Genomic DNA, 109,111 nt, shown 5'->3' on the forward strand with positions numbered 1-109,111 from the left:
ACGGGGGGGGCGTGGGGGGGGGGGGACGGGGGGGGGGGGGGGGGGGGGGGGGGGGGGGGGGGGGGGGGGTGGGGGGGGGGGGGGGGGGGGCCTCGGCCCCCCCCCCCCCCCGGGCCGGTCAGCCGAGCGCCTTGTCAAGCGTCTCGGTCGCGGCCTTCCAGGCGTCGTCGGGGTCGGTGCCCCGCTGCTCCATGTTGTTGATCTGGGTGGAGATCGTGTCCTTGATCACGCCGTCCTTCGGGCCGAGCACCGCCTCGGGGATGGTCTTGGCCTCTCCGGCGTAGATCTGGCCGATGGGGGCGTCACTGAAGTACGGGAGCTTGGCGTTCTTCACGTCGGGCAGGTCGTACGCCTTCTGGTTGGACGGGAAGATACCGGCGGCCTTGAACACCGCGGCCTGCTGCTCGGGGGCGGTCAGCCACTTGACCAGCTCGGTGGCCTCCTTGACGTGCTTGCCGCTCTTGGGAACGGTCAGGAAGGAACCGCCCCAGTTGGCCGCCGTGGAGCCGGGCGCGCGGGAGATGTCCCACTTGCCCTTGTAGGCATCACCCGAGTAGGTGACGATCTGGGTGGACATCCAGGCGGGGCAGGCCACGGTGGCCACGCTGCCCTTGCGCAGCGCCGCGAACCAGGCGTCGGTGAACTGCGGCAGGCCCTGGGACAGCTTCTTGTCGGCGGCCTCCGCGGCCAGGTTCCAGCCCTGCTGGACGGACGGGCTCTCCTTGTAGACGGCCTTGCCGTCGGCGTCGTAGTACTGCTGGTTGGAGGAGGAGACGACCGCGTTGTACATCGCGGAGGCGGAGTCCATGAAGTACGTGCCGGACGGCGCCTTCTTCTTGTACTGCTCGCCGAGCTTGAGGTAGTCCTCCCAACCGCCGGCCACGGCCTTGGCGACGGCCTCGCGGTCGGTGGGCAGGCCCGCCTTCTCGAAGAGGTCCTTGCGGTAGCACAGGGACATCGGGCCGATGTCGGTGCCGGCGCCGATCACCGTGCCGTCCTCGGCGGTGGCCTGCTTCGCCTTCCAGGACACCCAGTCGGCGACGTTGATCGCCTTGCTGAGGTCGGTGAACTTGGCGGCCTGGGTGTCCACGACCTCCTTGATGCGCCCGACCTCGATGCCGGTGACGTCCGCCAGGCCGCTGCCCGTGTTCAGCTGCTGAAGGAGCTTCGGGTAGTAGTCCTGCTCGCTGGCGGTGGTCTCTTCCTTGACCGTGATGTTCGGGTGCAGCTCGTGGTACTTCTCGAACAGCTTGGCTTCCTTGTAGCCGAACTGCCCGTAGTCGGCCAGCGTGAGGGTGATGTTGCCGTTGGCGTCCGTGCCCCCCGACTCGCCGTCGTCGCTGCTGCAACCGGTCAGCAGCAGGGCGGAGGCGGTCAGGGCCGTCGTGGCCACGACCGCTGCTCTGCGGCCGTGACCACCGCCGGTACGGGTGATGCGCATTCCACTACTCCTTGTTCCAGTGGGGAACGGGACCTCAGGATTCGGACCGCCGGGCCGGGCGGTCCGGACCTGCCCTCTCGGTGTGAGCAGCGGCTAGCCAACAGCACACGGTGTGCGGTGGAAAGGTGCTGGTCAACGGTGTGCCATGCAGGTTAGAGGGGAAGGCCATGGGTGGTTTCGTCCGAACGGAAGAGAGCCCCGGTCACCCCGTGGGACCGCTCCCACGCGGCATGCCGGAAGACTCGTTGGTGCCGGGCCGGGTGTCAAGACTTGAAGACGGCGTTGTTGCGCAAGCGTGTTCAGCACGTCACGGGAACGTGTCGCCCCGGCTGGCGCGACCGGGCCGCCGTCCGGCTGTCCGGTCCAGCGTCGATCCAGGTCACCGGCGGGTCAATCCCCCCTTCCGGACATCCGCCCGCCGGTGTGGGGCGGTCGCCGGAATTCCTGGGCCAGAATGAAGCGCCCCTCACCCGGACCGCCGGAAGGTGAACGATGAGTTCTGCCGAACAGCCGCAGCCGTACCGGACGGCGGACGTCCGGCGACCGACCCTGAACGCCGTGGCCGCCCGGGCCGGCGTCGGGCGCGGCACGGTCTCCCGGGTCATCAACGGCTCCCCCAAGGTCAGCGACCACTCCCGGGCGGCCGTCGAGCGGGCGATCGCGGAACTCGGCTACGTCCCCAACCGCGCCGCCCGTTCCCTGGCCACCCGCCGCACGGACTCGGTCGCGCTGGTCGTGCCCGACGCCGAGAGCCGGCTCTTCGCCGAGCCGTACTTCTCCGAGATCATCCTCGGCGTGTCCGCGGGACTCTCCAGCGCGGGCATGCAGTTGCTGCTGGTCCTCACGAGCGACGAGACCGAGTACGGCCGGCTGGCCGGCTATCTGGCCGCGCAACGGGTGGACGGGGTGCTGCTGATGGCGGTGCACGCCGAGGACACCCTGCCCGACCGGCTCGCGGAACTGGCCGTGCCGACCGTGCTGGCCGGGCGCCGGGGCGAGACGGAGCGGCTCGGCCATGTCCGCGCGGACAACCGGGGCGGCGCCCGGCTCGCCGTGCGGCACCTGCTCGAGGGCGGCCGTCGGACCGTCGCCACCATCACCGGCCCGCTGGACATGGACGCGGCGCGGGCCCGGCTCGACGGCTACCGGGACGCGCTGCGGGACGCCGGGGTCGCCGTCACACCGGAGCTGGTCGCGGCCGGCGACTTCACCGAGCAGGGCGGACGCGCGGCCATGCGGGAACTGCTGCGCCGGCGCCCGGATCTCGACGCCGTGTTCGCCGCCTCGGACGTGATGGCCTCGGGCGCGGTGCAGGAACTGCGCGCGGCGGGCCGCCGGATCCCCGGGGACGTGGCACTGGTCGGCTTCGACGACTCCATCGTGGCCCGGCACATCGATCCGCCGCTGACCAGCGTCCGCCAGCCGCTGGCGGAGATGGGCCGCACGATGGCGGCCCTCCTGCTGGAGGAGATCGCCCAGCAGGGCATGTGCCGGCGCGGGGTGGTGCTCCCCACCGAGCTGGTGGTGCGGGAGTCGGCCTGACGGAGGTGTTCACTCCGCACGCCCCGGCACGCCACCGCACGCCCCCTGTCCCGACACCCCGTCGCCCGCTTTCCCCTTCCCTGGTGGGAGCGCTCCCATGCATAATGCAAGCACTCGACCCCTGGGAGAGCCCCCATGCCCGAACCGATGACAGAGACCTTTCCGCCCGCCTTCCTCTGGGGCGCCGCGACCTCGGCGTACCAGATCGAGGGGGCGGTGGGGGAGGACGGCCGCACCCCGTCGATCTGGGACACCTTCAGCCATACGCCGGGCCGCACGGCCGGCGGCGAGACCGGGGACATCGCGGTCGACCACTATCACCGCTACCGCGACGACGTGGCGATGATGGCGGAGCTGGGCCTGACCGCGTACCGCTTCTCCGTGTCCTGGCCCCGGGTGCAGCCGACGGGCCGGGGCCCGGCGGTCCAGCGCGGTCTGGACTTCTACCGCCGGCTGGTGGACGAGCTGCTGGAGCACGGCATCAAGCCGGCGCTCACGCTCTACCACTGGGATCTCCCGCAGGAGCTGGAGGACGCGGGCGGCTGGCCGGAGCGGGACACCGCGTTCCGCTTCGCCGAGTACGCGCGGCTGGTCGGTGAGGCGCTGGGCGACCGGGTGGAGCAGTGGATCACCCTCAACGAGCCCTGGTGCAGCGCCTTCCTGGGCTACGGCTCCGGGGTGCACGCGCCCGGCCGTACCGACCCGGCGGCCTCCCTGCGCGCCGCCCACCACCTGAACCTGGGGCACGGGCTGGCCGTGTCGGCGCTGCGGGCGGCGATGCCGGCCGGCAACCGGATCGCGATCAGCCTCAACTCCTCGGTGGTGCGGCCGCTCAGCCAGGACCCGGCCGACCTGGCCGCCGCCCGCCGCATCGACGACCTGGCCAACGGGGTCTTCCACGGTCCGATGCTGCACGGGGCGTACCCGCAGTCGCTGCTGGAGGCCACGCGCTCGGTGACGGACTGGAGTCACGTCCTGGACACCGACCTGCGCACGATCAACGCCCCGCTGGACGCGCTGGGCCTGAACTACTACACGCCGGCGCTGGTCTCGGCCGCGTCCGGCGCGATCAAGGGCCCCCGTCCGGACGGCCACGGCTCCAGCGAGCACTCCCCCTGGCCGTGCGCCGACGACATCCTGTTCCACCAGACGCCGGGCGAGCGCACGGAGATGGGCTGGACCATCGACCCGACGGGCCTGTACGACCTGATCATGCGCTACACGCGCGAGGCGCCGGGCCTGCCGCTGTACATCACCGAGAACGGCGCGGCCTACGACGACAAGCCCGACCCCGACGGCCGGGTGCACGATCCCGAGCGCATCGCCTATCTGCACGGCCATCTGTCGGAGGTGCGCCGCGCCCTGGCCGACGGCGCCGATGTGCGCGGCTACTACCTGTGGTCCCTGATGGACAACTTCGAGTGGGCGTACGGCTACGACAAGCGGTTCGGCGCGGTCTACGTCGACTACTCGACGCTGGAGCGGACGCCGAAGTCCAGCGCCCACTGGTACGGCGAGGCGGCCCGCACGGGAGCGCTGCCGCCGGTGCCGTCCGTCTAGCCCGGAGGGCGCGGCCTGTCGTGGGGGGTGGGCCGCGCCCTTCGTCATCCCCGGCGGGGGCACCGGGTGTCCGGGCCGGGGACCCGGGATCCGCGTGGGAGGCGGGTCACTTGTAGGCACCGAACGCCTTCGAGAAGCGTAGGGGTCCTGGGCGAGGGAGCCGCACACGGCGTCGGCGGAGGGCTTGGGGCGCCCGCGCAGCTCTTGTCCCGGGTCGCGGACCACATGGACAGCCGGCCGAGGCCCCTGGACCGGGCGAAGTTCACCAGCTGGGTGGCGTCCTCGACCGTGGACACCTCGCAGGAGACGTCGTTGACGCCGATCACCGGGTGACGGCGACGGCCTTCCAGGCGGCGGTGCCGGACAGCCCCGGCACGCTCTTGACCTGGGCCTGGGTGGCGGTCGCGGCCTGCTCGGCGTAGCCGCCCACGTCGCCGCTGCACGAGGCGCCGTAGTCCATCGCCATGATGTTGACGGTGCGGTCCGGCCCAATGGAACGGCCGAAGGCGGCGGGGCCGGGCCGGCCGAGCGGAACACCGACGACAGGCCCGTCCGGTCTGGCCAAGCCCGACGGCGGCAGAGGCGGGGGAGGTCCGGCCCAGCGGACCGGCCGAAAGCGGCGGGGGCGGTCCGGCCTGCGGAAAACCGACGACGGAGGGGCCGGGCCGCCCGAGCGGAACACCGACGACGAGGCGGTCCGGCCGAGCGGAACACCGACGACAGGCCCGTCCGGTCTAGTGGAACACCGACGGCGGCGGGGCGGGGGACGCCACCGCGGCCGCGTCCGTCACGGGCGCCGCGCCGCCGGTGAAGTCGGTGAGCGCCCGGCCGTGTTCGACCCGGGCGGGCTGCGGGTCGGAGGCGGCGCGGCGGGTCAGTTCGGCGAGCGGCAGCGGGATGTCGGCGGCGACCAGGACGGCGTTGCCGAAGCGCCTGCCGCGCAGTACGGCCGCGTCGGCGATCAGCGCGAGTTCGCCGAAGCGGGCGGCGGCGGTGGCGATCTGGCCGCGCAGATGGGCGAGCGGCGGGCCGTCGGCGAGGTTGGCCGTGTAGACGCCGGTGGGCTTCAGGGCGCGGCGGACCTCGTCGAGGAACTCGGTGGAGGTGAGGTGGGCGGGGGTGCGGGCGCCGCTGAACACGTCGGCGACGATCAGGTCGGCCCAGCCGTCCGGCACCTTGGCCAGGCCCTCGCGGGCGTCCACTGCGCGCACCCGGACGCGCGCGTTCGCGTCCAGCGGCAGTTCACGGCGGACCAGCCGGACCAGGCTCGCGTCGCGCTCCACGACCTGCTGGGTGGAGCGGGGCCGGGTCGCGGCGACATACCTAGCGAGGGTGAACGCGCCGCCGCCGAGGTGCACGGCGTGCACGGGCCTGCCGGGCGGGGCGGCCAGGTCGATGACATGGCCGAGGCGGCGCTGGTACTCGAAGGAGAGGTACGCCGGGTCGTCCAGGTCGACGTGCGACTGGGGCGCCCCGTCGATCAGCAGCGTCCAGGCCCGCGCGCGATCGGGGTCGGGGACGAGCCGCGCGAGCCCGCCGTCGACCGGTTCCTCGACGGCGGCGGCCGGCCTGCGCCGGGTGTTCCTGGTCCTGCCCATTCCCCCATTTTCGCAGGTGTCACGGGGGAGCACGGCAGCGGTGGCCGGGGCCGGCCGGCCCGCCTCCTCAGCAGCTCCTGTCCGCCGCCTCGATCACCCGTGCCGCCTCCCCCAGGGCCCGGCGCAGGACCGCCGGGTCCGTGGCGAGGTCGGCGTCGCCGGGGGGCAGCAGCCAGTCCGAGCCCGCCACCGGCGGCCCGGGGTCCAGCCGCAGTCCGCGCCCGTCCGTCCCGGTGCAGGTGCTGCCCGGCACGTCCCAGCCGGCCGCCGTACCGGCCGGCACCAGGAAGCCGAGGGTGCCGCAGTCGTCGTCGTGCAGGACGGGTCCCACGGCGTCCGCGGCGCCGCGCCGCAGGATGTCGACCGCCTCCAGCCCCTGCCGGGCCGGTACCGTCACGAGGTCGCACGCCGGGTCGTCCGCGGCGGGCGCGGACGACGACGGCGACGTACAAGGTTCATTGCTCTGGCTGGTCTCCATGCCGGCCTCCACACAGCCCTGTTGCGGTCCACGGGGTTCAACGCGCGAACGCGTCAACGGCTACGGCCCAAGTGCGCCGCAAAGGATGGCACTTCTTGGCAGATCGCGCATGAGATACCCGATTTGTGGCCAAACACCGCGTGGCGAACCCCGTACAGCAGGTACGTTCATGCCCGCCGGAACCAGAGCGTCACTCGGGCGATCCGTCCCGGAACCGCCCCGAACCGCCCCGGTCCCGGCATGGTTCGACGGTTCGCACGAGAGGACCCGGCCATGGCGTCGTCAACGGTGACTTCGTCGCAGCCCGACCGGCCGCCCCGGCCGAACCTCGCCTTCCGGCGGCTGCGGGGCGTGCGCTCCCCGGCCGAGTTCGCGGCGCTGGTACGACGGGCCGCGCGCGAGATCGGCGAGCGGGTGAGCTGTGACGCGCGCTACATCGGCCGGGTCGAGGCGGGCGAGATCCGCTGCCCCAACTACGCCTACGAACGGGTGTTCCTGCACATGTTCCCCGGCCGGACGCTCACCGACCTGGGCTTCGTGCCCCGTTCGTCCGTCCGCGGCCGGGCGGCACGGACGGCCTCGGCGGCGCCGCGCGGGCCCGCCACCGGGGAGGCACCCGGTGAGTCGCCGGGGGCCGTCGAGCCGTACGACACGCAGGACCCCCCGCAGAACGACCCCCCGAACCACGAGGAGAGCGACGTGCTGCGTCGCGCATTCATGACCGGCTCAGGCGCCACGGTGGCCGCCGCCACCCTGGCCCCGCTGGGACTCACCACCACCGCCGCCGCGGCGGACGGCACGGCGCGGCGCGCCGGAACCCCCGAGGCGATGGCCCTGGAGGAGGCCGTCCGCCGCATCCGGCTGCTCGACGACCGGCACGGCGCGGACGGCCTGTACCGGCGTGCGGCGGCCCCGCTGCGCGCCGCCTACGCGCTGCTCGACGCCGGGGCCACCCGGCAGACCACCGCCGACCGGCTGCACGCGGGCGCCGGGGAACTCGCCCTCTCCGTCGGCTGGCTGGCGCATGACTCCGGCCGCTTCGACGACGCGCGCTCGCACTACGCCGAGGCGCTGGCCACCGCCCGGATGACCGGCGACCCGGGGCTGGAGGCGCACGCCTTCTGCAACACCGCGTTCCTCGCCCGGGACGCGGGCCGCCCCCGGGAGGCGGTCCGGGCCGCGCAGGCCGCGCAGCGCGCCGCGCGGCCGCTCGGGTCGGCCCGGCTGTCGTCCCTGCTGGTGCTGCGCGAGGCGGGCGGCTGGGCGGGGCTCGCCGACCGCATCGGCTGCGAGCGGGCGCTGGCGCGTGCGCAGGCCCTGTTCGAGCGGGGCCGCTCGGACGCCGACCCGGAGTGGATGAGCTTCTACGGCGAGGCAGAGCTGGCGGGGCTGGAGGCGCAGTGCTGGTCCACGCTGGGCGACTGGCGGCGGGCGGCCCGGCAGGCGCGGCGCGCCACGCGGTTGCAGGACCCGCACTTCACCCGCAACATCGCGCTGTACACCGCCGAGCTGGCCGACGACCTCGCCCGCGAGGGCCGTCCCGACGAGGCGGCGGAGGCGGGGCTGCGGGTGCTCGCGCTGCTCGACCAGGTCCAGTCCTCGCGCGTCCAGGCGATGCTGGCCGGGACGGCCCGGGTGCTGCTGCCGCACCGGCGGGCGTCGGGGGTCTCGGAGTTCCTGGACCGCCACGCGTCCTCCAAGGGCCCGAAGCAGGGACGGAACGGGACGCCGGTGTAGGCACCGGCCCACGGACGGGAGAGTACGACGCGCCGCGCCCGCGCGGGGCGGCCGTGCGTCCGGCCCGGCAGGGGTGGGCGGCACGGCCCCGGCGCGGATCACCCGGCCACCCGCCGTCCGCTCACCCGGCCAGGTGCCCCACGTCGTTCCAGTTCTCGATGGCCGGCTCGCCGTACGCCCAGCCCAGGACGGACAGCGACGTGGGGTTCAGGCGGATGCGTGCCGCGAAGTCCAGCGGCAGCCCGAGCCACCGCGCGCCGATCGACCGCAGGATGTGCCCGTGGGCGAAGACCAGCACGTCGCGGTCGGCGGAGCGCGCCCAGGCGACCACCTCGTCCGCGCGCGCGGTGACGTCGGCGCCGGACTCGCCCTCCGGGACCCCGTCCCGCCAGATCAGCCAGCCCGGCCGGACCGCATGGATCTCGGCCGGGGTCATCCCCTCGTACGCGCCGTAGTCCCACTCCATGAGCGTGTCCCAGCGCTCGGCCCGCTCGCCGAACCCGGCGAGTTCGCACGTCTCGCGTGCGCGGGAGAGCGGGCTGGTGCGTATCTCCGCGTCCGCCAGCCCGTCCAGCGGAGCGCGGTGCAGCCGCTCGCCGAGCAGCTTGGCCCCGTGCCGGCCCTCCTCCAGCAGCGGCACATCGGTCCTGCCGGTGTGCTTGCCGGACAGCGACCAGGCCGTCTGTCCGTGCCGGGCCAGCAGGATGCGCGGTGCCATGGGAGACCTCTCCGGACGGGTGACGCCCCCCGGACGCCACGGAATGTACGAGTGTTCTCGGTCCCTCCATCATCGCTCACCCCACCGGCAGGCAACCCCGCGGGCGGTCCCGGCGTCTTCCAGTGCCGGACGCCTGCCAGGCGTGGCCGACGGGCCCCTCATGGGCGCGGTGGCAACACCGTAAAGTGGCACGGTCGCCCGCCGGGGCGCAGCGCACACAGCAGAAGGGGGAGGGCGATCGGATTGCCGCAGACCGAGACACCGGGCACCGAGGTGGCCCTCCGTCCCCGGCCGCGCTGGTGGACCGAGCTGCCGCTGATCCTGCTGGTCTACGGCTGCTACTCGGCCGGCCGGCTCCTCGCGCGCGGCGACGTCGCCGGCGCGGTCGACCACGGCCTGGCGATCCTGCGCATCGAGAAGGCCCTGCACCTCAACGCCGAGCACCCGCTGAACCGGCTGTTCACCCAGGAGGCCTGGCTGGGGGTGCCGGCCGACTTCTGGTACGCCTCGCTGCACTACCTGGTCACGCCCGCGGTCCTGGTGTGGCTCTTCCGCGCGCGTGCCCCGCACTACCGGGCCGCGCGCACCTGGCTGCTCGCGTCCACCTTCATCGGCCTGATCGGCTTCACCCTGCTGCCGACCTGCCCGCCCCGGCTGCTCGACGCCGGCTACGGCTTCGTGGACACGATGGCGCAGTACAGCTCGTACGGCTGGTGGGGCGGCGAGGCCAGCGCCCCGCGCGGCATGGGCGGCATGACCAACCAGTACGCGGCGATGCCGAGCCTGCACGTGGGCTGGGCGCTGTGGTGCGGGGTGATGCTGTGGCGCCACGGCGGCACGCGCCTGACGAAGGTCCTCGGGGTCGCCTACCCGCTGCTGACCGCCATCGTGGTCATGGGCACCGCCAACCACTACTTCCTGGACGCGGTCGCGGGCGTCGCCGTGATGGGCGCCGGGCTCCTGCTGGCACCGGCCCTCATGCGGGCCGTGGACCGGGTCCGCACCAGGCTGTCGCGCCCCGTCGCACCGGCCGCGGCCGGTGCGGGTTCCCCGATTGTCGGTGCCGGGTGCCAGACTTCGGCGGGTGAGCGAATTCCACGGCAGCGCGAGTCGCGGCTCGACCCCGCGGCCGGACCGGACGCCTCCGCCACCGACGCGGGCGAGGGGACTCCGGCACCGGCTCGCTGAGCTGCGCGGTCCCGGCACACCGGCCAAGGCCCTGGACGCCCGCGCCCTCGCGGCGCTCGCCGCGAACCCGGGGTGCGCCCGGCGGGCGGTCCTGGACGGCGCCGGGGTGGACAAGGCCCGGCTGGCGACCGCGCTGGGCGCGCCGTCCGGTTTCGGGCAGTCGCAGTTCGCGCTGACCCGGGGCAACGCGTTCGAGGCGCGGGTGAAGGCGGACGGCGGCGCGGAGCTGCTGCGGCTGGTGCACGCCCGGCTCGACCCGGGTGCCGAGGCGCCCGCCGGCGCGGCCGTGCCCGACCTGACCGCGCACGGCCCCGAAGGGCGCACGGCCCGTACGGCGCTGGCGCTGCGCGAGGCCACGCGCGCGGGCGGCTGGACGCTGCTGGACCATCCGATGCTCGCCCTGGACGTGGCGGGTTCGCCGGCCTTCCTGGAGCCGGACGCGGTGGTGGTGCACCCGGACGGCAGCTGGTCGGTGGTGGAGATCAAGTCCTTCCCGGCGGTGGACGGAGCCGCGGACCCGGCCAAGGTGGGCGCGGCGGCCCGGCAGGCGGCGGTGTACGTGCTGGCGCTGGAGGAGGTCGCCGCCCGCCTCGACCCCGTGCCCGAGGTGCGCCACCGGGTGCTGCTGGTGTGCCCGAGGGACTTCTCCAACCTGCCCGAGGGCTCCGCCGTGGACGTCCGCAGGCAGCGTGCGGTCACCGCGCGCCAGCTCGCCCGGCTCACCCGGATCGAGGAGATCACCGAGACGCTGCCCGAGGGCACCTGCTTCGCGCCCGACCGGCCCGCCGAGGAGCTGACGGCGGCCGTGGAGGCGGTGCCGGCGGCCTACGCCCCGGAGTGCCTGTCCGCCTGCGAACTGGCCTTCCACTGCCGGGACCGGGCCCGGGAGGCCGGCGAGGTCACCCGCCTCGGCCGGCCCCTGCGGGCCGAACTGGGCGGCCTGGCCACCGTGGCGGAGGTGCTGTCCGCCGCCCGCGGCGCGAGCGGCGAGGCGGCCGACCCGGCGGTGGCGGCCCTGCGCCGCGCGGCGGCCCTGCGCGCGGAGGCCCTCCGGACGGCGGCCGAGACCGCTGCCGGGCGCGCGGCGGCGCTCCGGGCGGCCCGCGAGGCACCGGCGAACGCGGCCGGCGAGTCACCGCGGCGTACCGGGGAGGTGACCGGGTGTCCCTGATCACCGCCCTCGCCCGGCTGGAAGCCGTCGACAGCGGCCGGGCCCGGCCGGCGGCGACGGTCCGGCACCGGCACCTGTCCGACCGTCCGCTGGTGTTCGTGCCGCTGACCACCGCCGGCGAGACCGGTGCCCCGCTCGGCGCGCTGGTCGGCACCGACCGGGACGCGCCCCGGCTGCTGGTCGTACCGCAGCCCCGCGACCGCGATCAGCGCTTCGCGTTCCTCGCCGACCTGGCCGACATCGTGCTGCCGCACCTCGAGTCGTACGCGGACGCCGTGGAGGCGGCCGAGCGCACCGAGACCGACCCGGAGACCGGCAAGCGGGTCAAGGTGGCGGCCGAACTGTGCGCGGACGCCCCCCAGCTGATCGTGCCGAGCCGCACCGGCCTGGACTTCGTGCGGCTGCTGGGCCGCTCGATGCGGTTCCGGCGCACCGCCGAGCAGGACCCGGACGCGCCCTATCCGGCGCCGCCCCGGGTGCCGCTGCTCGGCCGCTGGCTGACCCACTACGGCGAGCGGTCCCGGGTCCCCGGCTCCTCGCTGCTGCTGGCCCTGACGGAGGTGCTGTCCCGGCACTGGGCGACCGGCCAGTCCGGGCTGGAGGACGAGCACCTGGGCGCGCTGCTCGCCTGGATCGACCCTCCCGCGGAGACGTCCGGCGCCGAGGCCGCCCGCCGGGCCGAACTCGCCCGGGACGCCGACGGCCAGCTGCTGTGCCCGCCGGCCGGTCCCGCCACCGACCCGGCGTTCGACAACCGGCTGCTGGCCCCGGCGATCGAGCGTTACGACCGGGCGCGCACCGCCCTGGCCGCCGCCGAGGACCCGCTGGAGGCCGACGTCCGGCTGGCCGCGCTCACCCGGGCCGAGCGGGAGATCCGCGACCTGGTGGAGAGCCGCACGCGGCCCACCTGGGACGCGGTGTGGCGGGGCCTGGACCTGCTGCGGGCGCTGCCGGCGGGCGCGCACGTGGAGGGGCGCTGGCTGCGCGACCGCTGGTCCTTCACCGCGCACCGGGACCGGGTGCGGGCCGGCGAGCCGCCGCAGCCGCGCCGGGACGACGCGGTGACGGCGGCGAACAAGCTGGCCACGCGCGAGCGGGAGCAGGCCCGGCTGGAGGCGCAGGAGGCGCTGGACGATCCGCTGGTGATGGCCGGTCGTCGGCTGGCCGGGGAGGCGTTCGCGGGCGAGGTGACCGATGTGGTGATGGCGTACAGCGAGGGCAGGCGGCCGAGCCCGCGCCCGCTGGTGACGGTCCGCACGGACGACCGGCCGCACCTCGCCGGGCGGGCGCGGGTGTACCGCTCGCTGGACGGCAGGCCGCAGTCGGCCGAGTTCGTCGGGTACGAGGCCGACGGGGTGCTGACCCTGCGCGTCCTGGACCGGATGGGCCGGGGCAGGGAGCCCGAGCCCGGTTCGGTGCCGGAGAAGGGCGACCGGGTGTGCTTCACGCTGTTCGAGCACGAGCAGCGCGGCGGCGCGAAGCTGCCCGACCCCGAGGAGACCCCGTGGACGCACGGCGGCCCGCCGGGCGAGGCGGCGCCGGAAGCCCCCGACCCCGTCACCGAGGAGGACGTGTTGTGACGACCGTCGACGTCGATCCCGGCACCGCGGCCGGCCCCGCCACCGAGGCGATCCTCCGCGACACGCTGCACGGCACCGCGCGGGGTGTGGTGGTGGACTCCCCGCCGGGCGCGGGCAAGTCGACGCTGGTGGTCCGCGCGGCCCTGGAGCTGGCCGCGGCGGGCCGCCCGCTGATGGTGGTGGCGCAGACGAACGCCCAGGTCGACGACCTGGTGCTGCGTCTGGCCGAGAAGAACCCGGAGCTGCCCGTCGGCCGGCTGCACAGCAGCGACACCGACGCGTACGACAAGGCGCTGGACGAGCTGCCGCAGGTGCGTACGTCGGCGAAGGCGGCCGACCTGACCGGCCTGCCGGTGGTGCTGTCCACCGCCGCGAAGTGGGCGCACGTGAAGGTGGACGAGCCGTGGCGGCACGCGATCGTGGACGAGGCGTACCAGATGCGCTCGGACTCCCTGCTCGCCGTGGCCGGCCTGTTCGAGCGGGCGCTGTTCGTCGGTGACCCGGGCCAGCTGGACCCCTTCTCCATCGTGGGCGGCGAGCAGTGGGCGGGCCTGTCGTACGATCCGTCGGCCTCGGCGGTCAGCACGCTGCTGGCGCACAACCCGGGCCTGCCCCAGCACCGGCTGCCGGTCTCCTGGCGGCTGCCGGCGTCGGCGGCGCCGCTGGTCTCGGACGCGTTCTACCCGTACACGCCGTTCCGCAGCGGCACGGCCCACGGCGACCGCCGGCTGGCCTTCGCCGTGCCCTCGGACGGCTCCGGGCCGGACCGGGTGATCGACGAGGCCGCGGAGACCGGCTGGGGCCTGCTGGAGCTGCCCGCCCGGCACACTCCGCGCACGGACCCGGAGGCGGTGCGGGCGGTGGCGGCGGTGGTCCGCCGCCTCCTGGACCGGGGCGGCGCGGCGACCTCGGAACGCTCCGCGGACCCCACCCCGCTGACCGCCGGCCGCGTCGCCGTGGGCACGGCCCACCGCGACCAGGCGGCGGCGGTCCGGGCGGCCCTGGCCGAGCTGGGCGTCCGGGACGTCACGGTCGACACCGCGAACCGGCTCCAGGGCCGGGAGTACGACGTGACGGTCGTCCTGCACCCGCTCTCCGGCCGCCCCGACGCCACGGCGTTCCACCTGGAGACGGGCCGCCTGTGCGTCCTGGCCTCCCGGCACCGCCACGCCTGCATCATGGTCTGCCGGGCCGGCGTCCCCGCCCTCCTGGACGACTACCCCGCCACGGAACCGGTCCAGCTGGGCACGCTGGTGAAGTTCCCGGACGGCTGGGAGGCGAACCACGCGGTCCTGTCCCACCTGTCGGAACACCGGGTGGTCTGGCGCCCGTGACCGGCCCACCAGACGCACGGCCGGCAAGCCCGGGACGCAACGGGCGCCCACGCGGCCCCGAGGGAGTCCCCGCGCGGACGGAATAAGCGGGGACCTTCTCCTGTTAGGGCACCGAGGACAGCGCAGTGCTCGGAACAGGAGGCCATACCGTGGCGGCAGACGACGTGGACGAGATCAGGGGTGTCAGGCGCGGGGACGCCCCCGTGCCCCTCTCCGTGCTGGACCTGGCGACGGTGGGCGCGGGCAGTACCGCCACCGACGCCCTGCGCACCAGCGTCGCGCTCGCCCGGCTCACGGAGTCCCGCGGCTTCCACCGCTACTGGGTCGCCGAGCACCACTCCATGCCCGGCGTGGCCTCCTCCTCCCCCGCCGTGATCCTCGCCCACCTCGCCGCCCACACCGACCGCATCCGGCTCGGCTCGGGCGGCGTCATGCTGCCCAACCACGCCCCGCTGGTGATCGCGGAGCAGTTCGGCACGCTGGAGGCGCTCGCCCCGGGCCGGATCGACCTGGGACTCGGCCGGGCGCCGGGCACGGACGGGGCCACCGCCGCGGCCCTGCGCCGCAGCGAGACCCTGAACGAGGGCGCCGACGACTTCCCGCAGCAGCTCGCCGAGCTGACCCGCTTCCTGGACGACGACTTCCCGGACGGGCACCCCTACCGGCGCATCCACGCGATCCCGGGGCCCGTGCAGGGCACCTCGCCCGGCGGGGTGCAGTCCCCGCACCGCCCGCCCGTCTGGCTGCTCGGTTCCTCCGGGTTCAGCGCCCGGCTGGCCGGTCTGCTCGGTCTGCCGTTCGCGTTCGCGCACCACTTCTCCGCGCAGAACACCATCCCGGCCCTGGACCTGTACCGGCAGACCTTCCGGCCCTCCGCCGTCCTGGCCGAGCCGTACGCCCTCATCGGCGTCTCCGCGCTCGCCACGGACGACGAGCGCGAGGCCCGCCGGCAGACCCGGGCGATGGCGCTGAACATGCTCCGGCTGCGCACCGGCCGGCCGGGCCTGTTCCCGGACCCGGCGGAGGCCGAGGGGTACGAGCTCGGCCCGATGGAGGAGGAGTTCGTCACCTCCTGGTCGGCGAACGTCGTGCACGGCACGGCCGACCAGGTCCGCGTCGGCCTGGACGACCTGCGCAAGCGCACCGGGGCCGACGAGCTGATGCTCACCTCGCACGCGCACCGCGGCGAGGTCCGGCTGCGCTCCTACGAACTGATCGCGGACGCCTACGGGTTGCCGACCGCGTAGGTCCGCGCCCCGAGCAGCTCGGAGATACGATCCGGCGGCACCGGGCGGGAGTACAGCCACCCCTGCCCGGTGTCGCAGCCGATCCGGCGCAGCCGGCTGGCCTGGGCCGAGGTCTCCACGCACTCCGCGGTGACCGTCAGGCCGAGCCGGTGGGCGAGCTGGATCATCGCCTCCACGACGACCTCGTCGGCCGGGTTCGGCATGGCGTCCCTGGCGGCCTCCTCGTACTGGAAGCCCCGGACGAAGGAGCCGTCCAGCTTCAGCGCGGAGACCGGCAGACGGCTCAGGTAGGCGAGGTTGGAGTAACCGGTGCCGAAGTCGTCGATGGCGATGCGCACGCCCATGTCGCTGAGCGCCTGCAGGGCCTGGAGCGGGCGCCCCGCCGAGCCCATCACCGCGGACTCGGTCAGTTCCAGCTGGAGCAGGTGCGGGGCGAGCCCGGTCTCCGCGAGGGTCTCGGCGACGTCGGCCACCAGGTCGGAGTCCCACACCTGCCGCACGGCCACGTTGACGCTGACGAAGATGGGCGGGTCGCCGGGGCGGTCGAGCTGCCAGCGGCGGGCCTGCCGGCAGGCGGTGGCCAGCGCCCAGCGGCCGAGCTGCACGATCGAGCCGTCCTCCTCGGCCAGTCCGATGAACCGATTCGGCGTGAGCGTGCCGAACTGCGGGTGGTGCCAGCGGATCAGCGCCTCGACACCGTTGAGCCGGCCGTCCTCCATGGCCACCAGCGGCTGGTACTCGAGGGCGAACTCCCCCCGTTCGATGGCGGGACGGAGGGTGGAGGACAGGGCCTGACGGGTCATGCGGTGGGCGTTGCGCTCGGGGTCGAACAGGGTCCAGCGGCCCTTGCCGTCGGCCTTCGCCCAGTACAGCGTCGTATCGGCGGCCTGCATCAGTCCCGTGGCCGTGGTGCCCGCGCTGTGCCGCTCGACGACGCCGATGGACGCGGTCAGCGACAGCCGCTGTCCGGCCAGGTCGAAGGGTTCCTCCAGGGCCCTCAGCGCGGACTCGGCGAGGTCGGCGAGCTGTTCGGTGCCGGTGGAGTCCTCCACGAGCAGGGCGAACTCGTCGCCGCCGAGCCGGGCCACCAGGGGGGTGGCGGCGCGGGCGTAGCCGGCCTCGTCGGCGATCCGGGTCAGGCGTTTGGCCACGGCCGAAAGGAGCCGGTCGCCGACGCGGTGGCCGAGGGTGTCGTTGACCGCCTTGAAGCCGTCGAGGTCCAGATAACACAGGCCGATCCGGCCGGTGCCGCCCTGCTCGTACGGCTCGGTCTCCAGCGCGGCCGTCAGCCGCTCGAAGAACAGCGTGCGGTTGGGCAGCCGGGTCACCGGGTCGTGCATCTGCAAGTGCCGCAACTGGGCCTGGAGTTCGCGGCGGGCGCTGATGTCGGTGACCGACAGCAGGGCGCCGGGCTCGCCGTCGCTCAGCGGGGCGACGGTGATCTGCGCCCACACCGAGTTCCCGCCGGGCTGCTTGAGCCGGCGGGTGCAGCGCAGCCGGGCCTGCCCGCCGCTCAGCACCTCCAGGTAGGCGTGCCGGGCGCGGGGGTCCGCGGCCAGGTCGACGAGGTCGGCGGCGGACCGCCCGACGATCGTGTCCGCGTCGACGCCGAGCAGTTCGCCGAGGGCGGCGTTGGCGGTGACGACGCGTCCCTCGGGGGCCACGACCGCCATGGCGAGCGGGGCGGTCGCGAAGACACGGTGGTAGGTGGTGTGGTGACTGTCTGTGACGGCTGACCGGTCGAGGTCTGCCGCGGGCGTCGGCCCTTCGGACGTTCCGCTCACCGCTCGCTCCCGCAGTGCACTCGATCTCTGTCCGTGCCGGAAAGTGTGCCGATCATAGAGGCTGGCCCCGGGCCCTTCCAGCCGATGTCCAGTGTCCCGGACGGAGCACAGGTTCTGACAGATCGTTTCTGCCCGCACCTGGGCAGCTTCTTCAGCCCTCCGACAAGTTGTGACGTTCCGTGAATGTTTCCGGATATCGAGCGCCGGTGCGCGCCGGCGCCCGATGGGGGCGCCCTCACCCTTCTGGTGCAGACAAACAGGACATAAACCAATGAATACCAGCAATCTGGGTGCGGGTCCCGCGAACCACACCCGGAGGTCATGTCCGTGCCCAAGCTGCGCAGCACCGCGGCCGTGTTCACCACGATGTCGGCGCTCGCCGCGACCTCGATCCTCTCCGGCCCCTCGGCGGCCGAGCCCTTCTCCACGGCCCCCTGCGCGCTGCACCGCACCGAGGCCCATCACTCGGAGGGCGTGGACAGCTGGAACACCGGCTATCCCCGCCCGGCCGGCACCCTCGACGCGGTGCTGGTCTTCCTGTCCTTCCCCGACGCGGCCCCGCGCACCACCCCGGCCGAGCTGACGGCCGACCACTTCCCGGCGACCAGCGGCTTCTACGCGCAGTCCTCCTACGGCAGGCTCACCCTGCGGGCGCACCCGCTGAAGCGCTGGCTGCGCATGCCGCGCCCGTCGACGTCGTACGCGATGCGGCGGGACTGGGACGCCGAGGACCGGGCCGCCTATCTGCGCGACGCGTTCGCCGTGGCCGACCGGGAGGTCGACTTCTCGCGCTACCAGGTCGTCTATCTGGTCGCGGACCCGGACGCGCCCGGTGTCGACTCGGACGCCACGAAGGTGGTGAACCTCGATACACCGCTCCGGGCGGACGGCACCGACGTCCGCCGGGTCGTGACCGTCTTCGAGCACCACCCCCCGGACCGGCTGGTCCTCGCCCACGAGACGGGCCACGTCTTCGACCTGCCCGACCTCTACCACCGCCCGTCCGACGGCAAGGGCGACTGGGACACCCATGTCGGCGACTGGGACCTGATGGGCAGCCAGTTCGGGCTCGCGCCGGACCTGCTCGGCTGGCACAAGTGGCGGCTCGGCTGGCTGGACCCGCGCCAGGTGGTGTGCGTGCGCGGCGCCGCGCCGACCCGGCTCACCCTGGAGCCGCTGGCCGCCGGGCCGGGGGCCGGGGCGCCGGGTCCCGGCGGGGCCGCCTTCGGCCTGGGGCACGGCGTCAAGCTGGCCGTGGTGCGCACGGGCCCGGACAGCGCGCTCGCCTTCGAGGCGCGCGGCCCGGCCGGCGCCGACCGCGCGGCCTGCCGGCAGGGGATCCTGGTCTACCGGGTGCGCGGCGGCGCCGCGTCCGGCGACGGCCCGGTACGGGTGGTGGACGCCCACCCGGGCACCGAGGCCTGCTGGGAGGACTCGGTCTACCCGCCCCTCGCCGACGCGCCGGTCTCCCTCGGCGAGAGCTTCACCGTGCCCGGGGAGGGCGTCCGGGTGGAGGCGGAGGGCAGGACGGCGTCGGGGGCGTGGACGGTGGCGATCACGCCGGGCGTGCGCGGCTGAGGGGCGCTCGGCACGGTTCGTATACGAAAGCAGCGGGCCGAATCCTTTCGAATTCGGCCCGCTGCCATTTCGCGTGCGCCGCCAGGGACTCGAACCCCGGACCCGCTGATTAAGAGTCAGCTGCTCTAACCAACTGAGCTAGCGGCGCCTGCTGACGTCGTAGACATTAGCACCCTGGTCGCGATGAGGAGAAATCGACGGCCGCCCGGCGGACCGGGCGGCGCCCACGGCCGCCCAGAGCAGCACCTCCGGGCCCGGCAGCCAGGGGTGCCGGCCGTCCGGGGCGACCAGCCAGCGGGCGGCGCCGGGGGTGTCGTCGCAGGTCGGCGGGGCCAGGGGCGGCACGGTCACGGCGTCGCCGGGGCCGTGGCACAGCAGCGGCGGCACCGCCCGCGCCCGCCCGGAGCCCCACTCCTCCCAGGCCAGCAGGGAGGGCAGCCGCTGGGCGGTGCCGGGGGCGGCGAAGAGCAGCGTCCGGCCCCGGAACACGGCGACCGGCCCCGGCCGCGATCCCGCGCCCCACAGCCGGTCCAGCATGCGGCGCCCGAACACCACCGGGGCGCTGACCACGTCGAAGACGGTGCCGCAGGGCAGCACCACCGGGGCGTCCGGGCGCTCCCGCCACAGCCCGAGGGTGCTGCGCGGATGGGCTCCCGCCGAGGCGAGCCAGTCGACGGCGCCGGGGCCGACACAGGTGACGTTCGGGGCACTGGTCGTCATGACACACAGATGTACAGCCTGTCAGCGAGCGGTTCCGCTGAGTTGCGGAAAATCGGGACAGGACCACCGGGAAGGAGTATCTTGCCCGCCCGGCATATGCCCCCGGCCGCCGCGAGAGAAGGCCGGCCGGGTCCCGGGGTGCCCCGGGGGCCGGCCGGCGTCCGCCCGTACGGGGCCTACAGGGAGTCGGCGGACGCCCGCCCCTCGCCCTCCCCGCGCATCAGGTCCCGCCCGAACTCGACCATCTTCCTGGCGTAGTCCTCGGTCCACTCCGCCCGCTCGGCGATGTCCGCCGGGGTCAGCCGGTCGAACCGGCGCGGGTCGGCGAGCTGCGCCGCGGCGACGGCCTGGAACTCCAGGGCCCGGTCGGCCGCCGCGCGGAACGCCTGGGTCAGCTCCGTGGCCCGGGACAGCAGCTCCCGCGGGTCCTCGATCGACTCCAGATCGAAGAAGTGCTCGGGGTCACCGGCCGCCTCCGCGGGCTCGAAGAGCAGGGGCGCGGGGCGTAGCCGCGGTTCGTTGCGACGCGGCGTGGGCTCCGCCATGTCTTGTCTCCTCCTCGTACGGGTCGACGGCACCGCCTTCGGGTGGGCCACCGTCCATTGTCCCGCGCCCGCGCAAGGGGCCGTATGCCGTACGGCGGGGAGAGCGGGGCGCTACGCCTGCACCAGCGGCTCCCGGGTGAACAGGCTGCCCAGGGTCGGCGCGTTCACCCGGCGGTCCGCCAGCCGCAGGCCCTCCCAGACCGTGACCTGGCTGGCGGTGAGGACCGGCTTGGACAGGGCCTTCTCCAGCAGGCCCAGGTGGGCGGCGGTGTGCAGGGCGGTGTCGGGCAGCAGGACGGCCTGGGCGTCCGGGGTGTCGGCCGCGTGCGCCAGGGTGAGCACGTCCTCCTCCCCCCAGGTGGCGACCTCGGCCGGGGAGGCGGTCCCCGAGGAGCGCACGCCGGTCACCTCCAGGCCGCCGGCCCGCAGGAAGTCCGCGAACGGCCCGGCGGCGTCCTCGGGGCGGGTCGTGCCGACGGCGACCCGGCGTACGCCCAGTTCGCGGGCGGCGTGGACGAAGGCGAAGGAGGTGGCGGAGGCCGGCATCCCGGCCAGCCGGGCGAGGGTCCGCACCTGTTCCTGGGCGCCGTCCCAGCCGCGCGTGAAGCCGCCGGTGCCCGCCCACACCACCGTCTCGACCCCGGCCAGCCGCAGCGCCTCCACGCCCTCGGCGAGCCGCTCGGCGGAGTCCTGCCCGGCGAGCGCGGCCACCCGGTGCGCGTCCTCGGCGGGGTCGGTGTGGATGAGGTCCACCCGGATGTCGCTGCCCAGGAGCTGCTCGATGCGCGGGTAGTCGTCCTCGGCGGAGTGGCCCGGGTAGAGGAGTCCGAGTGCGGTCATGTCCAGCCTTCCTGACGATGGTCGGGCGGTACGGCCCGTCCCCGGGCGGCCGTGCCCGGCGGGGGCCCATGGTTGCGGGTACCCCGTCGGCGCGGTGCCGCCCCTCCCTGTGCGCGGCCGTGTTGACGGCGCCGGGTTCCGGTGCGAGCGTGGTCGGTCCGTGCCCGGTCCGCGCAGGTCAGCCTTCGGGAGCCGCCCCGCATGACGCCGTCGCCCCCCACCGTGCTGGTGCTCGACGCCGATCCGCCGCCCCGGCTCGGCCGGCTCACCGGCCGTGCCCGGATCGTGCGCACGGACGCGGCGCGTCTGGCGGAACTGCTGCCGGCCGCGGACGTGCTGCTGGTGTGGGACTTCGCCTCGCACGCGGTGCGCGAGGCCTGGCCGGGGGACGGTCCCCGGCCGCGCTGGGTGCACACGGCGAGCGCGGGCGTGGACCATCTGATGTGCCCGGAGCTGGCCGCGTCCCAGACGGTGGTGACCAACGCGCGCGGCATCTTCGAGCAGCCGGTGGCCGAGTACGTGGCGGCCCTGGTGCTGGCGGTCGCCAAGGATCTGCCGCGCACCCTGGCCCAGCAGCGGGAGCGGACCTGGCGGCACCGGGAGACCCGGCGGGTGGCGGGCACGCACGCGTGCGTGGTCGGCTCGGGCCCGGTCGGGCGGGCCATAGTGCGCGCGCTGAAGGCCCTCGGGGTGACGACGGCGCTGGTCGGGCGCAGGCCCCGGACCGGGATACACGGCCCGGACGACCTGGACCGGCTGATCTCCCGCGCGGACTGGGTGATAGCGGCGGCTCCGCTGACCGGGCGGACGTACCGCATGTTCGACACGCACCGGTTCGGGGTGATGCAGCCCTCGGCGTTCTTCGTGAACGTCGGCCGGGGCGGTCTGGTGGACGAGGAGGCGCTCGCCGAGGCGCTTCGAAGGCGCTGGATCGCGGGCGCGGCGCTGGACGTGTTCGCCGCCGAACCGCTGCCCGGGGACAGCCCGCTGTGGGAGCTGCCGGGGCTGATCGTGTCGCCGCACATGAGCGGGGACACCTTCGGGTGGCGCGATGAACTCGGCGCGCAGTTCGTGGAGTTGTACGAGCGGTGGGCGGCGGGCAGGTCCCTGCCGAACGTGGTCGACAAGACGCGTGGTTACGTGCCCGGCCACTGACCGTTCGCCGCCGTGGCCCGGCGCCCGCGCGGGGCGCGGCGGGGGGCCGGCGGGCGTGGGCCGGGACGCGTGTCACCCGGTCCGGGCGGGGCGGTGACGCATCGCCCGGCCGGGAAAAGCGGGGCGCATAGCCCGATCGCGTCTGGGTAGCCGCGCCGCCATGGCTGCACCACGTGGGATCGACACACACACCAGACGGCCGGCACGCGGACACACCCGGCGCTCCGTGCTCGCGGGCCTCGCGGCGTTCGGCGCGCTGGGCGCGGCGGGCTGCACGCGGGTGGCGTCGGCGTCCGGCGAGGACGGCGGCGACCTGCTGGAGCGGCTGCGCGCCCAGGGTGTCGTCCGGCTCGGGATCGCCGGCGAGATCCCCTTCGGGTACATCGACCGGGACGGCAGGCTCACCGGGGAGGCGCCCGAGCTGGCCAGGGCGATCTTCAAGCGGCTCGGGGTGGACCGGGTGCAACCGGTGCCGACCGAGTTCGGCTCGCTGATCCCGGGACTGAACGCCCAGCAGTTCGACGTGGTGGCCGCCGGGATGTACGTCACCCCGGACCGCTGCGAGCAGGTGATCTTCGCGGATCCCGACTATCAGATGCCGGACGCGTTCATCGTCCGCAAGGGCAATCCGCTCGGGCTGCGCACCTACGCGGACGCGCTGCGCCGGCACGCCAAGATCGCCACCGGGACCGGGTACGCGCAGATCCAGCACGCCGTGGAGGCGGGCTTCGAGGAGGGCGACCTGGTCATCGTCCCGGACCAGGTGGCGGGGCTGAACGCGGTGGAGTCCGGGCGGGTGGACCTGTTCGCGGCCACGGCCGTCACCGCGCGGATGGTCGCGCGGGGCTCCGCCAAGGCCGAGTCGACCAAGCCGTTCGTCGCGCTCGTGGACGGCAGGCCCAAGGCCGACGGCGGCGCGTTCGCGTTCCGGCCGACCGAGACCCGGCTGCGGGACGCCTTCAACGCCGAGCTGCACAAGCTGCGCGAGAGCGGGGAGCTGTACCGGATCATGCGGCCCTTCGGCTTCACCAAGGCGGAGATGACGACCCTGACCGCGAAGGAGCTGTGCCGCCGATGACCGCGGGGCTGTGGAAAATCGTCCTCCAGGGAGTGGGCGTCACCCTTCAACTGCTGGTGTACAGCGCGCTGCTGGCCGCCGTGGTGTCCTTCGTCGCCGGGGCCGCGCGCACCCACCGGTCGCGGCTGGTCCGCTTCGTCGCGGGCCTGTACACCGAGGTGTTCCGGGGCATCTCGGCGCTGGTGATGATCTTCTGGGTGTTCTTCGTGCTGCCGGTCGCCTTCGGCTGGCAGCTGGTGCCGATGTGGGCGGGCACGCTCGCGCTGGGCCTGACCTACGGCGCGTACGGCGCGGAGATCGTGCGCGGCGCGCTGGCGGCGGTGGACCCGGCGCAGCGCGAGGGCGGGATCGCGCTCGGCTTCTCGCCCTGGCAGCGGCTGCGGCTGGTCCTGCTGCCGCAGGCGGTGCCGGAGATGATCCCGTCCTTCTCCAACCTGCTGGTCGAGCTGCTCAAGGGCACCGCGCTGGTGTCCATCACGGGCATGGGCGACCTGGCGTTCAGCGGCAACCTGGTCCGGCTCGCCCTCCAGCAGAGCGCCCGGATCTACGCGTACCTGCTGCTGATCTATTTCGTGATCGCCTTCCTGCTGACCCGCGGGATGCGCGGCCTGGAGCGCCGGCTGAAGGCGGGGGTGGCCCGATGACCTGGGACTGGGGAGCCGTCGCCGACTTCCTGCCGTACTTCGGCAAGGGGCTTGTCGTCACCCTGGAGGCGCTGGCCCTGGGGTCGCTGATCTCGTTCGGGCTGGGCCTGGTGTGGGCCCTGCTGACGCGGGCACCGACCCGGTGGGTGCGCTGGCCGGTGGGGGTCTTCACGGAGTTCGTGCGGGACACCCCGCTGCTGGTGCAGCTGTTCTTCCTGTTCTACGTGCTGCCCGAGGCGGGGGTGACCCTGTCCCCGCTGACCACCGGGGTCCTCGGGCTCGGGCTGCACTACTCGACGTACACGATGCAGGTCTACCGGGCCGGCATCGAGGCGGTGCCGGCGGGCCAGTGGGAGGCCGCGACGGCGCTGAGCCTGCCGGTGCGGCGGACCTGGACGGCGGTGGTGCTGCCGCAGGCGGTGCGCCGGGTGGTGCCGCCGCTCGGCAACTACGTCATCGCGATGCTGAAGGACACGCCGATGCTGATGACGATCGGCGTGCTGGAGATGCTGGGCCGGGCGCGGCTCGTCTCCCAACAGCACTTCCAGTTCACCGAGCCGCTGACGGTGATCGGCGTCGCCTTCGTCGTCGTGTCGTATCTGGCCTCCCTTCTTCTGCGCACCCTGGAGCGACGCCTTGTCCGTTGAGACCCGCAAGCAGCCGGCCCCGGCCGGCACCGCCCCGACCGAGCTGATCCGCCTGGAAGGCGTGACGAAACGATTCGGCGACCACACCGTCCTGGACGGGCTGGACCTGACCGTGGACACGGGCCGGCACGTCACCCTGATCGGGCCCTCCGGGTCCGGCAAGACCACGATCCTCAGACTGCTGATGACCCTCGCCAAGCCGGACGAGGGCACCATCACCGTGGCCGGGCAGCGGCTGTTCCCGGCGCCGGAGAAGCAGGTCCGGGAGGTCCGCAAGAAGATCGGGATGGTGTTCCAGCAGTTCAACCTGTTCCCGAACATGTCGGTGCTGCGCAACATCACCGAGGCGCCGGTCCGGGTGCTCGGCCTGTCGAAGGACGAGGCCGAGGCGCGGGCGCGGGAGCTGCTGGACCTGGTGGGCCTGGCCGACAAGTGCGACATGAAGCCGACCCGGCTGTCCGGCGGGCAGCAGCAGCGGGTGGCGATCGCCCGGGCGCTGGCGATGCGGCCCCAGGTGCTGCTGCTGGACGAGGTGACCTCCGCGCTCGACCCGGAGCTGGTCGCGGGCGTGCTGGACCTGCTGCGGGACATCGCGCGCAGCACCGACATCACGATGCTGTGCGTGACGCACGAGATGGGCTTCGCCCGGGACATCTCCGACCAGGTGCTGATGTTCGACGGCGGCCGGGTCATCGAGGCCGGCCCGCCGGAGCAGATCTTCGGCGACCCGGAGCGGGAACGGACCCGGGAGTTCGTCAGCGCGGTCCGGTGAACGGAGCGAGCCCCTGGCGGGAACCGGCGAGGTCCCGGCGTCGGAACATGCCGTTGGCATATGCCAGTGGATCTTCCGGCCGGTGGGAGCGCGCACACGGAGGGCGTAATCTCGCCAGCTCCCTCTTCCCCGGGGTCCGTCCGCGGCTATCGTGGACACGATCCGACCCGGATCGCGGCCGAGGGGGACCCATGAGTTTCAAGCCGACCGCCCCGTACCACTGCGCCCAGGAAGCCCTGCGCGTGCTGGAGACCGTCTCCCGGCACCCCGCCGGCATCACCGGCACCGAGCTGGCCCGTCGCACCGGACTGCTCCCCGGGCGGCTCACCGGCCTGCTGCGGATGCTGCGCCGCGAGGGCTACGTCCGGGAGATCACCGACGGCGCGTACGTCACCGGGGAGACCCTGCGCCGGCTCGGCTCGGCGCACGACCGGGAGCGGGCCCTGCGCGACACCCTCCAGCACAACCTGGAGCGGCTGCGCGACGCGGTCGGCGCGGCGGTCTATCTCAGCCGGTACGTGGACGGCGAGGTCCGGGTCACCCAGTACGCGGCCGGCCCGGCCACCCCGGCGGTCAACGAGTGGGTGGACTTCCGCTGCTCCGCCCACGCCACGGCCGCCGGCAAGAGCCTGCTGACCCAGCTCGACCCCGGCGCCCGCCGCGAGCACCTCTCCCGGCACAAGATGGCCCGGCTCACCTCGCGCACGATCACCAGCGACAAGCTGCTGCTGTCCCGGCTGGAGTCGCAGCCGCCGTCGGCGCCGGTGCTCGACCTCCAGGAGTACGCGGTCGGCACGGTCTGCGCCGCCGTACCGGTCACCGCCGGCTCCACGGTCGGCTGCCTGGCCCTGTCGCTGCCGGTGCGGGACGCGCACCGGCTGAAGCGGGCCGCGGACGCCCTGAACCGCAACGCGGCGCCGGTGCTGCTCTCGCTGGCGATCTAGGCGCCGCCCGGTCACGAGCACCCCTCGGGACCGGGTAGTATTCTCTTCGTCGCCGGCCGCGGGAAGCACAGACCCGAGGCAGGCGGGAGTCACGCGCCGCTAGCTCAGTTGGTTAGAGCAGCTGACTCTTAATCAGCGGGTCCGGGGTTCGAGTCCCTGGCGGCGCACCTGGGAAGGGCCCCTCGCCTCGGCGGGGGGCCCTTCGGCGTGCGCTCAGAAGGTGACGTCCGAGCAGGCGTAGAACGCGTTGCCCGTGTCGGCGATCGTCCACACCGAGACGATGACGTGGTGCCCGCTCAGGCCGGACGGCAGGGTGCCGCTGTGGCTGAGCGTGGACGGCGGCTGCTGGCCGCCGTAGGGCACCGTCAGGAACGGCGTGAGGTTGAGGTCCGAGCGGGCGAGGTTGTGGTCCTGGTTCCAGCCCGGCTTGGTGATGTAGTACTTGAAGTCCGTCGTGGCGTGCCTGGCGGTGAACTGCCAGCGGAAGGCGTACGACTGGCCGCCCGTCACCTTCGTGGTGGGCCAGGCCGCGCCGGACGGCGTCTTCGGCGCGCTGAGCTGGGAGAACTGGCCCAGCCCGGCGTTGCAGATCTGGCCGTCGGCGGGTCCGCCGGCCGGGAAGCCCTTGCGGCCCTCGACGCTCTGCGGCTCCCACTGGATCTGGCCGCAGTTGGTCACGGTGCCGTTCTGGCAGAGCTTCTGCCTGCTGATGGGGAGATCGGTGTAACCGTGGCCGCTGGCACCGCCGGTGGAGAGCGCGAACGCTCCGGCGGTCACCGCGCCCAGTACGACCGCGGACAACTTGGTCTTGGTGCGCATGCTGCCGCTCCTGGGGAACGTGGGGAGTTCGGTGAGCCGTGCAGGTAGGTCTAGACCAAGACTCAGATTATGGCCGTTAGTTGAACATGTCCATACCAAACGCGAGAGCGTCGGCCGCCGCCGCTACACCGGTTCCCCGCGCCCCGAGCAGAACGCCACGGTCAGGTCCCGGACCAGCACCTTGCGGTCGTAGTCGTCCAGTTCGACCAGACCCCGCGTGGTCAGCCGGGTCACCGTGTCCTCCACCGAGTCCACCACCGAACTGAGCAGGCCGGCCCGCTGCCGGGCGTCCAGCGCGGCGATCCGGCGCCGGTGCACCGCGGCGGCCACCTCGGGTGCGTACTCCACCCGGACCGGCTGCACCGAGAACACCTCCACCCCCACCGGCGCGGTCTCCTCGGCCACCAGCCGGGTCAGCGCGTCCCCCGCCGCCGTCGTCCCGCCGCGCACCCCGCCCGCCGGCTCCACCGGCACCCGGGCCAGCGCCGCCTCCACGCACTCGCGCAGGTACGTCTCGTGGTCGTCGATGCCGAGCAGGGCCCGCGCGGTGTCCCGCACCCGCCACACCACCAGCACCACCACCCGCAGCGCCATCCCGTCCGGGTCCACCGCCGGCATCGCCTCGCTGCGCCAGTGCCGCAGCCGCACGTCCACCCGGCGGCGCGGCAGCAGCGGATTCACCCACAGCAGCCCGGTGCGCCGGACCGTCCCCCGGTACCGCCCGAACAGGCCCAGCACCCAGGCCCGCCCGGCCCGGCCCCGGGCCAGCCCGCCGAACCCGGCCGCGCCCAGCAGCCCGGCCCCGGCGTACGCCGCCCAGTGGGCCGGGCCGGGACCGGAGCCCGCGGGCGCCGGCAGCCCGAGCGCCTGGGCCGCCGGCAGCAGCCCCGCCCACCAGGTGGTGGCCAGCGCGCCGGTGAGCCCGCAGGCGCCGGCGAGCAGCCCGGCCGCCCCGGGCAGCACCCGCGCCGGGCGCTCCGCCAGTCCGGCGTCCACCTCCGGCAGCGGCCGCCTGCGCACCGGCACCGGGCGGCCCGGCCGGGGCTGCTCGCCGGTGACCCGCCGGCGGGTCACCACCGCCGGTCCGAGCGGTACCCGCACCGGGTCGGGACCGTCCCGGAAGAGCAGGTGGACGGGGATCTCGGTGGTCGCCTCGTTCTGGATCAGCCGGGCCGGCCGGACGCCGGTACCGTCCGACTGCCCCTCCGACTCGGGCGGGGTGTGGGATGTGGTCGTACTCATGCGTGCTCCAGCCTCCGCGCCAGACGCGTCATGAACAGGGGGTGGACGAGAACGTGCCCGGGCCGGCCGGCGGTCCGGAGGAACAGGGGGTCGGGCGCCCAGGGGGTTCAGGCGAACAGACGGCGCCAGGTCTCCGGGCCCGGGAAGCCGTCGGCCGCGCCGCCCCGCCAGCCCTGGGCGCGCTGGAACGCCTCCACGGCACGCCGGTCCGCCTCGCCCCAGCGCGGGCCCGGGCCGTGGGCGTAGAACCTGCCGTACCCCCGCCGCACCAGCCGGGCGCCGAGCCGGGTGACGTGGTCGTTGACCGCGCCCGGCCGGAAGAAGGCCCGGCCGGGGTAGCCGGGCACCCCGTGCGAGGCCGGGCCGATGTCCTTGCCCCGCCCGGTGGTCAGCGGCTCCCGGGTACGCCGGCCGGGCAGCCCGTCGGCCTCGGTACCGCCGGCCGCCCGGGCGCCGGCGGCGCCCTGGGGCAGGCCCTTGTAGCGGTAGGGGACGTACTTGTCGGCGTTGCTCCGGTAGGGATAGGGAGTGGCCTGGCTGCGGGCGTGCGGGGGTGTCTGCTCGTAGGCCGTGTAGGAGGTGTGCGTGTGGTCCGTCCAGCCGCCGAAGATCACGACGTGCGAGCCCTTCTCCGGGTTGTCGGGGTTGTGGAACAGCAGGATGTCCCCCGGTTGCAGCTCCGCCTTGGTGATCTTCGTGCCGAACTGGCCGAGGCTGCCCGTCCACTCGTTGCCCGGCAGTCCCCAGGCCATCGACACATAGCCCGAGCAGTCCTGCCGGTAGCCGTCGGACCAGTAGGCGGTCATGCTGTACGGCACCTTGGCCGCCACCCAGGTCTTGGCCCGTTTGATGATGTCGGTCCGGGTGGTGGCCGGGACCGGCTCGGCGGGGGTCTTCTCGGGGCCGTCCGGCCTGCCGTACAGCGGGCCCCTGGGGCCCTGCGGGGTGACGGGCTCGCCGTCGCCCGGCAGCGCCTCGCGGTGCGGGGCCCGGCCGGGGGCGGCGACGGCGACGGCCGGGGGGACCGCGCCGAGGGCGGCCGCGGCGGCGGCCACCACGACGACACCGCGGGCCGCGGGGCGGGCGCGGCCGGGGCGGGGGGTGGGCCGCCGGGCGAAACGGCAGCCGGGGCAGGGGCAGTCGCTCGCGGGGCCGACTTCCTCGAACATCGGAGCGGTCATGCGATCTGCCTCACATTCGGGGTGATGTGTCCGCGCGTGCACACGTTGATCAGTTTCCCAACCCCCCTGGAATCGCGCATTCTGACGGTCCGAATGATGTACGCGGGCCCTCCGGACGACGTATGGGACACCCGGGCGTGGTCCGGAGCACCCCGGCAGGTCGGGTAGAGTTTTCCTCGTCAGCAGGCGCCGCTAGCTCAGTTGGTTAGAGCAGCTGACTCTTAATCAGCGGGTCCGGGGTTCGAGTCCCTGGCGGCGCACCGACCGGAAAGCCCCTCGCGCGAGCGGGGGGCTTTTCGTCTGCCCTGGCACCCGATTGGCCGGATACGCTCTGGCCATGGCAGCCCGGGACCTTCAGGAGCGGATCAAGAAGCTGATCGTGGACCGGCGGCTGCCCTCGGGCGCCCCGCTGCCCACCGAGCCGGAGCTGATGCGGCTGCTGGGGGCGAGCCGGAACTCGGTGCGGGAGGCCCTGAAGGCGCTCCAGGCGATGGGCATCGTGGAGATCCGGCACGGTTTCGGGACGTACGTCGGCTCGATGTCGTTCGCGCCGATGATCGAGGGGCTGGCCTTCCGGACCGTGGCCGGCCACTACCGGGGCGAGGACTCGCTGCTCCAGCTGCTGGAGCTGCGCGAGGCCGTGGAGACGGGGCTGGTGTCACGGCTGGCCGGGCGGCTGCCCGAGGCGGACCTGGCGGAGCTGGACGCGCTCGTGGACCGGATGGAGCGGGAGGCCGCCGAGGGCACCGGGCTCGCCGAGACCGACCGCGCCTTTCACGCCACGCTGTACCGGGGGCTGGACAACGTGCTGCTCGGCGAGGTGCTGGAGGCGTTCTGGGACGCCTTCCACCGGGTGCAGCGGGACCTGGCGGCGACCCCCCGGGACCCCCGGCTCACCTGCCGGCAGCACCGGGAGATCCTGGACGCGGTGCGGTCCGGGGACTCCCTGCGGGCGGAACGCGCCATAAGGGACCACTTCGGCAACCTCCGTGCCCGCCTGTCCCGGACGCCCGAGGCCACTCCCTGACCGCTCACCCGGACACGCCGGTCAGGTACGAGGAGACGACCACGTTCGCCGTGTAGCTGCCGGTGGCGCGGTCGAAGGACCCCCCGCAGGTGATCAGGCGCAGTTCGGCGCGGCCCGGCCGGCGGGGCCCGTAGGCCGCGTGGGCGTCGAAGCCGGCGCGGGGCAGGACGCGGATGTCCTCGACGGTGAACTCGGCGACCTTGCCGTCCGCGCGGACCACCCGGACCGTGTGGCCCGGCTTGAGGGTGCTGAGCCGGTAGAAGACGGCGGGCCGGGTCGTGGTGTCGACGTGGCCCACCAGCAGGGCCGCCCCGGCGGCGCCGGGCCCGGGACCGGCGCGGTACCAGCCGACCACGCCCGGCTGGTCGTAGGGCGGCGGGTCGATCGCGCCCCGGGCGTCCAGGCCGCGGGCCACCACCGGGGCCTGCACGCCCAGGGCGGGGATGTCGACGCGCTGGGGCACCGCGCCGGCCAGGGGCCGGGCCGCGCCGGGCAGCCGGGCGGGGTCGGCGGCCGGGTCCGCGGCGAGGACGCCGCCCGTGGCGGGGCCGTCGGCGCCGTGCGACCCGTCGCTCACCTCGCGCCCCCACAGCCACAGCCCGCACAGCAGCAGCGCCCAGGTCAGGGCGGTGACCAGCCGCCCGGTGCCGTCGCGCCCCCGCTCGCCGGACACGGGCGGTCAGCGGGTGCCGCGCGTGCGGCGGGCGCGCAGCCCGACGGCCAGCGCGGCGAGACCGGCCAGCGCCAGGCCGGTCACCGCCTGTCCGGTGTCGGGGCCGGAGCCGCTGGTGGCGACCGTGGCGAAGTGCGCGGTGCCGCCGCCGCCCGCGGGGACCGGGGCGACGGGCGAGGCGTCGGTGGAGACCGGGGCGACGGGCGCGGCGGTCCGGGCGCCGTCCGGGCCGCCGACCGTGAGACTGCCGGTGATCACCCGCTCGCCGCAGCCGACCTTCACGGTGTAGGCGCCCGGTTCGAGGCCGGAACGGACCCGGGTCTCGCCGGTCAGGGCGCCCCGGGCCCCGGTCAGCCGGGCGTCGGAGACGAAGGCGGCCGAGGCGGCGGTGCCCTGCTCGCCCGTGCAGCCCTCCGTGCGCACGGTGAGGCCGGCGCCGGGCGCCGGGGAGGCGGGGATCACGGCGACCGAGCCGCCGCCGTCCGCCGTGTCCGCCGCGTGGGCCGCGGGAGCGGCCGCGGTGACCGCGGCGGCGAGGATTGCGGTACAGACAGTGAGGCGTAGTGAGCCCATCGTGAACCTCCAGTTATTCAGGAGGCTCCCCCGCGCCGGGCGCCTCCGCATCCCCGGGAGGCGCCGGGCTGCTCCGAACGGGTGATACGGGGTTTCGCCGGGCGGACTCGCGCCCGGAGCCGGCCGGATCCCCCCTGCTCAGACCAGGTCGACGAGGTCCGCGATGGAGTCGACGATCTGCGACGGGCGGAACGGGTAGCGGTCGACGTCGGCGGGCCGGGTGACGCCCGTCATCACCAGGAAGGTGCGCATCCCGGCCTCCAGGCCCGCGAGGACGTCGGTGTCCATCCGGTCGCCGATCATCGCCGAGTTCTCGGAGTGCGCGCCGAGCGCGTTCAGTCCGGCCCGCATCATCAGCGGGTTGGGTTTGCCGACGAAGTACGGCTTCTTGCCGGTGGCGGCGGTGATCAGCGCGGCGACCGAGCCGGTGGCGGGCAGGTCGCCCTCGGTGGAGGGGCCGACGTTGTCGGGGTTGGTGGCGATGAACCGGGCACCGCCGTTGATCAGCCGGACGGCCTTGGTCAGCGCCTCGAAGGAGTAGGTGCGGGTCTCGCCGAGGATCACGAAGTCGGGCTCGTGGTCGGTGAGGATGTAGCCGATGTCGTGCAGGGCGGTGGTCAGGCCCGCCTCGCCGATGACGTAGGCACTGCCGCCGGGCCGCTGGTCGTTCAGGAACTGGGCGGTGGCCAGCGCCGACGTCCAGATGTTCTCCACCGGCACGTCCAGGCCCATCCGGCGCAGCCGGGCGTGCAGGTCGCGGGCGGTGTAGATGGAGTTGTTGGTGAGCACCAGGAAGGGCCGCCCGGACTCGCGCAGCTTCTTCAGGAAGGCGTCGGCGCCGGGGATGGGCACGCCCTCGTGGATCAGGACGCCGTCCATGTCGGTGAGCCACGACTCGATGGGCTTGCGGTCTGCCATGTGCTGCGTCTCCTGGCGTACGTGCGAACGGAAAACGGGGGCGCCGGAACCACGGCGTACCGACGCCCCAAGCCTAGGTCCTGTCGTCGAACTCCCGCCGTCCGCCCGAAGGGCGGGCCTGGCGGCGTCAGGTGCGTGCTCTGGGGGTGCCCCCGGCCGAAGGCTGGGGGAGTGCCGGGCCCTGACCCTCGTACTGGACGTACTTGGGTCTGGGCCCGGTGCGGCGAGAGTGCGTGCATGGCGTCGCGAGGCAGGCGGGAGTTTGACGACAGGGCCTGTGTCAGGACCGGTCGATCCGGACCCCGTCGATCACCCAGTACCAGTTGTTGCCGCCGGTGTAACGGAAGCGGACCCGGGCGGTGGTGGCGCCCGCCGGGACCTGGAGGGTGACCGTCTCGGTGCGCGAGGGGACGTCGGCGGTGTACGTCCGCACGCTCACCGGGGTGCCGCCGCCGTAGGAGACGAGGACCTCGCCCTTCTGCGGGGACTCGTGCCGGTAGTAGGTGGTGTACGTCAGCACGGCCGTGCCGCCGCCGGTGACCGGGTAGGCGGGGCTGACCAGGGTGGAGTCGAAGGTGCCGGTGAAAGCCTTGTCGGTCCACTCGTCGCCGTCGGCCACCGCGAAGACGTTCCGGGCGCGGAGGTTGCCCTCGCGGCTCTGGTCGCGCTGGGCCTGGGTCCAGAACTCGTCGGTCGTGAAGGACCAGCCGCGCCACTCGGTGACCCCGCCGCCGCCCATCGCGGAGTTGTCGACGGACCAGCCGGGCGGCGGGGTGTGGGTGAAGCCCACGGTGGCCGCCGGGACGCCGGTCTCGTCCACGCGGGTCGCCAGCGAGCCGCGCAGGGCGTCGAAGTCGTCCGGGACGGGCTGCTGGACGGGGCGGCCGTCCAGTTGCCAGGCGGGGTCGAGGGGGATGCCGAGGTGGGCGAGGGCGGAGGCGGCGACGTCCGGCATCTTCACGTCGTGGCGCACCGATCCGGGCGCGAGCGCCGGCCCGGTGGCGATGAGGAACGTCTGCCGCTCCTGGAGGGAGGAGCCGCCGTGGCCGCCGGCATCGGTGTGGCCGTGGTCGGCGGTGACCATGATCAGCCAGTCCTCGGCGGCGTACGACGGCCGGGCCTCGACCGCGGCCACGATCTGACCGACCTGCGCGTCGGCGCCCTTGACGGCGTCCAGGTACTGCTGGGAGGCGGCGCCGTAGGTGTGGCCGGCGTGGTCGATGTTGTCGAGGTGGACGAAGACCGCGTCCGGGTTTCCGTCCCGGAGCCGGGCGGCCGCGCGGGAGGTGGTGCCGGTGTCGTACTCGGCGCTCGGGGTGGAGACGCGGGTGTCGACCTTCGCCGAGAACACCGTGTCGGTGAGCGGCGTCCAAGAGGCGACGGCGTATGTGGACAGGGCGGGCCGCGCGGTCTCGACGCGGGTGAGGAAGTCCGGGTACTGGGTGAACCGGGCGCCGGTGAAGGCGTTGTCCTTGACGTTGTGCTTGTCGGGCCAGACCCCGGTGATGATCGTGGACCAGCCGGGGCCGGAGAGCGTCGGGGCGAGCGGGTTGGCGTAGATGCTGCTGGGCGCGGTCAGCCCGGCTGCCATCAGAGCCTTCAGGTTCGGCGCGGCGGCGTCCTTGATCCGGCTGAGCAGCGCGCCGTCCAGGCCGATGACCAGCACCTTCGGGGTGCGGGTCGCGGCCCGGGCGACGGTCGCGAGCGGCCCGGCGGACGCGGCCACGGCGGCGGAGACGAGGAAGGAGCGGCGGGAGAGACGGGGCACGGAGGACCTCCGGAGGAGAGGGGGGACGTGCGGGGCGGGAAGGGAGCGGTCGTGCCACCGCCCCCGGTGGTGCCAGGGGCGGTGCGGTTCTCGCGGTGCGGGGCCGTCCACGGCCGCGCGCCGGAGGGATCAGCTGCCGGTCGCGGACTTCCAGTCCTCGACGTAGGCGCTGAGGTTCTTGTCGATGTCGTCCCAGTCGGGTTCGAAGACCTCGACGCCGTCCATCAGCCGGGCCAGTTCGACGGCGTTGGCGTCGGTGGCCTCGACGTCGCCGCGGGCGGCGAAGCCGCCGCCGACCGAGCTGACCTCCTGCTGCTGCTTCCGGGCGAGCATGAAGTCCAGCAGCTTCTTGCCGTTGGCGCCGTGCGGGGCCTTGGTGACCAGGCCGGCCGCGTAGGGCAGGGCGAAGGTGGTGGGCTTGCCGTCGGTGCCGGCCGGGAACCAGATGCCGAGGTTCGGCATGGTCTTGGCCTGGGCGTGGTTCATCTGCACATCGCCGTTGGCGACGAGGAGTTCGCCCTTGTCCACCTTGGGGGCGAGCTTGCCGGTGGAGGCGGACGGGCCGACGTTGTTGGCCTGGAGCCTCTTCAGGTAGGCGAGGGCCCGCTCCTTGCCGCCGAAGTCGTGCATCGCCTTGATCAGTACGGCCGTTCCGTCGCCGGCGACGCCGGGGGTGGAGTACTGGAGCTTGTTCTTGTAGCGGGAGCCGAGCAGTTCCTCCCAGGTCTTCGGGGGCCGCTTCAGCTCCTTCTTGTTGTAGACGAACCCGAAGTAGTTGTCGACGACCGAGGTCCAGGTACCGTCGGCGGCCTTGCCGGCGCCGCCGACCTGGTCGGAGCCGGCCGGCTCGTACTTCTGCAGCAGGCCCTTGCCGGCGGCCTGCTGGATGAACGGCGGGAGGGTGACCAGCACGTCGGCCTGCGGGTTGCGCCGCTCGCGGACGGCGCGCTGCACCATCTCGCCGGAGCCGCCCTCGACGTACTTCACCTTGATGCCGGTCTGCTTCTCGAAGTCCTCGAAGACCCGGTCGTACCAGCCGTCGCCGTTCTCCCCCTTGAGGCCGTCGGCGCTGTAGACGGTGACGACCCCGGCGTCGGAGGCGGCGGAGGTGCCGCAGGCGGACAGCGCGGGCGCGGCGAGGAGGGCGAGGGCTACGGCGAGCGGGAGGCGGTATCCGGGCATGGCGAGGCGGACTCCTGGCGTGAGGTGCGGGGACGGTTCGGGGGGTTCAGCGGTACGACGCCCGGGTGCGGACCCGGGAGACGGCGAACAGGACGAGCAGGGTCGCGGCCATCAGGACCACGGCGACGGCGGACCCGGTGAACAGGGCGCCCCGGTCGGTGGCCGCGTAGACCAGCACGGGCAGCGGGGTCCAGTCCGGCGGGTAGAGCATCATCGTGGCGCTCAGCTCGCCCATGGACAGCGCGAAGCACAGTCCGGCGGCGGCGGTCAGCGAGGGCAGCAGCAGCGGCAGCCGCACCCGGAACAGGATGGAGGCGGGCCGGGCGCCGAGGGAGGCGGCGGCCTGTTCGTAGGCCGGGTCCAGGCGGGTGAGGGCGGCCGACACCGACTGGTGGGCGAAGGCGGTGACCAGCACGGTGTGGGCGGTGATCACGATCCACCGGGTGCCGTTGAACAGCAGCGGCGGCTGGGAGAACGCCACCAGCACCGCGAGGCCCACCACCACCGACGGCACGGCGACCGGCAGCACGAACAGGGCGTCCAGCACCCGGCGGTGGCGCTTCTTCAGGGCGGCCCCGGCCAGCGCGGCCCAGGTGCCGGCGGTCAGCGCGAGCAGGCTGGCGGCGACGGCCGTGACCAGGCTGGTGGTGAGCGCCTGGAGGGCCTCGCCGCGGGTGGCGGAGCGGTAGTGGTCCAGGGTGGGGCCGGAGGGCAGGGCGCCGGACCAGTGGGTGGCGAAGGAGGCGCCCAGGATGACGAGCAGGGGCAGCGCGAACAGCGGCAGGAACAGCACCAGGAACACCGCCCACACGGCCCACCTGGCCTTGCGGCTATGCACCAGCACGACGGCTCACCACCCGGTACAGGCCGTACAGGCCCACGGAGACCAGGACGTTGACGACGGCGACCGCGCAGGCGCCCGGGTAGTCGGACTCCAGGATCGCCTTGCCGTAGACGAGCATCGGCAGGGTGGTGACCCCCTTCGCGCCGGTGAACAGCACGATCCCGAACTCGTTGAGGCACAGCACCAGGACGAGGCTGCCGCCGGCGGCGAGCGCGGGCAGCGCCTCGGGCAGGATCACCTGCCGGACGATGCGGGGCGTCCGCGCGCCCAGCGAACCGGCCGCCTCCAGCTGGGCGGTGTCGAGCTGCGCGAACGCGGCGAGCAGCGGGCGCATCACGAACGGCGTGAAGTAGGTGACCTCCGCCAGCAGCACGCCCCAGGGCGTGGTGAGGAACTGAAAGGAGCCGACGACGCCCGTGCTGCCGTAGAGGAACAGCAGCGCGAGTGTGATGAGGAAGGACGGGAAGGACAGGTACACGTCGATGAACCGGGCCACCGCCTTCGCCCCGGGGAACGGCACGAACGCGATGACCAGCGCCAGCAGGAACCCGAGGACCAGACAGCCGGCGGTGGAGGCCAGCGCCAGCCACACGGTGGTCCACAGCGCGTGCCGGAACGCCTCGGAGGCGAAGACGTCGGCGTACGGCTGAAGGGAGGTGCCACCGGTGTCGGGACGCAGCGACTGGCGGACGACGAGGGCGAGGGGGTAGAGGAAGAAGAGGGCGAGCAGGGCGACCGGGGGGAGCGCCCACAGGTGGGGTGCCCACCGCCGCCGGCCCTCGCCGCGCCGGGCGGAGGGGGCGGGCAGGGCCCGCGGCGCGCGGTCAGTGGTCATCGCCGGCCACCCCCGCGGGCAGCAGCACGCCGTCGTCGGGTGCGAAGTGCAGGGCCACCGGGTCGCCGAGGGCGGGCGGCTCCTTCAGCTCGCGCACGTCGGCCATCATGGTGTGCCCGTCGACCTCGACGTACAGCCGGTGCGTGGCGCCGCGCCACTGGATCTCCCGTACGGTGCCCGGGAGCCGGTTGGGTCCCTCGCCCAGCCCGACCAGGTGCGGCCGTACACACAGGGTGGCGCGGGCGCCCGCGGCGGCCCCCGCCGTGTCGAGCCTCAGCTCCGTGCCCGCGAAGGACACGCCCCGGTCGGTCACGGTCACCGGGACCAGGTTCGCGCCGCCCACGAAGGAGGCCGTGAACGCGTCCGCGGGCGCCCGGTACAGCTCCCTCGGCGTGCCGCACGCCCGCAGCCGGGCCGAGTCCATCACCGCGATCCGGTCGGCGAGGGTCAGCGCCTCGACCTGGTCGTGGGTGACGTACAGCATCGACACGTCGGGCAGTTCGCGGTGCAGCCGGGCGAGTTCGGCGAGCATGCCGGAGCGCAGCCGGGCGTCCAGCGCGGACAGCGGCTCGTCCAGGAGCAGCACGCGCGGCCGGATGGCGAGCGCGCGGGCGATCGCGACGCGCTGCTGCTGCCCGCCGGACAGCTCGCGCGGGTGGCGGCGGGCGTAGCCGGCCATGCCGGTCAGTTCCAGCGCCTCGGCGACCCGCTGCCGGATCTCGTCCCTGGGGGTTCTGCGGGCCTTGAGTCCGAAGGCCACGTTCTCGTCGACGCGCAGGTGCGGGAAGAGGGCGTAGCTCTGGACGACCATGCCGATGCCGCGCCGGTACGGCGGGAGGTCCGTCACGTCCTCGCCGCCGAGGTACACCCGCCCGGACACGGGCCGCACGAACCCGGCGACCGCCCGCAGCGCGGTGGTCTTGCCGGATCCGGACGGCCCGAGGAGCGCCATGACCTCTCCCGGCTCGACGGTCAGGTCGAGGGAGTCGAGGACGACGTTGCCGTCGTAGGCGACCGTGACGGAGTCGAAGCGGATGCCCATGTCAGCGGTCTCCGGCGAGCAGGCCGGGCAGGCCGGCGACGGAGTCGAGGACATGGGTGGCGCCGGCGGCGGTGAACTCGGCGTCGCCGTGGGCGCCGGTGCGCACGCCGGCGACCAGCCCGGCCCCGGCGCGTACGCCGCTGAGCACGTCGTACGACGTGTCGCCGGCCACCGCGACCTGCCGGACGTCCTCGGCCGCCTTGGTGCGGACGAACGCCTCCAGCACCATGTCCGGGTACGGCCGCCCGCGCCCGCCGGCGTCGGCCGGGCACAGGGTGAGCGGCACCAGGCCGCGCCAGCCGAGGGCGTCCAGGACGGCGTCCTGGGTGACCCGGGCGAAGCCGGTGGTGAGGACGACGGTACGGCCGCTCTCGGCCAGTTCCCCGATGGCCTCGCGGGCTCCGGGGACGGGGGCGATCAGGCCCTGGTCGACCAGGCCGCCGTACGCCTTCTCGAAGGCGGTGTTGGCGCGCCGGGCGCGGTCCTCGTCGCCGAAGAGGTGACGGAAGACGGAGATCTTGGACTCGCCCATGGTGGCGCGGACGTAGGCCAGGTGCTCGGCGTGCTCGGCGGAGCCGGGTTCGACGCCCAGTTCGGCGGCGGCGGCGGCGAAGGCGCGCTCCACCAGGCCGCCGTCGGCGACGGTGGTGCCGGCCATGTCGAGGACGACGAGTCGGATGTCGGGGATGCCCGGGGTGTCCGGGGTGACGGGGGTCATGGGGGTGCTCACCAGCCCAGTTCGTTCGCGGTGGTCTCGGCTATCGCGGGGGCGCAGGTCATGCCGCGCCCGCCGGGCCCGGTGACCAGCCACACGCCCTCGTGCACCTGCTGGCGGTGGACGACCCTGCCGGGGTCGGTGCACTGCGCGTACACGCCCGCCCAGCGGTGCCGCACGCGCGGCAGCGGCCGGCCGAGGAGGGATTCCACGACGCCGGTGAGGTGCTCGTAGGGCTCCTCTACGGTGTCGAAGGCGAAGGGGTGCTCGTACTCGTGGGTGTCGCCGATGGTCAGGCCGCCGTCGGCGCGCTGCACCATCAGCAGCTGCATCTTGTGCGCGGCGGCGGTCCGCGGCTGCGGCTGGCGGGCGTTCAGCTCGTCCAGCGCCCCGGAGGCGTAGGCCGGGTAGTAGCGGAAGCTGTCGGCGTCGGCGACGGAGGTGGTCAGCGGCTCGCCGAGCGGGTCGGTCTGCATCATCTGGAGGCGGACGCGGCGCACGGGGAGGTCCGGGCCGGCCAGTTCGCGGACGAGTCCGCCGAGCCAGGCGCCGGTGCACAGCACGACGGCGTCCGCGTGGTGGGTGTCCCCGTGGTCGTCGCGGACGGTGCCGGCGCCGGTCACCTCGCGCACCTCCCGGCCGGGCAGGAAGGTGTAGCGGGGCGACCTCAGCAGCTCCGCGCGCAGGGCGAGCTGGGCGGTGCGCGGCTCCACGGCCGCGTCCCGCTCGCAGTACAGGGCGGCGGTGAAGTCGCCGCGCAGGGCGGGGTTCAGGGCGCGGGCCTCGCCCGGGGTGAGCAGCTTGTAGCCGCGGGCGGCGGCGTCGGCGCGGGCCGCGGCGGCCTCGGCGACGGCCAGTTCGAGCGGGCCCCGGACCGGGGTGAGGGAGCCGTTGGGGCGGAAGCCCAGCGCCGGCACCCGGCCGCCGATCCCCTCCCACAGCTCCCGCGCCCGCAGGGCGGTTTCCAGCTCTTCTCCCCCGGCGCGCCCGCTGACCCAGATCTGCCCGAAGTTGCGCAGCGAGGCGCCGCGCGCCTCGGCCTCGCGCTCGATCTGGACGACCTGGTGGCCGCGCCGCACTGCGTGCCAGGCGTGCATGGTGCCCACCACGCCGGCTCCTACGACTGTGACTCTCACGGCGGTAACGCTCCTCGGGACGCGGGAACCGGAGACATCCGGCTGACAACGAGAGCGTGAACGAGCCATCACGTTTGGGCTAGACCTGTTATCTTTTCGTGATGTGCGGGGGGTGTGCGGCGACCGGTGTCCCTCAGCCCCGCAGGCGGGTGGTGAAGGAGAAGCGGTCGCCCCGGTACAGCGACCGCACCCGCTCCAGCGGGCGGCCCCCGGTGTCCCGCGAGATCCGGTGGATCAGCAGCATGGGCAGGGCGGGCGGGGTGCCGATGAGCAGGGCCTCGCGGGGGGTGGCGAGGACGGTCTCGATCCGCTCGTCCGCGTCGCCGAAGCAGATGCCCTGGGCGGCGAGATAGCCGTAGAAGGAGGAGTCCGGATCGAAGTCGGCGTCCAGCCGGGGCACCCGGGCGACGGCGACGTACGTGCTCTCCAGGCCGACCCGCTCGTCGTCGGCGAGCAGCACGCGCTCCAGGTGCCAGACGGGTTCGCCGCGGGTGAGCCCGGTCTCGGCGGCGAGCGGGTCCGGGCACGGGAACCGGTCGAGGGTGACGAGGGCACGGCCGGGCGTGCGCCCCTGCCGGCGTACGCCCTCGGTGTAGCTGGCGAGGGACAGCGGCTGGGCCAGCTTGGGTCCGGCGACCACCGTGCCCCGGCCCCGGCGCCGCAGCCGCCCCTCCAGCACCAGGTCCCGCACGGCCTGCCGCACGGTCTCGCGGGCCACGTCGTACCGCTCGGCGAGATCCCGCTCGGTGGGGATGACGCCGCCCTCCCCCAGCTCCTCCAGCAGCGCGGCGATCCGCGCCTTCACCGCGTAGTACTTGGGGATGCGCCCGTGCTCGGGGATGCCGGAGCGGACGGGGGCGCCGGGGGCCTGGTCGTTGGGGTAGTCCACGGAGGGATCGTCGCAGACGGGGACCGGCGGCCGCGGAGGGGGCGGCGGCCGGGTCAGCGGCGGTCGCGGAACAGGAGGAGGGCGCCGGTGAGGGCGGCCAGCAGGATGAACAGGGGGACGAGGGCCGGGAGCGGGAGATGGGTGAGTTCGGCCGCGACACGGGTCAACCGTCCGGGCGCGGGCCGGTCTTGGGGGTGGGGGGTGCCGGTGGCGGTGGGAACGGCCACGGGGTGGACGGTGTCGTGGGTGTGGTGCGGGGTCCCGGTCGGGGGCGAGGCATGGGCCTCCCGGACCTCCTCCCGCCCCTCCTCCGGGTGTTCCGTGTCCTCGGCGTCCCCGGCGTCCCCGGCGTCCCCGGCGACGTCAAAGCGGTAGGCGCCGGACTCCCCGACCCAGTCACCGTCCTCGCCCCGCCGCTGCACGACGGCGGCGTTGGCGGTGACCTCGTCGGCCACGGCGTCGGCGGCCAGCGAGAACCGGATCCGCACGCTCACGGTCCGGCCGGGCGGCACGGTGAACCCGGCGAAGCCGGGGCCGTCCAGCACGCCGACCAGTTCCTGGGCGTCGGTGGCCTCGAAGGTGACCGGGCGGGCGCGGGGGCCGTCGTAGAAGTCCAGGCGGGGCTGGTCCGGGCGCAGCGCACGCTTCGCGTCCACGAGGACCACGACCGGGTGGACGCCGGTGCAGGTCCGGTCGGTGGTGTTGGTGAGGTCGAGGTACCAGGTGCCGGGTTCGCCGCCGGCCTCGTACGACGCCGGGCCGCCCCGGATCCGGGCGGCCAGCGGGAAGGCCCCCGGGTCGGTGCCGGCGCAGGAGGGGGCGGCGGGGGCGTGGGCCCGGGCATGGGCTTGGGCTTGGGCGGCGAGCGCCGGCAGGGGGACGGCGGCGGGGGTGACGGCGGTGGCGGCTGCTGCTGCTGCTGCGGTGAGGGCGAGGGACAGGGGCGTGCACAGTCGCATGAACACATGACCCTGCCGGGCGGGGCGGGGCGGACGGCACCGCCATGCCGGGGCGCGGCGCAAGTCCCCTCTACCAGCGGACAGGGGGCCGCCGGCCGTGGACACCCGCGGCCCCGCCGTGGCCGGTCGCGCGGTTCCCCGCGCCCTTGGAAAGTCACCGTGCCGTCGACGAGAACAGCCACCCCGCCCGGCCCGCCCGCGGCCCCGCCGTGGCCGGTCCAGCGGCTTCCCGCGCCTCTTCCGGACGCTCCGCGCACCGCCGCCTCAGGCGTCCCCGCGCCCGAACAGCGGCGCCAGGAGCAGTTGGGCCGCCCCCTCGGCCACCAGGCGCTCGCCCCTCGGGGCGAGCGCCACCGGTGTGGTGCCGGCCGCTCCCTGGCGCCGGGCGCGGGCCGTCAGCACCTCGGTGACGCCCCGTACGTAGACCTCCGGCGACCCGGCGACCGTACGCCCCCCGAGCAGGACGCCGTCGATGTCCAGCAGGCCGACCAGGTTTCCGGCCGCCACACCGAGGATGCGGGCCGCCTCCGCGATCTCCCCGCGCGCCGCCGCGCCGAGGCACAGCGCCTCCACGCAGCCGCGGTTCCCGCACTCGCACCGCGGCCCGTCCAGCCGGATCACCTGGTGGCCGAACTCCCCCGCCCCGGTCCGCGCCCCGCGGTGCACGCTGCCGTCGATCACCAGCCCGGCCCCGAGCCCCGTACCGAGGTGCAGGTACGCGAACGAGCGGCCCACCACCTCCTGCGCGCCCCCGACCGCCAGTCCGAGCGCCGCCGCGTTGGTGTCCTTGTCCACCGCCACCGGCATCCGCAGCCGCTCCGCGAGCGCGTCCCGCAGCGGGAAGCCGTCCCACCCGGGGAACCCGGTGACCCGGTGCAGCACCCCGCGCGCATGGTCCAGCGGACCGGGCAGCGCCACCCCCACCCCGACCGGCGATCCGGCCCCGCCGGCGCCGGGGTCCTCGCCGAGCCGTTCCCCGGCCACCGCGCGGACCGCCGCGCACACCGCGCCGAGCACCGCCCCGGCCCCCGCCCCGAGGTCCAGTTCCCCGCGCCGCTCCGCCACCACGGCCCCGTCCAGGTCGACGAGCACCGCGCGCAGCTCGTCGCGGTCCAGGTGCACCCCGACGGCGTGCCCCGCCTCCGGCACCAGCCGCAGTACCGTGCGCGGCTTGCCCCCGGTCGACACCCGCCGCCCGGCCTCCGCCGCGAACCCCTCCGCCCGCAGCCGCGCGGTGATCTTGCTGACGGCCTGCGGGGTCAGCCCGGTGCGCTCGGCCAGCTCCAGCCGGCTGACGCCCTCGGCCCCGGCGTCCCGCAGCAGCCCCAGCACCAGCGCCGTGTTGTGGCTGCGCACCACGCCCAGATTGGCCCCCACCGGCCCACCACTGCTCTTCACGTCCCCCATTCTCCTCACCGCTTGCACTTTCGCAACAGCGTTGCCAAAGTGGGAGGCATGACTGCTACCCCCCTCCGCGTCGGCCTGATCGGCTACGGCCTCGCCGGCTCGGTCTTCCACGCCCCGCTGATCGCCGCGACCGAGGGCCTCGCCCTGGACACCGTGGTCACCTCCCACCCGGAGCGGCAGCAGCAGGCCCGCGCCGAGTTCCCGGACGTCACGCTCGCCGCCACCGCCGACGAGCTGTTCGCACGGGCGGACGAGCTGGACCTCGTGGTGATCGCCTCCCCGAACAAGACGCACGTGCCGCTGGCCACCGCCGCCCTCGACGCCGGTCTGCCGGTGGTCGTGGACAAGCCGGTCGCCGGCACCGCGGCCGAGGCCCGCGCGCTGGCCGCCCGCGCCGACGAGCGCGGTCTGCTGCTGTCGGTCTTCCAGAACCGCCGCTGGGACAACGACTTCCTGACCCTGCGCGGGCTGCTGGCGGACGGCGCGCTCGGCGACGCCTGGCGCTTCGAGTCCCGCTTCGAGCGCTGGCGTCCGCGGCCCAAGGGCGGCTGGCGCGAGTCCGGCGACCCGGCAGAGATCGGAGGTCTGCTCTACGACCTCGGCAGCCACGTCGTCGACCAGGCCCTGGTCCTCTTCGGCCCGGCCACCGAGGTCTACGCCGAGACGGACATCCGCCGCCCCGGCGCCGAGACCGACGACGACACGTTCATCGCGCTCACCCACGCGAGCGGCGTCCGCTCCCACCTCCACGTCTCCGCGACGACCGCCCAGCTCGGCCCCCGCTTCCGGGTGCTGGGCTCGCGCGCGGGCTACGTGAAGTACGGCCTGGACCCGCAGGAGGCGGCGCTGCGCGAGGGCGGCCGGCCCGGCACCACCGACGGCTGGGGCGCCGAGGACGAGTCGCTGTGGGGCCGGATCGGCTCCGGGGAGTCCCCGCTGACCGGCGGCGGCACCCCCGTACCGACCCTGCCGGGCGACTACCCGGCCTACTACGCGGCCGTCGCCGCCGCCCTGCGCGGCGCCGGCCCCAACCCGGTGACCGCCCTGGAGGCGGCCGCCGCGCTCGACGTGCTGGAGGCGGCCCGCCGGTCCGCCCGCGAGAAGGTGACGGTGACCCTCTGATGCCCGAGAACCCGCCGACCGTCGAGGAGCTGGAGGCGCAGCAGCGGCGCCTGGTCCTGAAGCGGTTCACCCACGAGGACGCCTGGGCCCTCGGCTGCCTCCTGGTCGACATGGCCCGCGAGCGCCGGGCGCCGGTCGCCGTCGACATCCACCGCGCCGGCCAGCAGCTCTTCCACGCCGCCCTGCCGGGCTCCGCCCCGGACAACGACGCCTGGATCGCCCGCAAGCGCCGGGTGGTGGAGCGCTACGGCGCCCCGTCCTACCTGGTCGGCGCCCGCTTCCGCGCCAAGGGCACGACCTTCGAGGAGTCCTCCCGCCTCGACCCGGACGCCTACGCGGCGCACGGCGGCTCCTTCCCGCTGACGGTGGAGGGCGCCGGCGTGATCGGCGCGGTGACCGTCTCCGGTCTGCCCCAGCTGGAGGACCACCGGCTGGTGGTGGAGGCGCTGGAGCGGTTCCTCGGCCGTTCGGCCGCCTGAGGGAACGGCGGGAATCAACCCGGGGCGCCCTCCGGTTGGCACGGACGAAGGCCCCACGATCATGGCCACAGTCCACCACCGGAGGGATCGCATCCGATGACCACCGCACTGAAGGAGAGCGTCGGCCGGTACGGCGTCTGGAGCGTCGAGTTGCGCGCCGAGGACCCGGCCCGGCGCGGCGAGCTGGACGAGGCCGCGGCCGAGCTGGAGGAACTCGGGTACGGCGCGGTCTGGCTGGGCGGCAACAGCTCCGAGGACCAAGTGGCCCCGCTCGTCGGCGCCACCCGGGGCATCGTCGTGGGCACCAGCATCCTGAACATCTGGCAGCGGGACGCCGCCACCACCGCGGCCGGCTTCGCCGAGCTGGAGGCGGCCCACCCCGGCCGGTTCGCGCTGGGCCTCGGGGTGAGCCACGGCCCGCTGGTGAAGGACTACCGCCGCCCGTACGGGGCGATGGTCGAGTACCTGGACGAGCTGGACCGGGCGGGCGTGCCCGCGGGACGCCGGGTGCTGGCCGCGCTGGGCCCCCGGATGCTGGAGCTGTCCCGCGACCGCGCGGCCGGCGCGATCCCGTACCTGACCACGCCCGAACACACCGCGCGGGCCCGGGAGATCCTGGGCGCGCGGCCGCTGCTGGCCCCGGAGCTGAAGGTGGTCCTGGAGTCCGACCCGGCCCGTGCCCGCGAGACGGCCCGCGCCTACCTCGCCAACTACCTGCGCCTGCCCAACTACACGAACAACTTCCTGCGGCTGGGCTTCACGGAGGCGGACGTCGCCGAGGGCGGCAGCGACCGGCTCGTCGACGCGGTCTTCGCCTGGGGCGAGGAGGACCGGATCCGCGAGCGCGTGACCGCCTTCCACAAGGCGGGCGCCGACCACGTGGCCCTCCAGGTGGTGACGGCGGACACCGGCGACGTCCTCCCGAGGGAGGAGTGGCGCCGGCTGGCCTCGCTGCTGGGGTAGCCGGCCCGGCCCGCGGGCGCGGGGAACCGCGCGACCGGCCCGGACCCCGCGCGGGGGACGGACGCCGTCGTGGTTCCCGGCGCTCCCGGCGGAGCGGCTACGCGTCCTTCAGCTCCTGCCGCTGCCGGCCGAGCCCGGCGATCTCCAGCTCCACCACGTCCCCGGCGCGCAGGTACGGCTTCGGCTCGGGCGCTCCCATCGCCACCCCGGCCGGCGTGCCGGTGTTGACGACGTCGCCGGGGTACAGGGTCATGAACCGGCTGAGGTAGCGCACGACCTCGCCCACGGGGAAGATCTGCTCGGCCGTCGTGCCGTCCTGCTTCAGCTCGCCGTTCACCCACAGCCGCAGCGACAGGTCCTGCGGGTCGGCGATCTCGTCGGCCGTCACCAGCCACGGGCCCAGCGGGTTGAACGTCTCGCAGTTCTTGCCCTTGTCCCAGGTCCCGCCCCGCTCGATCTGGAACTCCCGCTCGGAGACGTCGTGCGCCACCGCGTACCCGGCGACGTGTGCGAGCCCCTCCTCGGCCGAGTCCAGGTAGCGGGCCGTACGGCCGATGACGACCGCGAGTTCGACCTCCCAGTCGGTCTTCACCGAGCCGCGCGGCACCAGCACCGTGTCGTCCGGCCCGATCACCGTGTCCGGCGCCTTGAGGAAGACGACCGGCTCGGAGGGCGGCGCGGCACCCGTCTCGCGGGCGTGGTCGTGGTAGTTGAGGCCGATGCACACGACCTTCCCGATCCGGCCGAGCGGGGGACCGATCCGCAGCCCGGCGGGATCCAGCGCGGGCAGCCCGCCGGACTCGGCCGCCGCCCGGATCCGGCCGAGCGCGTCCTCGTCGGCGAGGAGCGCGCCGTCGATGTCGTCCACGAGGCCCGACAGGTCCCGGAGGGTCCCCTCGGCGTCGAGCAGTGCGGGGCGCTCGGCCCCGGCCGTACCGACTCGCAGCAGCTTCACGGTCACCATCTCCCTCGATAGCGGGCGCCCGCCGACGGGTGCAGCCATCGGAGGACTGGCCGATCCTCCAATTCCCCCGTCCACTCCGCAAGACCCTGTTCAGGTACTGGACCGTAACCGGGACGCCCGGTACCGCTCAGCGGTACAGCAGGGACTGCTCCGCCGCGCTCCACGCCGTGCTGGTGACGACGTACAGCGCGGCGGCCAGCGGGACGACCGCCACCGTGACGAGGGTGAAGAAGGACAGGAACGGGGTCACCCGGGTGACCGCGGCGAGTCCGGGCACCTGCTCGCCGCCGGCCGCGGGGGCCGGCTGTCCGGCCGTCATGCGGCGGGCGCGCCGGTAGTTGACGGTGGCGACGGCCGCGACGAGGGCGAACAGGCCGAGGTAGACGCCTCCGGCCGGGCCGAACACCCCGCCGTCGGCGAGCGCGTCGGCCCAGCGGCCGCCGAGCGGTGCCGCGAACAGCCGATGGCCGAGCAGGGAGTTGGCCTCGCCGCCGATCGTGCCGCTGGAGAAGAGGTGGAAGAGGAGGAAGAAGGCGGGCAGCTGGAGCAGTCCGGGCAGGCAGCCGGAGAGCGGGGAGACCTTCTCCCGCGCGTGCAGTTCCCGCACCGCCCGCTGGAGCCGCTCGGGGTCGCGGGCGTGCCGGGCGCGCAGCGCGTCGATCCTCGGCTGGAGCGCGGCACGGGCGCGCCGGCCGCGGGCGGCGGCCCGGGACAGCGGGTGGACGAGGAGTCGTACCAGCGCGGTGAACAGGACGATCGCGGCGGCTGTCGCGGAGGCGTGGAAGAGCGGGGTCAGCAGGTCGGCGAGGTGCTCGACCAGACGGGCGAAGACGGACATGGATGAGCCCTCCGGGGGTCTCGTCGTGCCGGAAACGGCCGGGAATCGGGGTGATTCGGCGGGAATCGGCGAAACGAGCCGCGCGGGGGCACGCGTCGGCGGACGCGCGGGCCTACGGGCATGCGGACGTCGGGGCATGCGGACGTACGGGCATGCGGACGTGCGGATCTCGCGTGTGCGGATGCGCGGAGGTGCCCTACGCGGCGGTCGTCGCCGGGCCGGCGTGTCCGGGGGCCCTGGGCCGCCGCCTGCCGGGTGCGTCGGGGTCGCGCTGGGGCAGGAAGGCCGTACGGCGGGCCCGGTCGCGGATCGCCGTGCGCACCCGGGTCGGGGGCACGGCGGGCACGCGCCGCGCGGCCGGCAGGGCGTGGACGGCGAGTGCCGCGGCGGCGGTGGCGGTCGCGGCGAGGGCGACGGCGGTGGTGAGGGCGCCGCTGCCGGGGAGGGCGGTCTGGAGCAGCAGCAGCTGCGCCACGAACAGCAGGAAGGCGAGGGGACGCGGGACGACGACGGCACGGCCGCGCATCACGACTCCCCCCTCTCTCCTGCGTACTGCCGTCAGTGTGCCACGGGCGCCGGTTCGGTCTCCAGGGGCTCCAGCAGCCGCTTCGGCCGCGCCAGCGCCCTGCTGACCGGGTCGCGCGGGGCGGTGTCCAGCTCGGGCCCCGGCACCATGACGACGTCGGCGACCGGCACGGCGGTTCCGCAGTCGGCGCACGTCCCGTACGGCCCGATGTCACCGCCGCAGTCCGCGTGCCGGAAGGACCTGAGCCGGCCGGCGTCGGCGTGCTCGCGCCCCCACTGGCTCAGGGCGCGCAGCGCGGGCCACAGGGCGGTACCGCGCTCGGTGACGACGTACTCGTCGCGCGGCGGGTTCTCCTGGTACCGGCGCTTCTCGAGGATGCCCTGCTCGGTGAGGGTCCGCAGCCGGTCCGAGAGGACGGCGCGCGGGATGCCGAGGTGGACGAGGAAGTCGTTGTAGCGCCGGACGCCGTAGATCGCGTCGCGCACGACGAGCAGCGTCCAGCGCTCACCGACGATCTCCAGCGCACGGGCGATCGAGCACTCCTGCGTCGCGTAGTCCTTGCCCAGTGCCATGCCGTCCACTGTAACCGCGCACAGCGAATCGGTTCAGTGATCGAACCGGCAGTGCTACGGTGACGGCGACCAGGTTGATTCATTGACCGAACCTAGGCGCATGGGCCCCACCGGACCGGATCGGACGGACCGCGGGGCCCCGGAAGGACACGACAGGCCATGCCCCGGCCCGATTCCGCCACCACCGCCGTCCCCGGCACCGCCCCCGGTGACGCCCCCGCCCGCCCCCGTGCCACCCTCGCCCTGACCAGCGCCGCGACCGCCGTGGCCCTCATGGCGTACACGGCGCCGATGGTCACGCTGCCGGACACCGCGCACGACCTGGACACCCCGCTCACCGCCCAGGCCTGGCTGCTCAACGGCACCCCGCTCGGCCTCGCCGCCCTGCTGCTGGTGGCCGGCAGCCTCGCCGACGACCACGGCCGCCGCCGGATCTTCCTCGCCGGCACCCTGGGCCTCGGCCTGACCAGCGCCCTCGGCGCGCTCGCCACGTCGACCTGGCAGTTCACCCTCGCCCGCATCGCCCAGGGCGCGGCCAGCGCGGCCCTGCTGGCCAGCGCGCTCGGCCTGATCGTGCACGCCTTCCCGAGCCCGCGCGGCCGGCTGCACGCCACCGGGGTGTGGGGCGCCTTCGTCAGCGGCGGCATAGCCCTCGGCCCGCTGCTCGCGGGCGCCCTGCCGGGCTGGCGGCTCGCCTACGGCCTGCTGGGCGCCGCCGCCCTCGTCGTGGCCGCGCTCGGCACCCGGGCCCTGGCCGAGTCCCGCGCCCCGCGCGGCGGCCGGCCGGACGTGCTCGGCGCCCTCACCTTCGGCGTGGCGCTCGCCGCCCTGGTCGCGGCCCTCACCCTGGGCCGGGACGGCTGGCTGCGCGCCCCGGTCGGCCTGCTGCTCGCGGCGGCCGTGCTGCTCGTCGCCGCCTTCGTCGCGGTGGAGCGCCGGGCCGCCACCCCGATGATCGACCTCGGGCTGCTGCGCCGGCCCCGCTTCCTGGCCTCCTCCGCGGGCGGCCTGTTCACCGGCCTCGCCGTGATCGGCCTGTTCAGTTATCTGCCGGCGCTGCTCCAGCGGGCGCTGGGCCTCTCGCCCCTGGCCACGGCCTGGATGTTCCTGCTCTGGGCCGGGCTGAGCTTCACCGTCGCCCTCCAGGTCCGGCACCTGTCGGGCCGGCTCGCCCCGCGCACCCAGCTCGCCCTGGGCTTCACCCTGCACGCGGTCGCCGTACTGACGATGCTCGGTGCCGTGGGCGCCGGTTCCTGGCCCCGGCTGCTGCCCGGCCTGATCGTCGGCGGGGTCGGCAGCGGGCTGCTCAACGGGGCGCTGCCGCTGCTCGCCGTGGAGTCGGTGCCGCGCGAGCGGGCCGCGATGGGCTCCGGCGCCCAGCAGACCTTCCGCTACATCGGCTCCTGCGCGGGCGTGGCCCTCACCATCGCCCTCGTCACCTCGGCCGGGGACCTGGCCCGGGGCGCGGACATCGCCCTGCTGGTGTCGGCGGGGCTGGCGGTGGCGGGCGCGGCGGGCGTGCTGGTGCTGCGCGAGACCGCGTGACACCGCCGAGGGGGCGCACCCGGGCCGCGCGCACACCGGGTGCGCCCGGACCACCAGCCGATGGCGAGAGGCGGACCCGGGTGTGCGGGCGGCCGGGGTGAGGCAGCGGACCGGCTCGCCGTACCCGCGGCTTTCTCAACGGGTTTGAGAAAGGGCCGTCACAACCCTCGACAACGCCGTCCGGCAGCCCCGATGCTTCCTGTTGGCATGCCGAGGGGGACGAGCCGGCACCGCTCGCGGGAGCGCGGTGCCGCAGTCGCATGGAGAGGCAGCGAACGCACCCATGATCCGACGCAGAACACTGCTGGCCGCCGCGGGCGGCGGCCTGCTCGGCAGCACGCTCGCCACGGGCACGGCCCGGGCGGACGCGACGATCCCGGTCGACCCGTCGGCCTCGTATGGCACGTGGGAGGGCTGGGGCACCTCCCTGGCCTGGTGGGCGAACGTCTTCGGCACGCGGGACGACTTCGCCGACATCTTCTTCACCACCCGGAACACGACGTACAACGGCACCTCGCTGCCCGGCCTCGGGCTGAACATCGCCCGCTACAACCTGGGCGCGTGCGGCTGGAACAGCGTGGGCGGCGCGTCGATGGCCGTCTCCCCGAACATCCCGTCCTTCAAGCAGATCGAGGGCTACTGGCAGGACTGGACGAACGAGGACCCCGCCTCCGCGGCCTGGAAGTGGACGGCGGACGCCGCCCAGCGGGCCATGCTCGTCAAGGCGGCCCAGCGCGGCGCGGTCTCGGAACTGTTCGCCAACTCGCCGATGTGGTGGATGTGTTCCAACCACAACCCGTCCGGCGCGGCCGACGGCGGCGACAACCTCCAGTCCTGGAACCACCGCCGGCACGCCGCCCACCTCGCCGCCGTCGCCCTGTACGCCCGGCAGCACTGGGGCGTGACCTTCGCGACGGTGGAGCCCTTCAACGAGCCCTCCTCGTCCTGGTGGACCGCGACCGGCACCCAGGAGGGCTGCCACATCGACGCGGCCACCCAGGCGGCCGTACTGCCGTATCTGCGCGACGAGTTGGACAAGCGCGGCCTGACCGGCACCCGGATCGCCGCGTCCGACGAGACGAGCTACGACCTGGCCCGCACCACCTGGAACTCCTTCTCCGCCACGGCCAAGGGGTACGTCGACCGGGTCAACGTGCACGGCTACCAGGGCTCCGGTGGCCGCCGGGACCTGCTGTACACGGACGTGGTGACCACGGCCCGCAAGGCGCTGTGGAACTCGGAGACCGGCGACAGCGACGCCACCGGCCTGACCACGGCGGGCAACCTCCTGTACGACTTCCGCTGGCTGCACCCCACGGCCTGGGTGTACTGGCAGGTGATGGACCCGAGCGCGGGCTGGGCGGCGATCGCCTACGACCCGGACACGCGGCAGCCGGGCGCGGTGCAGACGAAGTACTACGTCCTGGCCCAGTTCACCCGGCACATCCGCCCCGGCATGACGATCCTGGACACCGGGGTGAGCCATGCCGCCGCCGCCCTGGACCGCCCGGCGAAACGCCTGGTGATCGTCGCCGCGAACACCTCCGCCGCCGCCCAGACCCTGACCTTCGACCTGTCCCGCTTCTCCGCCGTCACCGGCGGCTCCGGCGGCCTGGTCCCCCGCTGGAACACGGTCACGACGGGCGGCGAGCGCTACACGCCCCACACGGACATCCGCCTGAACGGCAAGACGGTGGCCGTCCCGTTCGCGGCGAAGTCGGTGCAGACGCTCCAGATCGACGGCGTCACCGCGTGACGGCCCCTCACCGTGTGACGGCCCCTCCCGGGGGCAGGGCGTCCCGGTAGCCGTTCGCGGGCCGGGGCACCGTCGTGACCGTACGGGCGTCCGGCGCGACCAACGCGGACGCGGTGCCCGGCATCCCGCCGGGGTGCCGGGTCCCGGTGACCGTCACCCAGGCGTCGGCCGGGGGCACGGGCGGGCCCGCCGTGGATCCGCACCTCGGCCGACCGGGCGCCCGCCGAGCGCGCCCGTCTTCCGCACGCCGGCTCCGCCCGAAGCCGTCCGCACCGAAGGGATCCAGGCAGGCGCCGGATGGCCGCACGGACGGGGTGGCCCCCCTCCCCGGGACCCTCCGCGCCTCACTTTTGTCCCGCCCCGGCAGTACGGTGTCCCCCATGCGCCCCGACACGCCTGCCGAGATTGTCGACCACACCGCCGAAGCGGCACGCCTGGAGCGGACCGCCGGCCTGTACCCGGAGGACGCCGAAACCCTCCTCCTGCGGGCGGCGGCCCACCTGGAGCTGTCCGGCGACCGCCCCGCGGCCACCACGCTCTACGACCGCCTGCTGTCCTCCGCCGCGGACCTGGCCCGCCCTGCCCTGGTACGCGCCCTGAAGGCGTCGAACCTGTGGGAGTACGGCCACGAGGCCGAGGCGAGGGCGATCATCGAGGGCATCCGCACGGCGGCCCCCCGGGACCCGGCGCCGTGGGTGATCGCGGCGGAGGCCCTGGAGTCGCACGACGAGCTGGAGGCGGCGGCGGAGACGTTCACGGAGGGAGTCCGCCTGCTGGTCCCCGGCCCGGCGCAGGAGCCCCTCCCCTCCACCCACCCCCTCCTCTACGGCCGCCACCGCGTCCGCCGCATGCTGGGCCTGCCGCACGACGACTGGGACGAGCTGGCGGACACCCTGCACACGGCCCCGGTGTCCCTGGACGAACTCCACGACCCGAAACGGGTGTGGTCGCTGGGCTCGGACAACCCGGCGGAGCTGGCGGCGGAGATCTCCCGCCTGCGCGCGGAACTGGGCGCCTACCGCCAGGCCCTGTCCCGCCCGTTCCCGGTGGCGGTCCTGCACTGGCCGGCCCCGGAACTGGAGGAACTCCTCACGACGTACCCGACCCTGTCCACGGAGTACCCGTCCCACACCGAACACCTGAGGACCATAGAGTCCTCCCTCCGGGAACTCGCCTCCTCCGGCACGGCCAACCTCGGCATCGTGACGGGCACGGTCCCGTCCTACGAAGCCTTCGCCGCCTCGGAAGCCACGTCCCCGACCGACCCCACCCTGCTCCCCCAGTACGCGACGACCCTGGCGGCCCGGGGGCGGGCGGTGGCCTGGCCTCCGGGGAAGGGTGCGGGGTGCTGGTGCGGCTCTGCTGAGAGCTACGACATCTGCCACGGAGCTTGAAGCCCATGTGATCGCGTCGCCTTGGCCCGGCGTGCTCCCACCCCACTGACAACCCTCTGTGCGACTCCGGTCTGTGGTCCGCTTCCGGCGCCTGCACGCTTCTGTCCAGTGCCGGTGCGGTCCGGGTCAGGGTAGGTCAAGGCCGACCAGGGGGCCCATCGGTGTCAGCCGACGCGGGAACATGCGGAGGCACCATTTAGGCGGGCCGCGGAAGCACGACAATGTCTAGGAAAGGGGTGGCCCCACGGCCACTTATCGGGGCGGCTGACCATGTGCGCCAGGCGGTTACTTCGTAGCGATGACGTAGACGCTCCCCCACTGCCGCTTGGGGTTTCCAATGGCGGCGTCGAACGCCCACGGCCCAACGGTTTCAAAGCCTGCCTCGGTGAACATCTGCGTCAGCTTCTCCAAGTCGTACGCCCAGAGGTGAGGCGTGTATGCGGGGTCGTCGTCCTGGTCGCGGAAGACGTAGTTGATCAGGTCCAGGAAGGTGTTGAGGTCACCGAGGCAGTCACGTTTGGCGTACCACCGCTCGACCATCTCCTCGGAGAGGGTCGGATTGTCCGGGTAGTGACGGAGTACGAACGCAGCGTCGGGGACACCGGTGACGAGCCGGCCGCCCGGGGCGAGCACACGGTGTGCCTCTCGGGCGTACTGCTTGGCGGACTTCGGGTAGTCGATGTGCTCCAGGAAGTGCTCCGAGAACATGAATCGGACGGTGCTGTCCTGTAGCGGGATGCCCTCGCGCACGTCCCAGAGCAGATCGGCGGGCGGCACGGCGTCGATGTTGTAGAAGCCGTCGATCCGGTGGGCGCCACCTCCGATCTGGACTCTTTCCGGGGCTGCATCGATGCGTGCGTTCGGCCACGCCCGGCTGCTGGTGCGGTGGTACCGGCTGATATCGATCTCCTTGGCCACGGCCCGCAACGTGCGGGCGAGACCATGGGCGGTCGAGGGCTCTGCGAGGAGGGCCGCGATCTGCTGGGCCAGGACATCGAGCGAGGGGGCGGAGACGTGCGCAGTCATACGGGCTCCCTGTGAAAGTCAGCCGACTGAGGGCTCGGGTAGCGGCCACTTGTTGTTGCGCATGAGCGTGTATTTGATGTCCACGAGACGCGGTGCGATGGTCAGGTTCAGTTGCTCAACGGGGTGGACGCGGCCGGTGTCGTCCTGCTCGGCCCGCCAGACGCAGTACTCGAGGTCGGGATAGGCCGGATTGATACCGACCTCGCCCTTGGGCATCGTGCCGTTGAAGGGCGCGAAGATGTCCATGTGGTTCCAGTAGTTCCACGCCTGAAGCGCCTTGTGCTGGTCGAAGTAGAAATAGAAATCCGGATAGCGCCCGAAGGTCCGCAACTCTCGGTGGATCAGGTGTCCGAGGAGCGGTCCCAGGTGGGCGGCGAGGCCGTCGAACTCCCAGCGAGTGTGGTGCCAGGCATCCGGCACCTGGCGGGCTGTGAACAGTCGGGCTGCAACGAGGTAGCTGATCCGGTCGCGGAGATACGCTCGGGCATCCATGGCATCCACCGAGGCGTCGACTCGCTTCAGGAATTGCTCGAAGCGATCCGGAGGCGGCCGGAACTTCGCCAAGTCGAACTTGCCGGCCATGCCGAGGGTGGCGAATAGCATATCTTTGTAGAGCCAGTTGTTGAATTCCCCTCGGGCCGCCAGCCTCTGAGTGCGTTCGCTGGTGGAGTGGAGCATCAGGTATTCGGCGAAGGCCTCGAAGTACAGGTATCCGAGGATCGGCAAGCGGGGGATCACCTCGTCCAACATCTCCAGGAACACGGACGGAGCGACGACGGCACCCTCGTAGACGATTGCCGCCGCGAGCGCGAGGAAGGTAGTGGAGTTCTTGACGCGGCTCACGACGGTCTCGCGGAGCTCGTACCTCTCGGCGGTGGACAGCAGGTATTCGAGGTGTGTGTAGATGCTCAGGTGGATCGAGCCGAGGCGCAGGTAGTCGACTCCTGCGAGTCCGCGGTAGGCGCGCCGCGGGCGGGTGATCTCGAAGATCAGCGGGGCCGGTGTCCGGCCGGACGGCCCGACTTTGGCCACGAAGGCCGGTGCTTCCTTGGTCAGGACGTACTCGGCCAGGTTGTGCATGCGAAAACCGCTGCCGTCCGCGATCAGCGGCGCGCAGTAGATGCTGCCGACCAGGCAACCCCCGGAGGGGTAGAGGAAGCCCTGCTCGCTGATCTCTTCGAGTGCGTGGGTGACATGCAGCAGGTACAGCGGTCCGGTGCTGGTGAGGGCATCGAACAGGGTATTGCCCCGCAACAGGGCACCGTTCGGCGTGCCCTGTGCCAGCCGTGTCTCCCACGCGGCGGACTGTCGCCCCAGAGGGTTGGTGTGGTCGGGGGTACTGGAGATCAGCGGTGAGTCGAAGAAGGCGTGGGCGTCGGCCCACAGGTGGTAGCCGTCACGGACGTCCATCAGTTGAGTAACCCCCGCTGCTCCAGTGCCTTGAACACGGAGTCCGCGTTGTCGAGACCGGCAAGGTGTGCTGTCTCCGAAGCCACGACGAGTTCGAATGCCACGGCCCGCAGTGCCTCGAAGGCTGTGGTGCGCACCAATGCGCCGTCCGGCCACCAGGACAGTTTCGGCTGCCGGTAGCGGTCGAGGGCGTCGGCTGCCTTGAGCAGGTCGGTGATCGCCTCGGCCCGGGAGTGGTCCATCCTGTCGTCTCCAGTGAAGGCCGCGTATGGCACGTCGTGCAGGCGCACGGCGGTCGCCGTGGCCACGATGTGTCGGGGAGTGGCGGTCAGATGGAAGTGCGCCCACACGGCATCGGCGTTGTCCGTGAGCCATAGCGCGGCCCGGGCCCCGTGGCCGGGGTCGTTCTTGTCGTGCAGACGGCGGCAGTCGTGGACCGCTGCTGCCACGATCAGCGTGGTCATGTCCTCCTCGGAGAGGCTGGTTGCTTCCGCGAGGAGCGCGGCCAGCGCGGCGGTCCGTATGGCGTGGCGCATTCCGTGCAGTGAGTCGACGAGTGCCGGCTCGGCCATCCAGGAAACGGGGATGGCCGACCGGTAGAGGAGTTGCTTAGAGGCGGCCCGCAACCGGTACACCGGAGCGTCCGGGAAGTCCGGCCGGTTGGCCTCGATCCATCCCACAGTGGCGTGATCCATGAACTGGTGATGCGGAAGCTGCCTACGTGCAGCCAGCTCGACCAGGCTGTCGGCCGGCGGGGTGGTGCTCATCGGGCCTACCCCCTGAGTTCCTCGGAAAGACGGATGACGGTCAGCCCTGGTGCTCGACCTCTGCAGGGGCGGCATTGCCGGCCTGCCCAGCCTCGAACGCAGCGGTGAAATCGGCGAGCTCCTGCTCGGTCATCAACGTGACCCCCAGCTCTTTGGCCACGGCGAAAATACGGTCAGTCGCCTCCCGCCGTGCGGCGTCACTCGCGTTGTCGTCCAGCAGCACTTCGAACTCGGCGTGATGCCCCCATGCCTCGCTCCACTTGACGGCGATCTCCACGCCTCGGAAGCGGTAGTTGTGACGCCTGTTGAACGCTTGATGCATCTGCGGCTCGAAGCCCAGTGCGTTGAAGACCCTCACTGCCGCGGACACGTCCTCGGGACCGATGGCGATCTCCGTCTCGGGGAACGCGACGCCCTGGCCGATCTTGCTGTGCTTGAGCGTGATCTTCGCCGTCCCGGCGGCGGTATTGTCGGTGACCTTCAGGAGCTTGTCCGGCAGGACGTAGAAGTGGATGTGTTTGTCGTCGCGGCCCAGGTCGGTGCCCTCCTGCTCCAGCCGGGCGCTGAGCCGGTCGTGAACCGCCTCGTCGAATCGGGCGCGCATCTCGATCTCCAGGGGCAACGGTCTGATCCCTTCTTCAGGCATGGCTGACCCGCCCGAACCTGCGCAGACGGCAGTGGCTGGTTCGGTACGGAGTGCGATCTGAGGTTGTACGGCGGCGGTGCGGACAGCGGGCTGCGCGCACCGCCGCCTGAGTGGTGCACGGAGGGTCAGGCGAGTTCACCGAACCGCTCACGCACAACGCCCTCGTGAAGGTAGTTCGGTAGTGCGACGCCGCCGACCGACGTGCGAGTAGTGGCGACCTGCTCCATCGTGTCGGTGGACAGGCCTTTTAGGAGCTGGAGGCACTGCTTCACCCACTCACGGGACTTCTCCCAGTCGCCCTCCTCCCGGTATCGAGAGGCCAGGGCATAGGCGCTCTCCGCTGCCGCCCATCGGTCGCTCGCCAGCTCCTGCTGGAAGGTGGTTTCCAGCTCCTGGACAGAGGCGGCGCGGGTCTGGTTGGTCATGGTGCCCTCTCTGCTAACGGTGGTGCCAGGTAGTGCTCAACGCGTGGAAGCGCGGAGGGTGACGTCGCCATGCTCAGTAGGTGTAGATCTCTGCCAGCGTTCGATAGTCGTGCAGCTCGTTCTTGTCGAACCACAGCTCCACTTCCTGCTGGGCCTCCTCCTCATTGCCGGAGGCGTGCACGAGGTTGGCGACCGCCTTGCCGGACGCGATGCTGGCTCCCCTGCTGTAGTGCGAGAAGTCACCACGAATCGTGCCGGCCGGAGCCTCGTTCGGGTACGTGCTGCCCACGATCTTGCGTACGGTGGCGATGGCGTCGAAGCCTTCGAGCACCAGCGCGATGACCGGTCCCTGCTGCATGAACCGGGCAGTGAACTCGTAGACCTCGGGGCCCAGTCGGTCTTCGAGGTCGAAGTAGTGGCGCCGGGTGAACTCGGCATCCATCTGCTTCATCTTGACGCCGACGATCTTGAGCGCCGCATCCTCGAACCTGGCGATGATCCTTCCGGCGAAGCCCCGCACGAGCGCGTCGGGCTTGAGGAGCACAAGCGTGCGCTCCACCTTCTGTTCCTGTTCCTGTTCCTGCGCCATGGTTCCCTTCTCATCTCTTCCGAGGGTCATGTGACGGTTGTTCAGAACGCCAGGGACAGAGGTTACAGGCGCTCGAAGGCCCTTAATTCCGCCGGTAGTTGAGCCCCGGAGGTCGATGATTACCCACCCTTCTTGTAGGGCGATCCGACAGTCGCATGAAGGCACTCAACCGCACTGTCGCCCCCCGGGGGGACGAACAGCCGCCCTCTCCCTGCGACAGACACGGCACTGGAGCGCCCGCGTCAGGGGCAGCAGGAAACGAGGAGCAAGTAGGTGGCTGCGTTCCGTGAATAGCCCTGGGAGGCCCACTAGAATCGCCCCACGAGGTACTCGACTCCGTCTCGCAGCTCCGCTTCCGCAGGGACGAGAGCGGTGACCGGCCATACCCTGCCGTCTTTCGGACACCTTCGCTCCCTCGATGGCTCGCTTGCGGGTTGCTGGCCTGCGCTCGCCAGGTGGCTCACGGGCCCGGTCGCCGTCCGGGGGCTTGCCACGACATCCCAACCGGACGGCGGTATCGAAGGTTCTCGCGGCTTGATCTCGCCAAGGCATCTTGAACACCCGTGAACACGCCGATCCCGCATGGGTCTGTGCCTACGATGTCCGGACGGCTGCATGCTGGCCACGCCGACGTACGCGAGGCGGATCGCGGGGTCTCGATTGACACACCCGAGAGTCAACCGGTCGATGCCTCTCCTCACCATGAACTGCCAGTGCAACGAGCGTGCAGTTTCGGCACATCAACCGTGCACCTTGTCGCCCCGATCCGTGAGGCTCCGCGATGGAAGTGATCGACGTTTGGAACGGCCACCGTGCGTGTATGCTCCAGGCCGCTCTTCGTCTGACCCACGAGGCCTTTGCCAGCCGCATGGGCATCTCGCCGCGAACGGTCGCCACCTGGCACTCCGACCCGGACGTGGTGCCGCGTACCGAGATGCAGCAACTCCTCGATGCCGTTCTCGAGAGCGCGCCTGCCACGGCTCGACAGCGGTTCGCTCTGCTGGTCGCGAGTTCCAGCAACGAGAGCAGGGAAGTCACAGGAGCACGACCACAGGCCCTGCGCGTCGCGATTGCAGTCGTCGTCCGCGACGAGGAGGTGCTTCTGGTCTGCCGTCGCGGCGACGATGCATCCGGGATCACGTGGCAGTTCCCCGCCGGTGTCATCAAGCCCGGAGTCGGAGCGGAGGCTGCAATGCTCCGCGAGACGTTGAACGAGACAGGTGTGCACTGCGCAGTGCGGCGAAGCTTGGGCGAGCGAGTGCACCCGGTGACCGGCGTCCACTGCCTGTACTTCCTCTGCGAGTACCTGGCAGGGGAGGCAACGAACTGTGATGTGATCGAGAACGTGGACGTGACCTGGGTATCGAAAGATGCGGTGGGCCGCTTCATCCCCACCGCCATGATCTATCGGCCGATCCTGGCAGCATTGGAGGAAGACGCATGACCGAACACACAGAAGAAGAGCGACCGGGCATCGCAGCCGCCATCGTGACCCGGGACGGCTGTGTTCTCATGGTCCGTCGTCGGGTCTCGGAAGGCCAGCTTTCGTGGCAGTTCCCGGCAGGCGAGATCGAGCCGCCCGAGAGCCCCGAGCAAGCGGCTGTTCGCGAGACCCTCGAAGAAGTCGGCATGCACGTCACCGCGCTCAAGCTCCTCGGGGAACGGGTCCACCCCAAGACCGGCCGAAGCATGTCGTACGTGGCCTGCGCCGTGGAGTCCGGAACTCCCTATGTCGCGGACGACGAAGAGCTGGACAAGGTCGAGTGGGTCCGACATGCACAGATCGCCGAATATGTGCCGTATGGCCTCTTCAGCCCGGTACAGGCGTACCTCGACGCTGCACTGAGCCAGTGACGGTCCGCCCGTGATCCGCTCACAGTAGCTCGATGACGGCTTGGCAGGAGCAGGCCGCCCACCCTTCACCAACGCGACGAACACGCCGGCAGAATGACCCTGTGCATGGTGCCGTCCCGTCCTCCCCCAGCGTCTCCGCCCGGATGAGCAAGCAGGGCTCGCGCGATACAGCGCCCGAAGTGGCAGTGCGTAAGCTGCTTCACGCCATGGGATTGCGCTACAGGGTCAATTTCCCCGTGCCGGGAATGCCACGCCGAACCATCGATATCGCGTTCAGTCGAGCGAAGATCGCAGTTTTCCTCGACGGCTGCTTCTGGCACGGCTGCCCAGAGCATGCAACACATCCGAAATCCAACTCGGAATGGTGGCGTTCAAAGCTGTCCAAGAACGCGACCCGCGACCAGGAAACAACAGAGCACTTGAAGTCGCAAGGCTGGATCGTCCTTCGCTTCTGGGAGCACGAGTTGCCGGACGAAATTGCTGCAACCGTAACCGACATCTGGTCCCATCGAAGCGAGTTGCCACGCAAGATTACCAGGTGACCCTGCCCGCACCGCACTCTGAATCGAATTTACTTTCCCTATTGGAGCACGCATGCCTGCCTCATTTGTCAGCTCACTATGCGGATACCGCGACGGAAGGCCCAACACATCCGACGCCGGATCCGACGGTAGTGTTAAGTTGGGAAAACTCTTCTTCGAGGCCATGGGAGTCTCCATCGATGCAGCCCTTCCAGAAGAGCGCGAGGGTAAGAAAGTCGGCGAACTCATGACGCTCCTGCTGTCTGCGGACCTCAAGAGCGCCTTGGAGGAGAAGGCGCCACACCTGATCGTAGATCCGGAGAAAGCATTTTCCGAGTTCGAACAGTTTACCCACCTCGGCGCTGTACGAGAATTGCGAGGCGACCTCGGCCAAGAGGTAGCACAGGCTGTCAACGAACTGGAGAAGTACTCGGTACGTGCGGGCCTCGATGAAGAAGTGCTCGACAAGGTCGTGGGACACCTGAGCAAGATCCGCGAACAGATCGACCTGGCCGACCACCGCCGTCGCGAACTCCTCAACCTCATGGGCGAAGAGTCGCTGCTCAAGCTCGACGTCACCGTCTCACGGAAACTGCCCAACAGCGACGACGAAGCAACGCAGCGACGACACCTTGTGGCCGGCTTCTCACTGAAGTGGACCCTTCGAACCGACAGAGCACAGGACTGCAGGAGCCAGGGCGCGAAGATGGCTGCACTGCGTCGAGGTCGCATGCCGCACTTCGCCGCAGTGACCATGGAGCCCCGCCCGTCCATGCTCGCAATCCTCGGGCGCGGCTCAGGTGATGTCGATTGCGTCTACCACCTGCACCTACCGGCCCTCTGCGATGCGATAGACGAGTACTGCTCCGGAACGAAGCACAAAGCCACGCTCGAGATGCGCGACACCTTCAAGCGTCTGCTCGACCAGCGGCGAGTCCGTGACTACGACGAGCTGCGCACCTACGTTGCGACCCTCTGACATCGCACGACTCGCCCCCTGCCGCCCCAGGTGAACGACCCAACGGCCTCGGCGCGCTCAATCTCACCACGCCCATCAAGGCCGACTGTCAGTCCCTGGGATTAACCTGTCCAGCATGGCTAAGCGCATCTCCATGATCGACCTGTTCGCAGGCTGCGGCGGCATGACATCCGGCTTTGTCGCCGCAAAAGGGTACAAATCGGTCATGGCGGTTGAATGGGATCTTCATGCGGCGGCTACCTATGCCGCCAACTTTGGTGAGTCCCACATGCATTGGGGGGATATCCAAGACATCAAGGACAGCGAGATCCCCAGGGCTGACGTGATCATCGGCGGCCCACCGTGCCAGGGCTTTTCGAACTTGGGGACCAGAGATGTGAACGACCCGCGCAACAAGCTATGGAAGGAGTACATCCGCTTCGTCAGGCACGCCCGCCCCAAGGTCTTCGTAATCGAGAACGTCGATCGATTCCTCAAGTCGTCCGAGTTCGCGCTGCTTCAGGCAGAGGTGCGCCCCGGCGGCCTTCTGGAAGGGTACGAACTCTCCTACGGCCTGCTGATGGCCGCGGACTACGGTGCCCCTCAGCGCCGAAAGCGCACGATCGTGATCGGGTCCCGCATCGGAAAGATTCCGCTTCCGGAACCCACGCACGGACAAGGAAACCCGCTGGGGCTGAAGAGATGGCGCACGGTCCGCGATGCCTTCGGCGGCAAACAACTCCTCGACATGCCGGCCGTCAAGTCGCTTCCCGAGTCGAAGGTGACATTCTTCGGTCAAACAGTGCCGGGTATCTACAAGAGCGAGGATCTGCACATCGGGCGGACGCCCACCGAAGTCTCGTTGCTCCGCTATGCCCATATCCCGCCCGGTGGAGGACGGTTCGATCTGCCGGAAGATCTGCTTCCCAACTGCTGGAAGAACAAGCCCACCGGAACCACCGACGTCATGGGACGAATGCGATGGGACGAGCCGTCGCTCACCATCCGAACCGAGTTCTACAAGCCCGAGAAGGGGCAATATCTGCATCCTCAGTGGGAGCCCGGCCCCGACGGCTATCGCGTGGATCGCCCCATCACACATCGCGAAGCTGCTCTGCTCCAGACCTTCCCGGACACATATCAGTGGTGCGGTACGAAGATCCAGATTGCGAAGCAGATCGGTAACGCCGTTCCGACGGTCCTCGCCGAGGCGATCGCTCGACAGATCAAGCCCTACATCTTGAGCGCTCAGTAGTCGATGACGGGTGCCGGACAGAGTGCCTCGTCCGGCCTCGCCGTGACGTACGCGGTGTCACCGATCCAAACCCGGGGTCTGCGGTCGCCGACAGGCGGAGCAGGAACCAGTCGAGTCGCGATCCAGGTTCCCTTGTCAGGTATCGGGAGGTCGAGTGCCCTGGCTACCTGGGGGCTGTCTTTCTGGTGTCCCAGGATGACTACTCCTTCCGAAGCGAGCCTCCGTCTCGCGTCCCTGACGCGCTTTGGGGCATCCAACTGTTTTGCGACCGTCACCACCGTATTCCTGTCGATAATGCGACCGTGAACGTGCCTGAAGAGCTGATCCACGCGGTTCTGTCCGACCGGGACCTGCTTCAGAGCTGTACGGGTGGCCTGGTCGAGCCCCAACAGAAGGTTGCTCTTAAGCTTCCCCTTTTCGAACAGCCACTTTATATGACGCCGTCCAAAAGAAGAGATCGAGCGTTTTCCGTCCTGATTCCCACCACGTGTCAGAATATCTTCGGAGATCCGCACCAGACCGACCCTGAAGGTTGACTCCCTGTCGTTGGCCGACATCAGAAGGCAGAGGTGCCCCATGGCTTCCCGCGGGATCATCCAATTTGCTCGCCGAGTCCCTTCCAGGGAAAACTTTGCATCCACCTCCTGAGTACCGATCCGGTAGTCCATTTCCTTGCCGACGGGCAAGTCGAACGCTGCCCGGCAAACGATCTCGACCTTCGTTCCCAAGTAGGTCTTCTCGGTCTTCTCAAGGTCGTTGACGTCATACCTTCCGGTTCTCTGCCCGTCCAGCACCTCGTCCAGGGCCTGTCTGAGTACGGAAGAGAACCGTCCTTCCAAGTCCGTATGGCTCCGGAACCACCGCACCACCTGCTCGATGCCTCTGTCGTGGCTCTCCCCCGGCGTCCCTTCGGTCTCATGTGCCCTCAGGGCATGGGGCTCATCGAACAGGACGTCTTCATCAATCGACATGGCGTCACCCTAGATCGCGACGCCAATAGTTCACCAGGTCCTGTGTGCAGCCAAAATGCTCCCCGAGCACGCCGCAGACGAGGACCGGAGGCACCTGCGCTTCGATGCCCCGGAGGGTGAGGAAGTCACAAGCCGAGGTCGTGGAGAGGTAATCGGCGAAACTCCGCCCGCCGAGGCTGAAGGCACGCTGACGTACTGTCGGCCGAGGCCTCCTGCGCCGTGCCATCCGGTCAGCGCGAACCCCTCTGCTCCCCCAAGGGATCTGGGGGAAGCGGAGCTTGGACAGTTACGCTCAGAACAGCGACTCCCGCTGGGCCACTGAACCGCTGTAGGCACCCGGACATGAGAGGACCCTCGGCCATGGGCAGGACTGAGTACTACAACGACCCGGCCGCTCCGAAAGCAAACACCCTCATCCCTGCCAGCAACCTGCTCGTCGTCAACGAGACCGGCGCCATCCTCCTCCAGCGCCGCCGCGACACCGGCCAGTGGGCGCTTCCCGGAGGCGCCCAGGACATCGGCGAGACCGCGGCGGAGTGCGCGGTGCGCGAGTGCCTGGAGGAGACCGGCATCATCGCCGAGATCACCGGCTTCCTCGGCGTCTACACCAACCCGAACCACATCGTCGCCTACAGCGACGGAGAGATCCGCCAGCAGTACGAGAACACCTACATCGGCCGCCTCATCGGCGGAACTCCTACAATCAACGACGAGGCTGACGGGGTGCGCTTCGTCCAGCCGGCCGACCTCGACCAGTACGACATCCACCCAAGCATGCGTCAGCAGATCGGGGACTACCTGGCCGGTACCTACCCCTACCTCGGCTGAGCCGTCGGCGCCGTCTCGACCTCCTCCGGAAGAGAGAATCTCCGGCACCGCACGGCGTATGCATCGGGCGATGAAGCTGCCCGTGCCAAGATCCTGCCGTCTCCCCCCACACTTCGTCCAGCGGCACTCGCACGCATGCTGATTTGCCACAGAAACACCTCGAACACCGGACAGATCGACTCCGTGGCAGAGCGGTCAGCTTTCCTGTGCTCGGTCGAGGATGGCCCGCACCCGTTCCAGTTCCACGGCCACCCTGGGCCATCCATATGCGTATATGCCTACCTCGGTACGCCGAGCGATGTCCTGGATGCGATCGAGCACGTGTCGAGCGGCTTCGATTCCTTCCGTGCCGAGAGGTGGCTCCACGTCGCACCAAGGGAACCTGGGTGACGCAAGAACCAAGTCTTCCGCAACGGGAACGATCAACAGAAATTCCCTGCGTGTGGAATCTGTCGCCACCGGCACCACGTCCACTCCTTTCAGAATCCCTGCTTCACCGGCGATCCTACAAAGTAGGGAAAGCGAGGTGGGGTCGTGCCAATCTGCGTCGCACTTGAGCCTCGACGCAAAGCCTTGCGCTCCGTCTCCGCTCTCCACCTCACTCACCTTGCCGAGGCCCTGTCGAAGCAGGATTGCGCCCTCTCGAGGGTTGCTTCCGGGTCAAGGCCGTGAGCCTCCACCCAATGGAGGAGATCGGCAATCAACCTGACGGCATCCTCGGCCGCTCGGGCCAAAGGGGAACCACTGAGGTCGAGGGAGCAGCAGACCTGTTGACCGTAGGAGGTCAGCAGCTTGTCGGCTCGGGAGACGCGGTGGTCCGGAACGTGGCCATGCGGTGACGTCAGCGTCGTGGCCAGTTCGCACCACGTGGCTTTCCCGTCGGCTCTGAGGGAAACACCCCACTTCTCAGACATCGCGTCGACCAGAGCCAGACCTCGCCCGCCCTCTTCCTGGCCTTCTGTCCGGACCGACGTCGGCAGTTGGTCCATTGACGGATCCCGCACCTCCAGACGCAGGTTGGCGCCCTCCATCGAAACCACCAAGGTGGCCCGAACACCGACTCCCACGTGCCTGATCACGTTCGTGGCCAGTTCGCTGACACAGAGCTGCGCGGCCTCCGCTACACCCAACAGTCCCCAGTGGGCGAGATGTTGCCGAATGATCCGACGAAGAGCAGGGACTTCGCGAGATTCTGCCGTGAAGGGGACCTGCAACTCCGAGCGCGGCAGGCAGTTGTCGTGGTTCACGGTCGACCTCCTAGTACGAAAGGGTCTCGTGTGCCGTCAACGGCTCGATGAGCAGTGGCCTGTCGCCCTGGCGCAGGCGCCCTGCTCCCAGGGCAGGAGAAGTCCGGCGAACCTGCACGATGCACTTCTGCTCACTGTCCGCGACAGCGCAGCACCCAACGTAGAGATGTCGAGGCAATTTTGCCACATGAGTCCGGCAAATTAGCTCGATCGTGGTCCGAGTCGTTGAGACACGGCAGACTGTCAGCGCGCACACGGAAGGAACGGCATGCCCTCGAAGCCAGCCCCCACTCAGCGACAGAAGCGCCTCGGGCACGAGCTGCGCAGGATGCGGATTGCGGCAGGCATGCCCGCGGATGCCGCTGCGAAGTTGCTCGGCGTCGACCGCGGGAAGATCTCCTATATGGAGTCCGGCGTTCGGAACATCAGCGAAGGCCGGCTGCTGACGTTGGCCCACCACTGCGGTTGCACCGACGAAAGGTACGTCGCCGAGTTGGTCGACATGGCTTCACCCGGCGCGCCTGGCTGGTGGGAGCAGTATCGAGGTGTTCTGCCGCAAGGCATGTTGGACATTGCAGAGTTGGAAGCGCGAGCCACCCGCATGCGCGCGTCGTACACCGTGCACATTCCCGGCCTGCTTCAGACGACCGATTACGCGCTGGCCGTCTTTCGCGCGGTCCTTCCCCGGTTGCCGGAACACGAGGTCGCGATGAGAGCGGCGTATCGGAGCCGTCGTCAAGAGCTGCTCAACGCCGATGGAGCCACACCCTTCACCGGCATCATCCACGAAGCAGCACTTCGTATGCAGTTCGGGGGTGTGCAGGTCGCCAGGGAGCAGCTCGAGTACCTGCTCGCCCAGTCCGAGAAGGAAGGCGTCACCGTCCTCGTCGTTCCCTTCGCTCACGGAGCGTTCCCCGGAGCGGGGCAGACGGTTCTGTACGCAGAAGGAGTGACCGAGCAGTTGGATACTGTGCAGGTCGACAACTCACATGGCCCGGTCTTCCTCTACGAGGAGGCGGAGTTGACCAAGTACCGTGCCCTCCTGCAACGGATGAAGGAACTGGCCCTTTCCCCGGACGACTCCAGGGACTTCATCCGCGCTATCGCACACAGGCTGTAGGAGGCTTCATGCCGGAGATCCACTGGGAAGAGCCGTTCTGCGGGGAAGGCAACTCGTGCTTCCGGATAGGTATCGATGAAGCAGGTAACGCATACATAGCGGTGCTCGGTCAGGAAGACCGTTTCATCACAGACAGTCGAGACGCTCTCCGAACCATGATCCGGGACATCAAGGCCGGTAAGGCGGACCATCTGTTGCAGTGAGAGAACCGCTCGGTCGGACCGGGTCCCCGGCCGGACCGCGCCCGAGCGCCTCGCTGCCACCGTCGGGCCGTCGCCGTCCCGGTCACCCGGGGCACGAACAGCGCAACCTGATCAGTGAGGCCCTGGCTCTCTGGAGCAAGAATTGACCCTTCAGACGTTCTCCCTGGGCGCCGCCCATCGCAGCCGCGGCGCCCAAGGCCCTCCTATGACCTACGCCGTCGCCGCCAGCTCCGCCCGGCCGAACAGCAGGGCGTACCCCGGCGGCAGCTGGGTCAGGATCCGGGTGGTCAGGGTTTCGCCCACGTGGGTGGAGAGGACGCTCAGGACCGAGCTGACGTGCCAGCGGGCCGTGGCCGGGGTCGCGCCCTCGATGCGGGTGGCCACCAAGTCGACGAACTCGCGGGCCGTCAGGGGGTGGGTCGCCGGGATCTGGGAGGCGATGACGCGGCCCGCCTCCTGGGGGAGCGCCTGCGCGAGGGCCACGCGTTCGTCGCCGGTGACGTGGCCGCCCAGGGCCGTCAGGACGATGCGGGTGATGCGTTCCGCCTCCGCCCCCGTCGGGTACTGGCCCGCCTCACGCACCGTCTCGGTCAGCTCCAGCCAGCCGGTGTCCTCGGCCGCGTCCCGGGTGCGGGGGCGTACCGACGGGGTCGGGGCGGGGATGGTGGTTCTGGGCTGCGGGGTCGTCACGGTCATCGTGGTGGCTCCTCCTCCGGGACACTGCGGGGCACCGCAAACCCGGTACCCCGTAACGCGTCGGGCATGAGCGGGAGTTCGGCCAAAGTGCGGCCGGTGGTGCTGCCCGAGTGTGTGGGTGGCTGGATGTGGGAGTGGTTCGTGGGGGCCGAGTGGGCCGAGTGCCTGTGCTGGTGATGGGTTCGGACGGGGCTGCTGTCGTCGGGCGCGTCCCCGGGGCCCGCTCCGGGCACCGGGGACGACGCGTCCTCGCCTCGGCCGGCGGGCGGCGCCGTCTGCGGCCGGGACCGGTCGGTTCAGCCGCTGATCTGCCTGCGGCCCGATCCGCCGCCGGTGATCTGGATGCGGCGGGGCTTGGCCTGTTCGGCCACCGGGATGCGCAGGGTCAGGACGCCGGCGTCGTACGAGGCGTCGATGCGGTCCGTGTCGAGCGTGTCCCCCAGGAACAGCTGGCGCGTGAACGTGCCCGTCGGCCGCTCGGCGACCAGGATCTCCGCGTCCTTCGGAGCGGGGCCGCGTCGTTCGGCGCGGACGTTGAGGACGTTGCGCTCGACGTCCAGTTCGATCGTCTCGGGGTCGATGCCCGGCAGGTCGAAGTGGATCAGGAACGCGTCCCCGGACCGGTAGGCGTCCATCGGCATCGCGGCCGGGCCCCCGGCGTTCGTGCCGAGCACCTGCTGCGCGAGCCGGTCGAGTTCGCGGAAGGGGTCCGTGCGCATGAGCATCACAGGTCACTCCTCTCTTCAGGCGCTGTGTGCGATGCCCTTCGGCTTCTTATATAACTCTCGGCTGGAAACTTGACAAGCCTCGACTCAGGTTCGTTTTCCGTTCCGACCTGCGCGTTAACCTCGGGGCAGGTACGACGGATCAACGAGGGTTTGCCAGGAGGCACTCATGGCCAGGGTTCCCAGCGCGCTTGTCGCCGCCACCGGGCTCGTCGGCGGCTACGGCGTCGCCCGTTGGACCAAGAAGCGGCAGCTGGGCGGGGCCGTGCTGGCCGTCGCCGGGGCCGCCGCCGCGCAGCAGTGGCGTGCGCGGGCCGGCGGGAAGGCCGCGGGTGCGCTGACCGCCGCGTACGTCGCCGCCTTCGCCGGCTCCCACCCGCTGGCCAAGAAGGTCGGCGCCTGGCCGTCCGTCCTCGGTGTCGCCGGCGCCGTCGCCGCCGCCTCCTGGGCCGTCGCCGACCGCAAGGCCTGACGACCCCCGCAGCCCATAGCCGCAACCACGGCACCGGCAACGGCAACGGCGGCTACGACACCCTCTCCCCCGCCCGGAACGCCTTCCGGTACCCCTGCGGGCTCGTCCCCGCCACCCTCCGGAAGCGTTCCCGGAAGGCCGTGGGGGAGCCGAATCCCGTCTGGGCCGCGATGCGTTCCACGGGGTGGTCCGTCGTCTCCAGCAGGTACTGGGCGCGCCGCACCCGCGCCCGGTGCAGCCACTGCAGCGGTGTCGTCCCGGTCTGGTCGCGGAAGCGGCGGTTGAGGGTACGGGTGCTCATGCCGGCCTTCGCCGCGATCTCCTCCAGCGCCAGATCGCGGTCGCAGTGGTCCTCCAGCCAGTGCAGCAGCGGCTCCAGGGTCGCGCCGGCCGGTACCGGGGGCAGGTCGTGGACGATGAACTGGGCCTGCCCGCCCTCCCGTTCCAGCGGCATCACCGACATCCGGGCCGCGTGCGCGGCGACCGCCGAGCCGAAGTCCCTGCGGATCATGTGCAGGCACAGGTCCAGGGCCGCCGCCGCGCCCGCCGACGTCAGGAACTGGCCGTTGTCGACGTAGAGCACGTTCGGGTCGACGGTCACCTCCGGGTACCGCGCCGCCAGGTCGCCGGCCGCGGCCCAGTGGGTCGTCGCGCGCAACCCGTCCAGCAATCCCGTCGCCGCGAAGAGGAACGCGCCGACGCACACCGACGCGATCCGGGTGCCGTTCGCCGCCGCCGCGCGCAGCGCCTCCGCGACCCCGGCCGGCAGCGTCTCCGGTGGGTCCGCGACCCCCGGCAGCATGATCGTGTCGGCCTCCGCGAGCGCCCCCAGGCCGTACGGCGCCCGGACCGTGAAGGCACCCGAGGCGACCTCCTCGCGTACCGAGCACACCCGCACCCGGTACGGCTCCCGGCCGTCGGGCAGCCGGGCCCAGCCGAAGGTGTCGATGGGGGCGGACAGGTCGAACGGGATGACGCCGTCCAGCGCCAGTACGGCCACGGTGTGCATGGCAGGAAGCTAGTCGGTCAACCGGTTCCCGCCAAGGCCGCTCCAGGAGGGAAGTCGTGGGCAGGCCAGTTCTTCTGACCGCTGGCGGGAATCCGTCGGGAGGTGGCAATCGTGCCGCTTCTCCGCGATCACGCCGCGCCCTAGCGTCGGCCCGTGACCAAGTTCCTCCTCGCCGTGCACGTCATCGCCGCGATCCTCGCCATCGGTCCCGTCGCCGTCGCCGCCAGCATGTTCCCGCCCGCCGCCCGCCGGGCCCTGGCCGCCGCCGGTCCCGGTGCCGCCGACGGCACCGGTCCCGGTGCGGACGGCGGCACCGGGACCCTGGACCTGCTGCACCGGATATGCCGGGTCTACGCCGTCGTCGGCGTCGTCGTTCCCGTCTTCGGCTTCGCCACCGCGAGCCGCATGGGCGTGCTCGGCAGCGCCTGGCTGATCGTGTCCATCGCGCTGACCGCCCTCGCCGCGCTCGTCCTGGCCGCCGTGATCCTCCCGGCCCAGGCGGCGCTCCTCGAAGCCGGCGGCGGCGACGGCGCCCGCACCGCCGCCCGCCTCGCCATGGCCACCGGTGTCTTCAACCTGCTGTGGGCCGCCGTCACCGTCCTGATGATCGTCCGCCCGGGCTCCACCACCGGCGCCTGACGCTCACGGCCTGCTCGCCGCCGGCGGTGCCGCCGGGCCGCCGCCCCGCGGCCCCGACGCGCCCCGGGACGGCCCCGCCGCCGCCCGGGCCCGGCTCGCCACCGCCGTCAGCGGGCGGGCGATGTCCTCCAGGGAGCGGCGCTCGGCCCGTACCGCCAGGAACGCGGCCACCAGGCCGGCCGCGCACATCAGCGCGGCGCCGATGCAGAAGGCCAGGACCGTGTCGCCGACCCGGCCGGTGCCCGTGAGGTCGGCGAACAGGAGCGGGCCGCTGACGCCGCCGGCCGCGGTGCCGAGGGCGTAGAAGAAGGCGATGGACATGGCGCGGGTCTCCATCGGGAAGATCTCCGACACCGTCAGGTAGGCGCTGGAGGCGCCCGCCGAGGCGAAGAACAGCACCGCGCACCAGCAGGCGGTCAGCCCGGCCGCGTTCAGCGCGCCCCGGTCGAACAGCAGGGCCGTGCCGAACAGCAGCAGGCCCGACAGCAGGTAGGTCGAGGAGATCATCACGCGCCGGCCGACCGTGTCGAAGAGCTTGCCGAGCAGCAGCGGGCCGCAGAAGTTGCCGGCCGCGATCACCGCGAAGTAGTAGCCGGTGTGGTCGGAGGGCACGTCGTAGAACTTGGTCAGGATCGCGCCGAAGCCGAAGGTGATGGCGTTGTACAGGAACGCCTGGCCGATGAAGAGGGAGAAGCCGAGGATGGCGCGCCTGCGGTAGCGGCCGAAGACCGTGCGGGCGATCTCCAGGAAGGAGACGCTCTCGCGCTGGTGGATCTCCAGCTCGCCCTCGGGCTCGGGCAGCCGTTCGCCGCGCTCGGCCTCCACCCGGCGTTCGATGCCGGAGACGATCTCCTCGGCCTCCCGGTCCCGACCGTGGATCAGCAGCCAGCGCGGGCTCTCCGGGACGTGCCGTCGTACCAGCAGGATGACGAGGGCGAGGACGGCGCCGAGGGCGAACGTGAGCCGCCAGCCGACGTTCGCGGCCAGCAGGTCGGTGTTCAGCGCGACGATCGACAGCAGGGAACCGCCGACCGCGCCGAGCCAGAAGCTGCCGTTGATGATCAGGTCGACCCGGCCGCGGTAGTCCGCCGGGATCAGCTCGTCGATCGCGGAGTTGATCGCCGCGTACTCGCCGCCGATGCCGAAGCCGGTCAGGAAGCGGAACAGGAAGAACCACCAGGCTTCCCAGGAGACCGAGGTGAGGGCGGTCGCGGCCAGATACACCGCCAGGGTGATCATGAACAGGTTCCGGCGGCCGAACCGGTCGGTCAGGCGGCCCCAGAACAGGGCGCCGACACAGGCGCCCGCGACGTAGAGCGCGGCGGCGACGCCGGTGACCTGCCCGGAGGAGATCGCCAGGCCGCTGCCGGACTCCGACAGCCGGCTGGCGATGTTGCCGACGACCGTGACCTCCAGGCCGTCCAGGATCCATACGGTGCCCAGCCCGATCACGATGGTCCAGTGCCAGCGGGACCAGGGCAGCCGGTCCAGCCGGGCGGGAATGTTGGTGGTGATCGTCCGGCCGGTCCCCACCGGCGGCGTCTCCGCTTCGCTCATCTGACCCCTCCTCCTCGAAGGACGGAGAACCGGGTGCCCGGCCCGCGCCGGAACAGTCCGGTCAGGCCCCCAGGCCGCGCGAGAGCGCGTAGATCAGCAGCCCCGCGAGGGAGCCCACCACCGTGCCGTTGATCCGGATGAACTGCAGGTCACGGCCGATGTGGGCCTCGATCTTGCGGGTGGTGTGCTCGGCGTCCCAGCCCGCCACGGTGTCCGTGATCAAGGAGGTGATCTCCTTGCGGTAGGTGGTCACGACGTGCACCGCCGCGCCCTCCACCCAGGCGTCGACCTTGTCCTGCATCTTCGCCTCGGCGGCCATCCGCGCGCCCAGGGACAGCAGCGCGGACCGCGCCCGGCGGCGCAGCTCGCTGCGCTCGTCCTCCGCCGCGGCCACGATCATCGACCGTACGGCCGTCCAGGCGGACGCGATCAGGTCCTGCACCTCGCCGCGGCCGAGCACCTCGGTCTTGAGCCGCTCCACCCGCGCCCGGGTGTCCGTGTCGGACTGGAGGTCGGAGGCGAAGTCGGTGAGGAAACGGTCCAGCGCGCCGCGTGCCGGGTGCGTCGGCATGTCCCGCATCTCGGTGACGAACCGCAGCAGCTCCTTGTAGACGCGCTCGCCGACCTTGCGGTCCACGAACCGCGGGGTCCAGCCGGGCGCGCCGCCCTCCACGGCCACCATCACGTCGGCCCGGTGCAGCTCCAGCCAGTCGTGGGCGCGGGTCACCACCAGGTCCACCACCCGCCGGTGCCCGCCGTCGGCGACGACCCTCTCCAGCGTCTTGCCGAGGCCCGGCGCGATCTCCCGGGCGTTGGCCCGCCGGGTGACCGCCTCGCCGACCACCGCCTGCACGTCCGAGTCGCGCAGCACGGTCAGGGCGCCGCGCAGGGCGGTGGCCAGTTCCGCGGTCACCCGGTCGGCGTGCTCCGGCTCGGCCAGCCAGGCGCCGAGCCGGCTGCCGATGCCGACCGCGCGCAGCCGCTGCCGTACGACGTCCTCGGAGAGGAAGTTCTCCCCGACGAACTCGCCCAGCGAGACGCCGAGCTGGTCCTTCTTGGTCGGGATGATCGCCGTGTGCGGGATGGGCAGCCCGAGGGGGTGGCGGAACAGGGCGGTGACCGCGAACCAGTCGGCGAGCGCGCCCACCATGCCGGCCTCGGCCGCCGCCGCCACATAGCCGGCCCAGGACCCGGCGCCCGCGTTCTGGGCGACCTTGGCCAGGACGTAGACCACCGCGACGAACAGCAGCATGCCCGTCGCCGTGAGCTTCATGCGCCGTACCCCGCGCCGGCGCTCCTCGTCGGCCGGCGTGAACGCCGTCATGGTGCGGTACGACGCGGCCCGCTCCGGCGTGCTCGTCTCTGTCGGTTCCATCAGCTCCACCCGTTCGGTGATCCCGCCCACAATTGTCCCTTCCTGTCCGACTCCCGGAACAGAAGGGGAGTTCCCGGCGTCTGATCCACGGGAGCGGTGGCAGGGTCCTGTCAGGCTTCCCCGGCCCGTGACGCATCATGGGCCCGGCAGGACCGGAGCCCCGGGCTCCCTTCCCGAGGAGAACAACACAAGAGTGACCGAGCGTCATGACGGGGACGCGGGGGCGTCTCCCGCGAAACTCCGTGCCGTCCTGAGCGCGCTCCTCGCGCTGGTCGTGGCCGTGTCCGCCGGCATCTACGTCACCGTCGCCGCCGACCCCGGCACCCCCCGCGACACCTTCGCCGACGGCCGCCCGCACGGTGACTCCCTCGCCGCTCCCGCCTCCACCGGCACCTGGGTCGGCGCCTGGGCCGCCGCCCCGGTCGGCGGGGAGCCCGGCACCCGGGCGGCCGGCCTTGCGGGCCACTCGGTCCGCAACGTGGTGCACACCAGCGCCGGCGGTACGAGTGCCCGGGTGACGCTGTCCAATCTCTACGGCCGGTCGGACCTCACCCTGACCCACGCCTCGCTCGCCCTGGCCGCGGGCGGGCGCACCGCGGCGGCCGACGCGGAGACGATGCGGCGGCTCACCTTCGGCGGCGGGACCGGCGTGGTCATACCCGCCGGCGGGCAGGTGGTCAGCGACGCCGTGCGCGTCACGCTGCCGCCCGGCGCCGACGTGCTGGTCACCACCTACTCCCCCGACCCGTCCGGGCCGGTCACCTACCACCGGCACGCCCGGCAGGTGTCGTACACGGCCCGCGGCGACCGCACCGAGGACACCACCGGAACGCCGTACACCGGCACGACCACGTCCTGGCGCTACCTCACGGCGCTCGACGTCGCCGGCTCCGGGGCCGCCGGGACCGTCGTCGCCTTCGGCGACTCCATAACCGACGGCATCACCTCCACCACCGGCGCCGACCGCCGCTGGCCCGACGTCCTCGCCGGGCGGCTGCGCGCGGCCCTGGCGGACGGGGAGCGGCTGCCCCGCTACAGCGTCGTCAACGAGGGCATCAGCGGCAACCAGGTCCTCGCCGACGGCCCCGGCCGGCCCGCCGAGAACCAGAGCGGCCTCGGCCGCTTCGACCGCGACGCGCTGTCCCGGCCGGGCGTCAAGGTCGTCGTCATCGACCTCGGCGTCAACGACATCCTGCGCAACCGCCGGCTCGCCGACCCCGACCGGATCGTCGAGGGGCTGCGCACCCTGGTCCGCCGGGCCCACGCCCGCGGGCTGAAGACCGTCGGCGCCACCCTGATGCCCTTCCGGGGCCACCGCGGCTGGACCCCGGCCCGGGAGGCGGTGCGCCGGGAGGTCAACGCGCGGATCCGCGCGGGCGGGGTCTACGACGCCGTCGTGGACTTCGACCGGGCCCTGAGCGACCCCTACGACCCGCGCCGGCTGCGCGCCGAGTACGACTCCGGGGACCACCTGCACCCCAGCGACCTGGGCTACCGCACCATGGCCCGGGTCTTCGACCTGCGGACGCTGGAGGGGGCGGGGCAGGCGCGGCTGTGACCGGGCGGGGAGGAATACTGTCGGGCATGACCCGCTTGATCCTCGCCACCCGCAACGCCGGAAAGATCACCGAACTGAGGGCGATCCTCGCCGAGGCCGGACTGCCGCACGAACTGGTCGGCGCCGACGCCTTCCCCGAGGTCCCCGACGTGAAGGAGACCGGCGTCACCTTCGCCGAGAACGCCCTGCTCAAGGCGCACGCCCTCGCCCGGGCCACCGGTCTGCCGGCCGTCGCCGACGACTCGGGGCTGTGCGTGGACGTCCTGGGCGGCGCCCCCGGCATCTTCTCCGCCCGCTGGTCCGGCCGGCACGGCGACGACCGGGCCAACCTGGAGCTGCTGCTCGGCCAGCTGTCCGACATCGCCGAGGAGCACCGCGCGGCCCACTTCGCCTGCGCGGCGGCGCTGGCGCTGCCGGACGGCACGGAGCGGGTGGTGGAGGGGCAGCTGCGCGGCACGCTGCGGCACGTCCCGGCCGGCACGAACGGCTTCGGCTACGACCCGATCCTCCAGCCGGAGGGCGAGACGCGGACCTGCGCGGAGCTGAGCCCGCAGGAGAAGAACGCCATCAGCCACCGGGGCAAGGCGTTCCGCGCCCTCGTTCCCGTGGTGCGGGAACTGCTCGGCTGATCTCTGGTGCGGCCGGAGGGACTCGAACCCTCACGGGAGTTACCCCACTGGGACCTAAACCCAGCGTGACTGCCAATTCCACCACGGCCGCCCGGTGCTGCCCGGCCATGCTAACGGCCGGGCGGCGCCCTGGGACGTCAGATGCCCAGATCCTTGATGATCTTGGCCACGTGGCCGGTCGCCTTGACGTTGTACAGGGCCCGTTCGACCTTGCCGTCCTCGTCCACGACCACCGTGGAGCGGATGACGCCGACGACCGTCTTGCCGTACAGCTTCTTCTCGCCGAAGGCGCCGTACGCCTCCAGCACCCGCTTGTCCGGGTCGGCCAGCAGGGTGACCTTCAGGGATTCCCGCTCGCGGAACTTCGCGAGTTTCTCCGGCTTGTCCGGCGAGATGCCGATGACGTCGTAGCCGGCGGAGGCCAGGACCTCCAGGTTGTCGGTGAAGTCGCAGGCCTGCTTGGTGCAGCCGGGCGTCAGGGCGGCCGGGTAGAAGTAGACGATGACCTTGCGGCCCTTGTGGTCCGAAAGGGACACCTCGTTGCCGTCGGCGTCGGGGAGGGTGAAGGCGGGGGCAACGTCCCCGGGCTGGAGTCGCTCGCTCATCGGACTAGCGTAACCGGGGGCCCTTGCGGTGCGGTGCGGCCATGAGCTGACAGACTGTTCGGAAAGCAGCAGCAGACTTCGGCAGACTTCGGAGGCCGTACGGTGGCGGACACGTCGGACACCAGAACCCCGGCGCAGATCGAGGCGGACATCAGGCGCCGCCGCGAAGTGCTGGCCGAGACGCTCGACGAGATCGGGGTGCGCGTGCATCCCAGGACCATCGTCGGGGACGCGAAGGCCAAGGTCGTCGCGAACGTCGACCACACGGTCGGACGCGCGTACGTTCAGGTCAACCGCGTCGTGAGCGAGGTACGGGCGCGGTTCACGGACGAGGAGGGGGCGCCCCGGCTGGAGCGGGTCGTGCCCGTGGCGATGGTCGTCGTGGGGGTCGTGGGGCTGCTCGCCCTGGGGGCCCGGCGGCGCAGGGACTGACCGGGAACAGGTAGGTTCGACGCGTGAGCGCCAACAGAAACGAGCACAGCACTCCCCACCACGACAAGCTGCCCATCCGGATGCTGCACGACCGGGTTCTCGTGCGGCAGGAGACCGGTGAGGGCGAGCGGCGGTCGGGGGGCGGCATCCTGATTCCCGCCACCGCCGCGGTCGGGCGGCGGCTGGCCTGGGCCGAGGTCGTCGCGGTCGGCCAGAACGTACGGACGGTGGAGCCCGGCGACCGGGTCCTGTTCGATCCGGAGGACCGGGCGGAGGTGGAGGTGCGGGGCGTGGCGTACGTGCTCATGCGCGAGCGCGACCTGCACGCCGTCGCCGCGGACCGGTTCGAGGGGTCGGAGGACTCCACGGGGCTGTATCTGTAGCACGCGTGGGCGAAGAGGGCCGGTGACCATCGTCACCGGCCCTCTTCGCCGTGCCTTTGCTACGTTGGAAGGAACCCGACGAGACGCGCCGTACCGGGTCGAAGGCAAAGACGACGCACCCCCAAGAAGAGTCACTGTCTCTCGGAGGTGCCGTCATGGCCTGGATCCTGCTCGTCGTCGCCGGTCTGCTGGAAGTCGCCTGGTCGATCGGGATGAAGTACAGCGAGGGTTTCACCCGCCTGGTCCCGAGCCTGTTCACCGGCGCCGGCATCGTCGCCAGCATGGTCCTGCTGTCCTGCGCCGCGAAGTCCCTGCCCATCGGCACCGCCTACGGCGTGTGGGTGGGCATCGGCGCGGCCGGGGCGGCGGTGCTCGGCATGGTGGTGCTCGGTGAGCCGGTCACCGCCGCCCGGATCTTCTTCGTGTGCCTGCTGCTGGTCGCCGTGGTGGGGCTGAAGGCGACCAGCGGGCACTGAGCCGCAGGGCCCGGCGCCGTCAGAGGCCCGGGCCGCCCCCGGCGCCCCCGTCGGCGGCGGTGGCGCCGCCGGCGTCGGTGCCGCCGCCCGGGGTGCCGCCCCCGGTGGCCGTGCCGCCGCCGGGTGTGCCGCCGCCGGTGGTGGCCGTGCCGCCGTCCGTGGTCGCGCCGCCGCCGGTCGTCGTGGTCCCCCCGGTGGTGGGTGTGCCGCCCGTGGTCGTGCCGCCGGTCGCGGGGGCCCCGCCGCCCGTCGTCGTGGTCCCGTCGCCGGTCGTGCCGGTGGTGGCGCCGTCGGTGGGGGTGGGGGTCGCGCCGCCGGTGTCCTGGCCGCCGTCGGTGGTGGTGGCGGCGGTGCCGCCGTCCTGGCCGGCGGCCGTGCCGGGCTCGGGCGTACCGGTGGCCGGGGGCTCCTGGATCTGGTCGGCGCCCTGCTGGAGCCGCAGGTCGAAGTCCTTGACCGTCTTGCCCTTCAGCGCGTCCCGCGTGTACTGCGCCCAGATCTCGGTGGGCGGGCCGCCGCCGTTCATGCGGGCCTGGCCGAGCGCGCCGTACAGCGGCTGGTGCTTGGCCGTCACCGGGTCCTGGCCCATGACCGCGACCACCGTGGCCAGGTCGGGGGTGTAGCCGGCGAACCAGGCGGCGGTGTCGCTCTCGGCGGTACCGGTCTTGCCGGCCGCCGGGCGGCCCGCGGCCTGCGCCGCGGTCGCGGTGCCGCTCTCGACCACGCTCCGCAGCACGGAGGTGGTGGTGTCGGCGGCCTCGCGGCTGACGGCCTGCCGCACCTTCCGCTCGGGCAGCCGGATCTCGTCCCGGCCGTCCTTGGTGACCTCCTCGACCAGGGTGTACGTGCCGTGCTTGCCGTGGTTGGCGAGCGTGGCGTAGGCCTCCGTCATCTCCAGGACGCTGGCGTTGGCGGTGCCGAGGGCGATGGACGGGGACGGGTAGAGGTCCGGGGTGTCGGCGGGGACGCCGAGGTCGACCGCGGTCTGCTTGACCTTGTCCGGGCCGACGTCGGTGGCCATCTGCGCGTACACCGAGTTCACCGACAGGTCGGTGGCCTTGCGGACGGTGATCGGGCCGTACGACCGCTGGTCCTCGTTCTCGGGTGCGTAGGAGCCGCCGCTCCAGCCCTGGACGGGGCGCTGGTTGGTGCCGTCGTAGACCGTGTTCGGGGTGATGGTGCGGCCGTCCTGGGTGGTCGACCCGTTCTCCACGGCGGAGGTGAACACGAACGGCTTGAACGTCGAACCGACCTGGAAGTCACCGCGGGTCGCGCCGTTGGTGTACTGCTTCACGTAGTCGATGCCGCCGTACAGCGCGACGACCTTGCCCGTCTTCGGGTCGACGGAGGCGCCGCCGGCCCGGACGTAGGTGTCGGCCTTGCGGTTCTCCTTGTCCAGCTTGCTCATCAGCTGGTCGTCGACCGCCTTGACGAAGGCGTCCTGCCGGCCCTTCTGGATGGTGGTGGTGATGCGGTAGCCACCGGCCTCCAGATGGTCGGTGTCGATGATGTTGTTGCTGGTCAGGTACTGGTTGACCGCCTCCACCAGGTAGCCGCGCTGACCGGACATGCCGGTGGAGATCGTCTGCTCCTTCGGCATGGGGAACTTCATCCCGGCGCGCTCGGACTCCTTCAGCCAGCCCTTCTTGACCATGCCGTCCAGGACGTAGTTCCAGCGGGCGACGGCCGCCTTCCGGTTCTCCGGGTGGGCGACGACGTCGTACTCGCTCGGCGCGTTGACGAGCGCGGCGAGGTAGGCGGCGCGGGCCGGGTCCAGGTCCTCGGCGTCGCGGCCGTAGTAGGCCTGGGCGGCGGCCTGGATGCCGTAGGCGTTGCGGCCGAAGTAGCTGGTGTTGAGGTAGCCCTCCAGGATCTCGTCCTTGGTCTTGTTCTGGTCGAGCTTGATCGAGATGAAGAACTCCTTGGCCTTGCGGGTGACCGTCTGCTCCTGGGCCAGGTAGTAGTTCTTCACGTACTGCTGGGTGATCGTCGAGCCGGACTGCTTGCCCTTGCCGGTCGCGGTGTTCCAGGCGGCGCGGATCATCGCCTTGGGGTCGACGGCGGACTCGGAGTAGAAGTCGCGGTCCTCGGCGGCCAGGATGGCGTGCTGGGCGGCCTTGGAGACGTGCGCGAGGGAGACGTTCTCGCGGTTGACCTCGCCGTCGCGGGCCAGCTGGGAGCCGTCGGCGTACAGGTAGACGTTGCTCTGCTTGGTCGCGAACGCGTTGGCCGGCGGGATCTTCACCAGGGAGTAGCCGACGAAGAGCACGCCGATGATCAGCAGCACGCCGATGAAGCAGGTGCCGAGCACCGTGCGCCAGGTCGGCAGGAGCCGCCGCCAGCCGGTCCGCTTGGGCCGCTTGCCCTTCTTCTTCGCCTTCTTGCCCGTGGGCACGTCACCGTCGCCGTCGCCGGGGGCGAGGAGGGTGGTCTCGGCTTCGGGACCGCCGGGGATGCCCGCGGAGGGGGACGCGGACTCGGCACGGGGGCCGGGTACGGCACGGGTGGCCTCGGGGCCGCGGGGGCGGGGGCCGCGAGCACCGGCCGGGGCACCGGAAGCGGACGCGCTCATGTCACCGGCGGCCTGGGCGCCTTGGGCTCCGGCACCGGCCGCGGCCGCGGCGGCACCGGCGGTGCCCGCCGCGCGGGCGGCCCGGGCGGCGCGGGCGGCGGCCGGGGAGGAGGCGCCGGTGGTGCTGGTGGTACCGGCCGCGGGACCGGCGGGCCCGGCGCCGCCGTGGGCACCGGCACCGGTGGACGTGGGACCGGCGGGCTCGGTGCCCCCGGCGCCGGGGGTCCGGGCGGGACGCCCGCCGTCGCCGGGGCGGGGCCGGGCCGGGGAGGAGGCCGGGATCTTCGGGCCGGGTGCGCCCGGCTCGCCCGCGCGGGGTGCGCCGACGCGTCGGAGCACCTGGGTGGTCTCGGGCGCCTGACCGGCGGCGCCCGCCTTGCCGGCGTCCGCGGCGGCACCGGCCGCCGGGCCGGGCCGGTCCGGGCGGCCCGCCTTGCCGCCGGGCCGCTCGGGGGACGCGGGGCCCTCGGCGGACCTGGGCGGGGTGACGCGCCGCAGGATCTGGGTGCTCTCGGGCGACGGGCCCCGCTCATCCTCGGCCGGCCCCCGGGACGCGCCCGTCTTCCGGGCACCGGCCCCGTCGGCGGGGTCCGCGCCCCTCCGCTCCTCGGCTCGCGCGCCACGCGCGGCCTGCCGGGCCCGCGCCACGGACGCCGTCCGCTCCTGCGGCGGCACCGCCGCCGCCCCGGAGCCGTCACCGGCCTCCGCCCCCGTCCGTCCGGGGCGTTCCCGCCCGGCGTCGGGCCGGCCCGAGCCGGAAGGCGCGCGGTCGGCGCCACCGGCACCGGAAGGACCGGGACCCGGCCGGCCGAAGCGCTCCTGACCGGAGCCGGACCGGCCGGGACCGGGCCGCGTCACGTCGGAACGACCCGGCTCGGAACGGCCCACGTCGGAACGGCCCGGCTCGGAACGGCCCGCGCCGGACCGGCCCGCGTCGTGGTCCGGCGTACCCGGGCCCCTCCGGGCGGCCTCGGCGCCCCCGGCCCGGTCGGCGTCCCGGCTCCCGGTGCCCCGGGCGCCGTCGGCACCGCCGGTGCTCCCGGCGTCCCGAGGCCCCCGGGGTCCCGATGACCCGTCAGGGCGTTCGGGGCGGGCGGTGTGGTGCTCGGCGGCCTTCTCCTCGCGGCCCCCCGGCTTCCCGGGCCCTTCAGCCGGCAGCGGCTTTTCCGGCGCCACGCCTTCGTTCGGCTGCTGCGGCTGCGGCTCGTCGCTCATGTCGTGCACGGACTCCTGTTTCGCGTCGTACGTTCCCGTACGCCTCGTACGCTTCTGCGCTCCCCCTGCTGAAGACTCTCGCACCCGGCGTTCCGTTCCCGGATTCCGGCACGCTTCCGGCGGAAAACGCGTGGCCGGCCACCGGGCCCGCGGACTAAGCTCCTGCGCTTCGGTGTCGAGTGGTCCGAGGAGGTCGACTGGCGTGGGCGCGGGACGGTTGTACGCGACGGTCGCGGCAGGGGGGTTCCGACGGTACGCGACCTACCGTGCCGCCACTGCGGCAGGGGTGTTCACGAACACGGTCTTCGGCCTCATTCTCGTCTACACCTACCAGGCGTTGTGGGACGAGCGGCCCCATCTCGGCGGCTACGACCAGACGCAGGCGCTGACCTACGTCTGGCTCGGGCAGGCGTTCCTGTCGACGCTGGCGATCGGCGGCGGCGGGTTCGAGGACGAGTTGATGGAGCGCATCCGCACCGGGGACGTGGCCATCGACCTGTACCGGCCGGCCGACCTCCAGCTGTGGTGGCTGGCGGCGGACGCCGGCCGGGCGTTCTTCCAGTTGCTGGGCCGGGGCGTCGTACCGTTCGTGTTCGGCGCGCTGTGCTTCCCGCTGGCGCTGCCGGCCGACGCGGGCACCTGGGCGGCGTTCCTCGCGGCCGTCCTCCTCGCGATGCTGGTCGGCTTCGGCATCCGCTACCTGGTGGCGCTGAGCGCGTTCTGGCTGCTGGACGGCACCGGGGTGACCCAGATGGCGTGGCTGCTCGGCTACTTCTGCTCGGGCATGCTGCTGCCGCTCAGCGTGTTCCCGGGCGCCCTCGGCGAGATCGTGCGGATGCTGCCCTGGTCCTCGCTGCTCCAGGCCCCGGCGGACGTCCTGCTCGGGCAGGCCGACCCGCTGTCCACCTACCTCTTCCAGGGGGCGTGGGCGGCCGTGCTGCTGGGTGCCGGGCGGCTGCTGCAGTCGGCGGCGACGCGCCGGGTGGTGGTGCAGGGTGGCTGAGGGGCGGGGCCGGACGCTGGCCGAGGGCGTCCGGGCGTACCGGCTGATCGCGGGGATGTGGGTGCGGTCCACGATGGCCTACCGCGCGTCCTTCGCCATGACCACGTTCGGGAACTTCGCGGCGACCTTCCTCGACTTCGTCGCGATCATGCTGATGTTCTCCCGGGTGGACGCGCTCGGCGGCTACGCGCTGCCCGAGGTGGCGTTCCTGTACGGGCTGTCCGCGACCTCCTTCGGCCTGGCGGACCTGCTGATCGGCTCGATGGACCGGCTGGGCCGGCGGGTGCGGGACGGCACGCTGGACACGCTGCTGGTGCGCCCGGCGCCGGTGCTGGCGCAAATGGCGGCCGACCGGTTCGCGCTCAGACGGCTGGGCCGGGTGACACAGGGCGCGTTGGTGCTGGGCTGGTCGCTGACCCGGGTGGACATCGACTGGACGGCGGACCGGCTGCTGCTGATGCCGCTGATGCTGGCCGGCGGGTGCGGGATCTTCTGCGCGGTGTTCGTGGCGGGGGCCGCGTTCCAGTTCCTGGCGCAGGACGCCTCGGAGGTGCAGAACGCCTTCACCTACGGCGGGACGACGCTGCTCCAGTACCCGCCGACGGTGTTCGCGAAGGAGCTGGTGCGCGGGGTGACGTTCGTGCTGCCGCTGGCCTTCGTCAACTGGCTGCCCGCCACCCGTGTGCTGGGCCGGCCGTACCCGCTGGACCTGCCGGAGTGGACCGCGTTCGCCTCCCCGCTGGTGGCGGTGGCGTGCTGTGCGCTCGCGGGGCCGGCCTGGCGGGCGGGACTTCGTTCGTATCGCGGCACAGGGAGCTGACATGGGCGACTTCATCACACTGGAGAACGTGGAGAAGGTCTTCCAGGTGCGCCGGAAGACCGGGTTCCTGCGCCGGGAGCGGCGCGAGGTGCGGGCGGTGGACTCGCTGTCGTTCGGCGTGGGCCGGGGGGAGATGGTCGGCTACATAGGGCCGAACGGCGCGGGGAAGTCGACCACCATCAAGATGCTGACCGGGATCCTCACCCCGAGCGGCGGGCGGCTGCGGGTGGCGGGCATCGACCCGGCGCGGGAGCGGACCCGCCTCGCGCACCGGATCGGGGTGGTGTTCGGGCAGCGGACCACGCTGTGGTGGGACCTGCCGCTGATCGACTCCTACCGGCTGGCGCACCGCATGTACCGCATCCCGGACGCCCGCTACCGGCAGAACCTGGACCGGCTGGTGGAACTGCTGGAGCTGGGCGGCCTGTTGGACGTGCCGGTGCGGCAGCTGTCGCTGGGGCAGCGGATGCGGGGGGACATCGCGGCGGCGCTGCTGCACGACCCGGACGTGCTGTACCTGGACGAGCCGACGATCGGCCTGGACGTCGTGTCGAAGGCCAGGGTGCGGGAGTTCCTGCGGGAGGTGAACGCCGAGCGCGGCACGACGGTGCTGCTGACCACGCACGACCTCCAGGACATCGAGCAGTTGTGCTCCCGGGTGATGGTGATCGACCACGGCCGGCTGATGTACGACGGCCCGCTCACGGGGCTGCACGAGGTCGGCGAGAGCGAGCGGACGCTGGTGGTGGACCTGGAGCGGGAACTCGCGCCGGTGCAGGTGCCGTCGGCCCGGGTGGTGCGGGTGGAGGGGCCGCGGCAGTGGCTGGCGTTCCCGGCGGGACAGTCGGCGGCGCCGGTCGTCGCGCAGCTGGCGGCCCGCTATCCGCTGGTGGACCTGTCGGTGCGGGAGCCGGACATCGAGGCGGTCATCGCCAGGATGTACGCGGGGAAGGCGGTTTCGTAGCCGCCCGCGCCGGCGCCCGAACGGCCCGGGGGACGCCGCGGCACCCCTAAGACGTGCACACCTTCGTCAGCTCCCCCGCCGCCTCGGTCACCGGGCTCACGTCCGGTGTGCCGTCGCCGTCGCGGACCGCCGTGCGGACGTTGTCCACGGCCTCGCGGAGGTGGTCCACGGCCTTGTCGACGTCGGCGTCGTCGGTCTTGTCGCCGATCTCGCGGAGGTTCTTCTCGATGGAGTCGAGCGAGGCGTCGGCCCGGGACGGGTCGTCCGCGGCGTTCTCCACGGCCTGCTGGAGGTCGGTGACGCTGTCGGCGATGGCGTCGGCGGTCTGTACGCAGTCCAGCGCCTTGTCCACGGCGTCACAGCCGGTGGTCAGGCCGGCGGTGAGCGCGACGGCGGCCATCGTGGCGGCGACGACGGCGACCCGGCCCCGGCGTGGGCGTCGGCTGGCGGGCATGGCGGGTTCCCTCCCCTGGGACGACTGGCCGGGCGCCCGGGGATGAGCCGTGCGCCCGTACCCACAGGGACGCCGCCGGGACCCGGCGGGTTGCCGGCGGACCCCGGCGGATCCGGTCAGGCCCGCGTCGTCTCCAGTGCCGTCCGCTGGATCGCGGCCAGGTCGGCGCAGCCGGCGACGGCGAGGTCGAGCAGGGCGTTCAGCTCGTCGCGGGCGAAGGGCTCGGCCTCGGCGGTGCCCTGGACCTCGACGAAGCGGCCGTCGCCGGTGCAGACGACGTTCATGTCGGTGTCGGCGCGCACGTCCTCCTCGTAGCAGAGGTCGAGCAGCGGGACGCCGCCGACGATGCCGACGGAGACGGCGCTGACGGTGCCGGTGAGCGGCTGCCGGCCGGCCTTGACCAGCTTCCTGCCCTGGGCCCAGGCGACGGCGTCGGCCAGGGCGACGTAGGCGCCGGTGATGGCCGCCGTGCGGGTGCCGCCGTCGGCCTGGAGGACGTCACAGTCGAGGACGACGGTGTTCTCGCCGAGCGCCTTGTAGTCGACGACGGCGCGCAGGGAGCGGCCGATGAGCCGGGAGATCTCGTGGGTCCGGCCGCCGATCTTGCCCTTGACGGACTCGCGGTCGCCGCGGGTGTTGGTGGCACGGGGCAGCATGGAGTACTCCGCGGTGACCCAGCCCTCGCCGCTGCCCTTGCGCCAGCGCGGGACCCCTTCGGTGACGGAGGCGGTGCAGAAGACCTTGGTGTCGCCGAAGGAGATGAGGACGGAGCCCTCGGCGTGCTTGCTCCAGCCGCGTTCGATGGTGACCGGGCGGAGCTGTTCGGGCGTACGGCCGTCGATGCGAGACATGCCGCCGAGCCTAGCCGTAACGGACGAAGGGGCTCCTCCCGCGTCGGGAGAAGCCCCTTCAGGGTGAACCGGCCCGGTTCACATCATGTCTTCGATCTCCGCGGCGATCGGGTCGGCGTCGGTGCCGATGACGACCTGGATGGCGGTGCCCATCTTCACCACGCCGTGGGCGCCGGCGGCCTTCAGGGCGGCCTCGTCGACCAGGCTCGCGTCGGACACCTCGGTGCGCAGCCGGGTGATACAGCCCTCGATCTCCTCGATGTTGTCGATGCCACCGAGCCCGGCGACGATCTTCTCAGCCTTGCTGGCCATGTTCCTTCTCCCTGCTCCGAACCGCTTTGTCGCAGTAACCCACAGTTGGCCCATCTTTGCGAGCGGTCATGCCGTCCGTGCCCAATGATGGCGATCACAACAGCGGAACCGTCCGCCGACTGGTCTACACCACCGTGGGGAGGGTCGCCAAACCCATGAGCGCCCAGAGCACGGCCGGCCCCGTCCGGGCCCGCTGGAACGGCCTGTTCCAGGGCCTGCAGAAGATGGGCCGCAGCCTCCAGCTGCCCATCGCCGTGCTGCCGGCGGCGGGCATCCTGAACCGGCTGGGCCAGCCCGATCTGTTCGGCGCGGACGGCCTGGGCTGGACGAACGTCTCCAAGGTGATGAGCGGGGCGGGCGGCGCGCTGCTGGACGGGCAGTTGGGACTGCCGCTGCTGTTCTGCGTGGGCGTCGCGATCGGCATGGCGAAGAAGGCGGACGGCTCGACGGCGCTGGCGGCGGTGACGGGTTTCCTCGTCTACTACGGCGTGCTGCGGCAGTTCCCCGAGGGGTGCCCGGCGGGCGCGAAGGTGATGACGACGGGCTGCCAGGCGGCCGACGGCACGGTGTCCGCGTTCACCTACCAGAACCCGGGGGTCTTCGGCGGCATCGTCATCGGCCTGCTGGCGGCCTTTTTCTGGGCCCGCTACCACCGCACCCGCCTGGTGGACTGGCTGGGCTTCTTCAACGGCCGCCGGCTGGTGCCGATCATCATGGCGTTCGCCGCGATCGTGTTCGCCGTGCTGTGCCTGCTGGTCTGGCCGGCCGTCGGGGGCGCCCTGGAGAGCCTCAGCGGGTGGCTGCGGGACGCGGGCGCGTGGGGCGCGGGCGTCTTCGGCGTCGCCAACCGGGCGCTGCTGGTGGTGGGCCTGCACCAGTTCCTCAACGTGCCGATCTGGTTCCAGTTCGGCAGCTACACCAAGCCCGACGGCACGGTGGTGCACGGCGACATCAACATGTTCCTCCAGGGCGATCCGCACGCCGGCCAGTTCACCTCGGGCTTCTTCCCGGTCATGATGTTCGCGCTGCCGGCCGCCGCGCTGGCGATCACGCACTGCGCGCGGCCCGAGCGGCGCAAGGAGACCGGGGGGCTGATGCTGTCGGTGGCGCTGACCTCGTTCGTGACCGGCATCACCGAGCCGCTGGAGTACTCGTTCCTGTTCGTCGCGCCCGCCCTGTACGCGGTGCACGCCGTGCTCACGGGGGTGTCGATGGCGGTGACCTGGGCGCTCGGGGTGCACGACGGGTTCAGCTTCTCGGCGGGACTGATCGACTATGTGATCAACTGGAACCTGGCGACGAGACCGTGGGCGGTCATCCCGATCGGCCTCGCCCTGGCGGCGGTGTACTACGTCGTCTTCCGGGTCGCGATCACCCGGTTCGACCTGCGGACACCGGGGCGGGAGCCGGCGGAGGAGGTGGAGGACGTCACCAAGGTCTGAGCCCGCGTCACCCGGGGCCCGAGGCGCACAGCGCGTAGCGTTGCGGTCGCGGAATCACGGGTTCCTTACGTCCCCTTCATCGTGCTACAACAGGTCTACACCACAGGTGGTGTAGACCAGAGACGCTGCCGTCCCCTTCCATGGTTCCCGGGCGGCGCCCTGCCCGATGGAGGAAGTATGACCACCGCCACCGAGTCGGCGGCCCCGGCTGCGAAGCCGGCGAAAAAGAGGGGCGCGGGCCTGCTCCAGGGCCTGCAGAAGGTCGGCCGCAGCCTGCAGCTCCCGATCGCCGTCCTGCCGGCCGCGGGCATCATGGTCCGCCTCGGCCAGGACGACATCTTCGGCAAGGACGGCCTCGGCTGGGACAAGGTCGCGACCGTCTTCAACGCCGCCGGCGGCGCCATCACCGGCAGCCTGCCCATCCTGTTCTGCATCGGCGTGGCCATCGGCTTCGCCAAGAAGGCGGACGGTTCGACCGCGCTCGCCGCGCTGGTCGGCTTCCTCGTCTACAGCAAGGTGCTGCAGGCCTTCCCGGTGACCGAGGAGCACATCGAGAAGGGCAAGATCGTCGCCGCGACGTACAACGACCCCGGGGTGCTCGGCGGCATCATCATGGGTCTGCTCGCGGCCGTGATGTGGCAGCGGTTCCACCGCACCAAGCTGGTGGACTGGCTCGGCTTCTTCAACGGGCGCCGGCTGGTGCCGATCCTGATGGCCTTCGTCGGCACCCTGGTCGGCGTCCTCTTCAGCCTCGTCTGGGAGCCCATCGGCGACGGCATCACCCACTTCGGCGAGTGGATGACGGGCCTCGGCTCCGGCGGCGCGGCCCTGTTCGGCCTGGTCAACCGTGGCCTGATCCCGATCGGCATGCACCAGTTCGTGAACACGGTGGCGTGGTTCCAGCTCGGCGACTTCAAGAACGCCTCCGGTGACATGGTGCACGGCGACATCACCCGGTTCCTCGCCGGCGACCCGTCCGCGGGCCTGTTCCAGACCGGCTTCTTCCCGATCATGATGTTCGGTCTGCCGGCCGCCGCGATCGCCATCGCGCACTGCGCCCGCCCCGAGCGCCGCAAGGCCGTGATGGGCATGATGCTCTCCCTCGCGCTGACCTCCTTCGTGACCGGTGTGACCGAGCCGATCGAGTTCACCTTCATGTTCATCGCCCCGGTCCTCTACGTCATCCACGCGGTGCTGACGGCCGTGTCCATGGCGGTCACCTGGGGGCTGGGCGTCCACGCGGGCTTCAACTTCTCGGCCGGCGCGATCGACTACATACTGAACTGGAACCTGGCGACCAAGCCGTGGCTGGTCATCCCGGTCGGCCTGGTGTTCGCGGCGGTCTACTACGCGGTCTTCCGGTTCGCGATCGTCAAGTTCGACCTGAAGACCCCGGGCCGCGAGCCCGAGGAGGAGGTCGAGGACCTCACCAAGGCGTGAGCGAGGCCGGTACGGCATGAGGAAGGCCCCGGAAGCCCATGGCTCCGGGGCCTTTCGCGTGCCCGGCTGTCAGATCTCGTACGTCTGCCGCGGCGCGGCCAGCTCCACCGGCCCGGGGAACGCCTCGCGCGCGTGCCGCAGGTTGACCTGGGGGTCCGTCCACGGCGGGATGTGGGTGAGGAGCAGCCGGCGGGCGCCCGCGCGGGTCGCCGTCTCGCCCGCCTCGCGGCCGTTGAGGTGCAGGTCGGGGATGCTCTCCTTGCCGTGCGTGAATGCGGCCTCGCACAGGAACAGGTCGGTGTCCCGGGCCAGCTCGTCCAGCGCCTCGGTGACGCCCGTGTCGCCGGAGTACGTCAGGGACTTCCCGGCGTGCTCGACGCGGATGCCGTACGCCTCCACGGGGTGGCGGACCCGCTCGGTGTGCACGGTGAAGGGGCCGACCTCGAAGGTGGAGGGCTTCACCGTGTGGAAGTCGAAGACCTCGCTCATGGAGGAGGCCGAGGGGGTGTCCGCGTAGGCCGTGGTCAGGCGGTGTTCGGTGCCCTCGGGTCCGTAGACCGGGAGGGGGGCGCACCGGCCGCCCTCGTGGCGGTAGTAGCGCGCCACGAAATACGCGCACATGTCGATGCAGTGATCGGCGTGCAGATGGCTGAGGAAGATCGCGTCGAGGTCGTAGAGACCGCAGTGGCGCTGCAGCTCGCCCAGGGCGCCGTTGCCCATGTCGAGAAGCAGCCGGAAGCCGTCGGCCTCGACGAGGTAGCTCGAACAGGCCGATTCCGCGGACGGGAACGACCCCGAGCAGCCGACGACGGTGAGCTTCATGAAGCAGAAACCTCCGTTGGCGGAAGTGCGGTGGGCAGGATGGTGGAGCCACTCGGGACGAGGGGCTGTCGGGGGTCGTGCGGTTTGTCGAGCGTAAGGCGCGACGGGGCGGGTCGCTCCTCCGCCAGGGGCCGTTGTGGGCGAACTCACCTGTGCTGTCACCGGTTCGGCTGGACCAGGGGCGCACCGGGTTCCCCGGAGGGCGCGCGATGTGCGGCGCACGCCGGTAACGTCGTCGTATGGACACGTCCTGGTGGCTGGCGCTCGCGGCGGTGGTGCTGCTCGCACTGGTCGCCACGCTCGTCGACGGCTGGGGCCGCGGCCGCCGGCCCGCCGGGCGGCGCCTGCGGCCGCCGGGCCGGCCGGGCGCGCGGACCGGGCACGCGCCGCGGCCGTCGCCCGGGGACATCTGGTGGGCGCACGTCCCCTTCGAGGACCGGGCGGGGCACAAGGACCGGCCGTGCCTGGTGCTGGCCGTGCGCGGCGACCGGGCCACCGTCGCGAAGATCACCAGCAGGTACCGCGACGAGCGCAGCGGGGTGATCCCGCTGCCGCCCGGCGCGGTGGGCGACGCCCAGGGCCGTCCCAGCTTCCTGGAGACCGACGAGCTGCGCGAGGTCCCGGTGGACGGCTTCCGCCGCCGGGTGGGCGTGGTCGACCCGGTCCTGTGGGACCAGGTGCGGCACCTGGCGGGCTAGCCGATCCGCACGGTGACCGTCCACTCCTCGACGCCCTCGCAGGACACCCCCTCCGGCGCGGTGGGCTCGGGGCAGCGGGGGCGGGACGAGGCGAGCCGCACCGTGCCGGCGCCCACCGCGCGGTACGCGGCCGTGGCGTCGCCCGGCCGGAGGACGAACCCGGCGTTGACCTGCTCCAGCCCGGTGCCGCTCGCGGTGACCGGCTTCCAGGGGCGGGCCCTGGTGCCGTCCAGGGCGAGGCGGATCTCGCCGCCCTCGGCCACGCAGACGGTACGGCCGTGATCGGCGGCCGTCAGCTCCGCCGTCGTCCCGGCGGCGCAGCCGCCGGCGGAGCGGGCGGCCGACGGCGAAGCGGTGCGGGACGGCTCCCGGCCGTCGCTCCCGGTGTCCCGCTGGGAGCCGCAGCCGGCCAGGAGCAGCGCTGCCGCCGCGAGGGCGAGGGGCGTCGTACGGCGCATGGGGTCCGCCTTTCCGCAGGAGTACTGGTGCGGATGTGACGTGTCAGCGGCGCACGCGGATCCCCGCTACGCCCAGAGCTGTCCCTGGAGGGTCGCGATGGCCTCCTCGGTGGTGGCCGCCGTGTAGACGCCCGTGGACAGGTACTTCCAGCCGCCGTCGGCCACGACGAAGACGATGTCGGCGCTCTCCCCCGCCTTGACGGCCTTGTTCCCGACCCCGATCGCCGCGTGCAGGGCGGCGCCGGTGGAGACGCCCGCGAAGATGCCCTCCTGCTGGAGGAGTTCGCGGGTGCGGGTGACCGCGTCGGCCGAGCCGACCGAGAAGCGGGTGGTGAGGACGGAGGCGTCGTACAGCTCGGGGACGAAGCCCTCGTCGAGGTTGCGCAGGCCGTAGACCAGGTCGTCGTAGCGCGGTTCGGCGGCGACGATCCGCACGTCCGGCTTGTGCTCGCGCAGATAGCGGCCGACGCCCATCAGGGTGCCGGTGGTGCCGAGGCCCGCCACGAAGTGGGTGACGGAGGGCAGGTCGGCGAGGATCTCCGGGCCGGTGGTCGCGTAGTGGGCGCCCGCGTTGTCCGGGTTGCCGTACTGGTAGAGCATCACCCAGTCGGGGTGCTCGGCGGCCAGTTCCTTGGCCACCCGCACCGCGGTGTTGGAGCCGCCGGCGGCCGGCGAGGAGATGATCTCGGCGCCCCACATGCCGAGCAGGTCCCGGCGCTCCTGCGAGGTGTTCTCCGGCATCACGCACACCATCCGGTAGCCCTTGAGCTTGGCCGCCATGGCGAGGGAGATGCCGGTGTTGCCGGAGGTGGGTTCGAGGATCGTGCAGCCGGGGGTGAGCCGGCCGTCCTTCTCCGCCTGCTCGATCATGTGCAGGGCGGGGCGGTCCTTGACCGAGCCGGTGGGGTTGCGGTCCTCCAGCTTGGCCCAGATCCGCACGTCCGGGGACGGCGACAGCCGCGGCAGGCGCACCAGGGGGGTGTTGCCCACCGCGGCCAGCGGGGAGTCGTAGCGCATCGCTGTTCGGGAGCCGGTCAGCGCATGCCGCCGGCCACGGCCGGCAGGATCGTGACGTTGTCGCCGTCGGACAGCTTGGTCTGGATGCCGTCCAGGAAGCGGACGTCCTCGTCGTTCAGGTACACGTTGACGAAGCGGCGCAGCTGGTCGCCGTCCACGATGCGGGCCTGGATGCCGGCGTGCCGGGTCTCGAGGTCGGCGAACAGCTCGGCGAGGGTGTCACCGCTGCCCTCCACCGCCTTCTGGCCGTCGGTGTACTGGCGGAGGATGGTCGGGATGCGGACCTCGATGGCCATGACTCAGGGCTCCTGTCGGAAGGTGTCGTCGGTTCGGTCGGGCGCGCGGCGGCGGCCCGCCGCGGCGCGGGGCCGTACGGCGCCGGCGGGTGGATCAACTGAGGGCGCCGTTCAGCCTGCACAGGTCGACGTGCAGCCGCGCCACGAGCAGCGTGCCCGGCGCCCTGTCGGCCACGTCGAGAAGAACCATGGGCTCATCGTATCGATTCCCGGTCCGCCTCCCGGAGTGTGATTCCGCATGCCGGACGCATTCCGTCCGGTGGGCGAGATCAGTAGGCCGCCACGACCCTGACCTCCTCCTCGGTGACCTGGCCGTCCACGATCCGGAAGGAGCGGAACTGGAAGTCGCCGAGGCCGTCGGTGTCGGCGGTGGAGACCAGCACGTAGTGGGCGCCGGGTTCGTTGGCGTAGGAGATGTCGGTGCGCGAGGGGTAGGCCTCGGTGGCGGTGTGGGAGTGGTAGACGACCACCGGCTCCTCGTCGCGGTCGTCCATCTCGCGGTACAGCTTGAGCAGGTCGCCCGAGTCGAACTCGTAGAAGGTGGGCGACATCGCCGCGTTCAGCATGGGGATGAAGCGCTCGGGGCGGTCCGAGCCCGCCGGGCCCGCCACCACGCCGCACGCCTCGTCGGGGTGGTCCTTGCGCGCGTGGTCGACGATCCGGTCGTACAGGGCCTGGGTGATGGTCAGCATGGGGGTCAGGATAAGCAGAGGGCCGTCCTGTACCAGGTGGTGGTACGGGACGGCCCACATGCTGGACATCCTGAGCGGCGGCCGTCGGGGGCGCCACGAGTGCTCCCGGCGGCCGGACGTCCTTTCCGGGAGGTCCGGGTCCGGGTCAGCGCTTGTGGAAGGCCGCGGCCTCCGGGTTGCGGCGCCGGAGCACCAGGTAGGCGACGGCGAGGATGGCGCCCCACACCGGCGCGCAGTACAGCGAGACGCGGGCGTCCTTGTCGATGCCCATCAGCACGATCACCATGCCGATGAAGGCGAGCGCGACCAGGCTGGTCCACGGCGCACCCGGGGCGCGGAACTCCGAGCGGGGCAGCTCGCCGCGGTCGGCCTTGGCCCGGTAGCGGAGCTGGCAGATCAGGATGACGATCCACGCCCACATGCCGGAGATGGTCGCGAAGGACACCACGTAGTCGAACGCCTTGCCCGGCCACTGGTAGTTGATCCAGACGCCGACCAGCATCAGCGCGGCGGAGAACGTGGTGCCGACGAGCGGGGTACCGCTGGTCGTCAGCTTGGTGAACGCCTTGGGACCCTGGCTGTTGAGCGCCAGGTCGCGCAGCATGCGGCCGGTGGAGTACATACCGGAGTTGCAGGACGACAGCGCGGCGGTGAGCACGACGAAGTTGACGATGCCCGCGCCGGCCGGCAGGCCCATCCGCTCGAAGGCGACCACGAAGGGGCTGTTGCCCGCGCTGAAGCTGGTCCACGGCACGACCGAGAGGATCATGATCAGCGCGCCGACGTAGAAGACGGCGATGCGCCACGGCACGGTGTTGATCGCCTTGGGCAGCACGGTCTTGGGGTCCTTGGACTCGCCCGCGGTCACACCGACCAGCTCGACGGCGAGGAAGGCGAACATCACCATCTGCAGGGTCATCAGCGTGTCGCCGATGCCGTGCGGGAAGAAGCCGCCCTGGTTCCACAGGTGGGAGACGGAGGCGGTGTCACCGGCGTCGGAGAAGCCGATGGTGAGGATGCCGGCGCAGATCAGGATCATGCCGATGATGGCGGTGACCTTGACCATGGAGAACCAGAACTCCAGTTCGCCGAAGAGCTTCACGGAGATCAGGTTGGCGCCGTAGAGGACGACGGTGAAGACCAGGGCCGACAGCCACTGCGGGACGTCGAACCAGTACGTCATGTATTTAGCCGCGGCGGTGACCTCGGTGATGCCCGTGACCACCCAGAACAGCCAGTACGTCCATCCGGTCACGAAACCGGCGAACGGACCGATGAACTCGCGCGCGTAATCGGAGAACGAACCCGACACCGGGCGGTACATCAGCAGTTCGCCGAGCGCCCGCATGATCAGGAAGATGACAAGGCCCGCGACGGCGTACGCCAGGATGAGGCTGGGGCCGGCCTTGGAGATGCCCTTGCCCGCGCCGAGGAACAGGCCGGTGCCGATGGCACCGCCGATGGCGATCATCTGGATCTGCCGGGCACCGAGCCCGCGCTGATACCCCTCGCCGCCCTCGCTGCCCTCGCCCCGCACGGCCTCATTGCCGTCGTGATGCTGATCGACCTGCGCTGAGGTCATGGTGGTGCGCCTTTCTCCATAACGACCCGGGCCGGTCAACGGCCGCGGATCGGGTCTCGATCCCCCCGGATGAATGGAGCTGTTGCCTGGCCGACGGTCGTCGGCTCGGTGGCGCACCCGGCCGAACATGGGTGGTGTTCGCCGGGCGGTCGTGAAGATTTACCACGCGCGCAATACTGATCGCAGTGGGGCAGTGTGAGTCATGGCACAGACAAAAGCGGACAAAGATGGTCCGAAAGTGTCAAAAATGACCGTGAGGGTGATGGGATCGTTATTCGGAATTGAGCGTTCCCTGAGCGAACAGCGAACGGAACCAGCCAATCCGGGTCACGGCAGCAGGGTGGACACCAAGGTTTCCTGCAGCCCGCCCAGCCAGAGGTAGGCCAGCACCATGGGCTTGCGCGGGTCCTCCTCCGGCAGCCGGTAGAGCAGCTCCGTGTCGCCCTCGTCGATGATCTCCAGCCGGGCACCGATCGCCAGCCGCAGGTCGTTGAGGGCGCCGAGCCACTGCCGGGACTCCTCGGGGGACAGCTTCAGCACCGCCCCGCCCTCGCCGGCCGGGGCGAGCGCGTCCAGGGAGCGGATCACGCCGAGCGCGTTCTCCCGCTTGCCCGCGCGCAGGTCGTTCTCGGTGAAGCGGCGGAACTCGGCGGAGTGCGCCCGCCGTTCCTCGGCCTCGGCCGGCGAGGCCGGGGCCCGCTCCGGGTCGCCGTAGGCGTCGGGGAGGAGCCTGCGCAGCACCGGGTCGGCGGGCGGCTCGCTCGGGCCCTCGGCGAACAGCTCGGCGAGCGGGTCGTCCGGGGCGTCGGCGCCGGGCCCGGGGCCGATGAGCTCCAGGAGCTGGACGGCCAGCGACCGGATGATGGAGATCTCGACGTCGTCGAGGGCGACGGCCGCGCCGCCGCCGGGGAGCGGTTCGAAGTGTCCGGGCATCAGCGGCGTTTACTTCCGGTCCTGCTGGAGGGTGGCCCACAGACCGTAGCCGTGCATCGCCTGCACGTCGCGCTCCATCTCCTCGCGGCTCCCGCTGGAGACGACCGCCCGGCCCTTGTGGTGGACGTCGAGCATGAGCTTGGTGGCCTTGTCCTTGGAGTAGCCGAAGTACGACTGGAAGACGTAGGTCACGTAGCTCATGAGATTGACCGGGTCGTTGTGGACGAGGGTGACCCAGGGGACGTCGGGCTCGGCTACGGGGGAACTCTCCTCCGCCGACGCGGGGCGTTCGATCTCTACGGGCGCGGGTGACGTCACATGGCCCATGCTGCCACGCCCTCCACAAATCGTCACACCGACGAAAAGGGAGTACGATTCCCCGACATGAACACAGCGGACCTTGGGCTGCCGGTGGACGTTCCCTCGACGGCGCTCTTCACGGACCAGTACGAGCTGACGATGCTGCGCGCCGCGCTGAAGGCCGGTACGGCCGAACGGCGGAGCGTGTTCGAGGTCTTCACCCGGAGGCTGCCGGACGGGCGCCGCTACGGCGTCGTGGCCGGGACGGGGCGCGTCCTGGACGCGGTGGAGAACTTCCGCTTCGACGCGGGCGTCCTCGGCTTCCTGCGCGAGCGCCGGATCGTCGACGAGGAGACCCTGGCGTGGCTCGCCGGCTACCGCTTCGGCGGCGACATATGGGGCTACCCCGAGGGCGAGGTGTACTTCCCCGGCTCGCCGATCCTGCGGGTCGAGGGCAGCTTCGCCGAGTGCGTCCTGCTGGAGACGGTGATCCTGTCCATCCTCAACCACGACTCCGCGATCGCCGCCGCCGCCTCCCGGATGGCCTCCGCCGCCGGTGACCGGCCGCTGATCGAGATGGGCGCCCGGCGCACCCACGAGCTGGCCGCGGTGGCCGCCGCCCGCGCCGCCTACGTCGGCGGCTTCGCCACCACCTCCGACCTCGCGGCCGGGTTCCGCTACGGCATCCCCACCGTCGGCACCTCGGCGCACGCCTTCACCCTGCTGCACGACCGCGAGCGGGACGCCTTCCAGGCCCAGGTGGAGACCCTCGGCCGGGGCACCACCCTGCTGGTGGACACCTACGACGTCGCCGAGGCCGTCCGTACGGCGGTGGAGGTGGCCGGCCCCGAGCTGGGCGCGGTCCGCATCGACTCCGGCGACCTGCTGCTGGTGGCCCACCGGGTGCGGCAGCAGCTGGACGAGCTGGGCGCGACCGACACGAAGATCATCGTGACCTCCGACCTGGACGAGTACGCCATCGCCTCGCTGGCCGCCGCGCCCGTGGACGCCTACGGCGTGGGCACCCAGCTGGTGACGGGCTCCGGGCACCCCACCAGCTCCATGGTGTACAAGCTGGTCGCCCGCGCTGGCTCCGCCGACCCGAAGGCGCCGCTGGTGCCGGTCGCGAAGAAGTCCAGCGGCGGCAAGATGTCGATCGGGGGCCGCAAGTGGGCGGCGCGCCGGCTGGACGCGGACGGGACCGCCGAGGCCGAGGTCGTGGGCACCGGGCCGGTGCCGCCCGAGCTGGCCGGCCGGCAGCTGCTGGTGCCGCTGGTGCGCGGCGGGACGGTGGTCGCCCGGGAGCCGCTGGACGTGACCCGGGAGCGGCACATCGCGGCCCGGGCGAATCTTCCGCTGTCCGCGACCCAGCTCTCGCGCGGGGAACCCGTCATCCCGACGGAGTATGTCCACGGGCGCCCGGGTAGCTAACAGCGCGACCGCCGTCCGCCCCCTCTCACACCTCCCGCACGGGCCCGGAAGTCTCTAGGCTCGGTTACTTCACTCTCAGTCGGAGGACACCCACCATGCGCCGCGCCTTGATCGTCGTAGACGTGCAGAACGACTTCTGCGAGGGGGGCAGCCTCGCGGTGGCCGGAGGGGCGGACGTGGCCGCCGCCGTGACCGAGCTGATCGGGGAGGCGGCGGGCACGGGGTACCGGCACGTGGTGGCCACCCGTGACCACCACATCGCGCCCGGCGGCCACTTCGCGGACGACCCCGACTACGTCCGCTCCTGGCCCGCGCACTGCGTCGCCGGCACGGAGGGCGTGGGCTTCCACCCGAACTTCGCCCCCGCGGTCGCCTCCGGCGCGGTGGACGCCGTGTTCGACAAGGGGGCGTACGCGGCGGCGTACAGCGGCTTCGAGGGCGCGGACGAGAACGGCGTGTCCCTGGCCGCCTGGCTCCGCTCCCGGGAGATCACGGAGGTGGACGTGGTGGGCATCGCCACGGACCACTGCGTACGCGCCACCGCCCTGGACGCCGCGCGGGAGGGCTTTCGCACCCAGGTCCTCCTGGACCTCACGGCCGGGGTGGCCGCGGAGACGACCGAGCGGGCCCTGGAGGAGCTGCGGGCCGCGGGGGTCGAGCTGACGGGCAAGCCGGTGGTCGGCGGATAGAAGGGGGCCGCCCCACCCCGCGAGCGGCCTCGTCCCACGAGCCGCCTCACCCCACGAGCCGCCTCACCCCGCGAACCGCCTCACCCCACCGTCACCGGCCCCCGGAGCAGCGCCCGGATGGGGTGCCACAGCTCTGTCGCCAGGACGCCGTCGGCCGCGGGGGCCGTGCGCCAGACCAGGCCGTCGGGGTGGTGCAGGACCGCCGTGACCTCGTCCGGCGTCGGAGGCTCGGCGTTGCCCCGCAGGTACACCGCCCGCAGGCCCAGGTTCCGGAGCCGGGTGAGGGCGCGTGCGCGGTTGCCGGCGTGCACCAGCACCCGCACGCGGGCGGAGCCGTACGGCAGGTTCAGCGCCACCACCACCGCGCCGTTCGGCAGCGTGCAGAAGCCTCCAGCGGCCATGCGGTCACATCCCCGTTCCGGTCGGTGTCAATAAGCGGTCCACAGGACGCACCTAAACACGATCGGCGGCAACCCGCCAGAGGGGTTGCCGCCGATACGCTACTGACCTGCGGTGATGGAAATTACTTCACCGCGGGACCAACCTTGAGCGAGATCGTCGAGCCGTCCTTGGCCTCCTTGACGATCGTGATCTTGGTGTTGGTGTCAGTGACCTTCACGCCACCGGTCGGGTTCGCCGGGTCGTAGTAGGTGCTGGCGTGGTCGTTGAAGACCGGCACTCCCTTGGAGCCCTTGATCTTCAGCGCGACGTCGGCCTTGTGCAGGGTGATGCCGTCCGTGGCGTACAGGCTGAACGGCGAGTCGTAGGCCTGGACGCGGTTGCGCAGCAGCGTGCCGTCGGCCCACTTCAGCGCCGTCGGGTGCGAGTCGACCGGCAGGATCAGACCGGTGCCCGGGTGGCCGTTGGTGCTGTTGGTGTTGTTGTCCGCCTGGGAGGTGTCCCACTTCCAGATCAGCAGGCCGTTCTGGTACGGGTAGTGCTCCACCCAGTCCGGGCGCGACGCGAAGCCGAAGTTGTACGGGCCCGTCTTCAGCGTCTTGTCGTACGACACGTACTGCCGGTTCTCGGCGATGTAGTACTGCTTGTAGTCCTTGGTGAAGCCCGCGCCGATGCGGGAGAAGCCGTTCGCGCTCCAGCCGGCGTCCGCCTTCTCGGCGTCGTCGGAGAACAGCGCGGCGCCGTCGGCGGTCACCGTGATCTCGTCGGCGGTGAAGCCGTTCTCCGCGACACCGCCGTCGGTGGCGTAGCGGAAGCGCAGGTCGATCTTCTTGCCCGCGTACGCGTCGAGCGGGAACGACAGCTTCTTGTGCGTCTGCGAGAAGCCGCTCAGCGCCGGCTTGCCGCTGGCGTCCTTCGGCAGGGCCTGGCCGTCCGCCGTGCCGTCCAGCGCGGTCCAGTTGGCGCCGCCGTCGGTGGACACCTCGGTGTAGACGTAGTCGTAGCCGTCCTCGGTGGCCCACCAGCCGTCCAGGGTGAGGCTCGCCGAGGTCTTGCCGGACAGGTCGACGGACCGGGTCAGCGTGTTCTTCAGGTCGTTGCCGCTGCCGCTCCACCACTGGGTGGAGCCCTGGGCGGGCGGGGTGATCGTGGTGGTGACCGCCTTGTCGGGCAGGTTGACCACGAGGGCCTGCTTGTCGAAGGTGTTGTACTCCGCCGGGCCCAGCTTGTGCGTGGACTGCTTGCCGGCCGTGGCGGTGTCGAAGTTCAGCCAGCCCAGCTGGAGCTTGTCCCAGGAGTTCATGTCGCCGGGCAGGTCGCCGATGGACTCCTCGCCCCGGCCGAGCCAGGAACCGGAGGACATCAGGGTCCAGAAGCCGGTGGAGTTGTCGCCGCCCGCGGTGTCGTACTCGTCCGGCAGGCCGAGGTCGTGACCGTACTCGTGGGCGAAGACGCCGAGGCCGCCGTTCTCCGGCTGGATGGTGTAGTCGCCGACCCAGATGCCGGTGTCGCCGACCTGGGTGCCGCCGAGCTTGTTGTTCTGCGGGCCGGTGGCGCCGGCGTCGGTGCCGAAGGCGTACCAGCGGTGGGCCCAGATCGCGTTCTCGCCCTCGGCGCCGCCGCCGGCGGACTCGTCCTCACCGGCGTGCACGATCTGGAAGTGGTCGACGTAGCCGTCCGGCTCGTTGAAGTCGCCGTCGCCGTCGTAGTCGTACCGGTCCCACTGGTCGTACTGGGCGAGGTCCTTCTTGATGTCGGCGTCGCTGCGGCCGGCCGCCTTCTGCTGGGCGACCCAGGCGCTCAGGCCGTCGCCGACGACGTTCCACACGCTCGGGCAGTTGGTCGAGCCGCAGGCGTTGTTGCCGTAACGGGCCTCGTTGTAGGGGACCTTGACCCAGTCGCTGACCTCGCCGGAGACCGAGTAGCGGCCCGAGGACTGCTTCTCGTAGTACTTCTTCAGCGACTCGGTCTTCTCGCCGGTGCCGAAGTAGAGGTCCTGGTAGTGCTTCTGGTCGTAGTCCTTCTGCCAGGCCGTCGAGTTGTCCTTCGCACGGTCCGGCGCGGCGATCCGGTTGTGCAGCGGACCCGCGGTGCCGCCGTACTTGGGGTCGGTCTTGTCGCCGAACTCCACCAGGATCGTGAAGATCTTGTCGGTCTTCTCGCGGCTCAGCTCGACGTACTTGCTCTTGCCCTTGCCGCTCTTGAGCTTGACGACCTTCGAGCCGTTGCGCTCCTGCGCGGTGGCCTTGCCCGATATGAGCTGCTTCAGGGCCTCTTCGCGCTGGGCGTCCTGGGTCTTGCTCAGGGGGCCGTCCAGGTCGTGGTTGTGCTGCTTCACCGGCGCGGGGTCGTGCCGGTTCGCGGCGGCGGGCCGGGGCTGCGTGCTCGCCTCGGCGACGGCGAACGTCGCGAACGAGGCGGACGCCGCCGCGAGGGTCACGCCGATGGCGGCCGCTCTGAACGTCCAGGATCTGCTGGTCACTTGAGTTCCTCCCCCGCGTCGCGCACACGGACAGGGGGTTCCGGGCATGGAGGAATCCGTGCGCACAAGATCAACGCGTGTAGTCAAGTGACGACATTTGACTAGAGGTTTGGCAGAAAAGACAGACCTTGACTTGAGCAGGACAAGTGCACTATGCGGAGGTGGCGTTCGCTTTGCGGACAGGTGGCCGCGTGGCGGCCGACGTGCCGCCGCGTCCGTGCGGGGAGGCGGTGACTCCGTGCGCCCCCCGTGCACCGGGACCGTAGGTCAGGTCACGCATACCGGATGTTCCGCTCGGGCATGGACGCCAGGAGAATCGAACGGCGCCCCCCGCTCCCCGCCCCGAAGACTGCCGAGGACACGATGGCCATGCCACGTCCGACCGCCGCACAGTTCGCCTACGGCTTCTGCACCGTGATCTTCTCGACGCTCGCCATGCTGCTGCTGTCCCAGACGGCTTCGGGTCACTGGATCGTCGTCATCGCCGGCGCGGCCCTGGTGCTGGGCCTGCTGGTCGCGTGGACGGTCCCCGCACCCGGGGCGCGCGGAGGGCAGGCGTCCGCCGGGGCCGTGACGGACGAGGGGCGCGTGCCCACGTCCCTGTGACCGGCGGCGGCCCGCTCAACGGGTGCTGACCACCACCGTCTTGGCCGCCTTGTCGTGCAGGCCCTGCTTGTACGGCTTGTCGAAGAAGCTCCAGCCGCCGGCGACGGCCGTCCAGACGCAGGCGCAGCAGAAGGCGAACGGCACCCACAGCACCAGGGCGCGGGTCAGCGAGGTCTGCGTGGACGGGGTGGCGCCGTTCTCCAGGTTGGCCACCCGCAGGCCGAGCCACTTCTTGCCGAGGGTCTGCCCCGTCCTGCCGATCATGACGGTGTCGTAGGCGATGTAGAGCACGGCCGCGATGAGGGACTGGGCGACGGACCGGCCGACCTCGATCCGGTCGCCGTCGACGGTGTACTCGCGCACGCCGAACGCCCAGGTGAGCAGCCAGACGACGATGCCGACGAGGATCATGTCGATGATCCGTGCGAGGGTCCGCTTGCCACTGTCCGCGAGCGGGGGCATGCCGGCCAGCGGATCGGCGGGGTACCCGCCGGCCCCGGACCCGTACGGGCCGCCGCCGTACGGGCCGCCGCCGTACGGCCCGCCGCCCTGGGGGCCTCCTCCGTAAGGGCCGCCGCCGTAGGGGCCGCCGGGGGGCGGGGGCTGGCCGCCGCCGTACGGGGGCGGGGTGTCGTACGGCGAGCCCGGCCCCTGGTCCGACGGGGGCCGCTTCCTGAACGGGTCGTCCTCGGGGGGCTGCTCTCCGGAGCCGGGGGGCGTCTCGCTGCTCATGGCCCGAGTGGAACCCGGGGGCCGCCGCCGCGCATCCGGCAGACGGCCGTACGGAGTACCCTCCCTCCCCCGGCCTCAGCCCGCGACGAACGTGTGCGCCGCCTTGTCGTGCCAGCACTGGCGCCAGGGCCGGTCGAACAGACACCACAGCACGCCCACGACACCGACGGCCAGCAGACCCGGCACGCTGAGCACCAGCCAGCGGCGCAGCGCCGGGGCGAACGTCGGAGGCTCGTGCGCCTCGATGTCCCGCACCTCCAGGCCGCACAGCTTCTTGCCGAGGGTGCGGCCCCAGCGGACGGTGGGCAGCACCTCGTACAGGACGCCGGCGAGCAGCAGGACCGCGAGGACGATGCCGAGGCTGGTGCCGGTCGTGCCGTCGATCAGCCACACGGTGACCTGCCGGCCGGACAGCCGGGCCGCGTCGATCTTCTGCTGCACGTGGTCCACGGCCCGGATGCCGAGCGGCACCGCCGCGGCGGCCGTCACGGCGCCGATCACGGCCAGGTCGATCAGCCGCGCCGCGAGCCGCCTGCCGAGTCCTGCGGGGCGGGCGGCGGCCTGCCGGCGCGCGACGGCCTGGAAGAGGTCCTCCACCGGCGGCTTCCACGGCGCGACGGACGGCTCGTCCCCGCCCCCGGCCAGCTGGTGCACCTGCTGCGCCCAGGACGCCTGCCCGCCACCGGGCCCGGTGGTCACGGGGGCGACGGGGGCGGGGGCGGCGGACTGCTGCGGCACCGGGGGTGCCACGGCGGAGTGGGGCGGCTGGGCGGCGGGGCCCGCGTGCGGCACGTGCGCTGCCGGGGGCACGTGCGCCGCGGGGGGCATCTGAGGGCCGGGACCCGCGTGGGGCAGCTGCGCCGCCGGGGGTGTCTGCGCGGGCGGGGGTGTCTGCGCGGCGGCGGCTTGGGCGGCGGCCTTTCCGGCACCGAAGCCGGGGGTGGCGGGGGCGGCGGGGGTGCCGACGGGGCCCTGGGCGCCGAAGCCGGCCGGGGTGCCGTCGGAGGCGGCGGGCCCGGGCGGGTCGGAGGGCACGGGACGGATGGTCATCGTGCCGTCGTCGGTACGGGCCGCCGCCGGGCCGGGCACGGGGCGCCGGAAGACGAACGTCCCGGGATCCGGGGCGTCGCCCTCCTGCGCCGGGGGAACGGCCGGGGAGTCCGCCGGCACCCGGGGATCGGCACCCCGGCCACCACGCCCGTCGTCCCCGCCGGACCCGGCCGACCGGTCCCGCTGCCCGGGCAGCCCGGGAGCGGCGGGCCGGCCGTGGACACCCGGCCGACCGGGAACCTCGGGCTGGACGGAGGCGCCGGGCAGGCGGGGGTCACCGGGCTGGGCAGCGGCGCCGGGCAGGCCCGGTCCCCCGGACTGACCGGGCACCCCGGGCTGGACGGAGGCGCCGGGCAGGCCGGTCCGGGCCCACTGGTCGGCCTGTCCGGCCGGGCCGCTCCGGGCCGGCTGCACCCACTGGCCGGCCTGGTCTCCGGGCTCCTGGTGGCCGGGGGTGTGCCGTGGTCCGGGGCCGGGGGTCTGCCCGGGGCCGGCGGCGGGGGTCGCCGGGGCCGCGGGCGGGTCCTCGTCGAAGAAGTGGGGGCCCGTCTCCTCCACGGAGGGGGCGGCCGGCCGGACACCGGGGGGCGGGATGAGCGGCTCGCCGTCCTTCGGCGCCGGACGGCTGGTGCCGGGCACCCAGGAGGCGCCGTTCCAGTACCGGACGTAGCCGGGGATGGACGGGTCCGGGTAGTAGCCCTCGCGGGGCCTGTCGTCGCCGGGTGCCGGGGTTGGGGCGCTCATGTCCGTCGTCCCGTATCTGCTCGGGGGTGGGATGGGGGCCTCCACATCTATCAGACCAGGGCACCGCGCAACGCCAGTCCCGCGGGACCCACCCCTTTCCGGGCAATGCGGTACCGGCTCACCGGTCCCGCGGAAAAAATCTTTCCGGACCCGCGTAATGGTCCGGCCCCCGCCCGCTCTCCCCTGGTACGGGCCCGGTCCGAGCGGCCCCGAGCAGAAGGGAAACACCGTCATGCGGCACACCGTGGTGGAGCGGGAGCTGGAGCTGGAGCTCGTCCTGTCGCCGGAGCGCAGCGTCCCGGTCCCGGCCCGGCTCACGTACCGCTCCGACGACCCCTACGCCGTCCACATCGCCTTCCACGTCGACTCCGAGCAGCCCGTGCACTGGACGTTCGCCCGGGAACTGCTGGTGGAGGGGGTGTTCCGGCCGTGCGGGCACGGGGATGTGCGGGTGTGGCCGGCGAGGGCGGACGGGCGCGGTGTCGTCCTGATGGCGCTGAGCGCACCGGACGGCGACGCGCTGCTCCAGGCGCCGGCCGCGCAGGTGTCGGCCTGGCTGGAGCGGACGCTGCGGGCGGTGCCGCCGGGGGCGGAGGGCGGGCAGCCCGGCCTCGACGACGCGCTCGACCAGCTCCTCGCCCGGTGAGCCGGGCGCCGGGGCACGCCGCGTCAGAACAGTTTGCCGGGGTTGAGGATGCCCAGCGGGTCGAACGCCTGCTTCACGGCCCGCTGCATCTCCACCCCGACCGGGCCCAGTTCCCGGGCCAGCCACTCCTTCTTCAGCACGCCGACCCCGTGCTCCCCGGTGATCGTGCCGCCCAGCTCCAGGCCGAGGGCCATGATCTCGTCGAAGGACTCGCGGGCCCGGCGGGACTCGTCGGGGTCGCGGGCGTCGAAGCAGACGGTGGGGTGGGTGTTGCCGTCGCCGGCGTGCGCGCAGACGCCGATCGTCAGGTCGTACTCGGCGGCGATCCGCTCGACGCCGTCCAGCATCTCGCCGAGCCGGGAGCGCGGCACGCACACGTCGTCGATCATCGTCGTGCCCTTGACCGCCTCCAGCGCGGTCAGCGAGAGCCGCCGGGCCTGGAGCAGCAGTTCCGACTCGGCCGCGTCCTCGGCGGGCACGACCTCGGTGGCACCGGCGGCCTCGCACAGCGCGGCGACGGCGGCGAGGTCGGCGGCCGGGTCCGGGGTGTCGAAGGCGGCCAGCAGCAGCGCCTCGGTGGTCTCGGGCAGCCCCATGTGCGCGAGGTCGTTGACCGCCTTGACGGTCGTACGGTCCATCAGTTCGAGGAGGGAGGGGACGTGACCGCCCGCCATGATGCGGCACACGGCGTCGCAGGCGGCGGTCGCCGAGCCGAACTCGGCGGCCAGCACCAGCTGCCCGGGCGGCTTGGGCTTCAGCGCCAGGACCGCGCGGACGACGATGCCGAGGGAGCCCTCGGAGCCGACGAAGAGCCGGGTGAGGTCGTAGCCCGCGACGCCCTTGGCGGTGCGCCGGCCGGTGGACAGCAGACGGCCGTCGGCGAGGACGACGTCCAGCCCGATGACGTACTCGGCCGTCACCCCGTACTTGACGCAGCACAGGCCGCCGGAGGCGGTGCCGATGTTGCCGCCGATGGTGCACATCTCCCAGCTGGAGGGGTCCGGCGGGTAGTACAGGCCGTGTTCCTCGACCGCGCGGGAGAGGGTCGCGTTGATGACGCCCGGCTCCACCACGGCGATCCGGTCGACGGGACTGATCTCCAGGATGCGGTCCATCTTGGTCAGGGACAGCGCGATACAGCCGTCGACGGCGTTGGCGCCGCCGGACAGGCCGGTGCGGGCGCCCTGCGGGACGACGGGGACGCGCAGCTCGGTGGCGGTGCGCAGCACGTGCTGCACCTGCTCGACGGTGCGCGGCAGGACGACGACGGCGGGCCGGCCGGCCGGGCAGAAGCTCGCCATGTCGTGGGCGTAGGAGGCCGTGACGTCGGGATCGGTCAGGACGGCCTCGGGCGGCAGGCCGGTCAGGAGCCGGTCGGTGAGGTTACCGGTGTGCTCGTCGCGTGGCGCTTCGATGCGGCTCATGATCACAGCGTGACACTCGCGGCCATCGGTGTGAACCCCGCACGCGCCGCCCTTGGGCCACCCGGATGTGCTCGTCATATTGACGCACAGTGAGCGCCATGGACAACCGGCAGTGCGTGGGTACGTCCCTGATCTCCGAGCCGCCGGCGCCGCGCCGGTCCCTCCGGGTGGCGCGGTGGCTGCTGGTCGCCTCGCTCGTGGGGAGTCTCGCCGTGGGCGCGGCGCTGGTGGTGCTGCCCGGGGAGCCGCCCCGGCACGGGCCGGCCCGGCCGCCCGCGGCCGGCCCGCAGTCCCGGCCGCGGGCCGGGGCGCCGGCGGCGGTGCCCTACGGCGTGCCGGCCGCGCTGCCGGGGCTGACCGCGCTGATCGGGCGGCAGGAGCAGCGGGTGCGGCAGCGGCCGAAGGACGCCGTGGCCTGGGCGGTGCTGGGGTCGGCGTACGTGGAGCGGGGGCGCCGGGCGGGTGACGCGGCGGACTATCCGCGGGCCGAGCGGGCGCTCAAGGCGTCCCTGGAGGCGCGGGGCGCGCGGAACACCGAGGCGCTGGACGGGCTGGCGTCGCTGGCACTGGCGCGCCGGGACTATCCGGCGGCGAAACGGTACGCCGAGCAGGCCGGGAAGGCGGCACCGAAGCGGTGGTCGTCGTATCCCGCGCTGATCGACGCCTACACCGGGCTCGGCGACTACGAGAAGGCCCGTTCCGCCCTGGACAAGCTGCTGGCGCTGCGCACCGACGCGGCGGCGCGGCCGGCCGTGATGGCGCGGGCGGCGGCGGTGTACCGGGACCGGGGGTGGCGCGAGGACGCGGTGGCCCAGCTCACCGACGCGGCCGCCGCCGCCCGCACCCCGGCGGAGCGGGCCGCCTGGCTGGCCGGGGTGGGGCAGCTGGCCTGGGAGCGCGGGGACCTGCCGGACGCGCTGGACCACTTCGAGGCCGCGCTGCGGCTCGACCCCGGCCAGCGGGCGGCACCGGCCGGGCGGGCGCGGACGCTGGCCGCGCTGGGCCGCACCTCGGAGGCGCTGGCCGCCTACCGGGCCGCCGTCGCGCGCCGGCCGCGCCCGGAGGACCTGCTGGAGCTGGGCGAGCTGTACGAGTCGCTGGGGCAGCGGGGCGCGGCCGAGGAGACCTACGCGCGGATGTGGGAGGCGGTCCGGCTCTCGGTGGCGGGCGGGGTGGACGAGGAGTTGCTGATCGGCCGGTTCGAGGCGGATCACGGGGACCCGTGGGAGGCCGTGGAGCGGCTGGAGGAGGAGTGGCGGCGCCAGCCGGGCATCGAGGTGGCCGACGCGCTGGGCTGGGCGCTGCACCGGACCGGCGAGGACCGGGAGGCGCTGACGTACGCGGCCGTCGCCACGGACAAGGCGAAGGGCGGCGGGGTGCGCAGCGCGCTGTACGCCTTCCACCTGGGGGTGATCGAGGCGGAGCTGGACCGGGCCGGCCCCGCGCGGCGGCACCTTCAGGAGGCGCTGCGGATCAACCCGTACTTCTCGCCGCTGCGGGTGCCGATGGCGCAGGAGGCGCTGCGGGAGCTGGGCGACGTCCCCGACGAGCCGCCGCCCAGCGAGTAGCGCCCCCGGTTACAGGTTGCCCCGCTTGGCCTGCTCGCGCTCGATCGCCTCGAACAGGGCCTTGAAGTTGCCCTTGCCGAAGCCCATCGAGCCGTGCCGCTCGATGAGTTCGAAGAACACCGTCGGCCGGTCCTGGACGGGCTTGGTGAAGATCTGCAGCAGGTAGCCGTCCTCGTCGCGGTCGACGAGGATCTTCAGCTCGCGCAGGGTCTCGACCGGCACGCGGGTCTCGCCGGCCCACTCGCCGAGGGTGTCGTAGTAGGAGTCGGGGGTGTCCAGGAACTCCACGCCGGCCGCGCGCATGGTGCGCACGGTCTGCACGATGTCGTTGGTGTTGAGCGCGATGTGCTGGACGCCGGCGCCGCCGTAGAACTCCAGGTACTCGTCGATCTGGGACTTCTTCTTGGCGATGGCGGGCTCGTTGATCGGGAACTTCACCTTGAGGGTGCCGTCCGCGACCACCTTCGACATCAGCGCGCTGTACTCGGTGGCGATGTCGTCGCCCACGAACTCCTTCATGTTCGTGAAACCCATGACCTTGTTGTAGAAGGTCACCCACTCGTTCATCCTGCCGAGTTCGACGTTGCCGACGCAGTGGTCGATGGCCTGGAAGGTGCGCGCGGCGGGCGGCGCGACGATCGGCTCGGCCGCCGCGTAGCCGGGCAGGTAGGGGCCGTCGTAACCGGAGCGGTCGACCAGGGTGTGGCGGGTCTCGCCGTAGGTGGCGATCACGGCGAGGACGACGGTGCCGTTCTCGTCCTTCACCTCGTAGGGCTCGGTGATGCCCCGCGCGCCGTTCTCGACGGCGTACGCGTACGCGGCGCGGGCGTCCGGGACCTCGATGGACAGGTCGATGACGCCGTCGCCGTGCTCGGCCACGTGCCGGGCGAGGAAGTCCCCCCAGTCACCGGCCGGCTTGATCACCGACGTGAAGACGAACCGGGCGGAGCCGTTCTCCAGCACGTAACTGGCGGTCTCGCGGCTGCCGTTCTCCGGTCCGGAGTAGGCGACCAGCCGCATGCCGAAGGCGGTGGAGTAGTAGTGCGCCGCCTGCTTGGCGTTGCCCACGGCGAAGACGACCGCGTCCATTCCCTTGACCGGGAAGGGGTCGTCCTGCCGTGCGGTCGTGTCGGGAGTGTGGTGTGTGGTCTGCGTCATACCCGAAGGGTGGCCCCGCCCTGCAAGGTGCGCAATAGTTCGCGAATCCGCTGGGCAATCTGTTCAGCGGTACGACCGCTCAGGCGGTCTTTCTGTACAGGATGACCATCTCAGGGGGTCCCGTGGCGATCGATCATCTGGACGGACGGATCATCGTGCTGCTGGCGGAGGAACCGCGCATCGGCGTGCTGGAGATGTCCCGGCGGCTGGGGGTGGCGCGGGGCACCGTGCAGGCGCGGCTGGACCGGCTCCAGTCGGGCGGCGT

110 protein-coding genes, 4 tRNA genes, 1 pseudogene and 1 riboswitch (1 of these 116 cut by a window edge) are annotated in these 109,111 nt (G+C 72.4%); of the genes and pseudogenes, 51 read left to right on the top strand and 64 right to left on the bottom strand.

Going from position 1 to position 109,111, the window contains the following annotated elements:
• Window positions 1-118 precede the first annotated feature (118 nt).
• A complete protein-coding gene (locus tag ACZ4W9_RS17470) occupies window positions 119-1,441 on the bottom strand; it encodes an ABC transporter substrate-binding protein (RefSeq protein ID WP_467936527.1) in 1,323 nt (440 codons plus the stop codon).
• Window positions 1,442-1,933: 492 nt separating this feature from the next.
• Between ACZ4W9_RS17470 and ACZ4W9_RS17475 the strand changes: the two genes are divergently transcribed.
• Together ACZ4W9_RS17475 and ACZ4W9_RS17480 are read left to right on the top strand one after the other, a co-directional pair.
• A complete protein-coding gene (locus tag ACZ4W9_RS17475) occupies window positions 1,934-2,983 on the top strand; it encodes a LacI family DNA-binding transcriptional regulator (protein ID WP_467936529.1) in 1,050 nt (349 codons plus the stop codon).
• A gap of 135 nt (window positions 2,984-3,118) precedes the next feature.
• Window positions 3,119-4,543 (top strand): GH1 family beta-glucosidase, encoded by a 1,425-nt coding sequence (locus ACZ4W9_RS17480; RefSeq protein ID WP_467936531.1) that lies wholly within the window; start codon window positions 3,119-3,121, stop codon window positions 4,541-4,543.
• A 106-nt stretch (window positions 4,544-4,649) separates the two neighbouring features.
• Here ACZ4W9_RS17480 and ACZ4W9_RS17485 read toward each other — a convergent pair.
• The 3 genes and pseudogenes from ACZ4W9_RS17485 to ACZ4W9_RS17495 form a co-directional block, all read right to left on the bottom strand.
• Window positions 4,650-5,021 (bottom strand): annotated as a pseudogene (locus ACZ4W9_RS17485) (glycoside hydrolase family 18 protein); the annotation flags it as partial.
• A gap of 256 nt (window positions 5,022-5,277) precedes the next feature.
• Window positions 5,278-6,141 carry a spermidine synthase gene (locus ACZ4W9_RS17490; protein ID WP_467936533.1) on the bottom strand — a complete coding sequence of 288 codons (864 nt, stop codon included), beginning with the start codon at window positions 6,139-6,141 and terminating at the stop codon, window positions 5,278-5,280.
• 67 nt (window positions 6,142-6,208) lie between these two features.
• The gene (locus ACZ4W9_RS17495; RefSeq protein WP_467936535.1) at window positions 6,209-6,619 is read right to left on the bottom strand and encodes a hypothetical protein; all 411 of its coding nucleotides are present in this window, start codon (window positions 6,617-6,619) and stop codon (window positions 6,209-6,211) included.
• A gap of 273 nt (window positions 6,620-6,892) precedes the next feature.
• Here ACZ4W9_RS17495 and ACZ4W9_RS17500 point away from each other — a divergent pair, with 273 nt between their 5' ends.
• Window positions 6,893-8,356 (top strand): hypothetical protein, encoded by a 1,464-nt coding sequence (locus ACZ4W9_RS17500; RefSeq protein WP_467936537.1) that lies wholly within the window; start codon window positions 6,893-6,895, stop codon window positions 8,354-8,356.
• Window positions 8,357-8,477: 121 nt separating this feature from the next.
• Here ACZ4W9_RS17500 and ACZ4W9_RS17505 read toward each other — a convergent pair whose 3' ends face one another.
• Window positions 8,478-9,074 (bottom strand): histidine phosphatase family protein, encoded by a 597-nt coding sequence (locus ACZ4W9_RS17505; RefSeq protein ID WP_467936539.1) that lies wholly within the window; start codon window positions 9,072-9,074, stop codon window positions 8,478-8,480.
• Window positions 9,075-9,317: 243 nt separating this feature from the next.
• Here ACZ4W9_RS17505 and ACZ4W9_RS17510 point away from each other — a divergent pair, with 243 nt between their 5' ends.
• The 5 genes from ACZ4W9_RS17510 to ACZ4W9_RS17530 all read left to right on the top strand — a co-directional run bounded on the left by ACZ4W9_RS17510 (window position 9,318) and on the right by ACZ4W9_RS17530 (window position 15,594).
• The gene (locus ACZ4W9_RS17510) at window positions 9,318-10,262 is read left to right on the top strand and encodes a phosphatase PAP2 family protein (protein WP_467936541.1); all 945 of its coding nucleotides are present in this window, start codon (window positions 9,318-9,320) and stop codon (window positions 10,260-10,262) included.
• The gene (locus tag ACZ4W9_RS17515) at window positions 10,159-11,433 is read left to right on the top strand and encodes a hypothetical protein (RefSeq protein WP_467936543.1); all 1,275 of its coding nucleotides are present in this window, start codon (window positions 10,159-10,161) and stop codon (window positions 11,431-11,433) included. The genes ACZ4W9_RS17510 and ACZ4W9_RS17515 overlap by 104 nt, the downstream gene beginning before the upstream one ends.
• On the top strand, window positions 11,424-13,013 hold the full coding sequence (locus tag ACZ4W9_RS17520; RefSeq protein ID WP_467936545.1) for a hypothetical protein: 1,590 nt from the start codon (window positions 11,424-11,426) through the stop codon (window positions 13,011-13,013). The genes ACZ4W9_RS17515 and ACZ4W9_RS17520 overlap by 10 nt, the downstream gene beginning before the upstream one ends.
• Window positions 13,010-14,347, top strand: coding sequence for an AAA family ATPase (locus tag ACZ4W9_RS17525; RefSeq protein WP_467936547.1), 1,338 nt, complete (start codon window positions 13,010-13,012; stop codon window positions 14,345-14,347). Before ACZ4W9_RS17520 ends, ACZ4W9_RS17525 begins: the two co-directional genes overlap by 4 nt.
• Before the next feature lie 149 nt (window positions 14,348-14,496).
• Complete coding sequence (locus tag ACZ4W9_RS17530) at window positions 14,497-15,594, top strand: LLM class flavin-dependent oxidoreductase (RefSeq protein ID WP_467936549.1); 1,098 nt, start codon at window positions 14,497-14,499, stop codon at window positions 15,592-15,594.
• Here the strand turns inward: ACZ4W9_RS17530 and ACZ4W9_RS17535 are convergent.
• Window positions 15,573-17,378, bottom strand: coding sequence for a putative bifunctional diguanylate cyclase/phosphodiesterase (locus tag ACZ4W9_RS17535; protein ID WP_467936551.1), 1,806 nt, complete (start codon window positions 17,376-17,378; stop codon window positions 15,573-15,575). The genes ACZ4W9_RS17530 and ACZ4W9_RS17535 overlap by 22 nt on opposite strands.
• Window positions 17,379-17,699: 321 nt before the next feature.
• On the opposite strand from ACZ4W9_RS17535, the gene ACZ4W9_RS17540 reads away from it, so the two are divergent.
• Complete coding sequence (locus ACZ4W9_RS17540; protein WP_467936553.1) at window positions 17,700-18,956, top strand: M6 family metalloprotease domain-containing protein; 1,257 nt, start codon at window positions 17,700-17,702, stop codon at window positions 18,954-18,956.
• Between the two features lie 74 nt (window positions 18,957-19,030).
• Here the strand turns inward: ACZ4W9_RS17540 and ACZ4W9_RS17545 are convergent.
• The 4 genes from ACZ4W9_RS17545 to ACZ4W9_RS17560 form a co-directional block, all read right to left on the bottom strand.
• A tRNA-Lys gene (locus ACZ4W9_RS17545) sits at window positions 19,031-19,104 on the bottom strand.
• Window positions 19,095-19,676, bottom strand: a complete 582-nt coding sequence (locus ACZ4W9_RS17550) for a bifunctional DNA primase/polymerase (protein ID WP_467936555.1) — start codon at window positions 19,674-19,676, stop codon at window positions 19,095-19,097. Before ACZ4W9_RS17550 ends, ACZ4W9_RS17545 begins: the two co-directional genes overlap by 10 nt.
• Window positions 19,677-19,852: 176 nt before the next feature.
• Window positions 19,853-20,221 carry a hypothetical protein gene (locus ACZ4W9_RS17555; RefSeq protein ID WP_467936557.1) on the bottom strand — a complete coding sequence of 123 codons (369 nt, stop codon included), beginning with the start codon at window positions 20,219-20,221 and terminating at the stop codon, window positions 19,853-19,855.
• Between the two features lie 111 nt (window positions 20,222-20,332).
• On the bottom strand, window positions 20,333-21,061 hold the full coding sequence (locus tag ACZ4W9_RS17560; protein WP_467936559.1) for a maleate cis-trans isomerase family protein: 729 nt from the start codon (window positions 21,059-21,061) through the stop codon (window positions 20,333-20,335).
• Between the two features lie 201 nt (window positions 21,062-21,262).
• Between ACZ4W9_RS17560 and ACZ4W9_RS17565 the strand changes: the two genes are divergently transcribed.
• From ACZ4W9_RS17565 to ACZ4W9_RS17595, 7 genes are all read left to right on the top strand, one after another.
• The gene (locus ACZ4W9_RS17565; RefSeq protein ID WP_467936561.1) at window positions 21,263-22,216 is read left to right on the top strand and encodes a D-2-hydroxyacid dehydrogenase; all 954 of its coding nucleotides are present in this window, start codon (window positions 21,263-21,265) and stop codon (window positions 22,214-22,216) included.
• A gap of 160 nt (window positions 22,217-22,376) precedes the next feature.
• Window positions 22,377-23,294 (top strand): ectoine/hydroxyectoine ABC transporter substrate-binding protein EhuB, encoded by a 918-nt coding sequence (ehuB, locus tag ACZ4W9_RS17570; protein ID WP_467936563.1) that lies wholly within the window; start codon window positions 22,377-22,379, stop codon window positions 23,292-23,294.
• Entirely contained in the window at window positions 23,291-23,938 is a 648-nt protein-coding gene (ehuC, locus tag ACZ4W9_RS17575; RefSeq protein ID WP_467936565.1) for an ectoine/hydroxyectoine ABC transporter permease subunit EhuC, read from the top strand. Before ehuB ends, ehuC begins: the two co-directional genes overlap by 4 nt.
• A complete protein-coding gene (ehuD, locus tag ACZ4W9_RS17580) occupies window positions 23,935-24,585 on the top strand; it encodes an ectoine/hydroxyectoine ABC transporter permease subunit EhuD (protein WP_467936567.1) in 651 nt (216 codons plus the stop codon). The genes ehuC and ehuD overlap by 4 nt, the downstream gene beginning before the upstream one ends.
• Entirely contained in the window at window positions 24,575-25,357 is a 783-nt protein-coding gene (gene ehuA / locus ACZ4W9_RS17585; RefSeq protein ID WP_467936569.1) for an ectoine/hydroxyectoine ABC transporter ATP-binding protein EhuA, read from the top strand. Before ehuD ends, ehuA begins: the two co-directional genes overlap by 11 nt.
• A gap of 191 nt (window positions 25,358-25,548) precedes the next feature.
• On the top strand, window positions 25,549-26,301 hold the full coding sequence (locus tag ACZ4W9_RS17590; protein WP_467936571.1) for an IclR family transcriptional regulator: 753 nt from the start codon (window positions 25,549-25,551) through the stop codon (window positions 26,299-26,301).
• Window positions 26,302-26,394: 93 nt separating this feature from the next.
• A tRNA-Lys gene (locus tag ACZ4W9_RS17595) sits at window positions 26,395-26,468 on the top strand.
• Window positions 26,469-26,514: 46 nt separating this feature from the next.
• Here ACZ4W9_RS17595 and ACZ4W9_RS17600 read toward each other — a convergent pair.
• The 3 genes from ACZ4W9_RS17600 to ACZ4W9_RS17610 form a co-directional block, all read right to left on the bottom strand.
• Complete coding sequence (locus tag ACZ4W9_RS17600) at window positions 26,515-27,120, bottom strand: lytic polysaccharide monooxygenase auxiliary activity family 9 protein (protein WP_467936573.1); 606 nt, start codon at window positions 27,118-27,120, stop codon at window positions 26,515-26,517.
• Between the two features lie 123 nt (window positions 27,121-27,243).
• Window positions 27,244-28,362 (bottom strand): SPFH domain-containing protein, encoded by a 1,119-nt coding sequence (locus tag ACZ4W9_RS17605; protein WP_467936575.1) that lies wholly within the window; start codon window positions 28,360-28,362, stop codon window positions 27,244-27,246.
• A 107-nt stretch (window positions 28,363-28,469) separates the two neighbouring features.
• Entirely contained in the window at window positions 28,470-29,543 is a 1,074-nt protein-coding gene (locus tag ACZ4W9_RS17610) for a peptidoglycan-binding protein (RefSeq protein WP_467936577.1), read from the bottom strand.
• Window positions 29,544-29,729: 186 nt separating this feature from the next.
• On the opposite strand from ACZ4W9_RS17610, the gene ACZ4W9_RS17615 reads away from it, so the two are divergent.
• Window positions 29,730-29,803: transfer RNA gene (locus ACZ4W9_RS17615), tRNA-Lys, on the top strand.
• A gap of 77 nt (window positions 29,804-29,880) precedes the next feature.
• Window positions 29,881-30,570 (top strand): FadR/GntR family transcriptional regulator, encoded by a 690-nt coding sequence (locus ACZ4W9_RS17620; RefSeq protein WP_467936579.1) that lies wholly within the window; start codon window positions 29,881-29,883, stop codon window positions 30,568-30,570.
• 4 nt (window positions 30,571-30,574) lie between these two features.
• On the opposite strand, the gene ACZ4W9_RS17625 is transcribed toward ACZ4W9_RS17620, so the two are convergent.
• From ACZ4W9_RS17625 to ACZ4W9_RS17685, 13 genes are all read right to left on the bottom strand, one after another.
• A complete protein-coding gene (locus ACZ4W9_RS17625) occupies window positions 30,575-31,243 on the bottom strand; it encodes a class F sortase (RefSeq protein ID WP_467936581.1) in 669 nt (222 codons plus the stop codon).
• Between the two features lie 6 nt (window positions 31,244-31,249).
• Entirely contained in the window at window positions 31,250-31,816 is a 567-nt protein-coding gene (locus ACZ4W9_RS17630; protein WP_467936583.1) for a hypothetical protein, read from the bottom strand.
• Between the two features lie 138 nt (window positions 31,817-31,954).
• On the bottom strand, window positions 31,955-32,734 hold the full coding sequence (locus tag ACZ4W9_RS17635; RefSeq protein WP_467936585.1) for an HAD-IIA family hydrolase: 780 nt from the start codon (window positions 32,732-32,734) through the stop codon (window positions 31,955-31,957).
• Between the two features lie 280 nt (window positions 32,735-33,014).
• Window positions 33,015-34,502, bottom strand: a complete 1,488-nt coding sequence (locus ACZ4W9_RS17640) for an alkaline phosphatase family protein (RefSeq protein WP_467936587.1) — start codon at window positions 34,500-34,502, stop codon at window positions 33,015-33,017.
• A 129-nt stretch (window positions 34,503-34,631) separates the two neighbouring features.
• Complete coding sequence (locus tag ACZ4W9_RS17645) at window positions 34,632-35,684, bottom strand: 2-aminoethylphosphonate ABC transporter substrate-binding protein (protein WP_467936589.1); 1,053 nt, start codon at window positions 35,682-35,684, stop codon at window positions 34,632-34,634.
• 46 nt (window positions 35,685-35,730) lie between these two features.
• Window positions 35,731-36,528 (bottom strand): ABC transporter permease, encoded by a 798-nt coding sequence (locus ACZ4W9_RS17650; RefSeq protein WP_467936591.1) that lies wholly within the window; start codon window positions 36,526-36,528, stop codon window positions 35,731-35,733.
• Entirely contained in the window at window positions 36,515-37,363 is an 849-nt protein-coding gene (locus ACZ4W9_RS17655; RefSeq protein ID WP_467936593.1) for a 2-aminoethylphosphonate ABC transporter permease subunit, read from the bottom strand. Before ACZ4W9_RS17655 ends, ACZ4W9_RS17650 begins: the two co-directional genes overlap by 14 nt.
• A complete protein-coding gene (locus tag ACZ4W9_RS17660; protein ID WP_467936595.1) occupies window positions 37,353-38,405 on the bottom strand; it encodes an ABC transporter ATP-binding protein in 1,053 nt (350 codons plus the stop codon). The genes ACZ4W9_RS17655 and ACZ4W9_RS17660 overlap by 11 nt, the downstream gene beginning before the upstream one ends.
• A gap of 1 nt (window position 38,406) precedes the next feature.
• The gene (locus tag ACZ4W9_RS17665; RefSeq protein ID WP_467936787.1) at window positions 38,407-39,123 is read right to left on the bottom strand and encodes a phosphonatase-like hydrolase; all 717 of its coding nucleotides are present in this window, start codon (window positions 39,121-39,123) and stop codon (window positions 38,407-38,409) included.
• An 8-nt stretch (window positions 39,124-39,131) separates the two neighbouring features.
• Window positions 39,132-40,256: a TIGR03364 family FAD-dependent oxidoreductase gene (locus ACZ4W9_RS17670; RefSeq protein WP_467936597.1), complete on the bottom strand. Its 1,125-nt coding sequence runs from the start codon at window positions 40,254-40,256 to the stop codon at window positions 39,132-39,134.
• 133 nt (window positions 40,257-40,389) lie between these two features.
• On the bottom strand, window positions 40,390-41,145 hold the full coding sequence (locus tag ACZ4W9_RS17675) for a GntR family transcriptional regulator (protein WP_467936599.1): 756 nt from the start codon (window positions 41,143-41,145) through the stop codon (window positions 40,390-40,392).
• A gap of 53 nt (window positions 41,146-41,198) precedes the next feature.
• Complete coding sequence (locus tag ACZ4W9_RS17680; protein ID WP_467936601.1) at window positions 41,199-42,104, bottom strand: hypothetical protein; 906 nt, start codon at window positions 42,102-42,104, stop codon at window positions 41,199-41,201.
• Between the two features lie 264 nt (window positions 42,105-42,368).
• Window positions 42,369-43,511 (bottom strand): ROK family transcriptional regulator, encoded by a 1,143-nt coding sequence (locus ACZ4W9_RS17685; protein ID WP_467936603.1) that lies wholly within the window; start codon window positions 43,509-43,511, stop codon window positions 42,369-42,371.
• Between the two features lie 48 nt (window positions 43,512-43,559).
• Here ACZ4W9_RS17685 and ACZ4W9_RS17690 point away from each other — a divergent pair, with 48 nt between their 5' ends.
• The 3 genes from ACZ4W9_RS17690 (at window position 43,560) to ACZ4W9_RS17700 (ending at window position 46,075) form a co-directional block, all read left to right on the top strand.
• Window positions 43,560-44,633, top strand: a complete 1,074-nt coding sequence (locus tag ACZ4W9_RS17690; RefSeq protein WP_467936605.1) for a Gfo/Idh/MocA family protein — start codon at window positions 43,560-43,562, stop codon at window positions 44,631-44,633.
• Window positions 44,633-45,112 carry a heme-degrading domain-containing protein gene (locus tag ACZ4W9_RS17695; RefSeq protein WP_467936607.1) on the top strand — a complete coding sequence of 160 codons (480 nt, stop codon included), beginning with the start codon at window positions 44,633-44,635 and terminating at the stop codon, window positions 45,110-45,112. Before ACZ4W9_RS17690 ends, ACZ4W9_RS17695 begins: the two co-directional genes overlap by 1 nt.
• 96 nt (window positions 45,113-45,208) lie before the next feature.
• Complete coding sequence (locus ACZ4W9_RS17700) at window positions 45,209-46,075, top strand: LLM class F420-dependent oxidoreductase (RefSeq protein ID WP_467936609.1); 867 nt, start codon at window positions 45,209-45,211, stop codon at window positions 46,073-46,075.
• A gap of 97 nt (window positions 46,076-46,172) precedes the next feature.
• Here the strand turns inward: ACZ4W9_RS17700 and ACZ4W9_RS17705 are convergent, their stop codons facing one another.
• The 4 genes from ACZ4W9_RS17705 to ACZ4W9_RS17720 all read right to left on the bottom strand — a co-directional run bounded on the left by ACZ4W9_RS17705 (window position 46,173) and on the right by ACZ4W9_RS17720 (window position 48,984).
• Complete coding sequence (locus ACZ4W9_RS17705; protein ID WP_467936611.1) at window positions 46,173-47,030, bottom strand: fumarylacetoacetate hydrolase family protein; 858 nt, start codon at window positions 47,028-47,030, stop codon at window positions 46,173-46,175.
• A 136-nt stretch (window positions 47,031-47,166) separates the two neighbouring features.
• Window positions 47,167-47,877 carry a YidC/Oxa1 family membrane protein insertase gene (locus tag ACZ4W9_RS17710; protein WP_467936613.1) on the bottom strand — a complete coding sequence of 237 codons (711 nt, stop codon included), beginning with the start codon at window positions 47,875-47,877 and terminating at the stop codon, window positions 47,167-47,169.
• Window positions 47,878-48,073: 196 nt separating this feature from the next.
• Entirely contained in the window at window positions 48,074-48,403 is a 330-nt protein-coding gene (locus ACZ4W9_RS17715; protein ID WP_467936615.1) for a DUF6412 domain-containing protein, read from the bottom strand.
• A 32-nt stretch (window positions 48,404-48,435) separates the two neighbouring features.
• Window positions 48,436-48,984, bottom strand: coding sequence for a winged helix-turn-helix transcriptional regulator (locus ACZ4W9_RS17720; RefSeq protein WP_467936617.1), 549 nt, complete (start codon window positions 48,982-48,984; stop codon window positions 48,436-48,438).
• A 150-nt stretch (window positions 48,985-49,134) separates the two neighbouring features.
• On the opposite strand from ACZ4W9_RS17720, the gene ACZ4W9_RS17725 reads away from it, so the two are divergent.
• The 3 genes from ACZ4W9_RS17725 (at window position 49,135) to ACZ4W9_RS17735 (ending at window position 53,670) form a co-directional block, all read left to right on the top strand.
• Window positions 49,135-50,520 (top strand): MFS transporter, encoded by a 1,386-nt coding sequence (locus ACZ4W9_RS17725; protein WP_467936619.1) that lies wholly within the window; start codon window positions 49,135-49,137, stop codon window positions 50,518-50,520.
• A gap of 283 nt (window positions 50,521-50,803) precedes the next feature.
• Window positions 50,804-52,276, top strand: a complete 1,473-nt coding sequence (locus tag ACZ4W9_RS17730; RefSeq protein WP_467936620.1) for a glycoside hydrolase — start codon at window positions 50,804-50,806, stop codon at window positions 52,274-52,276.
• A 380-nt stretch (window positions 52,277-52,656) separates the two neighbouring features.
• Window positions 52,657-53,670, top strand: coding sequence for a tetratricopeptide repeat protein (locus ACZ4W9_RS17735; RefSeq protein ID WP_467936622.1), 1,014 nt, complete (start codon window positions 52,657-52,659; stop codon window positions 53,668-53,670).
• A gap of 285 nt (window positions 53,671-53,955) precedes the next feature.
• Here ACZ4W9_RS17735 and ACZ4W9_RS17740 read toward each other — a convergent pair whose 3' ends face one another.
• From ACZ4W9_RS17740 to ACZ4W9_RS17765, 6 genes are all read right to left on the bottom strand, one after another.
• Window positions 53,956-54,696: a class I SAM-dependent methyltransferase gene (locus ACZ4W9_RS17740; RefSeq protein ID WP_467936624.1), complete on the bottom strand. Its 741-nt coding sequence runs from the start codon at window positions 54,694-54,696 to the stop codon at window positions 53,956-53,958.
• 18 nt (window positions 54,697-54,714) lie between these two features.
• Window positions 54,715-56,106: a hypothetical protein gene (locus tag ACZ4W9_RS17745; RefSeq protein ID WP_467936626.1), complete on the bottom strand. Its 1,392-nt coding sequence runs from the start codon at window positions 56,104-56,106 to the stop codon at window positions 54,715-54,717.
• On the bottom strand, window positions 56,106-56,873 hold the full coding sequence (locus ACZ4W9_RS17750) for a hypothetical protein (protein ID WP_467936628.1): 768 nt from the start codon (window positions 56,871-56,873) through the stop codon (window positions 56,106-56,108). The genes ACZ4W9_RS17745 and ACZ4W9_RS17750 overlap by 1 nt, the downstream gene beginning before the upstream one ends.
• Before the next feature lie 40 nt (window positions 56,874-56,913).
• The gene (locus tag ACZ4W9_RS17755; RefSeq protein ID WP_467936630.1) at window positions 56,914-57,495 is read right to left on the bottom strand and encodes a hypothetical protein; all 582 of its coding nucleotides are present in this window, start codon (window positions 57,493-57,495) and stop codon (window positions 56,914-56,916) included.
• Between the two features lie 149 nt (window positions 57,496-57,644).
• Entirely contained in the window at window positions 57,645-57,944 is a 300-nt protein-coding gene (locus ACZ4W9_RS17760) for a hypothetical protein (RefSeq protein WP_467936632.1), read from the bottom strand.
• Window positions 57,945-58,017: 73 nt separating this feature from the next.
• Window positions 58,018-58,533: a nucleoside-diphosphate kinase gene (locus ACZ4W9_RS17765; RefSeq protein WP_467936634.1), complete on the bottom strand. Its 516-nt coding sequence runs from the start codon at window positions 58,531-58,533 to the stop codon at window positions 58,018-58,020.
• 781 nt (window positions 58,534-59,314) lie between these two features.
• Here ACZ4W9_RS17765 and ACZ4W9_RS17770 point away from each other — a divergent pair.
• From ACZ4W9_RS17770 to ACZ4W9_RS17790, 5 genes are all read left to right on the top strand, one after another.
• Complete coding sequence (locus ACZ4W9_RS17770; RefSeq protein WP_467936636.1) at window positions 59,315-59,977, top strand: NUDIX hydrolase; 663 nt, start codon at window positions 59,315-59,317, stop codon at window positions 59,975-59,977.
• Window positions 59,974-60,387, top strand: coding sequence for an NUDIX hydrolase (locus ACZ4W9_RS17775; protein ID WP_467936638.1), 414 nt, complete (start codon window positions 59,974-59,976; stop codon window positions 60,385-60,387). Before ACZ4W9_RS17770 ends, ACZ4W9_RS17775 begins: the two co-directional genes overlap by 4 nt.
• Window positions 60,388-60,530: 143 nt before the next feature.
• A complete protein-coding gene (locus tag ACZ4W9_RS17780; protein WP_467936640.1) occupies window positions 60,531-60,929 on the top strand; it encodes a very short patch repair endonuclease in 399 nt (132 codons plus the stop codon).
• 139 nt (window positions 60,930-61,068) lie between these two features.
• A complete protein-coding gene (locus ACZ4W9_RS17785) occupies window positions 61,069-61,887 on the top strand; it encodes an NgoMIV family type II restriction endonuclease (RefSeq protein ID WP_467936642.1) in 819 nt (272 codons plus the stop codon).
• Window positions 61,888-62,002: 115 nt separating this feature from the next.
• On the top strand, window positions 62,003-63,121 hold the full coding sequence (locus ACZ4W9_RS17790; RefSeq protein ID WP_467936644.1) for a DNA cytosine methyltransferase: 1,119 nt from the start codon (window positions 62,003-62,005) through the stop codon (window positions 63,119-63,121).
• Here ACZ4W9_RS17790 and ACZ4W9_RS17795 read toward each other — a convergent pair.
• Window positions 63,115-64,092, bottom strand: a complete 978-nt coding sequence (locus tag ACZ4W9_RS17795) for a NaeI family type II restriction endonuclease (protein ID WP_467936646.1) — start codon at window positions 64,090-64,092, stop codon at window positions 63,115-63,117. The genes ACZ4W9_RS17790 and ACZ4W9_RS17795 overlap by 7 nt on opposite strands.
• A gap of 360 nt (window positions 64,093-64,452) precedes the next feature.
• On the opposite strand from ACZ4W9_RS17795, the gene ACZ4W9_RS17800 reads away from it, so the two are divergent.
• Entirely contained in the window at window positions 64,453-64,920 is a 468-nt protein-coding gene (locus tag ACZ4W9_RS17800; RefSeq protein WP_467936648.1) for an NUDIX hydrolase, read from the top strand.
• Window positions 64,921-65,522: 602 nt separating this feature from the next.
• On the opposite strand, the gene ACZ4W9_RS17805 is transcribed toward ACZ4W9_RS17800, so the two are convergent.
• The gene (locus ACZ4W9_RS17805; protein WP_467936650.1) at window positions 65,523-66,167 is read right to left on the bottom strand and encodes an ATP-binding protein; all 645 of its coding nucleotides are present in this window, start codon (window positions 66,165-66,167) and stop codon (window positions 65,523-65,525) included.
• Window positions 66,168-66,435: 268 nt separating this feature from the next.
• Between ACZ4W9_RS17805 and ACZ4W9_RS17810 the strand changes: the two genes are divergently transcribed.
• Together ACZ4W9_RS17810 and ACZ4W9_RS17815 are read left to right on the top strand one after the other, a co-directional pair.
• Window positions 66,436-67,287, top strand: a complete 852-nt coding sequence (locus ACZ4W9_RS17810; protein ID WP_467936652.1) for a DUF5753 domain-containing protein — start codon at window positions 66,436-66,438, stop codon at window positions 67,285-67,287.
• An 8-nt stretch (window positions 67,288-67,295) separates the two neighbouring features.
• Window positions 67,296-67,490 carry a hypothetical protein gene (locus ACZ4W9_RS17815; protein WP_467936654.1) on the top strand — a complete coding sequence of 65 codons (195 nt, stop codon included), beginning with the start codon at window positions 67,296-67,298 and terminating at the stop codon, window positions 67,488-67,490.
• A gap of 210 nt (window positions 67,491-67,700) precedes the next feature.
• Here ACZ4W9_RS17815 and ACZ4W9_RS17820 read toward each other — a convergent pair whose 3' ends face one another.
• The gene (locus ACZ4W9_RS17820; RefSeq protein ID WP_467936656.1) at window positions 67,701-68,186 is read right to left on the bottom strand and encodes a DUF2267 domain-containing protein; all 486 of its coding nucleotides are present in this window, start codon (window positions 68,184-68,186) and stop codon (window positions 67,701-67,703) included.
• 296 nt (window positions 68,187-68,482) lie between these two features.
• Window positions 68,483-68,911, bottom strand: coding sequence for an Hsp20/alpha crystallin family protein (locus ACZ4W9_RS17825; protein ID WP_467936659.1), 429 nt, complete (start codon window positions 68,909-68,911; stop codon window positions 68,483-68,485).
• Window positions 68,912-69,080: 169 nt separating this feature from the next.
• On the opposite strand from ACZ4W9_RS17825, the gene ACZ4W9_RS17830 reads away from it, so the two are divergent.
• Window positions 69,081-69,383 carry a hypothetical protein gene (locus tag ACZ4W9_RS17830; RefSeq protein ID WP_318203324.1) on the top strand — a complete coding sequence of 101 codons (303 nt, stop codon included), beginning with the start codon at window positions 69,081-69,083 and terminating at the stop codon, window positions 69,381-69,383.
• A 52-nt stretch (window positions 69,384-69,435) separates the two neighbouring features.
• Here ACZ4W9_RS17830 and ACZ4W9_RS17835 read toward each other — a convergent pair whose 3' ends face one another.
• The gene (locus ACZ4W9_RS17835; RefSeq protein WP_467936661.1) at window positions 69,436-70,392 is read right to left on the bottom strand and encodes a GlxA family transcriptional regulator; all 957 of its coding nucleotides are present in this window, start codon (window positions 70,390-70,392) and stop codon (window positions 69,436-69,438) included.
• A gap of 153 nt (window positions 70,393-70,545) precedes the next feature.
• Here ACZ4W9_RS17835 and ACZ4W9_RS17840 point away from each other — a divergent pair, with 153 nt between their 5' ends.
• Entirely contained in the window at window positions 70,546-71,031 is a 486-nt protein-coding gene (locus tag ACZ4W9_RS17840) for a hypothetical protein (protein WP_467936663.1), read from the top strand.
• A 3-nt stretch (window positions 71,032-71,034) separates the two neighbouring features.
• Here the strand turns inward: ACZ4W9_RS17840 and ACZ4W9_RS17845 are convergent, their stop codons facing one another.
• Together ACZ4W9_RS17845 and ACZ4W9_RS17850 are read right to left on the bottom strand one after the other, a co-directional pair.
• Window positions 71,035-72,588: an MFS transporter gene (locus ACZ4W9_RS17845; protein WP_467936665.1), complete on the bottom strand. Its 1,554-nt coding sequence runs from the start codon at window positions 72,586-72,588 to the stop codon at window positions 71,035-71,037.
• 61 nt (window positions 72,589-72,649) lie between these two features.
• Window positions 72,650-73,963: a DUF445 domain-containing protein gene (locus ACZ4W9_RS17850; protein ID WP_467936667.1), complete on the bottom strand. Its 1,314-nt coding sequence runs from the start codon at window positions 73,961-73,963 to the stop codon at window positions 72,650-72,652.
• A gap of 193 nt (window positions 73,964-74,156) precedes the next feature.
• Between ACZ4W9_RS17850 and ACZ4W9_RS17855 the strand changes: the two genes are divergently transcribed.
• Window positions 74,157-75,521, top strand: coding sequence for an SGNH/GDSL hydrolase family protein (locus ACZ4W9_RS17855; protein WP_467936669.1), 1,365 nt, complete (start codon window positions 74,157-74,159; stop codon window positions 75,519-75,521).
• Between the two features lie 26 nt (window positions 75,522-75,547).
• Window positions 75,548-76,150 (top strand): RdgB/HAM1 family non-canonical purine NTP pyrophosphatase, encoded by a 603-nt coding sequence (rdgB, locus tag ACZ4W9_RS17860; protein ID WP_467936671.1) that lies wholly within the window; start codon window positions 75,548-75,550, stop codon window positions 76,148-76,150.
• 4 nt (window positions 76,151-76,154) lie between these two features.
• Here the strand turns inward: rdgB and ACZ4W9_RS17865 are convergent.
• Window positions 76,155-76,241, bottom strand: a tRNA-Leu gene (locus ACZ4W9_RS17865).
• A 46-nt stretch (window positions 76,242-76,287) separates the two neighbouring features.
• The gene (gene bcp, locus ACZ4W9_RS17870) at window positions 76,288-76,755 is read right to left on the bottom strand and encodes a thioredoxin-dependent thiol peroxidase (RefSeq protein WP_467936673.1); all 468 of its coding nucleotides are present in this window, start codon (window positions 76,753-76,755) and stop codon (window positions 76,288-76,290) included.
• 102 nt (window positions 76,756-76,857) lie between these two features.
• On the opposite strand from bcp, the gene ACZ4W9_RS17875 reads away from it, so the two are divergent.
• From ACZ4W9_RS17875 to ACZ4W9_RS17885, 3 genes are all read left to right on the top strand, one after another.
• Entirely contained in the window at window positions 76,858-77,187 is a 330-nt protein-coding gene (locus tag ACZ4W9_RS17875; RefSeq protein WP_318203316.1) for a DUF3618 domain-containing protein, read from the top strand.
• A 23-nt stretch (window positions 77,188-77,210) separates the two neighbouring features.
• The gene (locus tag ACZ4W9_RS17880; RefSeq protein ID WP_014672972.1) at window positions 77,211-77,570 is read left to right on the top strand and encodes a GroES family chaperonin; all 360 of its coding nucleotides are present in this window, start codon (window positions 77,211-77,213) and stop codon (window positions 77,568-77,570) included.
• Between the two features lie 48 nt (window positions 77,571-77,618).
• Window positions 77,619-77,690, top strand: a riboswitch (guanidine-III (ykkC-III) riboswitch).
• A gap of 35 nt (window positions 77,691-77,725) precedes the next feature.
• Window positions 77,726-78,046 carry a DMT family transporter gene (locus ACZ4W9_RS17885; protein ID WP_467936675.1) on the top strand — a complete coding sequence of 107 codons (321 nt, stop codon included), beginning with the start codon at window positions 77,726-77,728 and terminating at the stop codon, window positions 78,044-78,046.
• A gap of 19 nt (window positions 78,047-78,065) precedes the next feature.
• On the opposite strand, the gene ACZ4W9_RS17890 is transcribed toward ACZ4W9_RS17885, so the two are convergent.
• Window positions 78,066-80,618 (bottom strand): transglycosylase domain-containing protein, encoded by a 2,553-nt coding sequence (locus tag ACZ4W9_RS17890; protein ID WP_467936789.1) that lies wholly within the window; start codon window positions 80,616-80,618, stop codon window positions 78,066-78,068.
• A 1,417-nt stretch (window positions 80,619-82,035) separates the two neighbouring features.
• Here ACZ4W9_RS17890 and ACZ4W9_RS17895 point away from each other — a divergent pair.
• From ACZ4W9_RS17895 to ACZ4W9_RS17905, 3 genes are read left to right on the top strand one after another with little or no spacing between them, the layout of a single operon-like run.
• Window positions 82,036-82,836: an ABC transporter permease gene (locus ACZ4W9_RS17895; RefSeq protein ID WP_467936677.1), complete on the top strand. Its 801-nt coding sequence runs from the start codon at window positions 82,036-82,038 to the stop codon at window positions 82,834-82,836.
• Window positions 82,829-83,656: an ABC transporter permease gene (locus ACZ4W9_RS17900; RefSeq protein ID WP_467936679.1), complete on the top strand. Its 828-nt coding sequence runs from the start codon at window positions 82,829-82,831 to the stop codon at window positions 83,654-83,656. The genes ACZ4W9_RS17895 and ACZ4W9_RS17900 overlap by 8 nt, the downstream gene beginning before the upstream one ends.
• A gap of 1 nt (window position 83,657) precedes the next feature.
• On the top strand, window positions 83,658-84,620 hold the full coding sequence (locus ACZ4W9_RS17905; protein ID WP_467936681.1) for an ABC transporter ATP-binding protein: 963 nt from the start codon (window positions 83,658-83,660) through the stop codon (window positions 84,618-84,620).
• Window positions 84,621-84,666: 46 nt separating this feature from the next.
• Here the strand turns inward: ACZ4W9_RS17905 and ACZ4W9_RS17910 are convergent, their stop codons facing one another.
• The 3 genes from ACZ4W9_RS17910 to ACZ4W9_RS17920 all read right to left on the bottom strand — a co-directional run bounded on the left by ACZ4W9_RS17910 (window position 84,667) and on the right by ACZ4W9_RS17920 (window position 86,237).
• The gene (locus ACZ4W9_RS17910; RefSeq protein WP_467936683.1) at window positions 84,667-85,074 is read right to left on the bottom strand and encodes a hypothetical protein; all 408 of its coding nucleotides are present in this window, start codon (window positions 85,072-85,074) and stop codon (window positions 84,667-84,669) included.
• 116 nt (window positions 85,075-85,190) lie between these two features.
• Window positions 85,191-85,925, bottom strand: coding sequence for a ribonuclease PH (gene rph / locus ACZ4W9_RS17915; protein ID WP_467936685.1), 735 nt, complete (start codon window positions 85,923-85,925; stop codon window positions 85,191-85,193).
• Between the two features lie 78 nt (window positions 85,926-86,003).
• Window positions 86,004-86,237 (bottom strand): PTS sugar transporter subunit IIB, encoded by a 234-nt coding sequence (locus tag ACZ4W9_RS17920; RefSeq protein WP_030610403.1) that lies wholly within the window; start codon window positions 86,235-86,237, stop codon window positions 86,004-86,006.
• Between the two features lie 155 nt (window positions 86,238-86,392).
• On the opposite strand from ACZ4W9_RS17920, the gene ACZ4W9_RS17925 reads away from it, so the two are divergent.
• Window positions 86,393-87,679 (top strand): PTS transporter subunit EIIC, encoded by a 1,287-nt coding sequence (locus tag ACZ4W9_RS17925; protein WP_467936687.1) that lies wholly within the window; start codon window positions 86,393-86,395, stop codon window positions 87,677-87,679.
• 177 nt (window positions 87,680-87,856) lie between these two features.
• Window positions 87,857-89,119, top strand: coding sequence for a PTS transporter subunit EIIC (locus ACZ4W9_RS17930; RefSeq protein WP_467936689.1), 1,263 nt, complete (start codon window positions 87,857-87,859; stop codon window positions 89,117-89,119).
• 69 nt (window positions 89,120-89,188) lie between these two features.
• Here ACZ4W9_RS17930 and ACZ4W9_RS17935 read toward each other — a convergent pair whose 3' ends face one another.
• A complete protein-coding gene (locus tag ACZ4W9_RS17935; RefSeq protein WP_467936691.1) occupies window positions 89,189-89,941 on the bottom strand; it encodes an MBL fold metallo-hydrolase in 753 nt (250 codons plus the stop codon).
• Window positions 89,942-90,180: 239 nt separating this feature from the next.
• Here ACZ4W9_RS17935 and ACZ4W9_RS17940 point away from each other — a divergent pair, with 239 nt between their 5' ends.
• Window positions 90,181-90,639: a type II toxin-antitoxin system PemK/MazF family toxin gene (locus tag ACZ4W9_RS17940; RefSeq protein WP_467936693.1), complete on the top strand. Its 459-nt coding sequence runs from the start codon at window positions 90,181-90,183 to the stop codon at window positions 90,637-90,639.
• On the opposite strand, the gene ACZ4W9_RS17945 is transcribed toward ACZ4W9_RS17940, so the two are convergent.
• The 8 genes from ACZ4W9_RS17945 to clpS form a co-directional block, all read right to left on the bottom strand.
• Window positions 90,636-91,097 carry a hypothetical protein gene (locus ACZ4W9_RS17945; RefSeq protein ID WP_467936695.1) on the bottom strand — a complete coding sequence of 154 codons (462 nt, stop codon included), beginning with the start codon at window positions 91,095-91,097 and terminating at the stop codon, window positions 90,636-90,638. The two genes, ACZ4W9_RS17940 and ACZ4W9_RS17945, sit on opposite strands and share 4 nt — an antisense overlap.
• A gap of 66 nt (window positions 91,098-91,163) precedes the next feature.
• Window positions 91,164-92,114 carry a PLP-dependent cysteine synthase family protein gene (locus ACZ4W9_RS17950; protein WP_249491652.1) on the bottom strand — a complete coding sequence of 317 codons (951 nt, stop codon included), beginning with the start codon at window positions 92,112-92,114 and terminating at the stop codon, window positions 91,164-91,166.
• 17 nt (window positions 92,115-92,131) lie between these two features.
• Window positions 92,132-92,410, bottom strand: a complete 279-nt coding sequence (locus ACZ4W9_RS17955; protein ID WP_318203304.1) for a MoaD/ThiS family protein — start codon at window positions 92,408-92,410, stop codon at window positions 92,132-92,134.
• Between the two features lie 94 nt (window positions 92,411-92,504).
• Complete coding sequence (locus ACZ4W9_RS17960) at window positions 92,505-92,600, bottom strand: putative leader peptide (protein ID WP_467936697.1); 96 nt, start codon at window positions 92,598-92,600, stop codon at window positions 92,505-92,507.
• A gap of 79 nt (window positions 92,601-92,679) precedes the next feature.
• On the bottom strand, window positions 92,680-93,102 hold the full coding sequence (locus ACZ4W9_RS17965) for a M67 family metallopeptidase (protein ID WP_467936699.1): 423 nt from the start codon (window positions 93,100-93,102) through the stop codon (window positions 92,680-92,682).
• A 145-nt stretch (window positions 93,103-93,247) separates the two neighbouring features.
• On the bottom strand, window positions 93,248-94,684 hold the full coding sequence (locus ACZ4W9_RS17970) for an amino acid permease (protein WP_467936701.1): 1,437 nt from the start codon (window positions 94,682-94,684) through the stop codon (window positions 93,248-93,250).
• A 327-nt stretch (window positions 94,685-95,011) separates the two neighbouring features.
• Complete coding sequence (locus tag ACZ4W9_RS17975; protein WP_467936703.1) at window positions 95,012-95,617, bottom strand: DUF2017 domain-containing protein; 606 nt, start codon at window positions 95,615-95,617, stop codon at window positions 95,012-95,014.
• A gap of 9 nt (window positions 95,618-95,626) precedes the next feature.
• The gene (gene clpS, locus ACZ4W9_RS17980; protein WP_467936705.1) at window positions 95,627-95,944 is read right to left on the bottom strand and encodes an ATP-dependent Clp protease adapter ClpS; all 318 of its coding nucleotides are present in this window, start codon (window positions 95,942-95,944) and stop codon (window positions 95,627-95,629) included.
• A 57-nt stretch (window positions 95,945-96,001) separates the two neighbouring features.
• On the opposite strand from clpS, the gene ACZ4W9_RS17985 reads away from it, so the two are divergent.
• Window positions 96,002-97,348 carry a nicotinate phosphoribosyltransferase gene (locus ACZ4W9_RS17985; protein WP_467936707.1) on the top strand — a complete coding sequence of 449 codons (1,347 nt, stop codon included), beginning with the start codon at window positions 96,002-96,004 and terminating at the stop codon, window positions 97,346-97,348.
• A 95-nt stretch (window positions 97,349-97,443) separates the two neighbouring features.
• Entirely contained in the window at window positions 97,444-98,037 is a 594-nt protein-coding gene (locus ACZ4W9_RS17990) for an isochorismatase family protein (protein WP_467936709.1), read from the top strand.
• 80 nt (window positions 98,038-98,117) lie between these two features.
• Here the strand turns inward: ACZ4W9_RS17990 and ACZ4W9_RS17995 are convergent, their stop codons facing one another.
• Window positions 98,118-98,438 carry a hypothetical protein gene (locus tag ACZ4W9_RS17995; protein WP_467936711.1) on the bottom strand — a complete coding sequence of 107 codons (321 nt, stop codon included), beginning with the start codon at window positions 98,436-98,438 and terminating at the stop codon, window positions 98,118-98,120.
• Between the two features lie 122 nt (window positions 98,439-98,560).
• A complete protein-coding gene (locus tag ACZ4W9_RS18000) occupies window positions 98,561-100,918 on the bottom strand; it encodes an immune inhibitor A domain-containing protein (protein ID WP_467936713.1) in 2,358 nt (785 codons plus the stop codon).
• A 369-nt stretch (window positions 100,919-101,287) separates the two neighbouring features.
• Here ACZ4W9_RS18000 and ACZ4W9_RS18005 point away from each other — a divergent pair, with 369 nt between their 5' ends.
• Complete coding sequence (locus ACZ4W9_RS18005; RefSeq protein ID WP_467936715.1) at window positions 101,288-101,524, top strand: hypothetical protein; 237 nt, start codon at window positions 101,288-101,290, stop codon at window positions 101,522-101,524.
• Window positions 101,525-101,539: 15 nt separating this feature from the next.
• Here ACZ4W9_RS18005 and ACZ4W9_RS18010 read toward each other — a convergent pair whose 3' ends face one another.
• A complete protein-coding gene (locus ACZ4W9_RS18010) occupies window positions 101,540-102,256 on the bottom strand; it encodes an RDD family protein (RefSeq protein WP_467936717.1) in 717 nt (238 codons plus the stop codon).
• A gap of 75 nt (window positions 102,257-102,331) precedes the next feature.
• Window positions 102,332-104,050, bottom strand: coding sequence for an RDD family protein (locus ACZ4W9_RS18015; RefSeq protein WP_467936719.1), 1,719 nt, complete (start codon window positions 104,048-104,050; stop codon window positions 102,332-102,334).
• A gap of 232 nt (window positions 104,051-104,282) precedes the next feature.
• Here ACZ4W9_RS18015 and ACZ4W9_RS18020 point away from each other — a divergent pair, with 232 nt between their 5' ends.
• Window positions 104,283-104,696: an SsgA family sporulation/cell division regulator gene (locus ACZ4W9_RS18020; RefSeq protein WP_467936721.1), complete on the top strand. Its 414-nt coding sequence runs from the start codon at window positions 104,283-104,285 to the stop codon at window positions 104,694-104,696.
• A 23-nt stretch (window positions 104,697-104,719) separates the two neighbouring features.
• Here the strand turns inward: ACZ4W9_RS18020 and ACZ4W9_RS18025 are convergent, their stop codons facing one another.
• Window positions 104,720-106,126 (bottom strand): FAD-binding oxidoreductase, encoded by a 1,407-nt coding sequence (locus ACZ4W9_RS18025; RefSeq protein WP_467936723.1) that lies wholly within the window; start codon window positions 106,124-106,126, stop codon window positions 104,720-104,722.
• A gap of 92 nt (window positions 106,127-106,218) precedes the next feature.
• Between ACZ4W9_RS18025 and ACZ4W9_RS18030 the strand changes: the two genes are divergently transcribed.
• Window positions 106,219-107,688: a tetratricopeptide repeat protein gene (locus ACZ4W9_RS18030; protein ID WP_467936725.1), complete on the top strand. Its 1,470-nt coding sequence runs from the start codon at window positions 106,219-106,221 to the stop codon at window positions 107,686-107,688.
• A 9-nt stretch (window positions 107,689-107,697) separates the two neighbouring features.
• Here the strand turns inward: ACZ4W9_RS18030 and hppD are convergent, their stop codons facing one another.
• Complete coding sequence (gene hppD, locus ACZ4W9_RS18035; RefSeq protein ID WP_467936727.1) at window positions 107,698-108,846, bottom strand: 4-hydroxyphenylpyruvate dioxygenase; 1,149 nt, start codon at window positions 108,844-108,846, stop codon at window positions 107,698-107,700.
• Between the two features lie 122 nt (window positions 108,847-108,968).
• Between hppD and ACZ4W9_RS18040 the strand changes: the two genes are divergently transcribed.
• On the top strand, window positions 108,969-109,111 hold the beginning of the coding sequence (locus ACZ4W9_RS18040; protein WP_467936729.1) for an Lrp/AsnC family transcriptional regulator. The gene runs 331 nt beyond the window's last position; 143 of the gene's 474 nt are visible here — the first part of the coding sequence; it begins with the start codon at window positions 108,969-108,971; its stop codon lies beyond the right edge, outside the window.

The sequence above is a fragment of the Streptomyces sp. NPDC029296 genome (assembly GCF_055569255.1).

Bases quoted from the DNA above. Each gene is read 5' to 3' on its own strand.
- ACZ4W9_RS17505 (WP_467936539.1), bottom strand. From the start codon at position 9,074: ATGGCACCGCGCATCCTGCTGGCCCGGCACGGACAGACGGCCTGGTCG.
- ACZ4W9_RS17710 (WP_467936613.1), bottom strand. From the start codon at position 47,877: ATGTCCGTCTTCGCCCGTCTGGTCGAGCACCTCGCCGACCTGCTGACC.
- ACZ4W9_RS17820 (WP_467936656.1), bottom strand. From the start codon at position 68,186: ATGACCGTGACGACCCCGCAGCCCAGAACCACCATCCCCGCCCCGACC.
- ACZ4W9_RS17605 (WP_467936575.1), bottom strand. From the start codon at position 28,362: ATGAGTACGACCACATCCCACACCCCGCCCGAGTCGGAGGGGCAGTCG.
- ACZ4W9_RS17780 (WP_467936640.1), top strand. From the start codon at position 60,531: ATGAGCAAGCAGGGCTCGCGCGATACAGCGCCCGAAGTGGCAGTGCGT.
- ACZ4W9_RS17825 (WP_467936659.1), bottom strand. From the start codon at position 68,911: ATGCTCATGCGCACGGACCCCTTCCGCGAACTCGACCGGCTCGCGCAG.
- ACZ4W9_RS17750 (WP_467936628.1), bottom strand. From the start codon at position 56,873: ATGAGCACCACCCCGCCGGCCGACAGCCTGGTCGAGCTGGCTGCACGT.
- ACZ4W9_RS17990 (WP_467936709.1), top strand. From the start codon at position 97,444: ATGCGCCGCGCCTTGATCGTCGTAGACGTGCAGAACGACTTCTGCGAG.
- ACZ4W9_RS17975 (WP_467936703.1), bottom strand. From the start codon at position 95,617: ATGCCCGGACACTTCGAACCGCTCCCCGGCGGCGGCGCGGCCGTCGCC.
- ehuC (WP_467936565.1), top strand. From the start codon at position 23,291: ATGACCGCGGGGCTGTGGAAAATCGTCCTCCAGGGAGTGGGCGTCACC.
- ACZ4W9_RS17745 (WP_467936626.1), bottom strand. From the start codon at position 56,106: ATGGACGTCCGTGACGGCTACCACCTGTGGGCCGACGCCCACGCCTTC.
- ACZ4W9_RS17645 (WP_467936589.1), bottom strand. From the start codon at position 35,684: ATGCCCGGATACCGCCTCCCGCTCGCCGTAGCCCTCGCCCTCCTCGCC.
- bcp (WP_467936673.1), bottom strand. From the start codon at position 76,755: ATGAGCGAGCGACTCCAGCCCGGGGACGTTGCCCCCGCCTTCACCCTC.
- ACZ4W9_RS17950 (WP_249491652.1), bottom strand. From the start codon at position 92,114: ATGCGCTACGACTCCCCGCTGGCCGCGGTGGGCAACACCCCCCTGGTG.
- ACZ4W9_RS17770 (WP_467936636.1), top strand. From the start codon at position 59,315: ATGGAAGTGATCGACGTTTGGAACGGCCACCGTGCGTGTATGCTCCAG.
- ACZ4W9_RS17470 (WP_467936527.1), bottom strand. From the start codon at position 1,441: ATGCGCATCACCCGTACCGGCGGTGGTCACGGCCGCAGAGCAGCGGTC.
- ACZ4W9_RS17810 (WP_467936652.1), top strand. From the start codon at position 66,436: ATGCCCTCGAAGCCAGCCCCCACTCAGCGACAGAAGCGCCTCGGGCAC.
- ACZ4W9_RS17760 (WP_467936632.1), bottom strand. From the start codon at position 57,944: ATGACCAACCAGACCCGCGCCGCCTCTGTCCAGGAGCTGGAAACCACC.
- ACZ4W9_RS17890 (WP_467936789.1), bottom strand. From the start codon at position 80,618: ATGAGCGCGTCCGCTTCCGGTGCCCCGGCCGGTGCTCGCGGCCCCCGC.
- ACZ4W9_RS18015 (WP_467936719.1), bottom strand. From the start codon at position 104,050: ATGAGCGCCCCAACCCCGGCACCCGGCGACGACAGGCCCCGCGAGGGC.
- ACZ4W9_RS17955 (WP_318203304.1), bottom strand. From the start codon at position 92,410: ATGGCCATCGAGGTCCGCATCCCGACCATCCTCCGCCAGTACACCGAC.
- ACZ4W9_RS17555 (WP_467936557.1), bottom strand. From the start codon at position 20,221: ATGGCGGAGCCCACGCCGCGTCGCAACGAACCGCGGCTACGCCCCGCG.
- ehuB (WP_467936563.1), top strand. From the start codon at position 22,377: ATGGCTGCACCACGTGGGATCGACACACACACCAGACGGCCGGCACGC.
- ACZ4W9_RS17620 (WP_467936579.1), top strand. From the start codon at position 29,881: ATGGCAGCCCGGGACCTTCAGGAGCGGATCAAGAAGCTGATCGTGGAC.
- ACZ4W9_RS17480 (WP_467936531.1), top strand. From the start codon at position 3,119: ATGCCCGAACCGATGACAGAGACCTTTCCGCCCGCCTTCCTCTGGGGC.
- ACZ4W9_RS17790 (WP_467936644.1), top strand. From the start codon at position 62,003: ATGGCTAAGCGCATCTCCATGATCGACCTGTTCGCAGGCTGCGGCGGC.
- ACZ4W9_RS17845 (WP_467936665.1), bottom strand. From the start codon at position 72,588: ATGAGCGAAGCGGAGACGCCGCCGGTGGGGACCGGCCGGACGATCACC.
- ACZ4W9_RS17930 (WP_467936689.1), top strand. From the start codon at position 87,857: ATGACCACCGCCACCGAGTCGGCGGCCCCGGCTGCGAAGCCGGCGAAA.
- ACZ4W9_RS17995 (WP_467936711.1), bottom strand. From the start codon at position 98,438: ATGGCCGCTGGAGGCTTCTGCACGCTGCCGAACGGCGCGGTGGTGGTG.
- ACZ4W9_RS17830 (WP_318203324.1), top strand. From the start codon at position 69,081: ATGGCCAGGGTTCCCAGCGCGCTTGTCGCCGCCACCGGGCTCGTCGGC.
- ACZ4W9_RS17960 (WP_467936697.1), bottom strand. From the start codon at position 92,600: ATGGTTCTTCTCGACGTGGCCGACAGGGCGCCGGGCACGCTGCTCGTG.
- ACZ4W9_RS17935 (WP_467936691.1), bottom strand. From the start codon at position 89,941: ATGAAGCTCACCGTCGTCGGCTGCTCGGGGTCGTTCCCGTCCGCGGAA.
- ACZ4W9_RS17740 (WP_467936624.1), bottom strand. From the start codon at position 54,696: ATGACTGCGCACGTCTCCGCCCCCTCGCTCGATGTCCTGGCCCAGCAG.
- ACZ4W9_RS17730 (WP_467936620.1), top strand. From the start codon at position 50,804: ATGATCCGACGCAGAACACTGCTGGCCGCCGCGGGCGGCGGCCTGCTC.
- rdgB (WP_467936671.1), top strand. From the start codon at position 75,548: ATGACCCGCTTGATCCTCGCCACCCGCAACGCCGGAAAGATCACCGAA.
- ehuD (WP_467936567.1), top strand. From the start codon at position 23,935: ATGACCTGGGACTGGGGAGCCGTCGCCGACTTCCTGCCGTACTTCGGC.
- ACZ4W9_RS17565 (WP_467936561.1), top strand. From the start codon at position 21,263: ATGACGCCGTCGCCCCCCACCGTGCTGGTGCTCGACGCCGATCCGCCG.
- ACZ4W9_RS17815 (WP_467936654.1), top strand. From the start codon at position 67,296: ATGCCGGAGATCCACTGGGAAGAGCCGTTCTGCGGGGAAGGCAACTCG.
- ACZ4W9_RS17475 (WP_467936529.1), top strand. From the start codon at position 1,934: ATGAGTTCTGCCGAACAGCCGCAGCCGTACCGGACGGCGGACGTCCGG.
- ACZ4W9_RS17540 (WP_467936553.1), top strand. From the start codon at position 17,700: ATGTCCGTGCCCAAGCTGCGCAGCACCGCGGCCGTGTTCACCACGATG.
- ACZ4W9_RS17660 (WP_467936595.1), bottom strand. From the start codon at position 38,405: ATGGGCATCCGCTTCGACTCCGTCACGGTCGCCTACGACGGCAACGTC.
- ACZ4W9_RS17715 (WP_467936615.1), bottom strand. From the start codon at position 48,403: ATGCGCGGCCGTGCCGTCGTCGTCCCGCGTCCCCTCGCCTTCCTGCTG.
- ACZ4W9_RS17965 (WP_467936699.1), bottom strand. From the start codon at position 93,102: ATGCTGACCATCACCCAGGCCCTGTACGACCGGATCGTCGACCACGCG.
- ACZ4W9_RS17495 (WP_467936535.1), bottom strand. From the start codon at position 6,619: ATGGAGACCAGCCAGAGCAATGAACCTTGTACGTCGCCGTCGTCGTCC.
- ACZ4W9_RS17590 (WP_467936571.1), top strand. From the start codon at position 25,549: ATGAGTTTCAAGCCGACCGCCCCGTACCACTGCGCCCAGGAAGCCCTG.
- ACZ4W9_RS17850 (WP_467936667.1), bottom strand. From the start codon at position 73,963: ATGGAACCGACAGAGACGAGCACGCCGGAGCGGGCCGCGTCGTACCGC.
- ACZ4W9_RS17680 (WP_467936601.1), bottom strand. From the start codon at position 42,104: ATGCGACTGTGCACGCCCCTGTCCCTCGCCCTCACCGCAGCAGCAGCA.
- ACZ4W9_RS17630 (WP_467936583.1), bottom strand. From the start codon at position 31,816: ATGGGCTCACTACGCCTCACTGTCTGTACCGCAATCCTCGCCGCCGCG.
- ACZ4W9_RS17695 (WP_467936607.1), top strand. From the start codon at position 44,633: ATGCCCGAGAACCCGCCGACCGTCGAGGAGCTGGAGGCGCAGCAGCGG.
- ACZ4W9_RS17490 (WP_467936533.1), bottom strand. From the start codon at position 6,141: ATGGGCAGGACCAGGAACACCCGGCGCAGGCCGGCCGCCGCCGTCGAG.
- ACZ4W9_RS17925 (WP_467936687.1), top strand. From the start codon at position 86,393: ATGAGCGCCCAGAGCACGGCCGGCCCCGTCCGGGCCCGCTGGAACGGC.
- ACZ4W9_RS17885 (WP_467936675.1), top strand. From the start codon at position 77,726: ATGGCCTGGATCCTGCTCGTCGTCGCCGGTCTGCTGGAAGTCGCCTGG.
- clpS (WP_467936705.1), bottom strand. From the start codon at position 95,944: ATGGGCCATGTGACGTCACCCGCGCCCGTAGAGATCGAACGCCCCGCG.
- ACZ4W9_RS17500 (WP_467936537.1), top strand. From the start codon at position 6,893: ATGGCGTCGTCAACGGTGACTTCGTCGCAGCCCGACCGGCCGCCCCGG.
- ACZ4W9_RS17940 (WP_467936693.1), top strand. From the start codon at position 90,181: ATGGACACGTCCTGGTGGCTGGCGCTCGCGGCGGTGGTGCTGCTCGCA.
- ACZ4W9_RS17985 (WP_467936707.1), top strand. From the start codon at position 96,002: ATGAACACAGCGGACCTTGGGCTGCCGGTGGACGTTCCCTCGACGGCG.
- ACZ4W9_RS17775 (WP_467936638.1), top strand. From the start codon at position 59,974: ATGACCGAACACACAGAAGAAGAGCGACCGGGCATCGCAGCCGCCATC.
- ACZ4W9_RS17765 (WP_467936634.1), bottom strand. From the start codon at position 58,533: ATGGCGCAGGAACAGGAACAGGAACAGAAGGTGGAGCGCACGCTTGTG.
- ACZ4W9_RS17610 (WP_467936577.1), bottom strand. From the start codon at position 29,543: ATGACCGCTCCGATGTTCGAGGAAGTCGGCCCCGCGAGCGACTGCCCC.
- ACZ4W9_RS17735 (WP_467936622.1), top strand. From the start codon at position 52,657: ATGCGCCCCGACACGCCTGCCGAGATTGTCGACCACACCGCCGAAGCG.
- ACZ4W9_RS17665 (WP_467936787.1), bottom strand. From the start codon at position 39,123: ATGACCCCCGTCACCCCGGACACCCCGGGCATCCCCGACATCCGACTC.
- ACZ4W9_RS17560 (WP_467936559.1), bottom strand. From the start codon at position 21,061: ATGACCGCACTCGGACTCCTCTACCCGGGCCACTCCGCCGAGGACGAC.
- ACZ4W9_RS17835 (WP_467936661.1), bottom strand. From the start codon at position 70,392: ATGCACACCGTGGCCGTACTGGCGCTGGACGGCGTCATCCCGTTCGAC.
- hppD (WP_467936727.1), bottom strand. From the start codon at position 108,846: ATGACGCAGACCACACACCACACTCCCGACACGACCGCACGGCAGGAC.
- ACZ4W9_RS17655 (WP_467936593.1), bottom strand. From the start codon at position 37,363: ATGACCACTGACCGCGCGCCGCGGGCCCTGCCCGCCCCCTCCGCCCGG.
- ACZ4W9_RS17920 (WP_030610403.1), bottom strand. From the start codon at position 86,237: ATGGCCAGCAAGGCTGAGAAGATCGTCGCCGGGCTCGGTGGCATCGAC.
- rph (WP_467936685.1), bottom strand. From the start codon at position 85,925: ATGTCTCGCATCGACGGCCGTACGCCCGAACAGCTCCGCCCGGTCACC.
- ACZ4W9_RS17700 (WP_467936609.1), top strand. From the start codon at position 45,209: ATGACCACCGCACTGAAGGAGAGCGTCGGCCGGTACGGCGTCTGGAGC.
- ACZ4W9_RS17600 (WP_467936573.1), bottom strand. From the start codon at position 27,120: ATGCGCACCAAGACCAAGTTGTCCGCGGTCGTACTGGGCGCGGTGACC.
- ACZ4W9_RS17550 (WP_467936555.1), bottom strand. From the start codon at position 19,676: ATGACGACCAGTGCCCCGAACGTCACCTGTGTCGGCCCCGGCGCCGTC.
- ACZ4W9_RS17910 (WP_467936683.1), bottom strand. From the start codon at position 85,074: ATGCCCGCCAGCCGACGCCCACGCCGGGGCCGGGTCGCCGTCGTCGCC.
- ACZ4W9_RS17945 (WP_467936695.1), bottom strand. From the start codon at position 91,097: ATGCGCCGTACGACGCCCCTCGCCCTCGCGGCGGCAGCGCTGCTCCTG.
- ACZ4W9_RS18030 (WP_467936725.1), top strand. From the start codon at position 106,219: ATGGACAACCGGCAGTGCGTGGGTACGTCCCTGATCTCCGAGCCGCCG.
- ACZ4W9_RS18005 (WP_467936715.1), top strand. From the start codon at position 101,288: ATGCCACGTCCGACCGCCGCACAGTTCGCCTACGGCTTCTGCACCGTG.
- ACZ4W9_RS17690 (WP_467936605.1), top strand. From the start codon at position 43,560: ATGACTGCTACCCCCCTCCGCGTCGGCCTGATCGGCTACGGCCTCGCC.
- ACZ4W9_RS17635 (WP_467936585.1), bottom strand. From the start codon at position 32,734: ATGGCAGACCGCAAGCCCATCGAGTCGTGGCTCACCGACATGGACGGC.
- ACZ4W9_RS17800 (WP_467936648.1), top strand. From the start codon at position 64,453: ATGGGCAGGACTGAGTACTACAACGACCCGGCCGCTCCGAAAGCAAAC.
- ACZ4W9_RS17905 (WP_467936681.1), top strand. From the start codon at position 83,658: ATGGGCGACTTCATCACACTGGAGAACGTGGAGAAGGTCTTCCAGGTG.
- ACZ4W9_RS18020 (WP_467936721.1), top strand. From the start codon at position 104,283: ATGCGGCACACCGTGGTGGAGCGGGAGCTGGAGCTGGAGCTCGTCCTG.
- ACZ4W9_RS17725 (WP_467936619.1), top strand. From the start codon at position 49,135: ATGCCCCGGCCCGATTCCGCCACCACCGCCGTCCCCGGCACCGCCCCC.
- ACZ4W9_RS17685 (WP_467936603.1), bottom strand. From the start codon at position 43,511: ATGGGGGACGTGAAGAGCAGTGGTGGGCCGGTGGGGGCCAATCTGGGC.
- ACZ4W9_RS18010 (WP_467936717.1), bottom strand. From the start codon at position 102,256: ATGAGCAGCGAGACGCCCCCCGGCTCCGGAGAGCAGCCCCCCGAGGAC.
- ACZ4W9_RS17795 (WP_467936646.1), bottom strand. From the start codon at position 64,092: ATGTCGATTGATGAAGACGTCCTGTTCGATGAGCCCCATGCCCTGAGG.
- ACZ4W9_RS17970 (WP_467936701.1), bottom strand. From the start codon at position 94,684: ATGACCTCAGCGCAGGTCGATCAGCATCACGACGGCAATGAGGCCGTG.